Genomic DNA, 86016 nt, shown 5'->3' with positions numbered 1-86016 from the left:
ACGGGGGTGGGGGGGGGGGGGGGGGGGGGGGGGGGGGGGGGGGGGGGGGGGGGGGGGGGCCCCCCCCCCCGGGGGCGGGGCGGGGGGGCGGGGGGCCCCCCCCCCCCCCCCCCCCCCCCCCCCCCCCACGCGGGTGCCATGTCATCGGCCGCCCGGTCATAGCTGGAGCTTGAAACCCACGTGTGAAGGCGTGAAGCCGAGCCGCTCATAGAAGCGGTGGGCGTCCGTGCGGGTGTTGTCCGACGTCAGCTGGACCAGCCCGCAACCCTGGCGGCGGGATTCCTCGACCGCCCACTCGATGAGGCGCGTGCCGAGGCCGCTGCCGCGTTCGTCGGCGTGTATGCGCACGCCTTCGACGATCGATCTGGTGGAACCGCGCCGGGACAGTCCGGGGATGACCGTGAGCTGCAACGTGCCGACGACGCGGTCCTGGCGTACGGCGACGACCAGGTGTTGGTGGGGATCGGACGTGAGTCGTTCCAGTGCCGCCAGGTACGGGGCCAGGTCGTCCGGTGACTCCCGCTGGGCGCCCAGCGGGTCGTCGGCGAGCATGGCGACGATTTCCGGGACGTCTTCGGCGGTGGCGGGCCGTATTTCAAGATCTCCCATGGATGCACTTTAAATGCGTCCGCCAACACGCCGCCGCAGACCTCTCGAATCAGCAGACACCCTTGCCCAGGTACTCGTCGTTTGCGTGTATAGCGCGTCTGCAACTATTGTGTTCCTGCGTAACGCGCTCTTGCAATCTTTGGAAGGTGTACCCCCATGCCGCTCGCGCTTCTGGCTCTCGCGATCGGGGCCTTCGGAATCGGAACGACCGAGTTCGTGATCATGGGCCTGCTGCCCGAGGTCGCGGACGACTTCGGCGTTTCCATTCCCACCGCCGGCTTCCTGGTGACCGGCTACGCGCTCGGTGTCATGTTCGGTGCCCCGCTGATGACCGTGCTGGGCACGAAGGTCTCCCGCAAGCGGATGCTGATGTTGCTGATGGGACTGTTCATCGTCGGCAATCTGCTGTCCGCCCTCGCCCCGGCCTTCGCGGTGATGCTGATCGGCCGTGTGGTCGCCTCACTTGCCCACGGGGCCTTCTTCGGCATCGGCTCGGTTGTCGCGGCCGACCTGGTCGCACCCGACAAGAAGGCCGGGGCGATCGCGATGATGTTCACCGGCCTGACCGTCGCCAATGTGGTCGGCGTCCCGCTGGGCACGCTCGTCGGGCAGTCCGTCGGCTGGCGCGTCACCTTCGGGATCGTCGCGGCCCTGGGCGTCGTCGGCCTGCTCGGCGTCGCGAAGCTCGTTCCCGAGATCCCCCGGGTGGAAGGCGTTCACCTGCGGCACGAAATAGCCGCTTTCAAGAACGCACAGGTGCTCCTCGCGATGGCGATGACCGTCCTCGGTTTCGGCGGCGTCTTCGCGGCCGTCACCTACATCGCCCCGATGATGACCCACGTCGCCGGCTTCGCCGACGGCTCGGTCACCTGGCTGCTGGTCCTCTTCGGGGTCGGCATGGTCGGCGGCAACCTCGTAGGCGGCCGGTTCGCCGACCGTGCTCTCATGCCCATGCTGTACGTCTCTCTGGGCGCCCTCGTCGTCGTCCTCGCGCTCTTCACGCTCACCGCCCACCACAAAGCCCTGGCGGCCGTCACCATCGCGCTGATCGGTGCCCTGGGCTTCGCCACCGTCCCGCCTCTGCAGAAGCGTGTCCTCGACCAGGCGCACGGTGCCCCGACACTGGCCTCGGCCGTGAACATCGGCGCCTTCAACCTCGGCAACGCGCTCTCCGCCTGGCTCGGCGGGCTCGTCATATCGGCCGGCTTCGGCTACACCGCCCCCAACTGGGTCGGCGCCGCTCTCGCCGCAGGCGCTCTGCTCCTGGCCTTCCTCTCGACCGCGCTGGAGCGCCGTGCCGGCAAGCCCAGCACACTGGTCACGCAGGCCGTGCCGACGGATCAGCGTGCTGCCGCCCATCAGTGAGCCGCACGCAGGGAAACCCTCCGGAGCGTCTCAGCCCGCCGCCACGGTCAGCGGAGCGAACCTCCGGCTCCAGTCGCCGGGCAGTTCCGCGATCCCGTACGTCATGACCGCGTTGAAGCCCGCGGATGCCAGGCCGCGTTCCTTCGCCCAGGCCAGCAGTTCTTCGTGCCGTACGTCGATGTCGGTGCGCAGCGGGCGGTCGGTGTGGGCGGCGAGGGAACTGATCAGGGCCTTGGCCGTCCGGGTGTCGCGGGCGATCAGCGGGCCGACGACGTGGGTGTCCATGTTGGGCCACGCGGCCGCGTATCCGATGATCCGGCCGTCCTCCTCGGCGACACGCAACTGGTCGGCGAAGGCAGGCAGCCGGGTGATGATGTGCGTGCGATCGGCGCCGAACGCCTCCTCGTCGAGCCGGAGGAGGGTGGTGAGGTCCTCGGCGGTGGCCGCACGGGTGGCGATCCCGGGGCCCGTCTCCGTCGGCCTGAAGTGTCCGCGCAGCATCTCCGCCCGGCCGGTGACCTTGAAACCGAGTTCCTCGTAGAGCGGGCGGCCGTTCGGCGTCGCGTGCAGGGTCAGCGGCGTCGTGCCCATCATCGAGACGATGTGACGCATGAGCCGGCGCCCCACACCCCGGCGAGCATGTCGTTCGGCGACCAGAACCATTCCGATCGCCCCGAGATCGGGGCGATCCCGCGGTCCGTACTCGGTGACGACACAGGCGGCGACGAGTCCGCCGTCGGGATCGTCGATGCCGTAGCCATGCCCGGCGGTGAGGAGGAAGGCCCATTTGTGCTCCTCGCGTGGCCACCCCCGGTCCTGCGACAGGTCGGCGCAGGCGGAGTGGTCACGCAGCGTCAGACGGCGGATGGGCAGAGCGCTGGGGGAAGGAGTCGGCACGCAGGTCAGGCTGTCCGACGTGAGCCCTCGACGTCCACCTGTTTCCGTGGGGACGTACGAGCTTTTGGCCATGTCATGGCCAACTCCGCAACGCCTGAACAGGTGCTGGGTGTTTCACGTGAAACACCGGCGAACAGAGCCTGTCCGGAGGCGGTCGATCAAGGAGCGCACAACGCTCCGCACTAACCTCAAGAGCATGGCGAGACTGCATCTCTTCGACCTCGACGGCACGTTGTTGCATGGAACCACCGCGCCCGTGGAGATCTCCCGGCAACTTGGCCTGGAAGCCGAGACGGTGGCGCTGGACCGGGCGCTGGGGGCGGGCCTGATAGGGCCGCCCGAGTATGCGGCACAGGTGTACGCGCTCTGGGCGGATCTCACCGAGGCTCATGTGACGGCGGCCTTTGACGGCGCACCGTGGCTGGCTCGGATCCCTGAGGTCTGGGCGGAGATCAGAGACGCGGGCGACTACTGTGCCGTCGTCTCGCTCTCTCCGTCCTTCTTCGTGGAGCGGCTCATCGGCTGGGGCGCCCATGCGGCGCACGGCTCCCGTTTCCCCGCCGTGCCGTTCACCGAGCCCGTGGACCCCGCCGGAGTCCTCAGCGCCGCCGCCAAGGTGCGGATCGCCGACCGGCTGTGTGAGGAGTTCGGAGTCACGCGGGCCGACTGTGTCGCGTATGGCGATTCTTTGTCGGACAGGGACCTGTTCGGCGTGGTGCCCATCTCCGTCGCGGTCAATGCGGACCGCCATCTGTCCGGTCTGTCGACTCATAGCTACATGGGGAAAGATTTGCGGGAAGCATATGAAATGGTGGTAAACGCCCGGTAATTGATGGAATTCACGGTTCGTCCCTCTCTCTATTCATCGCGGAGGAGGGGGGACTTGTGTGCGGACCGGCTGCCGGTATGGTCGACTCCGGTTCGCGTCGGGGCGAGGTGCACAGCCTGTGCGCCCAGTGTGAACACAGAGCAAGGCAATGCAGCCTAACGGGACGGAGAGATCGAAGACCCGTATTTCCGGTCATGCGGCCGGGCGTAGCTACCGGGTGGGACGCTGCGGTGAGAGTACTGCGGCCAATGTCACACTCTCGCCTTACTTGTCCGTACGGAACCGGGACACGGGTTGAATGTGGCGGCGTTGGCTGTTGCAGCGAACGGGGAAAGCAAGCCGTCTGCGGGGGAAAGCAGGCACCTCCCGACCGAGGAAGTGCGCAGACCGACCGAAAGATGTTCGAGGCGAGGCACACCATGGACGCTCCGACCACCACGTCGGCCGACAACGGCACTTCCGGCGGCGGGGCCGGCTGGTTCACGCCGCGCAAGCAGCCGACGACGACTCCTGGCAGTACACCGGAGACGGCCGAGGGCAGCCGCCTGGCCGGGATGCGCCCCATGGGCAGGACCGCGACCGGCTCCGGCGCAACCCCGCCGGCGAAGGCATCCGCACCCCCTGCCGCAACCGACGGCACGCACCAGCCCCCTTCGACGACCGACGAGCAGCAGTCCCCTCTGGAGACGGACGTCACACAGCCGCCCGCTCCCGACGCGACGGACGACATACCGAGGCCTACAGCTGACGGCCAGGGCCAGACAGCGACCGCCCGCGCGGAGCCCTCCGACATACAGCCTCCCGGCACACCACACGGCAGGCAGCAGCCTCCCGGCACACCACACGGCACACAGCAGCCTCCCGGCACACCGACCGTCGGCATCCGGACCGCCGCGGCACCGGCCCCCGAGATATCGTCCACCGCCACCGCCACCGCCACCGCCCCGCCCCCAGAAGCCCCGCCCTCCGACATCGCACGCGCCGAAACCCCGAGTCCCGATCCCCGCGTCCCCGCCCAGCGTTCCGCCCCGTCCCAGGACGCCTCTCCGGACGCCGTCCTCATCCGTCGGACCATGGGCGAGATCGGCCCCGTCGCCGACAAGGTCACGTCGTACTTCTACGCGCTGCTCTTCGTACGCCACCCCGACCTCAGGTCGCTGTTCCCGGCGGCGATGGACACCCAGCGGGACCGGCTGCTGAAGGCCCTGCTCACCGCGGCCGAGCACATCGACAACACCGAGATCCTCGTCGACTACCTGCAGAACCTCGGTCGGGGTCACCGCAAGTACGGCACTCAGGCCGAGCACTATCCGGCGGTCGGTGAATGCCTGATCGGCGCCCTGAGCAAGTACTCCCCGGGCTGGGACACGGAGACGGAGGGTGCCTGGGTTCGGGCGTACACGACGATCTCGCAGGTGATGATCGACGCGGCGGCCGCGGACGAACTGCGCGCTCCGGCCTGGTGGTACGCGGAGGTCGTCTCACACGACCTCAGAACGCCGGACGTCGCGGTGGTCACCGTCCGCCCCGATCAGCCCTATCCCTTCCTCGCAGGGCAGTACGCGAGCCTGGAGACGCCCTGGTGGCCGCGGATCTGGCGGCACTACTCCTTCGCCTCCGCACCCCGCTCCGACGGACTGTTGTCGTTCCACGTGAAGGCCGTCCCCGCGGGCTGGGTCTCCAACGCCCTGGTACATCGCGCCCGCCCCGGAGACATCATCAGGCTCGGACCGCCGGCCGGTTCGATGACCGTGGACCACACCTCCGCCAGCGGTCTGCTCTGCCTCGGTGGCGGAACCGGCATCGCGCCGATCAAGGCGCTGGTCGAGGATGTCGCCGAGCACGGGGCACGGCGGCCCGTCGAGGTGTTCTACGGAGCCCGTACCGACCACGACCTCTATGACATCGACACGATGCTCCGGCTCCAGCAGTCCCACTCCTGGCTCTCGGTCCGTGCGGTCGTCGACCAGCAGGCGCATGTCCAGCTCCCCGACGCCATCCGCGAGTACGGCCCGTGGAACGAGTACGACGCCTACCTGTCCGGGCCGCCCGGCATGATCCGCAGCGGGGTGGACGCCCTCAGGGACATCGGTGTCCCGTTCGAGCGCATACGCCATGACTCGCTGGAGGAACTCGTCGCCACCTCTTCGTGAGGCGGGGATCAGCCCAGGTCGGGAGCGTGCATGGCGCGGACGCCCTCGATGTTGCCGTCCAGGTAGTGCCGGAGCGACAGCGGCACGAGATGTACGGAGGCGATGCCCACCCGGGTGAAGGGCACCCGCACGATCTCGTACTCGCCGATGGGCTCGTCCACCTCGGGACCGTGCCGTAGAGCAGGGTCCATCGACTCCAGGTGGCAGACGAAGAAGTGCTGTACTTTCACGCCGGTCGTGCTGCTGTCCTCGCCGATGTGTTCGACGGTGTCGACGAAGCAGGGCACCACGTCGGTGATCTTGGCACCGAGTTCCTCGTACACCTCGCGGTGCAGGGCGTCGACGACAGTTGTGTCCTCCGGCTCGACCCCGCCGCCGGGCGTGAGCCAGTAGGGATCCATGCCGGGCTTGGTGCGCTTGATCAGAATCAGGTCGTCACCGTCCAGCAGAACGGCGCGTGCGGTGCGCTTGACCACAGGTCGGACGGTCATGGGAGAAATGTGGCCCGGCTGGTTCCACGTGAAACATCGCGAAACGTGACCAGGTGAGTTCACGCCGTGATGAGCCGGGATCAGGCCTCAGCACCAGTCTCCCGCGGCCCGCAGAAGCCACTCGTGAGCCCGCGCGATATGCGGCATGGCGAGCGTTCCGGTGCGGACCGACAGGAAGTAGGTCCGCAGAGGCGGAACCGGGGGTTCATGCAGCGCGACGACGTCACCGCGGCGCAGAGCGCTCGCGCACAGATAGCGGGGCAGCACCGCCAGCCCGGCGCCCGCGGCCACGCAGGCGAGGACCGCACGCAGGTCCGGGACGATGACGGTGCCCGGGGCAGCCGGGCGGGAGTCGAAGACGGAGGCCCAGTAGCGCGAGACGAACGGCAGTGACTCGTGCACCTCGACAACCGGGATGCTCTCCAGCGCATGTGCTCCCTCGGCCGTGAGGAGTCCGTCCATCGACCGGGTCCCCTTGCGCCGCGCCGCCCTCCCGGCGCCGAGCAGCTCGACCCGGCGCGGAGCGGCCACCAGGACGTGCTCCTCGTCGCAGAGCGCAGTCGCCGTGAGCAGAGCGCCGCGCGGACGGGCCGTGCTGATGGCCAGATCGTGATGCCCGGCGGCCAGACCCTCCAGCGCCTCCTCGGCGTTCCCGAAGGAGGCGCGCAGCGCGAAGCCCTGGCCGTCCTCGCCGGTCAGCGTGGTGAGCGCGGGTAACGCCCGCTCGGCGGTGAACTCGGGAGGGCCGACGAGATGCAGGGTGCGCAGGGAGGACTCGTCGTCGAGGCCGGTCTCGGCGATCTCCACCAAGGCGTCGAGATGCGGCGCCGCCTTGTGGGCGAGCTCGTCGCCGATGGTCGTCGGGGTCACCCCGCGGGCCTGTCGCAGGAACAGCGGTCGTCCGAGCTGCCGCTCCAGGGTGCGGATCTGCGAGGTGACGGCCGGCTGGGACAGTCCTAGCAGTGCGGCGGCGCGGGTGAAGGAACCGGCCCGGTGCACCGTGACGAAGGTGCGCAGCAAGGCCAGATCCATGGCGACGCCCTCCCCTTCCCTGCCCTTCTCCCGGCTCCGAGGCAGGGCCCAACTATAAATATGTCGATAGGCCTGTGTCGCTACAGTGATTGGACACTGACAGAGAGTCAACTAGCCTTGGTCACGCGGTTCTTCGCGCGCAGAACCGAGGACGGTCCGAGCCACGAGGGGGGAGGCTCGGACCGTCCGCTGTCCGTAGCCGGAGGCCGTCCGGCGCGGGTGCGACGCGTCCTCGCCGCAGACGAAGCGTCGAAGTGCCGAAGCGCCGAAGCGCCGAAGTGTCGAAGCGTCGCGACCAGGGTCAGGAGGCCGACTCGTCCAGCGCGCGCAGCACGTCCGCCACCAGGTCCTCGGGATCCTCGGCGCCGACCGAGAAGCGGATGAAGCCCTCCGGCACAGGGTCTCCGCCCCACCGCCCGCGCCGCTCGGCCGTGGACCGCACCCCTCCGAAGCTGGTCGCGTCATCCACCAGCCGCAGCGCGTCGAGAAAACGGTCGGCACGCGCGCGCGTGGGGAGCGTGAACGAGACCACGCATCCATAGCGCCGCATCTGCTGCGAGGCCACCTTGTGCGAGGGATCGTCCGGCAGCCCCGGATAACGCAGCCCGGTCACCTCGGGCCGCTCCCGCAGCGCTTCGGCGAGCACCAGGGCGCTCGCGTTCTGCCGGTCGACCCGCAGCTGGAGGGTGGCGATCGAACGGTGCGCGAGCCAGGCCTCCATGGGCCCCGCGATCGCCCCGACGATCTTGCGCCAGCGGCGTACGGCGGTCATGGCCCGGGTGTCGCGGCCGGTGACGTATCCGAGCAGGACGTCGCCGTGCCCGGTCAGCTGCTTGGTGCCGCTGGCCACGGAGAAGTCGGCGCCGAGCTCCAGCGGACGCTGTCCGAGCGGTGTGGCGAGGGTGTTGTCGACCGCGACCAGGGCGCCGCGCGCGTGTGCCGCTTCGACGAGCCGCCGGATGTCGCACACGTCGAGCCCGGGGTTCGACGGGCTCTCGATCCACAGCAGCCGAGCGCCGTCGAGGACGTCGAGCTGGGCATCGCCCCGGGTCGGCGCGGTGCGCACCTCGATGCCGTACGCCTCCAGCTGGGCACGGACCAGGGGCAGCGCCTGGTAGCCGTCCTCAGGCAGGACGACCGTGTCCCCGGCGCTCAGCTGCGAGAAGAGCACCGAGGAGACGGCGGCCATCCCGGAGGCGAAGACGAGCGTCTCGGCGCCCTCCTGCCCGGGCGCCTCCAGTTCGCCGATCGCTCGCTCCAACAGCGTCCAGGTGGGATTGTCGTCGCGGCCGTAGGCGTACGGACCCGTCACCTCGCCCGGCAGATGGAAGTGCGCGGCGAACACCGGGCCGGGCAGGGTCGGTTCGTGTCTGACCGGCTCGGGCAGCCCCGCCCGCACCGCGCGGGTGCCGTCGCCGGCGCCCGGAGGACCCGCCGGACCGGTCACCTCCCCCTTGCCGGAGACACTCCCGCCCGAGTCGGCCCTGCCCGAGGCACCCCTGCCCGAGTCACTCATGCCACCCGTCCCTCCATGTCCTCGCGTACCGCGGCGAGCAGACCCTCGCTCGCGGATTCGACCATCTCAAGGCACTCCTCGAAGCCGTCCATGCCCCCGTAGTACGGGTCCGGAACGTCGAGGTCGCCGTCCGCGGACGGGTCGTAGGAACGCAGCAGCCGCACCTTCCGCGCGTCCTGTGCGGTGGGGGCGAGGCGGCGCAGGGCCCTGAGGTGGCTGCTGTCGAGGGCGATGACGAGGTCCAGGCGGGAGAACCAGGAGGGCTGGAACCGGCGGGCGGTGTGTGCGCTCTCGTAGCCGTTGTCCACGAGGACGGTGACGGTACGAGGGTCGGCACCGTCGCCCTCGTGCCAGCCGCCCGTGCCGGCGCTGTCGACCTCCACCAGGCCATCGAGCCCGGCCTCCTGGATGCGGGCGCGGAAGACGGACTCGGCCATCGGGGAGCGGCAGATGTTGCCGGTGCAGACGAAGCAGACGCGGTACGTCATGGCGTGCTCAGTCCTCGTCGGGCAGGACGACGTGCAGCGCCCAGGACACGATCGAGATGATCAGGCCGCCGAGGACGGCGGTCCAGAAGCCCTCCACATGGAAGCTCAGGTCGAGCTTGTCGGCCAGCCACGAGGTGAGCAGCAGCATCAGTGCGTTGACCACCAGGGTGATCAGGCCGAGGGTCAGGATGAACAGCGGGAAGGTGAGGATCTTCACGATGGGCTTGACCAGGAAGTTCACCAGGCCGAAGACCAGGGCGACGAGGATCAGGGTCCAGACCTTCTTCCCGGTGCTGTCACCGGTCAGAGTGATCTTGTCGAGCAGCCATACGGCGACCGCCAGGGCGCCCGCGTTGGCGATCGTCTTGACTACGAAATTCTTCATGTGTCTGATCGTGGCAGACGAGATCGGTTACGAGCACTGGCAGGGGCGGACGAAGTCGATGAAGGCATTCCGGTTGGATGAGCTGGAGGCGGAGCGCGCCGCCAACGAAGGCGCCTACCTGCAGTTCCTGCGAGAGCGGAACATGTCGGTCGGCCTGTACGCACTCGATGCGGGCGAGGGGGACCCGCAGCAGCCGCACAACCAGGACGAGGTCTACTTCGTGGTGAGCGGCCGCGCCGCGATCACCGTGGGCATGGAGACCACCCAGGTCGCGCGCGGCAGCGTGGTCTACGTGCCGGCTGGAGTCGCACACAAGTTCCACCACATCAGCGAGGATCTCAGGGTGCTGGTGGTGTTCTCTCCACCCGAGAGCTGACCTGGGACCTCGGGGTTCCCTAGGGGATCAGTCAGGGGCGGACAAGGGATGCGAGGCCCCCGCCGGCCCCCCTCCTCGCCCTAGCATCGAGTGCAGGACATCAGACCGACTCGGCACCAGAAGTGCCGGGCGTGCACAGGTATCAGAGAGGTTGGGGCGATGCGAGACATCTTCGGGGGACTGCCGTGGTGGGTGAAGTGGGTCGCGGTGCCGGTCATCGCCCTGGTCGTGTTCGGCGGGCTGATCGCCACCGTAGTCGGCTTCGTCATCGGACTGCTGTTCAAGCTGCTGGTCTTCGTGGCACTCGTCGGCGGACTGGTCTACGTCGTACGGAAGTTCATGTCGAGCTCCTCGTCGCGCAGCGACTGGTGAGGCGACCGGGGCAGTCCGGCGGTCGGGGCGACTGAAGAGCCTGGTGTGGGCAGGGCGACCGGAGCGGCGAGCGAGAGACGGCCGGTAGGGCGCTACGGGGCAACCGGCGACCGGTAACAGGAATCACCGGTTCCCTCGCGCGAGGGAAGTTTCCGAGCAGGCCGTCTGCGAGCGGCGGCGGACGAATAGAGTCCGGAACCCGTCGCGGGGGATGACCCCGTGAGCGGCGAACACCCACTCCCGTGTTCCCCCGGCACGGGCCGCCCCTCGCGCTATGGGAGTGCCCCTTGGCCACGGTCGACACCGCCCCCACGGAACCCCCCGCACCCTCCGTGCCCGCCCGGACAGGCGCTCCGGCTCCGGGATCCCGCATCCGGCCACCCGAGCAACCCGCACCCCCGACCGGGCGACCGCGCTCGGCCGCACCTTCCGAGCGAGCCGCACCGCCGGCACAGTCCCACTCGACCGCGACCCCTCCCGTACAGCGGCACGCGACTCCCGTACAGCGGCACGTGACCCCCGTACTTCCGCATGCGACGGAACCCTTCGCGCCGCCCCACTCCACGACCCTCATCGGGTCGGTGCAGCGCGCGATGCGTCTGCTGGAGGCCGTCGCCGATCACGAACACGGTGCGCCGGCCAAACAGTTGGCCCGCGAGACGGGTCTGGCCCTCCCGACGGCGTACCACCTGCTGCGCACCCTCGTGTACGAGGGCTATCTGCGCCGGGACAAAGGGCTGTTCTTCCTCGGAGAGGCGGCCGAGCGGCTGGGGAGCAGCGGAGCGCGGCAGAAACGTCGCAGCACCGTCGTGGACACCCTCGCCGACTGGCGTGACGCCATCGGTGTCCCCGTGTACTACGCCATGTACCGCGACGGTGAGATCGAGGTCGTCTGCGTCTCCGACACCCCCGGCAACCCGGCGGTCGAGGAATGGGCCGACTTCCGCGAGACCGGGCACGCGCACGCCATCGGTCAGTGTCTGCTGGCCCAGCTGGACGAGGAGGCCCGCCGTGACCACCTCGACCGCCACCCCGTGCAGTCCATCACCCCGTACACGGTGCGTGACAGCCACAGTCTGCTCCGGCGGCTCGAACGCATGCGGCGCATGGACCCCGTGACGGAGCGCCAGGAGTACGCGCTGGGCACGGTGTGCGCGGCCATTCCGATCACCGTGGGCACGACGGCCGCGACGATGGCCATTTCCCTCCCCGCGCACCAGGCAGATCGTCTCCCAGCGGCGACGCAGCAGTTGCAACACGCCATGGGACGGCTGCTGGGGTCACTCGCGATCTCTATCAGTATCTGAAAACTCACTCCTTGTGATCTGCCATATACGTTCAGCAAGATGCCACCAGTGTCAGAGGGATCATTCCCGGCCAGTCGACGTCACACGACGGGGTAGCGATGCGCGAGACCGTACAAGCAGAGGTCATGATGAGCTTTCTCGTGTCCGAGGAGCTCTCCTTCCGCATCCCGGTGGAGCTGCGCTATGAGACCTGTGATCCCTACGCCGTGCGGCTGACCTTCCATTTGCCCGGCGACGCGCCCGTGACCTGGGCGTTCGGTCGTGAGCTGCTGATCGACGGGGTGGGCCGCCCGTGCGGGGAGGGAGACGTACGGGTCTCGCCCGCCGACGCCGACACTCTGGGTGACGTACTGATCCGGCTTCAGGTCGGCGGCGACCAGGCACTGTTCCGCTCGTCCACGGCCCCGCTGGTCGCCTTCCTCGACCGCACCGACAAGCTGGTGCCTCTGGGCCAGGAGGGTGCCCTGGCCGACTTCGACGCGCACCTCGACGAGGCGCTGGACCGCATCCTGGCGGAGGAACAGAGCGCGGGCTGAAGCGTTCCGGCGGTGACGGTGCCGGAACGCTTCACCACGGCCGTAGGTCACTTCTGCTCGGGTGACGGGGCAGGAGGGTGACCCGCGGTCTGGGTCTGGGGGCGACGGGCGAGCTCGTGGCTCAGCTCACGTGATGGCGCGGGGCGACCGGCGCGCCTGGTGACCGCGAGTGCCTGCCGAGGTGGGCCGAGCGGTTCGCACCTCGGCCGTTGTTCGGGCCGGCCGCACCTCCCGCGTCAGCGCTTGCGACGACGTCCCTTTCCACCGCGTGCCGGAGCCGGGGGCTCGGCGGCAGTGACCGCTCCCGTTCCGGTCGTCGCTGCCGCCGGCTCCGTACCAGGCCGGTCGGCCGAGACCACCAGGGCCGCGAGGGCCGTGGTGACCGGTACCGACGCGACCAGGCCGATCGAGCCCACCAGGGTGCGCACGATCTCCTCCGCGACCAACTCGCTGTTGGCGACCGTTCCCACGCTGCTCTGGGCGATCGAGAAGAGCAGCAGCAACGGCAGCGCGGCGCCCGCGTAGGCGAGGACGAGTGTGTTGACGACGGAGGCGATGTGGTCGCGCCCGATCCGTATGCCCGCCCGGTACAGCCCGCGCCGGCCCATCGACGGGTTGGCCTCGTGCAGCTCCCAGACCGCCGAGGTCTGCGTGACCGTCACATCGTCCAGTACGCCGAGCGAACCGATGATGACGCCGGCGAGGAGCAGACCGCTCATGTCGATGGACGGGTACAGGCCATGGATCAGACCGGTGTTGTCGTCCGTGTTGCCGGTGAGCGCGGCCCAGCCGATGAACAGCGAGCCGAGGACGCCGATCAGCACCAGCGAGATCAGCGTGCCCAGTACCGCCACGGAGGTTCTGGCCGACAGGCCGTGGCACAGATAGAGGGCGATCAGCATGATGGCGCTCGCCCCGATCACGGCCACGAGCAGTGGGTTCGAGCCCTGCAGGATCGCCGGCAGGATGAAGAAGTTCAGGATCATGAAGCTGATGGCCAGCGCCACCAGCGCCATGACACCGCGCAGTCGGCCCACCACCACGACGGCGATCGCGAAGATCCCGGCGAGCAGGGACGTCGGCAGTCGGCGGTTCACGTCGGCGACCGAGTACTGCAGGTCCCTCGGTGCGGAGGGCTCGTAGGCGACCACGACCTTCTCGCCCTCATGCAACTGCCGTGACTGGTCCGGCTGCACGATCTCGGTGAACGTGCGGCCCTTGTCCTTGCCGGTGTCGACCCGGATCGTCGCCCTCTTGCAGGTGCCGTTCGCCTGTTGCCGGGCGGACGAGCCCTCGGCGGTGGAGGTGTCACCGGTCGGAGTACCTCCGGAGGCGTTGACCGACTTGCAGCTGACGCTCTCGACCTTGCTGACCGTCGCCTGCTGGGTCTGCCGGTCGAAGCCGACACCGGTGCGCTCGTGCCCCGGCGCACCGCCCGGCCACAGCACCGCGAGCCCGACCAGCACCGCGCGCCGAACGGGATCAGGATCGCCGCGATGACCTTGCGCAGGTGCCTGGAGACGGGCGTGGCGGGCCCGTGACTGTGCGAGTGGCCATGCCCGCCGCCGGAGCCCGGGCTGTGGCCGTCCCCAGGGCCGTGCCCCTCGCCCGGGCCCGGACCGCCACCAGGGCTGTGGCCGGCACCCGGCCTGTCACCGGGGCCGTGACCGTGGCCGGTGCTGTGTCCCGCGCCGGGGCCGCGACCGTTGCCTTGCCCGGGCACTTGCCCACTACCGGATCCGGAGCCGCGGTCGTATCCACCTCCGCCTCCCGAGCCGTGGTCCTCCCCGCGCTCGCCGGTGTGGTCGTTCCCGCCTCCGCCGCCGAACCAGTCGCCGCGTCCACCACCGGAACCGCCGTCTCCACGGCGCGGGCCGTTGCCGGCTCCGGGCCTCCGCGGCGGCTCGGGCGGTGGATACGGGGGCTGATGTGGCGTGGTCACCGCCCGATCATCGCAAGAACGGCAGAGGCCCACTGTTCACCGCGCCCCACATGACGCTAGCGTGGAGGCACCTTTGCACACGCGGGAGCTCGGAGCACCGGGCTGAGAGGGCGCTGACCTCCGTCCCAGCGATGTTTCACGTGGAACGTCATCTGGATCCAGTGACGTTTCACACGAGACGTCGACGGACGGAAGCCGCTGCGTCGACCGCCGAACCTGTTACCGGGTAATGCCGGCGTAGGGAGTAGGTCTCATGACCAACAAGGACGCACGCACGCCTGTCTCCAACCAGGACGAACCGCTCAATCAGGGCGAAGAGTCCCAGGAGGCCGGGAAGTCCATCGGCTGGCACAAGGCGTACGTCGAGGGCTCACGCCCCGATCTGCGGGTGCCGGTCCGTCAGGTGCACCTCACCAACGGGCAGTCGGTCACGCTCTACGACACGTCCGGTCCGTACACCGACCCGCACGTCGACACCGATGTCCGCAGGGGTCTGCCGCCGCTGCGGGAGAACTGGATCATCGCCCGCGGCGACACGGACGAGTATGCGGGCAGGCCCGTCCGCCCCGAGGACGACGGGCTCAAGCACACCTCGCCGCGCGGCGGGCTGCGCAACCTCGACGCGGTCTTCCCAGGCCGGCCGCGCCTGCCGCGCCGCAGTCGCGACGGCAACGCGGTCACCCAACTCGCGTACGCCCGCCGGGGCGAAATCACGCCCGAGATGGAGTACGTGGCCGTCCGGGAGAACGTCTCCCCCGAGGTGGTCCGGGAGGAGATCGCGGCGGGCCGGGCCGTGCTGCCTGCCAACATCAACCACCCGGAGATCGAGCCGATGATCATCGGCAAGCGGTTCCTGGTGAAGGTCAACGCCAATATCGGCAACTCCGCGGTGACGTCCTCCATCGAGGAGGAGGTCGAGAAGATGACCTGGGCGACCCGTTGGGGCGCCGACACGGTCATGGACCTGTCCACCGGCAGCAACATCCACACCACCCGCGAGTGGGTGCTGCGCAACTCCCCCGTCCCCATCGGAACAGTGCCGCTCTACCAGGCGCTGGAGAAGGTCGACGGTCGCGCCGAGGAGCTGAGCTGGGAGATCTACAAGGACACGGTCATCGAACAGGCCGAGCAGGGCGTGGACTACATGACCGTCCACGCGGGCGTGCGCCTGCCCTACGTGCCGCTGACGGCGCATCGCAAGACCGGGATCGTCTCCCGCGGGGGCTCGATCATGGCCGCGTGGTGCCTCGCGCACCACAAGGAGAGCTTCCTGTACGAGAACTTCGAGGAACTCTGCGAGATCCTCGCCGCCTATGACGTCACGTACTCGCTGGGCGACGGTCTCCGGCCGGGCTCCATCGCGGACGCCAACGACGAGGCGCAGTTCGCGGAGTTGCGCACGCTCGGGGAACTCAACCGGATCGCGAAGCGTTTCAACGTTCAGACCATGATCGAGGGCCCGGGCCATGTTCCGATGCACAAGATCAAGGAGAACATCGACCTTCAGCAGGAGATCTGTGATGAAGCTCCGTTCTATACGCTCGGCCCGCTGACCACGGACGTCGCGCCGGCGTACGACCACATCACCTCCGGCATCGGTGCCGCGATGATCGCCTGGTGGGGCACGGCCATGCTCTGCTATGTCACGCCCAAGGAACACCTGGGCCTGCCCAACCGTGACGACGTCAAGACCGGCGTCATCACCTACAAGATCGCCGCCCACGCAGCCGACCTCGCCAAAGGGCACCCAGGTGCGCAGGAGCGGGACGACGCGCTGTCCGACGCCCGGTTCGAGTTCCGGTGGGAGGATCAGTTCAACCTGGCCCTCGACCCGGACACGGCACGGGAGTTCCACGACGAGACCCTGCCGGCCGAGCCCGCCAAGACGGCTCACTTCTGCTCGATGTGCGGGCCCAAGTTCTGCTCGATGAAGATCTCACAAGACATCCGCCGCCGGCATGGCGGGAGTCAGGAGGAGATCGAGGAGGGCATGGCCCAGAAGTCGAAGGAGTTCGCGGCGGCGGGTAACCGGGTGTACCTGCCGATCGCGGACTGACCGGCAGTCCGCACGTAGGGCCCGCGTCCGCCCGGCGCGCGGGCCCGGCCGGCCCGGTGGTCTCAACGACCGGGGGCGGTCGGGTGCGGCGGCAAGAGCGAGTGGTTGCGGGCAGAAGGGCGCACTCCGGCACGGCTGGTGGCCGGGTCTTCGGCTTGCGCTTCCCGGACGGGGCTGGTGGGGGGCGCAAGCCGAGGGGCTGTTCCGGCTGTTACTCCGGTTTGTGCTCCGGCCCCCCGAAGTCCGGGCTGGAGTAGTCCGGGCTCGTGAAGCTCGGGCGTGAGCCGGTGGCGCCGTCGTCCGGGCTGCTGAAGCCGGGCCGGTCGTAGCCGAGGTGCGGCATGCGGCTGGTCGGCGCAGGCGGTGCCGTACGACGCAGTGCTGCGGTGCCGGGATCGGCGAGGGCCTCCCGCAGAAACGGCAGGATGCCGCGCTCCAGCAGTGCCTCGAGCCAGGCTTCCCTGGCCCGGGTCACTTCCGCGGTCATCTCGCTGTAGGGTCCGGCCTCGAGCGAGGGCCGGTTGCGCAGGGCGGTCAGGAGCAGTCCGACGGCGGCGACGAGGATCGCGGCCGCGGTCATGGCGCCGAACACCCATCCGGCGGTGAGCATGGTCTGGGCGAACGCCGGCTCGGGGTCGAGCATCTTGAGGATGTAGCCCACGAGCAGGAAGATCGCCGCGGCGGTTCCGGCCAGGACGGGTGCCAGGACCGCGACGACGGCGATGGCTCCCGCGCCGGTGGTCTCGGCGACCTCTCCCATGGTGGTGGCGAGCCCCATCGTGGCCGTGCCCGGCTCCGCGGAGCCGGTGTCACGGTGGGACGACGGGGTGGACGGCGCCGGATGGCGCAGTTGCTCGCGGACCTTCACGTAGTGCTGGTACTCGGTCGCCGCGGCCGCCGTGATGAGTGCGGTGGCGTTGAGCGCCATGGTGCGCAGCTGTTCCGGGTTGAGCCGCTGTCCGACAGCGGCCAGTTCCGGGCGGGTCGGTGCGGAGCGCAGCGCCTCATCGAGGATCCGCTCGTATTCCTGGCGGTCCTCGCTCAGCAGGTGCTGCGGAACGCTGTTCATGTGCATCCCCCGATGCTCCGTAGGGCTTGGGGCTCGCACGCTGACGAGCCGTCGGGCAGAAACGGAGGGGAGCCTGCTACGGATAAGCCGATGGTAGAGCGATGACGGTACGGCGTGACAGGGGGTTTACCGAAAATGCGCTGTGGCCTGTGCCGTCACCGGCCGGTCCGGCGTGGGGAACGTCTGCCCCGTGAACGTTCAGACATCCAGCGGCAGTTGCTGGACCAGCAGCTTTCCGGCCATGGTCACTCCGCCGTCCATGGCGATGGCGAGTCCGTCGGCGTAGAGGTGCGGGCCCTCGACAACGGGGCCGGCCGGGTCCTCGCCCTCCTCGGAGCCGACCTCGCCCAGGAGGTAGGGGATGGGGCTGTGGCCGTGGACGATGCGGGTGCCGCCGTAGGTGTCGAGCAGGGAGCGCACATGGTCGGCGCCGCCCTCGTCGCGGAAGGAGAAGCGCTTGGTGAACTTGCGGAACAGATCCCACACTTCGTCCGCGTCGTTGCGCGTGATGGTCTCGCGGACGGTGTCGTTGACCGCTTCGATCGAGTCGCCGTAGTCGAGGTAGGCGGTGGTGTCGGAGTGGACGAGCAGGTGCCCGTCGACCTCCTCCATGGCGTCGAGGCGGGCCATCCACTGCAGATGGTGGTCCTGGAGGCGGTCCATGTCGGTCTTCTGGCCGCCGTTGAGCAGCCAGGCCGCCTGGAAGGTGGCGGTGCCCGCGCCGGAGTTGACCGGGGTGTCGCCGAACCGCTTGGCGCCGAGCAGGAGGAGCTCGTGGTTGCCCATGAGTGCCTTGCAGTAGCCGCCGGCCGCGGCGGCCTCGGCGGACAGCCGCATCACGAGGTCGATGACGCCGATGCCGTCCGGGCCGCGGTCGGTGAAGTCGCCGAGGAACCACAGCCGGGCGGTGCCCGCGCACCAGTTGCCCGCGGCGTCGAGGAGGCCCTTCTCCTGGAGCGCCGCGACCAGTTCGTCGAGGTAGCCGTGCACGTCCCCGACGACGAAGAGAGGGCCGGGGCCGACCGTGGGCTGTGGGGCCGGGAGGGAGGCGGGATCGACGGCCGTCTGCAGCGTGTCGCCCCGGTTGATGACCGGCAGGTCGCGCTCCGTGGGGGTGTAGCCCTCCGGGTGGTCCACCGGTTCCTCGACCGGGCTGACCGTGTCACCGGTGTGCACGCCCTGCGGGTACGGACCGGTCTCGTGGACGTACGCGGGTACCCGGAAGTCGCGCAACGTCGCCGTCCGCTCCGCCTCGGGTCCCTGACCGGCCCCCTGAGTCATCAGACCCCTCCACCATCGCGCCGCATCTGCACCGCTTCGGACTGCCTGGTCGCAGCGGCCCGCGGTGTCGTGGGCCCATCATAGGAATGCGGATCGCGTCGTGTGATGACCCAGGGGTGGTGAATCGGAGCAGGACTCCCGTTCACCGTGGCTTTCGCCCCGATTGGGCAGGGGTTCGACCGTCCGGTGACCGACCGCTGAGCGTTCCGGCGACCCGCCGGTGAGAGCCTGGTCACCGCCTCCGCACTGCCCGGCCGAACGTGCTTGCCGCCTTCCCCGGTCGCCCGCGCTACTTTCCCGCGGGGGAGCGCGGCGCGCTGACCGTCGTCCGCGGCGGACGTCGCTGGGACGAGGTACGCACGATCAGTTCGGTCGGTATCACCTGCTCGACCGGCCGGTCCGACTCGAGCCCCTCGATGGCGTCGATGAGGAGCTGAACCACGGCTGTGCCGATGCGGCGCGGTTTCAGGGAGAGCGTGGTGATGGGCGGCTCGGTGTTGGCGTACACGGTGGACTCGCTGCAGCAGACCAGCAGCAGGTCGTCCGGTACACGCAGTCCGTAGCGACGGGCGGCGGCGAGCAGGTCGGTGCCGTTCGGGTCGAACAGGCCGTAGACGGCGTCCGGGCGGTCGGGGCGGGCGAGCAGCCGGTCGGCGGCGACGGCGCCCGCGCACGGATCGTGCGCTGGGTAGGCCTCGTACACCGGATCCTGGCCCACCCGCTCGCACCAGCGCAGGTACGCGGTGGTGGACAGATGGGTGTACGTGTCCGTGCTGGTCCCGGTGAGCAGGCCGATGCGGCGGGCGCCGGCGTCGGCCAGGTGGTCGAGGATGCCGAGGACGGCGGCCTCGTGGTCGTTGTCGACCCAGGCGGTGACCGGGAGCGCGCCGGCCGGGCGGCCGTCGGATACGACCGGTAATCCCTGCCGGACCAGTTCGCTGACGACGGGGTCCTGGTCGGACGGGTCGATGACGACCGTGCCGTCGAGTGCGACGTTCGACCAGACGTCGTGGCGGGAGGTCGCGGGGAGGATGACGAGGGCGTAGCCGCGGGCGAGCGCGGCCGAGGTGGCGGCCCGCGCCATCTCGGCGAAGTACGCGAACTCGGTGAAGGTGAAAGGTTCATCCCCGTACGTCGTCACGGTCAGACCGATCAGTCCGGACTTGCCGGTACGGAGGGTGCGGGCGGCGGCCGAGGGCCGGTAACCCAGCCGGTCGGCGACCTCGCGGACATGGCGTCGGGTGGCGTCCGGGAGCCTGCCCTTCCCGTTGAGGGCGTCGGAGACGGTCGTGATGGAGACTCCGGCGGCGGCGGCAACGTCTCTGATGCCCGCCCTGCCCGGCCGGCTGCCTCGCCGAGAGGTTTCCGCGCGGCTCACCTGGTGCTTCCCTGCTGCTGTCATGGCGAGCCGATAGTAGGGCTCATGCGGTGGGGTAGGGCGGACGCATATGCACGCGTTGACAGACACGTTTCTGCAAGGTCACGAGGGGCCAATTACCTTGGAAAGTAAGGGAGTTGAGGGATCTTCCGGTAGGACGTGACGTGTCGGCGTATCCCGGCCTGCCAACTCGCGGATGTTTCGAAGAGGTCTCAACTCACCTTGACGAGCGATGCGCGCCACGGCGTGAGCCACCGGCGCGTAGATATATGTGATCGCGCCCCTGGATTCCTGTGCCTTCGTACGGTGATGCGCGTGACGCCGAGGGGACAGCCGGTGCCGGGACGGCGGCGGACGAGGTTGTCGCGCACCTGTACGCAGCGGCGCCGAATCCTCATAGGGTGAGGAGCAATGGAAGCCGGCGGTGCTGATGGTCAGCCGGTGGTCACGAGGAGGACTGCGGTGAGCGAGACGAGGCCCAAGCTGCGCGCCGAGCTGGAGGGCATCCCCACCTATGTGCCGGGCAGGCCCGCCGCGGCCGGCGGCCCGGTGGCCTACAAGCTGTCCTCCAACGAGAACCCGTACCCGCCGCTCCCCGGTGTAATGGAGACGGTGATGGCCGCGGCCTCGTCGTTCAACCGCTACCCGGACCTGGCCTGCACGGCCCTGATCGGCGAGTTGTCGGAACGCTTCGGTGTCCCGCTCTCCCACCTGGCCACCGGCACCGGCTCGGTCGGCGTCGCCCAGCAGCTGATCCAGGCGACGGCCGGCCCCGGCGACGAGGTGATCTACGCCTGGCGGTCCTTCGAGGCGTACCCGATCATCACGCAGATCAGCGGAGCCGCTTCGGTGCGGGTGCCGCTGACCCCGGGCGATGTGCACGACCTGGACGCGATGGCGGACGCGATCACCGACCGGACGCGGCTGATCTTCGTCTGCAACCCCAACAACCCCACGGGCACGGTCGTGCGCCGGGCCGAGCTGGAACGGTTCCTCGACCGGGTGCCCGGTGACGTGCTCGTGGTGCTGGACGAGGCGTACCGCGAATTCATCCGCGACCCCGAAGTCCCGGACGGCGTGGAGCTGTACCGCGAGCGGCCGAACGTCTGTGTGCTGCGCACGTTCTCCAAGGCGTACGGCCTCGCCGGTCTGCGGGTCGGCTTCGCCATCGCCCATGAGCCGGTGGCGGCGGCGCTGCGCAAGACGGCCGTGCCCTTCGGTGTGAGTCATCTCGCACAGGAGGCGGCCATCGCCTCGCTGCGCGCCGAGGACGCACTGTTCGGCCGGGTCGGCTCTCTGGTGTGTGAGCGCACGCGCGTGGTCGACACGCTCCGCGCCCAGGGCTGGACGGTGCCCGAGACGCAGGCCAATTTCGTCTGGCTCCGGCTGGGGGAGCGCACGGTCGAGTTCGCGCGCGCCTGTGAGCAGGCAGGAGTGGTGATCCGGCCGTTCGCGGGTGAGGGCGTGCGGGTCACGGTCGGGGAGAACGAGGCGAACGACATCTTCCTGAAGGCGGCGGAGGGGTTCCGGCAGGAGCTGTAGGTCTCCGCAGGGTGTCTTGAGCCGACCGGTCCCACCTCGGTAGGACCGGTCGGCCGGTACCAGGGACCCCCCACCCCTCACACCTCGAACGGGTATGGGTCATAATTGCTTGTGAATGTGAACGCTTTCACAAGCGTGTCCGGTTGTTCCAGGATGTCTGCGACAAATGGGCGCGTATTGCCACAGCACCACGGCGAGGTAAGGAGACGACGACGTGGACATAGCCTTGGCGCCGGAGACCCTGGCGCGCTGGCAGTTCGGCATCACGACCGTCTACCACTTCCTGTTCGTCCCCCTGACGATCTCCCTGGCCGCCCTCACGGCCGGGCTGCAGACGGCGTGGGTGCGCACGGAGAAGGAGAAGTACCTCAGGGCCACCAAGTTCTGGGGCAAGCTCTTCCTGATCAACATCGCGATGGGCGTGGTCACCGGCATCGTGCAGGAGTTCCAGTTCGGCATGAACTGGTCCGACTACTCGCGTTTCGTCGGCGACATCTTCGGCGCCCCGCTCGCCTTCGAGGCCCTGATCGCCTTCTTCTTCGAGTCGACCTTCATCGGCCTGTGGATCTTCGGCTGGGACAAGCTGCCCAAGAAGATCCATCTGGCCTGCATATGGATGGTCTCGATCGGCACGATCCTGTCGGCCTACTTCATCCTCGCGGCCAACTCGTGGATGCAGCACCCCGTCGGCTACAAGATCAACGAGGCGAAGGGGCGGGCCGAGCTCACCGACTTCTGGCTCGTGCTGACCCAGAACACCGCGCTCGCCCAGGCCTTCCACACCCTCTCGGCGGCCTTCCTCACGGGCGGCGCCTTCATGGTCGGCATCTCCGCCTTCCATCTGCTGCGCAAGAAGCACATCCGCGAGATGAAGACCTCGCTGCGGCTCGGCCTGGTCACCGTGGTCATCGGCGGCATGCTCACCGCGATCAGCGGCGACACCCTCGGCAAGATCATGTACGAGCAGCAGCCGATGAAGATGGCCGCCGCCGAAGCCCTGTGGGACGGCGAGTCTCCGGCGCCGTTCTCCGTCTTCGCCTACGGCGACGTCGACGCCGGCCACAACAAGGTCGCGATAGAGATCCCCGGCCTGCTGTCCTTCCTGGCCAAGGACGACTTCACCTCGTACGTGCCCGGCATCAACGACGTCAACAAGTCCGAACAGGAGAAGTTCGGGCCCGGTGACTACCGGCCCAACATCCCGGTCGCCTACTGGGGCTTCCGCTGGATGATCGGCTTCGGCATGACGTCCTTCGCCATCGGACTGGCCGGACTCTGGCTGACCCGCAAGAAGTTCCTGCTGCCGAGGCACCTCCGGGTCGGCGACGAGGAAGTGCCGCATCTCGTTCTCTTCGGGAAGAAGGCCCTCGGCCCGACGCTCACCACCTGGTACTGGCGCATCGCGGTCCTGACCCTGGCCTTCCCGCTGATCGCCAACTCCTGGGGCTGGATCTTCACCGAGATGGGCCGCCAGCCCTGGGTCGTCTACGGCCTCTTCCAGACCCGCGACGCGGTCTCCCCCGGAGTCTCCCAGGGCGAGGTCCTCACCTCGATGATCGTCTTCACCAGCCTGTACGCCATCCTCGCCGTCATCGAGGTCAAGCTGCTGGCGAAGTATGTGAAGGCAGGCCCGCCCGAGCTCACCGAGGCCGACCTCAACCCGCCCACGAAGATCGGCGGCGACTCCCGTGACGCCGACAAGCCGATGGCCTTCTCGTACTAGGCCGAGGGAGCTGCACAGTCATGGAACTTCACGACGTCTGGTTCGTCCTCATCGCCGTCCTGTGGACCGGCTACTTCTTCCTGGAGGGCTTCGACTTCGGGGTCGGCATCCTCACCAAGCTGCTCGCCCGGAACCGGGCCGAGAAGCGGGTCCTGATCAACACCATCGGTCCGGTCTGGGACGGCAACGAGGTCTGGCTGCTCACGGCCGGCGGCGCGACCTTCGCCGCCTTCCCCGAGTGGTACGCCACGCTCTTCTCCGGCTTCTACCTGCCCCTGCTGCTCATCCTGGTCTGCCTGATCGTCCGGGGCGTCGCCTTCGAGTACCGGGTGAAGCGGCCCGAGGAGCAATGGCAGCGCAACTGGGAGACCGCGATCTTCTGGACCTCGCTGCTCCCGGCGTTCCTGTGGGGCGTGGCCTTCGGCAACATCGTGCGCGGCGTGAAGATCGACCAGAGTTTCAACTACGTCGGTGCCGTCTGGGACCTGCTCAATCCGTACGCCCTCCTCGGCGGTCTGGTGACGCTGACGCTGTTCACCTTCCACGGCGCGGTGTTCACGGCCCTCAAGACCGTGGGGGACATCCGGGAGCGGGCGCGGAAGCTGGCGTCGGGCGTGGGTCTGGTCACCGCGGTGGTAGCGCTGGTCTTCCTGTTGTGGACGCAGGTCGACGGCGGTGACGGCAAGAGCCTGATCGCGCTCGTCGTGGCGGTCGCGGCTCTGGTGGCGGCCCTTGTGGCCAACCAGGCAGGGCGTGAGGGCTGGTCGTTCGCCTTGTCCGGCATCACCATCGTCGCCTCGGTGGCGATGCTCTTCCTGACGCTTTTCCCGAACGTCATGCCGTCCTCGCTCAACGCGGAATGGAACCTGACGGTCACCAACGCCTCGTCGAGCCCGTACACCCTGAAGATCATGACGTGGTGCGCGGCGATCGCCACGCCGATCGTGATGCTCTACCAGGGCTGGACCTACTGGGTGTTCCGCAAGCGGATCGGCACACAGCACATTGCTGAGACCGTGCACTGACCTTGCGAAACCCGTGCACTGACCCTGCGAACCCGTGTGCTGACCTTGCTGAAACCGTGCGCTGAGGTGTGTTTCACGTGAAACCAATCGATCCACGTCTGCTCCGGTACGCCCGTGCCACCCGGTTCTTCCTGGTGGCGGTGGTCGGCCTGGGTGCCGTCGGGGCCCTTCTGATCATCGCGCAGGCGATGCTCATCGCCGAGATCGTGGTGGGCGCGTTCCAGCACGGGCTGTCGGTCCCCGAACTGCGTACTCCCCTGCTGCTGTTGGTGGCCGTCGCGGGCGGGCGCGCGCTGGTCTCCTGGCTCACCGAACTCGGCGCGCACCGGGCGAGCGCGGCGGTGAAGTCGGAGCTCCGCGGGCGGTTGCTGGAGCGTGCGGTCGCGCTGGGGCCGGGGTGGCTGAGCGGGCAGCGGACCGGTTCGCTGGTCGCCCTCGCCACCCGGGGAGTCGACGCCCTGGACGACTACTTCTCGCGCTATCTCCCGCAGCTGGGGCTGGCGGTGGTCGTTCCGGTGGCCGTACTGGCGCGGATCGTCACCGAGGACTGGGTCTCTGCGGCCATCATCGCCGGGACCCTGCCGCTCATTCCGGTCTTCATGATGCTGATCGGCTGGGCCACCCAGTCCCGGATGGACCGTCAGTGGCGGCTGCTGTCCCAGCTGTCCGGACACTTCCTCGACGTGGTGGCCGGCCTGCCGACCCTGAAGGTGTTCGGGCGGGCGAAGGCGCAGTCCGAGTCCATCCGGCGGATCACCGGCGAGTACCGGCAGGCGACCATGCGGACGCTGCGGATCGCCTTCATCTCCTCCTTCGCGCTGGAGTTGCTGGCGACCTTGTCGGTGGCGCTGGTCGCCGTGACCATCGGGATGCGGCTCGTGCACGGGGACATGGACCTGTACGTCGGCCTGGTCGTTCTCGTGCTCGCGCCCGAGGCCTATCTGCCGCTGCGGCAGGTGGGGGCGCAGTACCACGCGGCGGCCGAGGGGCTGGCCGCCGCCGAGGAGATCTTCTCGGTGCTTCAGACGCCGGTGCCGGCGTCAGGCTCCGGCGCCGTGCCGACGGGACGCCTGGCCTTCGAGGGGGTGACCGTCCGGTACCCCGGGCGGTCCGGGGACGCCGTGACGGACGTGTCCTTCGCCGTCGAGCCCGGGGAGACGGTCGCGCTCGTCGGGCCGAGCGGTGCGGGCAAGTCGACGCTGCTGAACGTGATACTGGGCTTCGTACGCCCCAGTGAGGGCCGGGTGTCGGTCGGGGGAGTCGATCTCGCCGAGACAGACCTGGAGCAGTGGCGGTCGCGGGTCGCGTGGGTGCCGCAGCGGCCGCACCTGTTCGCCGGGACGATCGCCGAGAACGTACGGCTGGCCCGGCCCGACGCCGGCGATTCCGCCGTACGACGGGCGCTGGCGGACGCGGGGGCGCTGGAGTTCGTGGACGCGTTGCCCGAAGGCGCGGGCACCGTGCTCGGGGAGGACGGTGCCGGATTGTCCGCCGGGCAGCGGCAACGGCTGGCGCTGGCCCGGGCGTTCCTCGCCGACCGGCCCGTGCTGCTGCTCGACGAACCGACGGCGGCGCTCGACGGGGCCACCGAGGGCGAGGTCGTGGAGGCGGTGCGACGGCTGGCGGTGGGGCGGACGGTCCTGCTGGTGGTGCACCGGCCCGCGTTGTTGTCGGTGGCGGACCGGGTGGTGCGGCTGGCCGAGCCGGTCTCCCCCGCCCCCAGGGAGGCGGCGCACAGCACGGCCGGAGTCCGCACGATCGAAGCCGGACCGGCCCTCGTCCCCGATGTCCCGCAGACGATGGTGTCAACGGGGGACGCCCGTGGTGTCCTGGCCCGCGTCCGGGCCATGTCCGGTGCCCGGCGGGGACGCCTGATGCTCGCCCTGTCGCTCGCAAGTCTCGCGCTCGGCAGTGCCGTCGGGCTCATGGCGACCTCCGGGTGGCTCATCTCGCGGGCCTCGCAGCAGCCGCCCGTGCTTTATCTGATGGTGGCCGTGACCGCGACGCGGGCCTTCGGGATCGGGCGGGCCGTCTTCCGGTATGCCGAGCGGCTCGTGTCGCACGACGCCGTGCTGCGGATGCTGGCCGACACCCGGGTCGCCGTATACCGGCGTCTGGAGCGGCTGGCACCCGCCGGACTGCGCCGCACCCGGCGGGGCGATCTGCTCTCCCGGCTGGTCGCCGACGTGGACGCCCTGCAGGACTACTGGTTGCGGTGGCTGCTGCCCGCCGGTGCCGCCGTGCTCGTGTCCGCCGCCTCCGTCGGCTTCACCGCCTGGCTGCTGCCGGAGGCAGCGGTGGCGCTCGCCGCCGGACTGCTGGCCGCCGGTGCCGGTGTCCCATTGGTCACCGGTGCCGTTGCCCGACGGTCCGAGCGCCGGCTGGCGCCCGCCCGCGGCGCGTTGGCGACCCGGGTGACCGACCTGCTCACCGGGACGGCCGAGTTGACCGTCGCCGGCGCCCTGCCCGGACGTACCGCCGAGGCGCGGCGGGCCGACGGGACGCTCACCCGGATCGCCTCACGTGCCGCCACCGCCACCGCGCTCGGCGACGGACTGACCGCGCTGATCTCCGGCCTGACGGTGGCCGCGACCGCGCTCGTGGGCGCCCAGGCGGTCGCCGACGGGCGTCTGGGCGGCGTGGCGATGGCGGTCGTCGTCCTCACCCCGCTCGCCGCGCTCGAGGCCGTCCTCGGGCTCCCGCTCGCCGCGCAGTACCGGCAGCGGGTGCGCCGGAGCGCGGAGCGTGTGTACGAGGTGCTGGACGCGCCCGAGCCGGTCAGGGAGCCGGAGCGGCCCCGGCAGGCGCCCGCGTCGCCCTTCCCCGTCGTGGTGCGGGGCCTTGCCGCCCGGCACGCCGGGCAGGACCGGGACGCGCTCGCCGGAGTGGACCTCACCCTGGAGGAGGGGCGCCGGATCGCCGTGGTCGGGCCGTCCGGGTCCGGCAAGACGACGCTCGCGCAGGTGTTGCTGCGCTTTCTGGACGCGGACGCGGGTGCGTACACGCTGGGCGGGGTGGACGCGTACGGACTGGACGGCGACGACGTACGGCGGCTCGTCGGGCTGTGTGCGCAGGACGCACACATCTTCGACAGCTCGGTGCGCGAGAACCTCCTCCTCGCCAGGAAGGACGCGACCGAGGACGAACTGCGGGACGCGCTGCGGCGGGCCAGGCTGCTGGACTGGGCCGACAGCCTGCCCGACGGGCTCGACACGCTGGTCGGCGAGCACGGAGCGCGGTTGTCCGGCGGGCAGCGGCAGCGGCTGGCACTGGCCCGGGCCCTGCTGGCCGACTTCCCTGTCCTGGTGCTCGACGAGCCCGCCGAGCACCTCGACCTGCCGACGGCCGACGCGCTCACCGCCGACCTGCTGGCCGCCACCGAGGGCCGTACGACCCTGCTCATCACCCACCGGTTGGCCGGCCTGGCGGCCGTGGACGAGGTGATCGTGCTGGACGAGGGACGGGTGGTGCAGCGCGGCACGTACGCGGAACTTGCGGCGGCCCAGGGGCCGCTGCGGGGGATGGCGGCGCGGGAGGAGGCGGCGGATCTGCTGGTGGGGGCGCGGTAGGAAGCGTGTCGGAGGCCGAGCGGTCAGCCCGCTTGCCGGCTGGAGCCGCACTCCACGCCCATCCGGATCCGCGAGACCATTGCCCCCGTGAGACGTGCCCGCCGCAAGCGAGACCGCTGCCCCGTGACACCCGTCTGCCGCAACCGTTCCCCCAGCCGTACGACGTGAACAGGACTGCGGCCCAGTGGCCGAGTCACGATCGCTGACATGCGCTCACTTCGCCGTCACCCGCTGCTTGTTCCGGCGCTGCTGTGCGCGTTCGCCGTGCTCGCGGCCCGTCCCCCCGACGGAGGTGACGGCGGCACGGGCGGGGGTGCGCACGGCTCGGCTCACTCCGGGATCAGCGGGCAGGTGGCCCGGCTGTACGAGGACGCGGCCGTGGCGACGCAGCGGTACGAGGCGGGACGGCTCAAGGCCGAGGTGCAGCGGGCGCGGGCGCTGCGGGTGGAGGCGCTCCTCGACCGGGAGCGACGGGAGAGCGCGGTGGCGCACGAGGACCTGGGCCGCATCGCACGGGCCCAGTACCGCAGCGGTGGCGGAGTGCCGCTCACCGCGCAGATCATCCTCGCCGGCAGCCCGGATGAACTGATGCGCGGTCAGCACGTCTTCTCCCAGACCCAGCTGGCGGTCAACAACGCGATCGACAAGAGCCGCCGGGCCGAGCGCCGGCTCGCCGCGGACCAGAAGAAGGCCGTGACGGCCTGGCAGGCCCTGGAGCAGCGGAACGCCGAACTCGCCGGACTGAAGAAGGACATCGAGCAGAAACTCGACGAGGCGCGCTGGCGGTTGCAGGGGCAGGCGGACGCGTCCGTCGCGGCCGGTGCCTGCCGCGGTGCCGTCCGACTGGATCAGCCGCGGAGCGCCGTCACGAACGCGTGGGTCGCTCCGGTGGAGGCGTACACGCTGTCCGCCGGCTTCGGCAGCGGCGGTGCCCGGTGGGCGAACCGGCACACCGGGCAGGACTTCGCGGTGCCGATCGGTACGCCGGTGCGGGCGGTCGGCGCGGGCCGGGTGGTGAAGGTGTCGTGCGGGGGCGCCTTCGGGATCGAGGTGGTCGTGGAGCACATGGGCGGCTACTACACGCAGTACGCCCATCTCGCCGCCGTCACCGTCGACCAGGGTGAGCAGGTGAGTCCGGGGCAGTGGATCGGGCAGTCGGGCACATCCGGCAACTCCACCGGTCCGCACCTGCACTTCGAGGTGCGGGTCACCCCGGAGATGGGCTCGGCGGTGGATCCGGTGCCCTGGTTGGCGGCAAGAGGAGTGCCGCTGGGATAGCAACCACACGCGGAGGTCGCTGGTACAGGAACCGCACGCGGAGGTCGCTGGGACAGCAACCGCACGCGGAGTGACGTGGGGACAGTGAGCCGGGCGAGAACCGCCTACGGCTGTCCGCGTTCCGCGAGCAGCTGCTCGATCACGACAGCGACCCCGTCCTCGTTGTTGGCGACCGTCCTGCCGCTGGCCGCCGCGATCACATCCGGGTGCGCGTTGCCCATCGCGTACGACCGGCCCGCCCAGGTGAGCATCTCGACGTCGTTGGGCATGTCCCCGAAGGCGACGACCTCCTCGTGCGAGATGCCGCGCTCGGCGCAGCACAGAGCGAGCGTGCTTGCCTTGGAGACGTCGGGACCGCTGATCTCCAGCAGGGCGCTGGGGCTGGAGCGGGTGACGTTGGCGCGCTCTCCGATGGCGAGGCGGGCGAGGGTGAGGAAGGCGTCCGGGTCGACCGTGGGGTGGTAGGCGAGGATCTTGAGGACCGGTTCGTCGGCGCCGGGGGCGTCCGGCGCCAGCAGATCCTCGGCAGGTGCCAGGGAGTCGGGGATCTCCAGGTGCAGCTTCGGATAGTCCGGCTCCTGGTAGAAGCCGTACGTCTGCTCCACGGCGTACACCGTGCCCGGCGCCGCCTCGCGCAGCCGCCGTACGGCGTCCAGCGCGTTGTCCCGGGCCAGTTCGCGTACCTTCACGAACTTGTGGGCGCCCGGACCGCCGTGCAGGTCGACCACCGCGGCGCCGTTGCCGCAGATGGCCAGGCCGTGGCCGTGGACATGGTCGCTGACGACGTCCATCCAGCGGGCCGGGCGGCCGGTGACGAAGAAGACCTCGATGCCCGCCTCCTCGGCCGCGGCGAGGGCGGCGACGGTGCGCGCGGAGACCGACTGGTCGTCGCGCAGCAGGGTGCCGTCCAGATCGGTGGCGATCAGTCGCGGCGGGGCGGTGGCGGCCGGGGTTTCGGGCTGTCGAGTCGCTGAGGTCACCCGGCCATTGTCCTGCAGTCGGTCCGCACGTCCGTGCGGGCCTGCGCGCATCTGCTGTGCCACCGCTCTCACCTGTGCCGTCAGCTCAGTTGAGCGGGTGCTTCTATGGCGATCTGCTCGAAGACCTTCTCGTCCGCGGCGAAGTCCGAGTCGGGGATCGGCCAGTGGATCACGATCTCGGTGAAACCCAGCTCCCGGTGCCGGCCCGCGAAGTCCACGAACGCGTCGAGGGACTGGAGCGGACGGGCGCGGTCCGGGGTGAATCCCGTCAGCAGGACCTTGTCCATGTCCCGCACGTCCCGTCCGAGCGCGGCGCAGGCGTCGGCCAGCTTCTCGCTCTGTCCGCGAAGGGCCTGAACCGACTGGTCGGGGGTGCCGTTCTCGTACAGCCTGGGGTCGCCGGTGGTCACCCAGGCCTGTCCGTACCGGGCGGCGAGTCTGAGTCCGCGCGGGCCGGTCGCGGCCACGGCGAAGGGCAGCCGGGGCCGCTGTACGCAGCCGGGGATGTTGCGCGCCTCGTGCGCCGAGTAGTGGTCGCCCTTGTACGACACGCCCTGGGCGCCGTCCTCGGTCAGCAGCCGGTCGAGGAGCGACACGAACTCGGCGAAGCGGTCGGCACGCTCGCGCGGGGTCCACGGCTCCTGTCCGAGCGCCGTGGCGTCGAATCCGGTGCCGCCCGCGCCGACACCGAGCGTGATACGCCCGCCGGAGATGTCGTCGAGGGAGATCAGCTCCTTGGCGAGGGTCACCGGCTGCCGGAAGTTCGGCGAGGTCACCAGCGTGCCCAGGCGCAGGGTGTCGGTGACGCCCGCGGCGGCGGTCAGCGTCGGTACGGCACCGAACCAGGGACCGTCCCGGAAGCTGCGCCAGGACAAGTGGTCGTAGGTGTAGGCGGCGTGGAAACCGAGCTGCTCCGCGCGTTGCCATGTCGAACGTCCGCCCTCGTGCCAGCGGCGGTACGGAAGGATCACAGTGCTCAGACGCAGACTCATGGGTCGAGCGTATGCGGCTGACCGTGTTTCACGTGAAACACTCACCGACGGTCATCGCACCCGTCCGCTCAGCCATGGGCTGAGCGTGATCATCGGGATGTACTCCTTGTGCGTACGGTCGCCGGGCAGCGGCACGATCAGGAAGTAGCCGGGCCGGAAGCGACGGCCCTTGACGTGGGCGAGGTCACCGAAGACGGAGCGCAGGAAGGCGGGCACGTCGTCGCGCGGGATGTCGGGGCACTCGACGCCCTCGACATCGATCAGGGCGTCGTCGTCGGGGTAGAGCCGAACGCTCACCCGTGGGATGCCGCCGAACTCGACATAGGCCTCATGGGGCAGGGAGCCGTCCGGATCGGTCGTGACCCCGACGCCCGCGGCGCTGCGGCGGGAGGTCTGGTCGGCGCCGATGTCGTGGGCGACCTCGATCTCGCGGGCGAAGTCGTCGGCGAGGGCCCGCAGAGCGGTGACGGCGGCTTCGGTGGTGGGGAAGTGGTCCATACCAGTGATTCTGGCGGACAGTAGGTCAGTGCGGCTCGGGAAACCGCAGGTACTGAGGCGGTACCGCCTTCGTCAACCACACCCCGTTCGCGCTCACATGGAAGATGTGGCCGTCGCCGTGCATGGCGCCGGCGTCCACCGACAGCACGAGCGGGCGACCGCGGCGGGCGCCGACGCGGGCAGCCGTCTCACGATCGGACGAGAGGTGCACGTCGTGCCGGTTCATGGGCCGCAGCCCCTGCGTGCGGATCGCGTCCAGGAAGCGGGCCACAGTTCCGTGGTAGAGGTACGGCGGCGGGGTCGCGGGCGCCAGGCCCAGGTCGACGTCGATGCTGTGCCCCTGGCTGGCGCGGATCCGGGTGCCGTCGATCGCGAAGCGCCGCTTGTCATTGGCGGCGACCACGTGGTCCAGCTCCGCCCGGGTGAACCGGAAGCTGTGCGCGGCGGCCGCGGCGATCAGCGTGTCGATCTCCACCCAGCCACCCTCGTCGAGGGTCAGTCCGATCCGCTCCGGTTGGTGCCGTAGGTGCTTCGACAGATATTTGGACACCTTGACGGTGCGTTGTTCATCCATGCGTCTTTCGTCCATCTCACCAGCGTGACGGGAGGGATGTGAATCACGCGAATGATTTTGTTGATGATGTTTGATCCACAGCCAAGTGCGGTTATCCACAGGGAAATTGGCGATTCTGTGGACAACGAGCCTTGGATTACAGCGGTGGCTCCAGCCGTGCGATCGCCCGCAGCGCCCCTGGCGTGATGCGGGACAACAGACGGGCACCGCGGGCCTCTGGTGTCACCGCGACCACGGCCTGATTGCGTACCACCGCCCGCAGCACGGCGTCGGCGACCTTCTCCGGCGGGTAGTTGCGCAGCCCGTACAGCCGGGCGGTTCGCTGCCGGCGCCGTTTCTCCTCGGCGGCGTCGACGCCCACGAAGTGCGCGGTCGAGGTGATGCCGGTGTTGACCAGGCCCGGGCAGATCGCGCTCACCCCGATCCCCCGGCCGGCCAGCTCCGCGCGCAGGCACTCGCTCAGCATCAGCACCGCCGCCTTGGAGGCGCTGTAGGCGGGCAGCACCTTGGAGGGCTGGTACGCCGCGGCCGACGCGGTGTTGACGATGTGGCCGCCCTGTCCGCGTTCGGCCATCTGCTTCCCGAAGAGCCGACAACCGTGGATCACACCCCACAGGTTGACGTCGAGGACCTTCTTCCAGTCCTCCGGCGTGGTGTCGAAGAAGGAGCCGGACAGGCCGATGCCCGCGTTGTTCACCAGGACATCCACGACGCCGTAACCGGCGGCGACCTTCGCGGCGAGCTTCTCCATGGCCTGTGCGTCGGATACGTCGGCCGTCTCCGCCCAGGCCTCGGGCGCGCCGGCCCGCCGGGACTCCTCGGCGGTGCGGGCCGCGGTCCCGGCGTCCCGGTCGACGGCCACCACGCGCGCTCCGGCTTCGGCGAACGCGAGCGCCGTGGCCCGCCCGATGCCGCTGCCCGCGCCGGTGACCAGGACGAGTTGCCCGCCGAAGCGGTCGGCGTACCGGCCCGTCGCCGAAACGGGCTCAGGCCTTCCGCTCTCCACACGCGACACGAACTCCGTGATCCACGCCGCCAGTTGGTCGGGACGGGTGCGCGGGATCCAGTGCTTGGCCGGAAGGGTGCGCCGCGTCAACCGCGGAACCCACTGCTCCAGTTCGTCGTGGAGCCTCTCCGACAGGAACGTGTCGCCGAGGGGCGTGATGAGCTGCACGGGCGCGTGGGCGTACGCGTCCGTACGAGGGCGGCGCAGCCGGGCCCGGACGTTGTCGCGGTACAGCCACGCACCGTGCGCCGCGTCCGTGGGCAGCGACGGGGTCGGGTAGTCGCCGCCGGGGACCTTCTCGACGCGCTCCAGGATGCGGGGCCAGCGCCTGCCGAGAGGGCCCCGCCAGGCCAGCTCGGGCAGGACGGGGGTGTGCAGCAGGTACACGTACCAGGATCTGGCGCCCTGGCCGAGCAGCTGGCCGACCCGGCGCGGAGTGGGACGCCTCACGCGCTTGCCGATCCAGTGGCCGAAGTGGTCCAGGGACGGCCCTGACATCGAGGTGAAGGAGGCGATGCGGCCCTTGGTGCGCCGGACCGTGGCGAACTCCCAGGCCTGCACCGACCCCCAGTCGTGTCCGACCAGGTGCACGGGCCGGCCCGGGCTGACGGCGTCCGCGACGGCCAGGAAGTCGTCCGTCAGCTTCTCCAGCGTGAACCCGCCGCGCAGCGGCTTCGGTGCCGTGGACCGGCCGTGGCCCCGGACGTCGTACAGGACGACGTGGAAGCGCTCGGCCAGCCGGGGCGCCACCTCGGACCACACCTCCTTGCTGTCCGGGTAGCCGTGCACCAGGACGACCGTCGGCGCCGACGGCTCCCCCAGCTCGGCCACGCACAGCTCGACCCCACCGGTGAGCACCCGGCGCTCCCGCGCGCCCTCAAGAGGCACCTGAGTCACTTCTCCTCCGCTCAGCGCCGCAGGTGCGGCAGATCGTCCTCCAGCCAGAAGGCACTGTGCTCGGCGTCCGCGTCAACAGGCCCCCGGGCCGCGTGCAACTCCGCGTAACTCTCAGGTAGGGGTTCCCCCTACGGGCCCGTACGTCTGGAGTCTGAGGCGAAGACGGCTCTGGGGTCTGACGACCGGCGTGGTACGCGTCACTATCTTCTAGGACGTGACTGTGATCGCGACCGAAAGCCTGAGCAAGCGGTACCCCAGGGTGACCGCGCTTGACCGGCTCTCCGTGGACGTCGGGCCCGGTGTGACCGGACTCGTCGGAGCCAACGGAGCCGGCAAGTCCACACTGATCAAGATCCTGCTGGGTCTGTCCCCCGCCACCGAGGGCCGCGCCGAAGTGCTCGGCCTCGATGTCGCCACCAAGGGCGCCACCATCCGTGAGCGGGTCGGCTACATGCCCGAGCACGACTGCCTGCCGCCCGACGTCTCGGCCACCGAGTTCGTCGTGCACATGGCGCGCATGTCCGGCCTGCCGCCCGCCGCCGCCCGCGAACGCACCGCGGACACGCTGCGCCATGTCGGGTTGTACGAGGAGCGCTACCGCCCCATCGGCGGCTACTCCACCGGCATGAAGCAGCGCGTGAAGCTCGCGCAGGCCCTCGTGCACGACCCGCAGCTGGTCCTCCTGGACGAGCCGACCAACGGCCTCGACCCGGTCGGCCGCGACGAGATGCTCGGCCTCATCCGCCGCATCCACACCGACTTCGGCATCTCGGTCCTGGTCACCTCCCACCTGCTGGGCGAACTGGAGCGCACCTGCGACCACGTGGTCGTGGTCGACGGCGGCAAGCTCCTGCGCTCCAGCTCCACCACCGACTTCACCCAGACCACCACGACCCTCGCGATCGAGGTCACCGACTCCGACGAGCACCCGGACGGCACCCGCGCGGTGCGCGAGGCGCTGCAGGCGCGCGGGCTGGACGTCCTCGACAGCGGCGGCGGCCTGCCGGGCGCCGGACACGTGCTGCTGCTCACCGCGCAGGGCGAGGAGACATACGACGTGGTGCGCGATGTGGTCGCCGACCTCGGCATCGGCCTGGTGCGCATGGAACAGCGCCGGCACCACATCTCGGAGGTCTTCACGGACAGCGACGAACAGCGCGACGCACAGCGGAAGGAGGCGGTCGGCCATGGCAACTGAGCACTCCGTAGCAGCACCTTCGGGTGACCAGACCCGTATCCACAACATCGGCTACCGCGCCTACGACGGCCCCCGTCTGGGCCGCGCCTACGCCCGCCGCTCCCTCTACTCGCAGTCCCTGCGCGGCGCCTACGGCCTCGGCCGCTCGGTCAAGTCCAAGGTGCTGCCGATGCTGCTGTTCGTGGTGATGTGCGTGCCCGCGGCCATCATGGTGGCCGTCGCGGTCGCCACGAAGGCCAAGGAACTGCCCCTCGACTACACGCGCTACGCGATCGTCATGCAGGCCGTCATCAGCCTGTACGTCGCCTCGCAGGCACCCCAGTCCGTCTCGCGCGACCTGCGCTTCAAGACCGTACCGCTGTACTTCTCGCGGCCCATCGAGACCGCGGACTACGTACGGGCCAAGTTCGCGGCGATGGCCTCGGCGCTGTTCATCCTCACCGCCGCCCCGCTGCTGGTGCTCTATGCGGGCGCCCTGCTGGCCAAACTCGACTTCGCCGACCAGACCAAGGGATTCGCGCAGGGAGTCGTCTCCGTGGCTCTGCTCTCACTGCTCTTCGCCGGCCTCGGCCTGGTGATCGCGGCGGTCACTCCGCGCCGCGGCTTCGGCATCGCGGCCGTGATCGCCGTCCTGACCATCTCCTACGGCGCCGTCTCCACCCTCCAGGCCATCGCCGAGGCGCAGACCGCCGGCACCGGAGCCATCGCCTGGATCGGCCTGTTCTCGCCCATCACGCTCATCGACGGAGTGCAGTCCGCGTTCCTGGGCGCCACCTCCGCGTTCCCGGGAGGGGTCGGCCCGACCGACGGGGAGGGCGTGGTCTACGTCCTGCTCACCCTCGGTCTGATCGCCGCCTGCTACGGCCTCCTGATGCGCCGCTACCGAAAGGTCGGACTGTGACCACGCTCACCATCGACCACGTCTCGCGCTGGTTCGGCAACGTGGTCGCCGTCAACGACATCACCATGACCATCGGCCCCGGCGTCACCGGCCTGCTGGGCCCCAACGGCGCCGGAAAGTCCACCCTCATCAACATGATGGGCGGCTTCCTCGCCCCTTCCACCGGCACCGTCACCCTCGACGGACAGCCGGTGTGGCGCAATGAGGCGATCTACCGGCACATCGGCGTCGTCCCCGAGCGCGAGGCGATGTACGACTTCCTCACCGGGCGCGAATTCGTCGTCGCCAACGCCGAGTTGCACGGCCTGGGCGCCAAGGCCGCCCAGAAGGCGCTGGCCACGGTCGAGATGGAGTACGCGCAGGACCGCAAGATCTCCACGTACTCCAAAGGCATGCGCCAGCGCGTGAAGATGGCGAGTGCCCTGGTCCACGACCCGTCGCTGCTCCTGCTCGACGAACCCTTCAACGGCATGGACCCGCGCCAGCGCATGCAGCTGATGGACCTGCTGCGGCGCATGGGCGACGAGGGCCGCACGGTGCTGTTCTCGTCGCACATCCTCGAAGAGGTCGAGCAACTCGCCTGGCACATCGAGGTCGTGGTCGCCGGACGGCACGCGGCCAGCGGCGACTTCCGCAAGATCCGCCGCCTGATGACCGACCGCCCGCACCGCTACCTGGTGCGCTCCAGCGACGACCGCGCCCTCGCGGCCGCGCTGATCGCCGACCCGTCGACGTCCGGCATCGAGGTCGACCTCGCCGAGGGCGCCCTGCGTATCCAGGCCGTCGACTTCGGCCGCTTCACAGCCCTGCTGCCGAGGGTCGCGAAGGACCACGGCATCCGGCTGCTCACGGTCTCGCCGTCCGACGAGTCCCTCGAGTCCGTCTTCTCGTATCTCGTCGCGGCGTAGGAGGCCCAAGATGTACGACCCCACAGTCGCCCGACTCACCTACCGGGCCCTGCTCGGCCGGCGCCGGGCCCTCATCCTGGGCGCGTTGCCCCTGCTGCTGATCGTGATCTCGGTCGTGGTGCGCGCCCTCGCCGGCGCCGACGACCAGACGGCGTCCGACCTGCTCGGCGGGCTCGCGCTCGCCACCATGGTGCCGATCATCGGTGTCATCGCGGGCACGGGCGCGATCGGTCCCGAGATCGACGACGGCTCGGTGGTCTATCTGCTGTCCAAGCCGGTCAAACGGCCGACGATCATCTTCACCAAGCTGATCGTGGCGATCGCCGTGACGATGGTCTTCTCCGCCGTGCCGACGCTGATCGCGGGCTTCATCCTGAACGGCAACGGCCAGCAGATCGCCGTGGCCTACACGGTGGCCGCCCTGGTCGCCTCCATCGCCTACGCGGCGCTCTTCCTGCTGCTCGGCACGGTCTCCCGTCACGCGGTGGTGTTCGGGCTGGTCTACGCGCTCGTCTGGGAGGCCCTGTTCGGCTCCCTCGTGTCCGGGGCCCGCACGCTCAGCGTCCAGCAGTGGTCGCTGGCCGTGGCCCACAAGGTGGCCGGCGGGGACATGGTGACCTCCGACGTCGGACTGACGACGGCGACGGTCCTGCTGGTCGTCGTCACCGTGCTCGCCACCTGGTACGCGGGACAGAAACTGCGGTCGCTGACGCTCGCGGGCGAGGAGTAGAGGCCCCGCACATCGAGCTCGCTCATGACCTCGCTCACCGGCCCCGCTTATTGACGGAGGCTTCACCTCTGTCCGGGCACACTGGGCAATCGGGACGTTCGGGTGGGAGGACGGGGATGGCAGGCGAAACGCCACAGCACGACGGCCGGGGGCAGTCCGGGGACGTATGGGACGACCTGGTCCTCGACGAGGACTTCATACGCTCCGCCGACACGTCCGAACCGTCCGCCCGGGCCCGGATGCTCGCCGCGCGCTGGCGCAGCGAGGAGCCGGAACCCCAGCCCTGGCGCTCCGACGAGCCGCCCGCGGGGTGGTTCTTCAGCAAGCGCCGGCGCAGGTGGCGCCGCCGGTAGGACCGGGCCCCCGGACCACGGGCTCGACAGGACCCGGCCCGGCGGCTCTGCGGCCGCCCGTTAATCAGTGGCGTCGGACTCGGCGTCCGGGCACAGTGGTGGTGTCCAGGACGCCGGGTTCGAACCGGCGCCACGCACTGGGGAGGAGCCGGGCGATGTCCATGCACGACAGTCCGTCCAGCTCCCCACAGGGCAGCCCGCGGCGGACTCCGGAGTAGTTACGCCTCCGTCGAGTCCGTACCGCACGGGGAGCTGCCCGGGGCGGCCGCTTCGAGCACGCGGCGCACCGCGTCCGCGTGAGGTCGCCCTCCCGGAGGATTGGCCGAGTGGTAAGGCACCGGTTTGCGCTGTGTCCGATGAGAAGCAAGCCGTGGTCGGGCCGGAAAAGCCCGCGCACGTTCGATTCGTGCATCCTCCGCAAGACCAAGTGATCCCCGCGGGCGATCACGCACTTCAGCCCAGCAACCGCTCAAGCACCACCGCGATGCCGTCCTCCTCGTTCGAGGACGTCACCTCGTCGGCCACCGCCTTGAGTTCCTCGTGGGCGTTGGCCATGGCCACGCCGTAAGACGCCCAGGCGAACATCGGGATGTCGTTGGGCATGTCGCCGAAGGCGATCGTGTCGGCGGCCTTCATGCCCAGCCGGCGGGCCGCCAGGGACAGTCCCGTGGCCTTCGACAACCCCAGCGGAAGCAGTTCGACGACGCCCTCGCCGGCCATCGCCACGGTGACGAAGCCGCCGGCGGCCTGGCGGGAGGCCTCGGCCAACTCGTCGTCGGTCAGCGTCGGGTGCTGAATGTAGATCTTGTTCAGCGGGGCGGTCCACAGGTCGGACGCGTCCGTGAAGGGGGTCGCGGGGAGCTTGCCGGTGACCGCGTAGCCCGGCCCCACCAGAACCTCGCCGTCGAGCCCGTCGCGGCTCGCCGCGAGGTACAGCGGGCCGACCTCCGCCTCGATCTTCGCCAGCGCCACCCCGGCCAGCTGCCGGTCGAGGGTCACCGATGTCAGCAGGCGGTGCTCGCCGGCGTCGTACACCTGTGCGCCCTGGGCGCAGACCGCGAGGCCGTCGTAGCCGAGATCGTCGAGGATGTGCCGGGTCCAGGGGGCCGCGCGACCCGTGACGACGATGTGGGCGGCGCCCGCCGCGGTGGCCGCGGCGAGCGCCTCACGGGTGCGCCGCGAGACCGACTCGTCGGAGCGCAGCAGCGTTCCGTCGAGGTCGGTCGCTATCAGGCGGTAGGGAAAGCCCGAGGCGGCTGACGTGCTCACTTGGCGACCGGTTCCAGGACCTCACGGCCGCCCAGGTACGGACGCAGCACCTCCGGCACCCGCACGGAACCGTCGGCCTGCTGGTGGTTCTCCAGGATCGCCACGATCGTGCGCGGTACGGCGCACAGCGTGCCGTTGAGCGTCGCCAGCGGCTTGACCTGCTTGCCGTCCCGCATCCGGATCGACAGCCGGCGGGACTGGAACTCGGTGCAGTCCGAGGTCGAGGTCAGCTCGCGGTACTTGCCCTGGGTCGGGATCCACGCCTCGCAGTCGAACTTGCGGGCGGCCGAGGAGCCGAGGTCGGCGGAGGCGACGTCGATGACCCGGAACGGCAGTTCCAGCGACGTCAGCCACTGCTTCTCCCACTCCAGCAGGCGCTGGTGCTCGGCCTGCGAGTCCGCCGGGTCGACGTACGAGAACATCTCGACCTTGTCGAACTGGTGGACGCGGAAGATTCCCCGGGTGTCCTTGCCGTGCGAGCCGGCCTCGCGGCGGAAGCAGGGCGAGAAGCCCGCGTAGCGCAGGGGGAGCCGGTCGGCGTCGATGATCTCGTCCATGTGGTACGCGGCGAGGGGGACCTCGGAGGTGCCGACGAGGTAGAGGTCGTCCTTGTCCAGGTGGTAGACGTCCTGGGCCGCCTGGCCGAGGAAGCCGGTGCCGGCCATCGACTGCGGGCGGACCAGCGCGGGCGTCAGCATCGGCGTGAAGCCGGCCGCCGTGGCCTGCGCGATCGCCGCGTTCACGAGCGCGAGTTCGAGGAGCGCGCCGACGCCCGTCAGGAAGTAGAAGCGCGAACCGGAGACCTTGGCGCCGCGCTCGACGTCGATCGCGCCGAGGATCGTGCCGAGTTCCAGGTGGTCCTTCGGCTCGAAGCCCTCGGCGCCGAAGTCACGGATCGTGCCGTGCGTCTGCAGCGTGACGAAGTCCTCCTCGCCGCCCACGGGCACCTCAGGGTGCACGAGGTTGCTGAGCTGGAGGACGAGCTCCTGGGTCTCGGTGTCGGCGGCGTCGCGCTCGGCGTCGGCGGCCTTGACGTCGGCGGCCAGCTGGCTCGCCTTCTTCAGCAGCTCGGCCTTCTCGTCGCCGGAGGCCTTGGGGATGAGCTTGCCGAGCGCCTTCTGCTCGGCACGCAGCTCGTCGAAGCGGACGCCGGACGACCTGCGCCGCTCGTCGGCGGACAGGAGGGAGTCGACGAGCGCGACATCCTCTCCACGGGCGCGCTGGGACGCGCGCACACGGTCGGGGTCCTCACGGAGCAGGCGAAGGTCAATCACGCCGTCAAGGCTACCGGTGCGGGGTGACGCCTCACGACTCACTATTGCGGGCTGCACCAAATCGCGCATTACGTTCCGCTTTGACTCAATTGCCCGCTGTGTTCTTCTGTGTCAATAAAAGGTGTCTCACTCCCTGGGACGGAGTAGACGTTCGGCGGCTGGTTGACCCGATTCCCTTGTGAGGAACGGTACTTGGGGGCGTCCCTGTCCACAGAAATCCACAGCCGCGGAAAGTTATCCACAGGGTGTGCGAAAGATCTGTGGATGCCGGAAGTGATCATTCCGATGCGGGTCTCCGGAGCGGAGGATTCCCGGGGCAAACCGCCTTCACGCCCACTTTCGAGTGGAAATGAGTCGCTTCGAAGGGTGGAGTGAAGGAAACGAGTGGACGAAGAGTGGCCTACGGGACTGTGGACGAATGTGAGGGCTGTAGGGCGATTTGTCGACCGTGTGGCACGTCGTTGTCGACTTGTCCCCAGGTCGAGAAGCCTGCCTGTGGATAACTCCTGTGGATAACTAAAATATGCAGGTAGGGACGGCCGGTAACGCCCTAGAAACGTCCGTCCTGGCACCGCGCCACCCAGTCCGCCGCCGCGGCGAACTCCTGGTCCGAGGTCCCCTTCATCAGCGGACGCACGCCCTCCTGTCCCACATCCGCACGCGGGTACGAACCGAGGAACCGCACCTGGAGGCAGATCCGCTTGAGCCCCGTCAGGGCCTCGGCGACCCGGCGGTCGGAGATATGGCCCTCCGCGTCGATGCAGAAGCAGTAGTTGCCGATGCCGGCGCCGGTGGGCCGGGACTGCAGCAGCATCAGGTTGATGCCGCGCGTCGCGAACTCGCCCAGCAGGTCGCGCAGACCGCCGGGGTGGTCGTCGCGCTGCCACAGCACGACGGACGTCTTGTCGGCGCCGGTCGGCGCGGCGGGCCGGGCGGGCCGGCCGACCAGCACGAACCGCGTCTGGGCGTTCTCGGCGTCGTGGATCCCGGTCTCCAGGGCCGTGAGGCCGTACCGGGCGGCGGCGAACTCGCCCGCGAAGGCGGCGTCGTACTGGCCCTCCTGGACCAGCCGGGCGGCGTCCGCGTTGGAGGCGGCCGACTCCCAGTGGGCGTCCGGCAGGTTCCTCTTGAGCCAGTTGCGCACCTGCGGCTGGGCGGCCGGATGGGCGGAGACCGTCTTGATGTCCGACAGCTCCGTGCCCGGCCGGACCAGCAGCGCGAAGGTGATCGACAACAGCACCTCGCGGTAGATCATCAGCGGCGCGCCCGCGACCAGTTCGTCGAGTGTGGTGGTGATCCCGCCCTCGACGGAGTTCTCGATCGGCACGAACGCGGCCTCGGCCTCCCCGCCGCGGACCGCGTCGAGCGCCGACTGTACGGACACGTACGGAATCAGCTCCCGCGTCGCCGCCTCCGGAAGCGTCCGCAGAGCGACTTCGGTGAAGGTGCCCTCGGGACCGAGATACGCATAGCTCGCTGGCATGACCTCACCCTAATGGCCCCTGAGAAACGCAGCGCACGCATCCCCCGACAGCCACCCCTGAGGGCGATGGACCGCTCCCCAGGGAGCTGGACTCACTGCTCGGGGTGATGGACCCCCCTGGGACCGCTGAAGGCGATGCACCCCCAGAGCCCTGTACTACCCCTCCAGCAGCCGCTGTCCCACGTACTCCCCCTCCGCCGCCCCGCCCGGCACCGCGAACAGGCCGCTGGCCTCGTGGCGGATGTACTGGGAGAGGGCGTCGCCGCGGTCGAGCTTGCGCTGGACCGGGACGAAGCCGCGCAGCGGGTCGGCCTGCCAGCAGACGAAGAGGAGGCCGGCGTCGGGGACCCCGTCCTCGTCGAAGCCGTCGTGGTACGAGAACGGGCGGCGGAGCATCGCCGCGCCCCCGTTCTGGTCGGGGCGGGTGATGCGGGCGTGCGCGTTGACCGGGACGACCAGGTTGCCCTTGGCGTCGGTCTTCTCCAGGTCCATCTCGGTCGTCTCGGTGCCCCCGGACAGCGCCGCCCCGTCGGACTTGCGGCGCCCGATGACGTTCTCCTGGGCCGTGACCGAGAGCTTCTCCCAGTCGTCGAGGAGCATGCGGATGCGGCGTACGACGGCGTAGGAGCCGTTCGCCATCCACCCGGGCGTGCCGGACCCGGGTACGAAGACACGCTGCTCGAAGTCGGATTCGCGGGGCTTCGGATTGCGGGTGCCGTCCAGCTGGCCCATCAGGTTGCGGGCCGTCATGGGATGGGATGTGGCACCGGGCGAGCGGTTGAAGCCGTTCATCTGCCAGCGGAGCCGCGCCGCGCCGCCCGCGTCCTTCTGGAGGGCGCGCAGGGCGTGGAAGGCGACCAGTGCGTCGTTGGCGCCGATCTGCACCCACAGGTCGCCGTCGCTGCGCTTCTTGTCGAGGTGGTCGGAGGAGAAGTCGGGCAGCGGGTCGAGCGCGACCGGGCGCTGTTTCTCCAGGCCCGTCCGCCCGAAGAAGCTGTGTCCGAAGCCGAAGGTGACTGTCAGCGAGGACGGGCCGGCGTCCCGGGCCACGTCCGTGTCGTCGTGGGGCGCCGCCTCGCCCGCCATCAGCCGCCGGGCCGTCTGCGACCAGCGGCGCAGCAGCGCGGCGGCCTCCTTGCGGCCCGCCCCCGCGGCCAGGTCGAAGGCGACGAGGTGGCCGCGGGCCTGGAGGCCCTCGGTGATCCCGGGCTGATGTTTCCCGTGAAACATCACCTGGTCCGCGCCCACGGAGGTGAGCGGCGTGGCCCGGGACGGATGCGCGGTGTAGCCGACGGCCCCGCCGGCCGCGCCGAGGACGAGCCCGGTGGCCCCGGCGGTCCCGAGGAGCTTCCGTCGGGTGACGCCCTCCACGGAGAGGGCTGTTTCAGGGGCGCCCTGCTCGAGGTCGGAGGCGCCCTCGTCGAGCGCGGGAGGGCGTGCCTCCGGGATGGACTGGTCAGGCATGGTGATGGTTCAGCCGATCTGCGCGTTCTTGGAGACGGTCGTCTGGTCGATGTCGGAGGTCCGCACGGTCACCGCGATCTTCCATTCGCCGGCCATGGGGATCTGTACTCCGTTCGCCGACCAGTGACCGGTGGTGATGTGGTCGGGCGCCACGGGCAGCGGTCCGATCTTCTTGGCCTCCAGGGTGAAGGCGACCTTCACCTCGGGGATGTCGAAGGCACGTCCGTTGGGCCGCTGGACGTAGACGTGCATCTCGTTGCCGCCCACGCGCGCGGGATCGAGGTCGACCGTCACGACGCCCTTGCCGTCCTGGCCGCCCGTGTCGAACGACATGTCCAGGGTCAGCGCACCGGCCGACGACGCCGACGAGGAGGACGACGAGGCCGAGGAGGAGGCCGCCTTGGCGTCCTCCTCCGTGCGTCCCGGCTCGGTCTGCGTCAGCACGGTGGTGACGGCGAGCAGGACGACGGCGACCCCGGCCTCGGCGAGCACCGAGCGGCGCAGCCCGAACCGGTTCGGGTCGGCGTCCCGTGTGCGCTTCTGCCGCGCCGCGTCCATCGCGGCCCGCTGCCGGGCGAGCTGAGCGGCCCGCGGGGAACCACCGGAACCCTTCGATGTGGCACCGGAGCTCTTGGCGGCCGTAGCGCCACCTTTCGCCGCCGTACCGGCACCGGCCTTGGCCGTTACCCGCTGTTTCTTCGACGTGGCCCGCTGGACCACCGTGTCCGTCAGCCGTGCCGTCCACCGCCGCGAGATGTACGCGGTGCCGACCAGCAGCGCGACGAGCCCGATCTTGACCAGCAGCAGTTGCCCGTACCGGGTGCCGGTGAACGCCGACCAGGATCCGAGCTGACGCCAGGACTGGTAGACGCCGGTGACGACCAGCGCGACCACGCTGCCGAAGGCGACGGTGGAGAACCGGCGGACGGCGCCGGTGTCGACGGGCCGGTCCGAGGGGGCCCAGTACAGCGCGCCGAGGAGCGCGGTGAGCCCGCCGAGCCAGGTCGCGACGGCCAGCAGATGGATCACGTCGACGGGCATCGCGATGCCCGGCTGCAGCCCGACGGAGGCGTGCTCGGACATCGCCCAGCTCGCGGCGAGCCCGGCGGCCACGACCGTCCCGCCGGTCGCCATCCCGAAGGTCAGGTCCCGCTTCTCCTCGTCCTCGCGCTTCTCGTACGCCCCGAACAGCACCGCGATGAACAGCGCTGCCGCGGCGAGCAGCAGCAGCCGGGACACCAGCGCCGCGCCCGTCTTGGTCTGCAGCACCTGGCCGAGCAGGTCCAGGTCGAAGATGTCGCCGGCCTTCCCGGAGGTGGCGTAGGAGCCACGCAGGAGCAGCAGGAAGAGGGTGGCGGCGGTGAGCGTGAGCCACCCGGCGACGACGAGCCGCTGCATGGCCCGCACCCCGGCGCCGCGCTGCCAGCAGGCGAGTACGAAGGCGGCGCCGCCGACCAGCACGACGAAACCGGCGTACGACATGTACCGGCCGAACCCGTACAGCCAGCCGACGACCCCGCCGCCCGCCGCCGGCCCGGACACCGCGGCGGAGGTCGCGGAGGGCTTGCCCACGGAGAAGGTGTAGGCGCCGGAGACGGGATGGCTGTCCGCGGAGACGACCTGGTAGGTGACGGTGTACGTGCCGTCGGGCAGGCCGCTGTGCAGTTGCACCGCGTAGGTCGTGCCGCTCACGTTGGACGGCTTGCCGCTCTGTACGGGCTTGCCCTTGGGGTCGAGTACGCGCAGCGAGTCGGCGGACGTCGAGACCTGCTCGGAGAAGGTCAGCGTGACCTGGGTGGGCGCCTTGTCGACCACCACCCCCTGCTGGGGATCGCTGCCGGTGAGCGCGGCGTGCGCGGAGGCCGGCGCGGCCGTGGTGAGGAGCAGTCCGGCCGCGGCCAGGAGCAGCAGCACCAGGGTCCGGACGCGGGGGGCGATGGTCTTCGTCAAGGGGATTCCCTCCCTCAGTGTCCGGTTTTCGGGACGTACGTCGCCGACTTCACCGGCATCTTGACGACGACGGGGTCGGACGAGGCGAAGTGCAGCTCGACCGAGATGATCTGGCCCTGCTTCGGCTTGCGTTTCAGCTTGTCGAACATCAGATGGTTGCCGCCGCTTTTGAACACGAGTTGACCATGCGCGGGGACGGGGAGTTCCGTGAGCTCCTGCATGGCGCCGCCGGCCGTCTCGTGCATGGTGATCTCGCCGGCGGAGCTGGTGACCGAGGTCAGCTCGTCCTTCGTGCCGCTGTCGTTGGCGATCGTCAGGTATCCGGCCGCCATGTCGTCGGAGACGGGCTGCGGCATGTAGGCGCCGGAGACGGTGATGCCGCCCTGGCCGGAGCTTCCCTCGGAGCTGGAGGACGAGCCGCTGTCGGAACCGCAGCCGGCGAGGAGCAGGGCGGCGGCCCCGGCCAGGACGCCGACCGCGGGGGTGGGACGCCTCACGGATTCTCACCCTTGATGATCTTGGGGAGGTCCTTGGTGTAGTCGTCGACCGTGGCGTCCTCGCCGTACAGCAGATACCCGGCGTCGGTCTTCGGGGAGAAGGCGACGACCTGGGTGCCGTGCACGGAGACGAGCTTGCCGTTCTTGTCCTTGTGCGTCGGCTCGATGGAGATGCCGACGGTGCGGGCGCTCGCCTGGATGGTGGCGAAGTCGCCGGTGAGGCCGACGAACCGGGAGTCGATGCCCTTGAGCCACTTGCCGAGTTCGGCCGGGGTGTCCCGGCCCGGATCGGTGGTGACGAACACCACGCTCAGCTTGTCCTGTTCTGCCTTGGGCAGCTGCTTCTTGGCGACGGCGATGTTGTTCATGGTCAGCGGGCAGACGTCGGGGCAGTGGGTGTAGCCGAAGTAGATCAGGGTCGGCCTGCCCTTGGTCTCCTCGCGCAGGTCGTACTTCTTGCCCTGGGTGTCGGTGAGGACCAGGTCCGGTTTCTCGAACGGCTGGTCGAGGACCGTGGCGGGCTTGTCCGAGCCGGCCTCCTCGGACACCACGGACACGGGTGAGCCGCTGTCGTCACTGCTGCCGCAGGCGGAGAGGGTAAGGGCGGCGGCGGCGAGCAGCGCGGCCGCGGCGAACGTCTTCTTGCGCATAGAAAAATGTCCCAGATGTAAGAGCGACGACGCCCACCGGGGTCGCACGCACAGTCCTACGAACCTTCGTATGAACCTTCGTGCGACCCTTGGTGCGGCCCCGGTGGGCGAGCGGGCAGTGATCGTCAGGCGTTGGTGCGGCGGCGTCCGGCCAGCACGCCGTAGGCCACGCCCAGCACGCCGACGACGATGCCGACCACGCCCAGGACCCGGGCGGTGGTGTCGCTGCTGTCGGAGGGGGCGGCGGTCTCGGCGGCGGCGTTCTCGGTGGACGTAGTCTTGTCGGAGGTCTCCTCGGCCGCGGACGAGCCGTGGTGGCCGTCCTCGGCGGCGGCGGACAGGGTGAGCACGGGAGCCGGGTTCTCTGGTTCCTCCGCGCCCTTCTGCTGCTCCTCGATCCAGCGCACGACCTCGTTGTCGGAGTACGTCTGGATCGCCTTGAAGACCATGTCGTCCGCGTCCTCGGGCAGCGCGCCCACGGAGACGGGGAACTTCTCGAAGTAGCCGGGCTGGATCCCCTTGCCGTCGGCGGTCCAGGTGACCTTGCTGACGGCCTCGGTGATCTGCTTGCCGTGTGCGTCGACGGGCTTGGCGAGTTCGGCCTTGGTGACCTTGACGGTCCAGCCGGCCATCGGCTCCGGCATGACCGAGGCCAGCGGGTGCTCGGTGGGGAAGCTGACCTCGAGCTTGGTGGTCGAGGCGTTGTCGCGCTCGTTGGGGACCTTGAAGTCGAGGACCGCGTAACCGCCCTTGGCCGCGGGCCCCTCGGGCTGCACGCTGACGTGCGCGAACGCGGGCGAGGAGAGGACGACGGAGGCGGTGGCGGCGACGGCGCCGGTGAGGGCGAGACGAGAGGCCTTCATGGACAGCACTCCACTTCGGTGGGCTTCCGGTGCGGAAGCCAGGAACGCGGGAAGGGGGAAGAGGGGTGCGCGTGCGTGATCACTCGGAAACCCGGAACACGGGAGCACGGGATCACCGGCACACGCGCGTGCCGCACGACGGCGGCCCCTCTCCACGGATGTGGAGCGTGCGGTCGGCGTCGCGTCAGGCGGCGAGAACGAGAGCGGCGGCGGCCGGCGGGCCCCGCCTCGTCACCGTGTGCTGGAGCGCGGTGGTGCGAAGTGCCGGCGGTGCGAGCAGGCCGGCGGACGGCAGTCGTGGACCGGCTTCGGGCGTGCCCGGCAGCCCGGCCCGCAGGGCGCGCACCAGCGCGAGCGCCCCGCGCAGGGACCGTACGAGCGCCCCTTCGGCGACCAAGAGCGCCGATACGGCGGACAGTTCGACGAGCCGCAGCAGCGCCATGTCCCCGCGGCGCAGCAGCCAGCCGGCGGCGACGGCCGCGAGAACGTGCCCCAGCAGCATCGGCAGCGACGGCAGCAGCGCCATGGAGGAGCCGGCGGCGGACAGGGCGCCCGCGGGATGATGCGCGGCGCCCGTACCGGCCTGGTCGACCAGTGAGGCGTCGGGCAGCGACGTCAGGGACGCCATCGAGGACATCGGTCCGGAGGCCGAAGAGCCCGTCGTGGCCGTACCGGCGGCCAGGCCGGCAACCGGGCCGTGGCCGTTCTGCCCCAGGCCGAACAGAGTGTGCAGCACGGTCTGGCCGACGGCGAGCAGTGTGGCGATCCCGGGCAGCGAGCGCTCACGTCCGGCGAGTGGTGCCGCCACCAGGACGACCCCCAGGAATCCCGCACCCAGTGTCCACAGCGGAACCGTGGCGCAGGAGGCGAGGGCGTGCCCCGCCGCGCCCAGCATGACGCAGACCGCGGCGAACACCGCGGCCCGAAGAACCCGGAGATCTCCTCCGAGGCGCGTCATGCGCGGGTGGGGGGCAGTCATGGCGGGCTCATCATCGCACTGCTCTTATGGGCGCCATACGGCAGGTCCACAAGATGACGTACGGGCGGTACGACCGGAAGGTCACATGTGCCACGAGCTGCCCCACATACACCGACAGCCACCCCAGATACATCCGCCGTATGGGCGGCATCACGTCAACTCTGTGCTTACGCCGGTGCACTCGCGGCAATACGTAACGGTATGTCGAGCCGCGGCCAGGAGGCTGGAGCATGAGCATCTGGTGGTCACTCCATCTGCGGCGCGAAGCTGCGAGCGTTCCGCTCGCCCGGCGCCTGCTGCTCGGCACCATGGAGACCGCGGGCGTCGATCCCGACGTCTCGTACGACCTCTCCGTGGCCCTCAGCGAGGCCTGTGCGAACGCCGTCGAACACGGCGGGGACACCGCGTACGGCGACTCCTCGGAGGCGTTCCGGGTCACCGCCTACCTCGACGGTGAGAAGTGCCGCATCGAGGTGGCCGACTCGGGGCCCGGCTTCGCCCGCCCCCAGACCGTCCGTCCCGCTCCCACCGGGGCCGAGAACGGGCGCGGCCTCTGTCTCATCCAGGAGCTCGCCGACCACGTCCACATCGGCAACAAGCCGGGCCGGCGCGGTGCGGTGGTCAGCTTCGACAAGATCCTGAAGTGGCGGAAGGACGCGCCGCTGATGGCGGTGTAGTTCCGCGGCACGCACTCTCAGGCCGCGCACAGTGTGCGCTCACGGTCCTCACGGACGGCCTTCCTACTGTCCCGGACATGACGGGAAACCACAGCAACTCGGGAAACCACAGGGACTCGGGAAATCACACGGATCCCGGAAATCACAGGGACCGGGGGATCACCCGGCGCCGCGCCCTCGCGGTGACCGGCGGCACGATCGCGGCCGGCGGCATCGCGATCGCCGGTTACCAGTCGGCGGCGTACGCCGACACGGCGACCACCACCGAGGCCACGGCCACCGCGCCGGCGGCCTCCGGCAGCGGCACCTGCATGACGCTGATGTCGAGCGTCACCGAGGGGCCGTACTACCTGGACGGCGCCCTCGTCCGCAAGGACATCACCGAGGGCAAGAGCGGCGTCCCGCTGACCCTGCGCCTGACCGTCGTGGACGCCACCGACGGCTGCACCCCGGTCCCCGGCGCGGCCGTGGAGATCTGGCACTGCGACGCCTGGGGCTACTACTCCGGCTACACCACCGCCAACCCCGGCGGCTCCGCCCCCGCGGAGAGCGAGGACGGGTCCACCGCCGACGACCACACCTACCTGCGCGGCTACCAGATCGCCAACGCCAACGGCGTCGTCAAGTTCGAGACGATCTTCCCTGGGTGGTACACGCCCCGGACCTGCCACATCCACGTCAAGGTGCACACCGGCGGCCAGAAGGAGGACGGCACCTACGAGGGCGGCAAGGTCAACTACACCGGCCAGCTGTTCTTCCCGGACGACATCGCCGAGGAGATCTTCACGCTGGAGCCGTACGTGAAGCACAGCGGCAGCTACACCACCCTCGACAACGACATGGTGTACGACGGCTCAGGCGCATCGGGCGGTCTGCTGACCCTCGACGCCGTCCACAAGAAGGACCCCTCCAGGGGCTACAAGGGGTCCCTCACGCTCGGCGTGGACCCGGACGCGGAGAACACCGGCGCGGGCGGCGGCGCCGGCGGTACGCCACCCAGCGAAGCCCCGAGTGGCGCCCCCACAGGGACCCCACCGAGCGGCACCGCCTCCCCGTCGGCCTCTGCCTAGTCGCCGTCGGCGCCGGCGTCCTCGTAGCGCGTGCACAGCCGCGAGGACGAAGCGCCGGCCCATGCGGCCGTGGAGGCGCTGACCGGACAGCCGGCGCTCGCCCCCAAGCCAGGCCTGCCCCGATCCGCGCGAACTCGGCGTCCGGGCCGGCCACCGGCACCACGACGTGCTGCGCTGGTCGGCCAGGGCGCTCGCGCCCGGCCTCGCGGCGATGGCCGCCGCCGCACCGGCGGACCCACACCCCGGCTCCGTACGGAACTGGGCGCGGTCGGACTGTGCACCGAGTACTTGGTGGGCCTGGCCGGCGGCGGCCACCGGGGCGCTCTGTGGGTGCTCGGTCTGCTGGTCGCCGCGGCCGCCCTGGGGCCCCGCGCCGGGTCCCGGGAGGTGACCACCCTCGAGGACACCGAACTCCTGCACAGCGCGGGCCCGCCCGGCCGGCGGCACGTCCAGGCGGGCGCCCGCGGGATTCTGGAGGCGGGCGGTACGGCGACGGAGGCGGGCCGCGCGGCCCTGCACGCCTTCGACGCCGACCTGCACGCGCGCGTGGAGCCCACGGGGGAGTGCGGGCTGCCGGCGGGGGGCCTGTTCCCGGACTCCCTTCCGGTGCGGGTCAGTTCACCGGAACGGGCAGCCCGACGTCCGCCCGGGCGCCCTGGGCCCTGTGCGCAGCCGGACCCATCGCGTACGACGCCGCCAGCGTCACCCCGCCCAGCAGCAGCCATCCGGGGGTGCCCCACGCCACGAGCAGCGTCGTCAGGACCAGTGGGCCGAGAGTGCGGGCGACGGTGACGCCGGTCCCGAAGAACCCCTGGTACTCGCCCACCCGGTCGGCCGGAGCCAGATCGAAGGAGAGCTGCCAGGAACCCGCCGACTGTCCCATCTCCGCGACCACTTGCAGCCCCGCACCGACGATGAGCGCGCCCACGGCCACCCAGGGCGAGGCGCCCGCCGACAGCGCGAACGCCGCGCACGCCGCCAGCATCACCCACCCCGACCGCCGCACCGCCCGCGTGGCCGACGCGAGCCCGTTCACCCCGCGCGCCATCCGCACCTGGAACAGCATCACCGCCCCGGTGTTGAGCACGAACAGCGCGGAGACCAGCCAGGTCGGCGCGTCCGTGCGCTCCGCGATCCACAACGGCAGCCCGAGACTGAGCAACGGCATGCGCAGCAGCAGCACGGTGTTCAGCAGCGTGACGACGGCGTACGGGCGGTCGCGCAGGACACCGAGGCCGTGACGGTTCTTCGCAGCCCTCGGCGGCACGGACGGCAACCGCAGCAACAGCGCGGCGCACACCACGAAACTCACCGCGTCCAGCGCGAACACCCCGAGATACGCCGCCCTCGTCCCGGCGTGCAGCGCGAGCCCGCCCAGCCCCGCGCCCACCGCCAGCCCGGCGTTCAGCGTCGACTGGAGATGCGCGAGCAGCCCGGTCCGCTCCCCGGCGGACGTCAGCCCCGCCAGCAGCGCCTGCCGGGCCGCGGCCAGCCCCGACTGGGCGGCGGCGTACGCGCACGCGGCCGCGACGAACGGCCAGAACCCGCGCACGACGAGGAAGGACCCCACCGCGAGCGCCGTGGCCAGCGCCAGCAGCACCGCTGTTCCGCGCGGCCCCCGCCGGTCCGCGAGCCGCCCCAGCGGCACCCCCACCAGCGAACCGAACGCCCAGGCGAGGGTCAGACCGAGGCCCACGCGCGCGGGGGCGAGCCCGACGACATGGGTGAAATACAGCGCCGACGTCACGTAATAGGCGCCGTCGCCGACGGAGTTGGTCAACTGGGCGAGGGCCAGGACGCGTTGCGGGCCCGCGGGCGGGACGAGTGCGTTCGTCATGCACTCGACCCTAGGAACACGGTGGGTCAGTCCGCAGACCCAATCAGTGCCTCTGTCCGTGGCCCAATTCCAGAACCTTCCCAAGTACCTCCAAGGCCTCCGGGTACACCCGCTCCCGGGGCGTCCCGTAGCCCACGACCAGCCCCTGCGGCCGCCCCTCGGCGCCCGGCGCGTGCCAGTGCTCCCCGAGGTGCCCCACCGCGAGCCCCTGAGCCGCCGCCCGCTCCAGCACCGCCGCCTCGTCGTCCACCTCCACGAGCGCGTGCAGCCCGGCCGCGATCCCGCGTACGCGCCGACGCGCCCCCAGGCGTTCCAGGAGCTGGTCCCTGCGCCGCCGGTACCGCAGCCGGCAGGCGCGCACATGACGGTCGTACGCATGGCTGTCGATCAGCTCGGCCAGCGCCAACTGGCCGATGGACTCGGTGTGGTGGTCGCTGTGCAGCTTGGCTTCCGCCACCGCGTCGACCAGGTGCGGCGGCAGCACCGTCCAGCCGAGCCGCAGCGCGGGCCCCAGTGTCTTGGAGGCGGTGCCCAGATACGCCACGTGCCCCGGCGCCATCCCCTGCAGCGCGCCGACGGGCTGCCGGTCGTAACGGAACTCCCCGTCGTAGTCGTCCTCGACGATCAACGCCCCACGCGCGCGTGCCCAGTCGGTGAGCGCCCGCCGCCGCTCCGGGTGCAAGGTCACGCCGGTCGGATACTGATGCGCGGGCGTGACGACCACGGCGGCCGTGCCCCCGATGTCCTCCAAGTCCTCGACGCACGCCCCCCGTTCGTCCACCCGCACCGGCACGACCCGCCCGCCCCCGCGCCGGACCACCTCCCGGTGGAAGGGCAGCCCGGGATCCTCCATGGCCACCGTGCCGCCCTCCAGCACCCGCGTGAGCAGCGACAGCCCCTGCACGTACCCGGAGGTGACCACGATCCGTTCCGGCGGCGCGACGACCCCGCGAGCCCGCCCGAGATACCCCGACAGCGCGGTCCGCAGCTCGATCCGCCCGCGCGGATCGCCGTAGTCGTACGCCCGCGTGGGCGCCGTGGCGAGGGCACGCCGCAGCGCGCGCAGCCAGGCGGCGGCGGGAAACGTCCCCACGTCCGGACTCCCCGGCCGCAGATCGAAACGCGGCACCCGCGCGCGGGCGGTGGCCTCCGGCGGCTCGGCCGCGACCGGAGGCAGCGGGGCGACCCGGGTCCCGGCGCCCTGCCGAGCCGTGAGATACCCCTCGGCGACAAGCTGGTCGTACGCCGCCTTGACGGTCCCGCGCGAGACCCCCAACTCCTCCGCGAGCCGCCGAGTGGCAGGCAACCGCGCCCCGGGCGCCAGCCGTCCGTCCCGGACCGCGTCGCGCAGGGCACGCTCGAGCCCGGCGCGACGCCCTTCGCCAGGGTCCGCTTCTATGTGCAGGTCCACACCAACGCCGTCAGGGGCGTGAGGCTGTGACATATCAGGCTCCGGGATGTCGGGGATCGCGAAGATCCTCGCGCAGCGCAGCTCAGCGCGGTGCGCCGCGTGGGCGCGACCGGCCACGACCTGCCCGCAGCCGGAACTCAGCCCTTGAGAGCCGCCATCCACGCCTCGACCTCGTCGGAACGCCGCGGCAACCCGGAAGACAGGTTCCGGTTGCCGTCCTCCGTCACCAGAATGTCGTCCTCGATCCGCACACCGATACCCCGGTACTCCTCCGGCACGGTCAGATCGTCGGCCTGGAAGTACAACCCGGGCTCGACGGTCAGCACCATCCCCGGCTCCAGCACCCCCTCGACGTACGACTCGGTCCGCGCGGCAGCGCAGTCATGCACGTCCATGCCGAGCATGTGCCCCGTCCCGTGCAGCGTCCACCGCCGCTGCAGCCCCAGCTCCAGCACCCGCTCCACCGGCCCCTCGACCAGCCCCCACGCCACCAGCCGCTCGGTCAGCACGCGCTGGGCCGCGTCATGGAAGTCCCGGTACTTCGCTCCCGGCCGCACCGCCGCGATGCCGGCCTCCTGGGCCTCGTGGACGGCGTCGTAGATCTTCTTCTGGATCTCGCTGAACCGCCCGCTGACCGGCAGCGTGCGCGTGACGTCGGCGGTGTAGTAGGTGTGCGTCTCCACGCCGGCGTCGAGCAGCAGCAGATCACCGGAGCGCACCGGCCCGTCGTTGCGCACCCAGTGCAGCGTGCAGGCGTGCGGTCCGGCCGCGCAGATGGAGCCGTAGCCGACGTCGTTGCCCTCCACGCGCGCGCGGAGGAAGAACGTGCCCTCGATGTACCGCTCGGAGGTGGCCTCGGCCTTGTCCAGCACGCGTACGACGTCCTCGAAGCCACGCACGGTCGAGTCGACCGCCTTCTGCAGCTCGCCGATCTCGAACTCGTCCTTGACCAGTCGCGCCTCGGAGAGGAAGACCCGCAGCTCCTCGTCGCGCTCGGCAGTGACCTTGTCGGTCAGCGCGGCCTCGATGCCGGCGTCGTAGCCGCGCACCACCCGCACCGGACCGGTGGCCCCGCGCAGCGCGTCCGCGAGCTCGCGCACGTCGGAGACGGGGATGCCGTACAGCTGCTCCGCCTCGGTGAGGGAGTGGCGGCGGCCGACCCACAGCTCGCCCTGGCCGGAGAGCCAGAACTCGCCGTTCTCGCGGTCGGAGCGGGGCAGGAGGTAGATCGTCGCCCGGTGGCCGTCGGCGACGGGCTCCAGGACGAGGACGCCGTCCTCGGTCTGGTTGCCGGTGAGGTACGCGTACTCGACCGACGCCCGGAAGGGGTAGTCGGTGTCGTTCGAGCGGGTCTTCAGGTTGCCCGCGGGGATGACCAGACGCTCACCGGGGAAACGCGCCGACAGCGCGGCGCGCCGCGCGGCGGTCTCGGCGGCCTGGGCGATCGGCTCCAGGCCGCGCAGCTCCGTGTCGGCCCAGCCGGACTTCATGTTCTCGGCCAGCTCGTCGGACACACCCGGGTACAGGCCGTTCTTGCGCTGCTTGATGGGCTCTTCCGGCTCTTCCGACTCTTCCGGGCCCGCTGCGTCAGCAGCACGATCAGATACTGCCGGGGTGAGCTCGTCGGCCACGGTCATCCTCCTAGATATGGCACTGGACCTCATCCATCGTACGGTCGTACGGAAGGGGGCCCGGGGCCGTAGGACCTGTTACCGGCGGCTGCTCGAAGACGGCTGCTCAAGGACGGCGACGTAAGGCGGCTGCCCGACGTCGGCAACCCGCAGACGGTTGCCCGACGTCGGCAACCCGCAGACGGTTGCCCGACGTCGGCTACTCGAAGTGAGCGGCGAGCAACACCACGTCCTCTTCGCTGTCCGCCTCGTCCCGCCCGCCCGGCAGCACGGTCCGCAGGACGTGGTCGGCGATCGCGGCCGGGTCGTGCCGCAGGTCCCTCGGTACCCCGGCCGCCGCCGCGTGCAGCCGCGCGAAGGCACGGTCGGTGGGGTCGCCGGTGCGGTGCAGCAGCCCGTCGGTGTACAGCAGAACCGTCTCTCCGGCCGCCGCCTGGAACTCCACGCTCGGCGCCTCCCAGCAGGCGAGCATTCCCAGGGGCGCCGACACGGACGTCTCCACGAACTCGGTGCGCCGCTGCCCGACCAGCAGCGGCGGGCAGTGCCCGGCACCGGCCAGGGTGATCTTGCGCAGCGCGGGCTCGCAGTAGGCGAACAGGGCGGTGGCCGAGCGGGCGGGCTCGGTGAGCCGGAGCAGCAGCTCCAGGTCGGACAGGACGGCGACGGGGTCCTCGCCCTCCATCACGGCGTACGCCCGCAGGGAGGCCCTCAGACGTCCCATCGCGGCGATCGCGCTGGCCCCGGAGCCCGTCACCGAGCCGACGGCCAGCCCGAGCGCGGCGTCCGGCAGCGGCAACGCGTCGTACCAGTCGCCGCCGCCGCGCGGGCCGGTGCGGTGGCGGGCGGCGAGCCGTACTCCGGCGACGCGCGGGAGCCGGGACGGCAGCAGTTCCTCGGAGATCGTCGCCAGGCACGCGCGCGTGCGCTCCACCTCGACCAGCCGGGCCAGGTGCTCGCCCGCGTACCGGGCGTACAGGCCGACGAGGTGGCGCCGGCGCTCGGACGGCTCGGCGGGCTCGTCGTAGAGCCATACGGCGGCCCCGAGACGGCCGGTGGCGGGGTCGGCGGTCAGGGGGAGCGCGTAGCTCGCGGCGTAGCCGAGGCGGGCGGCCACCTCGCGGTGGCGGGGGTCGAGTCCGTCGTCCGCGAACAGGTCGGGCTGGGCGATCTCGCCGTCGCCGCCCGGCAGTCCGTCGAGGATGCGGCCGTACGCCAGGGAGCTGCGCGGCACGGTCTCGATGTGGCCGAGGTCGGCGCGGCCGAGACCCAGGCCGATGGTGGTGTCGGGGCCGAGCCCGTCGGCCGGCTCCAGCACCACGAGTCCACGGCGGGCGCCCACCAGGGCGGCTCCGGCGCGCAGTACTTCCTGGAGAGCGTCGGCGATCGCGTCCGTGCGCACCAGCCGTTCGGTGAGCTCGTGCAGGGTCGTGAGGTCGGAGACCCAGCCGGCGAGACGGTCGGTGAGCAGGGCGCCCGGGGCGTTGGGGGAGAGCACCGAAGAGGTACCCGAGGCGGCAGGCGCGGGCGCGACAGTGTGTGCGGGCGAGGGAACCGTTGAATCGATTCCAGCCACTTTCGGGGGGTGGGGGGCGTTCATGGTGTCCGGCTTTCTGACCGGTGCGTATTGCTCAAAAGCATCGCAAACCCCCATGTCATTCTGCACCGCTAGCAGTGTCTCCACATGTACACGCACTCGTAAGGGGATGTCCAGCATTGTCCTGCCGGGATTCCTGGTGTCCGTGAGCCATCGGTGCACCACTTGCCAAAAGGCAAAGATGGCTTAAAACTGACCCAGGTAGAGGCTTATTGCGGTCGACTGGGCGTGTTCCACAGAGCGTCACACCGGTCGTGATGGGTACGTACTCGGAGAAGACCAGGGGTGGTTGGCAATCACCCGGAACCTGGTGACGGACCCGGGCGTCTTAGCCACCGACGACCGAGCCCCATCCTCCCGTGGCGGAGGCGAAGAGAAATACGCGGGACGGCAAACGCCAGACTTCGCCACCCCCACGCCACGCTCATGCTTTTGATAGACCGCAGGTATGGGCGAGGCTGCCGCGGACGCAGCCGACGTTCGGCCCATAGGGGTTCCCCTTGTCTCCGACAGGGGTGTGATGCGCCAACAGGTACGCACAGTGAAGTGATCGACACATGGTGTGATGTGGTCCACGGTGTTGCCAGCGGTGCAACGGAAAGGAACGAGCGCTCATGCGCGAGATCCTCGGAAAGCGACGCAGGCTCCTGTCCCAGCGCAGCGACGGGAGGCCTGAGTTGATCAGCGCGGCCCTGACCTTCGCCAAGGAATGGCAGTGGCCCGTACTCCCGGGTGTGGCGGCGGACCCGCAGGGTCGCGACCGCTGCGGGTGCCCGGACCCCGAGTGCACGGTGCCAGGTGCCCACCCCTTCGACCCCGGCCTGCTCGCGGCCACCACCGACGAACGCATGGTGCGCTGGTGGTGGGCCAACCGGCCCACCGCCCCCATCGTCCTGGCCACCGGCGGCAAGGCGCCCTGCGCGGTCAGCCTGCCGGCGCTCCCGGCCGCCCGTGCGCTCAGCGCGCTCGACCGCGACGGCATGCGCCTCGGCCCGGTCGTCGCCTCGCCCACCCGCTGGGCGATCCTCGTGAAGCCGTACTCCCTGGAACAACTGGGCGAACTGCTGTACGCCAAGGACCATGTCCCCGGCTCCCTCCGCTTCCACGGCGAGGGCGGCTACCTCGCCCTGCCCCCGTCCGAGACCGGTCAGGGCGAGATCCGCTGGGAACGTGCACCACTGCCCGGCTCCGCCGCCCCATGGGTGCCGGATGTCGAGGCCGTGGTGGACGCGGTGGTCGAGGCTCTCACTCGTACGGGTGTGAACGCACCCGAGTTGTAAGGGTGTCGGGCGCGGACGGAACCGGCCGCCCGCTCCCGCTCGTTATCTTCCGGCTATGAACCTTCGTCTGCTCGCCCTCGCGGGCGTCGCGGCATGCGCGGTCGCGCTGCCGCTGGCCGTGGCGTCCGCGGGCCAGGTGGGCGACGAGGGCCGCCCGCCCACGCGCACCTCCGTGCACGCGGATGGGCTTGATTCCGAGCGTACGTCTGCGGACGCCGATGGGCGGCGATCCGTACGCGCGTCCGCGGGCGCCGACGGGCGGGGATCCGTACGCACGTCCGCGGACACCGATGCGCGCGCCTCCGTACGCCCTTCCGCCCGCGTCGACGCGAAGGCCCCGTCCGCCGAGTCCGGCCTCCCCCGCGCGCGAACCACCTCGGAGCAGGGGAACGCGACGCCGTTCCTGCTCGGCCTGGGGCTGGCCACCGCCGCCCGCTGCGGTCCCGAACTCACCTCCCCCGACGGCATCGAGGCGCAGACATGTGTGCTGACCCAGGGTGAGGAGAGGTGGGCGCGTACCTACTACCGCAACACGACCGGCGACGCGCTGGACGCCGTCCTGAGCCTGCTGGGGCCCGGTGGCCGCGCCGTGCAGATCCGCTGCGCGGTGGCCGCCGAGGACGAGCCCGGAATCTGCGAGACACCGCGCGAGCGCACCCTGGGCGACCTGGACGGCTACTCGGCGGTCACGGAGTTCGCGGCGCGGGGCGGGGGCGGGCCGCTGCTACTGCGGTCAGCGAGCAACTCCGGGGCGCCTACGGGTAGTTGACGCGCGATTCCATACCGTGAAGAAGTCCGCGCAAGGAAAGACCCGGTTGCTGGCGACGGGGGATGCACCAGCAACCGGGCTACTCGAACGGTAACAAGAGATCGGTGGTTCGCAAATTCGATCGCGGCTCGTCGTCGGCTATTCGGACACGAATTGGCTTGTCCTGAACGGGAGTTGTGAGCCTCGGGCGCCCGAACCGTGCGGCTGACCGACCAGTCAGCCGCACGGACTTCGTCAACTCAGCGTGACCTGCCGGTTGGTGAGCCCGCCGCGCGCGCGGCGCTCGTCGGCGGTCAGCGGAGCGTCCGTGGCCAGAGCGTCCGCGAGGCGCTCGGCGAACTCGGCGGCCGGCTTCTCGATGTCTTCCGCCCCGGTGCCCCTCGGCAGGTCCCAGACCGGCACGGTGAGCCCGTGAGCGCGGAAGGAACCCACCAGACGGGTGCCCTCGCCGAGGCTGGAGCGGCCCGCCGCGTGCAACCGCGCGAGAGAGTCCAGAAGCTGCTCCTCCGGGTGCGGCATGACCCAGCGCAGGTGGTTCTTCTCCGGGGTCTCGCACCAGTACGCCGCGTCCACGCCGGTCAGCCGCACCGTCGGGATGGCTGCGGCGTTGGCCCGCTCCAGGGAGGCGGTCACCTCCGGAGTGGCGTTCTCCGCGTCCGGGACCCAGAACTCGAAGCCCGGGTGCACAACTGGCTCGAACGCACCTTCGGGATCGAGCAGATCCTGCAGCCGCGGACTGTCGGCCGGGGCACGGCGGCCCTGCACCGGGGTGCCGGGCTCCGCGGTCAGCGCGCGCTGGAGGGTGTCGGCGAGGTCGCGGCTGATGTCGCCGGACGCCGTGTCGTTCTGCAGGCCGATCAGCACCGAGCCGTCGTCGCGGCGTAGCGCGGGCCAGGCCATCGGCAGGACCGTGGCCAGCGTGACCGACGGGACGCCCTCGGGGAGGCCGCTCTTCAGCGTCAGCGTGGCCGTCGCGGCCGGCACCAGCTCGCGCAGCGCCACCCAGTCGCACTCGCCCGGCAGTCCCTCGAAGGGGCGGTGCACCAGCTCGGTCGCGGCCTGCGCGGCCGCCCGGCCGTGACAGGCCTTGTAGCGGCGGCCACTGCCGCACGGGCAGGGCTCGCGGGCACCGACGACCGGAACGTGCCCATCAGCGCCTGCGGCGCGGGCCCCGTCCGTGGTCTGCGGCCGCTTGGCCTTCGTCTGGGGGCGCTTCTTGGCCATGGTGGGTGTCTCCCGGTTACGGCTCGTCTCGTACGGGCGCGAGCCTAGCCGTTCACGACTTGACCGATGGGAGCCTGTGGACAACGGGGCCGGTGTGCCGCGCTGTGGGCACGGGAGTCCGAGTGCTCCGGTCGGGCAAGTCCTCCGGCGGGCAAGTCCTCCGGTTGGTCCGGTTCTCCGCTCGGCTCAGTCGCTGGCGTCGATCCAGTCGCTGGCGTCGATCCAGTCCAAGTCGTCGGCCGGCGTGGAATCAGTCCATGTCGTCGAACGCGTCCGCGAAGTCCAGGCCCGGCAGGGCCGGTACCGACGGTGCCGTGATGCGTGTGGCGAAGTCGTCGCGGCGGTGACCGGCGTCCGGGTCATGAACGTCGGCGTGGACGACCACCCAGACCGTGACCTCGCCCCGGGCGTCGTCCCGGACGCCCCAGTCCTCGGCCAGTGCCGTGATGATGTTGAGCCCGCGGCCGCCGTGTGCGGTGACCGAGGGCGTGGCTGGAGACGGGCGGGTGGGCCCGCCGCCGTCCGTCACCTCGACCGTGAGCCTGCCGCCCGCGTCCACCCGCCAGGTGGCGCGGACGTCGCCGTCCCCGGCCAGGGCGTCGCCCAGCGGCCGGCCGTGCTTGCACGCATTGCTCAAAAGTTCGGAAAGAATCAGTACGGCGTCGTCGATGACCGATTCCGATACACCGCCCCCGCGCAGTTGCGTACGCATACGGTGCCTTGCCTGGCCCACGCCCGCAGGGCCATGGGGTACGGCCATGCTCGACGACGTGGGCACCTCCTGTGCCACCACCAACGCCACCCCCGAGACCTCCTTTGCCCCACGCCACGGTGTGGATGCCCCTTTGGCCTGTACCGGAAACCGGCCAACCCAGGTCCGACGACGCATTCGCAACGATCGAATACCGACCGAACGCGCCGGAGCACTCCCTGTAGTGATATGGCTGGATTTCGACGGTGGCCGAAGCTGGAGAATGGCGTCCGGGGGGCGGACGGGTCAAGGGTTCTTCACAGGTCTTTACCAGTCATGTCCGCACCTCATGTCTGGCACTCACCTCATTCGCGACCCTCTCCCGCCGTCTTCGTCAGCCGTCTCCGGCAGGCATCTTCGCCAGTCGCCTTCGCCGGTCGCCTTCGCCGGTCGCCTTCGCCGGTCGCCTTCGCCGGTCGCCTTCGCCAGTCAGCGGCCGAGCCGCTGCAGCACCGCGGCCGGACGGTTGGTGATGATGGCGTCGACGCCCAGGCCGAGGCAGAGGTCGACGTCCTCCGGCTCGTTCACCGTCCACACGTGCACCTGGTTGCCGACCGCCTTCAGGCGCTCGATGTAAGCGGGGTGGTTACGCACGATGCGGATCGAGGGACCCGCGATCCGGACACCCGCGGGCAGCCGTCCGTCGCGCAGCCGGGGCGAGACGAACTGCATCAGGTAGACCGTCGGCAGTGTCGGTGAGGCGGCCCGCACCCGGTGCAGCGAGCGCGCCGAGAAGCTCATGACCCGGACCGGCGACTCCAGTGCCGAGTCCGGGGCGTCGAGCCCGAAGCGCTTCAGCAGGTGCATCAGCCGCTCCTCGACCTGCCCCGCCCACCGCGTGGGGTGCTTGGTCTCGATCGCCAGCTCCACCCGCCGCCCGGCGTCCGCGACGAGCTCCAGCAGCCGCTGCAGAGTCAGTACCGAGGTGTCCTCACGGTCCTCGGGGCGGAACTCCCAGTCGGGCTCCTCGTCGCGTGTGCGCCAGAAGTCCCGCGTTCTGCGCGAGCCGAAGTCCAGGGCGGCGAGGTCCGCGAGCTCCAGTGCGGAGACCGCTCCGCGGCCGTTGGACGTACGGTTGACGCGACGGTCATGGACGCAGACGAGATGACCGTCCGCGGTCAGGCGTACATCGCATTCGAGGGCGTCGGCACCGTCCTCGATCGCCTTCCTGTACGCGGCCAGCGTGTGCTCGGGTGCCTCTTCGGAGGCTCCGCGGTGGGCGACGACCTGGATGCGGTGCTGTCGTACGTGGGTCACCGCGTCATGGTGCCACCGCGCGCGGGTACTCGTACGAACGGAGTCCCCGGATTTGCATCCTGTTTGCCCGGGATGACCTATATAAAGAATGACCGCAGACCCACAGGCACCGCTTATGGTGCTCTGACGTCCTGTGGGAAAAGCTGACGTCATACAAAAGGCATGCACATACGACATGCACAGCTGCACCGCGCCGGACCGTCGAGCAACGTGCACGAGCGCACCGAGTTCGACCGACAACAACAGCCGTGGATCGAGGAGACAAGCTGTGAGCACCGAGAACGAGGGCACCGCGGTACCCCCGGCACCGTCCGCACCCCCCGTGCCGGTCGATGCTCCCGCTGCTTCGGCGCCCCAGGAGCACCCCGCTCCCACCGGAGACGCTCCGACGACTCCCGTCCCGCCGGTGCCCTCGACGGGCTCCGACGCCCAGGAGCAGGACTTGGTGCACGCCGGCCAGACACACGCCCCCGCCTACGCCTCGGCGAGTACCGGAGGCGCTCCCCAGGGGCGGCCCGAGGGGCAGTACCCCCAGGGACATCACCCCCAGGGTCCCGCTCCGGAGAGCGGCTGGCCGCCGCCCCCGCCGGCCACCCCGTCGTACGCGGACGGCGCCGGCGGCGCGGGATCCCACTGGGGCGCCGCCTACCAGCAGCCCGCCCCGAAGCCCCGCAGCGGCCGGGGCGGACTGGTCGCCGCGGTCCTGGTGGCCGCGCTCGCCGCAGGCGGCCTGGGCGGCGGTCTCGGTTACACCCTGGCCAAGGACAACGACAACAACTCCTCGACGACCGTCTCCGCCTCCGACAGCGGCGGCTCCATCAAGCGCGACCCGGGAACGGTCGCGGGCGTGGCCGCCAAGGCGCTGCCGTCCACCGTCACCATCGAGGCGGAGAGCAACAGCGGTGAGGGCGGCACCGGCACCGGCTTCGTCTTCGACACCGAGGGCCACATCGTCACCAACAACCACGTGGTCGCGGACGCCGTCGACGGCGGCAAGCTCACGGCGACCTTCCCCAGCGGCAAGAAGTACAACGCCGAGGTCGTCGGTCACGCCCAGGGCTACGACGTGGCGGTCATCAAGCTCAAGAACGCCCCGGGCGACCTCAAGCCGCTCACCCTGGGCGATTCCGACAAGGTCGCGGTGGGCGACTCCACCATCGCGATCGGCGCCCCCTTCGGCCTGTCCAACACGGTCACCACGGGCATCATCAGCGCCAAGGACCGCCCTGTGGCCTCCAGCGACGGCACCGGCTCCAATGCCTCGTACATGAGCGCCCTGCAGACCGACGCCTCGATCAACCCGGGCAACTCCGGCGGCCCGCTGCTGGACGCGAAGGGCAACGTCATCGGCATCAACTCCGCGATCCAGTCCACCAGCGGCGGCGGCACCAGCCAGTCCGGCTCGATCGGCCTCGGCTTCGCCATCCCGATCAACCAGGCCAAGTACGTCGCCCAGCAGCTGATCAAGACCGGCAAGCCGGTCTACGCGAAGATCGGCGCGTCCGTCTCCCTGGAGGACGGCACGGGCGGCGCCCAGATCACCCAGCAGGGCGCCAGCGGCTCCGACGCGGTCGAGACGGGCGGCCCCGCCGCCAAGGCCGGCCTCAAGCCCGGCGACGTCATCACCAAGCTCGACGACCACGTCATCGACTCCGGCCCCACCCTGATCGGCGAGATCTGGACCCACCAGCCCGGCGACAGGGTAACGATCACCTACGAGCGCGGCGGCAAGACCCACACCGTCGAACTCACCCTCGGCTCCCGCACCGGCGACAGCTGACCACCACCCGCCGACGCCACCCGTTACTCTTGTCCCCGCGCTCCCGGTGACGGCAGCGCGGGGAGGCGTGCCCGAGCGGCCGAAGGGAACGGTCTTGAAAACCGTCGTGGCAGCGATGTCACCGTGGGTTCAAATCCCACCGCCTCCGCGCAGGTGGTAAGCGTTGCAGGTCAGAAGGGGTGCCACTCTCCGGAGCGGCACCCCTTCCGCATGCAGCCTGTCTCACCCTGGCTCGCCCGTATCCCAGCTTTGACCAGTGCGTATGGGCCATCTGTGGGCCAGGGTCAGCCCATACCGCGTCTGTTTGCCGGTCCAAGTTGAGTGTCCACTGCGACCGCAGCGATCAGTTCTGCGATCAACAGAGTCAAGCCCTCCTGCCACTCCAAGATCTCCTCCTGCGGAAGTCCTGACAGGCGAAAACTTTCGAGCGTGCTGCAGACGTGATCACAGTGGCTTAGGACCCTTTGGTAGGTCGTCGAAACCGCCGGGTGCGCCACTGTGGCCAGCGGGGCACCGCGTCGGCCCAGCTGCCGGAGTGCAGCATCAAAGCCTGAGATAGCTTCCGCTACCGCAGAGCTCTCGACATTCCCTGTACGGCAGCTGACGAGTTCACCAAGCTTGCTCTGGACGTCGTTGGCGTCTTGAAGCATGTCGATATAGGTGGTCCGTCGCTCCTGGCGCAGCCAGTGTTCGAACTGATCCTGGGCCTGCTGTCTCGCCTGCTCCTGTATGGCCCGGGCTGATCGCTCGGCGCCTTCGCGGGCCCCTCGTATCGCTGCGTACCCGCCTGCCGCCGAACCGCCTAAGGCTCCTACGAGCCCCACGATTGCGGCTAATAGGGCTGCCCATCCTTGATCCAATACGATCCCTCCCCGAGTTCAGGACAGTAGACGAAGTGGGCTTCATCTGTCGGTGGTTGGCATGCGGCAGAAGCGGGCGGGTTGACCGCTATCCTTCATCGTCAGCCTCAAGGCCTTGCTGGATGAGACGGTTTGAGTGCTCCGAACCGCCCTTTAGAATCTTGGCGTAGAAGCGGTACAGCACGGCAATACTGTGGCCGGCTCGGGCTGCGACCTCCGCAGGATCCACGCCCGACTTGATCCACAGGGAAACGCCCGCGTGCCGTAGGGAGTACGGCACTTCCGCGAGCTTGGTTTTGACCTCACTGGGAGAGAGCACCGCCTTTCGCGCGCGCTCCCAGACACCGCAGTACTCCGTAGACGGCACCCGCCCGCCCCGTGCCGCTCGGAACAGCCGGCCGTCGTCGGCGGTGCCATATCGAGCAATGTGCTCTCGGAGCAGATGCACGAGAACGGGCGGAATGGGCACGGTTCGAGTCGCTCCGCGCTTGCGCCGCTTCAACCCGCGCTTCTCGTACGACGTGCCCTCGTCCGTCCACCCGCCACCTACCTCGGGACGGCTCTCGCCCAGCAGGAGTTCGCCCCATTCCTTCACGGAGTCCGGCGTGTTGGGCGGCAAGGTGCAGTCCGTCTCCGTGAGTGCGACGATTTCACCGGGCCGCATGGCTGCGTAGTAGAGGCACCCGAAGAACGCATGCAGGTGCTCACCGCGCGGCCCGGAGTCGCGGACGGCCCCGAGCAGGGACCGCGCCAGGGCTGGGTCCGGCACATAGCGGAAGTCGATTTCGTCGTCACTCTCGGGGGGCGTCCAGTCCACGCGAGGTAGCGGGTTGGACGCGAGTAGCCCCTTCTCCTCGACTGTGTAGCGCAGCACGTTACTCAGCACCATGCGCTTGCGCCTGGCCGTGTTCTCGGCGGCTTTTCCTCCGTCCAGGCGGAGTGAGAGAGCCTCCAAGGCCGGGCGAAGAAGGGCCGGGTCCTCCAAGTCTTTGACCTTGATGGAGCGAGCGGAGATCCAGTCCAGAGCGGCGCGGATCTCCGCGGGCGGTTCCTCGGCGACGTGTCGCGGCACCCATTCCCCTTCGGGGCCGCGAACGGCGCGGAACGCCCACTGATAGAGGGCGGTGCGCAGTACCGCAGGGCGGGGTGCTCCGCGCCTGCTGGTGACGAGCACGGGCGTCACGACGGCGAGCGACTCCGCGATGCTCGCCCGGTGCTTGGCAGCCGCGCGCGGCCACTTCATGAGCACGTACGTAGTCACGTGCTCGAACCAGGAAGGGGACGTGAGAGCCATCAACTCACGTGCAGGCAGTCCCGTTTCCTCATCGAACTGCTGTTGGTCCCGCAAGGCAGCCATCAACTCCGCCCGCCGGCCGTCCGCTTGCGGCTTGAGCTTGAAGCTTCGGGAGTGCGGACGCTCGCCGACCCGCCACCGCAGTTCCCACGGCTTCGGCCGTCCCGCGCGCTTGCGGATGGACCAGATATCGACGTCGTACGTGAGCATGTCTCTCCAGACAGAACGAGGGGCCCGCGCTCAGCGCGGGCCCCGGTGAAGCGGTCTGATCTACGCGGTGTGCTGCTCGCAGCGCTCCCACCACGCGTCAAGGTCGCTGCGGCGGCAACGGAGTTGTCCGTTCGGGAGCTTGATGAGCTTCGGGGCCTTGCCCCGGGCGCGCATGCGGTAGAACGCGGCGCGGCTCATCTCGATCTCTTCGAGGACTTCACGGAGCTTGAGCTTTTCGGTGCCAGCCAAGGCAAGTACTCCTTCTCAGGGTTCGCGTGTGTCCGAGGTGCGGATTTCTGCGTCACCGCGTCATCTGCGTCATTCAGGGCGCTGACCCGCGGGTTTGAGTGACGCAGGGAGTTTCGGGGTGCGTCACCGGTGACGCAGGCTCCGTCATTGGGTGACGCGGGTGACGCCGGTGACGCCGGTGACGCGGGTGACGCGGGTGACGCGCGGTGACGCAGGCATGGGCCGCCTGCGTCACCGCTCTATCGGCAGGTCACGGGTCGTTTTCCGTCCGTGGGTGACGCAGGTGACGCAGCGTCTCTTTTCTTCGGACAAGGGAGAGGTGGGCGTCTGTTGTAGTGCGCGGCTCAGGGCGTGAAGAAGGAGCCGCTTCGCGGCGCGACCATCGCAGGGCGGCACCGCCGCCGAACAGCAAGAGGAGCACGCCCGCCCGGGGTGCTCCTCTTGCTTGTGCCGACGGTCAGAACGCCGGTTCCTGCTCGTGCGGGGGCGCAGGGGCCGGGGGTCGGGTCATTTCGATGAAGCGGGCCGTCTTGGTGCGACCCCAGTCGATGAGGACGCCCCGGGCCGCAAGGGTGGGCTGAAGGCGTTTGAGGCGGTCTGAGAGCACCTTGCCGGTGGTCGGCCAGCCTTTGGGCAGGGGACGGCAGTCCTCGCCGCTGTAGAGGCCCGTGAGGCAGTGCAGCCACTCGGCAGAGGTCATCCGTTCCTCTGCCCCGGCATCGAGGTCGGCGGCGTACTTCAGCACCGTCTGCGCCAGCAGGTCCCCTTCGATCACGTCGTCGTTGAGGTCGTCCAGAGTTGCCCGGTAGGCGCCCAACGCTCCGAGACCGGTCGCCGTGTCGAGCTGCGCGCACAGGTGCGCGAAGTCGGCCATACGGAGGTCGGTCGGGATGTCCGCCTCTGCCGCGCGGACCTGCACGGTGAGGTCGAGCAGGGACCCGAGGACGATGGGCAGGACCTCTGCGTACTCTGCCCACAGTTCCGCTTCGGTGCGCCGGGTGCGGGGGCGTTCCAGGCGCAGCGGCAGAAGCCGTTCGGCAAGGTCGGGGCGGATGACACCCACGTCGATGCCGGTCAGGAGCAGGGGGCGGCGGTAGCGGGCGCGCACCACGTCGCCGTCGGTGTACAGGGCGCGTTTGACGGTCTCGGCCCCGGTGACGATGCAGCACATGGCGTCGGACAGGTCCGGGGCGAGGTGGGAGAGGTTGTCCAGGGCGGTGACCCATCCGGCGGCCACGGCCGCGATCAGGTTCTCTTCGTCCTTGGGGGCCCGGCGCAGGTCACCGCTCATGCCCTCGATGACCCGCACGAGCATCCGCCCGCCGGTGGACTTGCCGGCGCCCTGTGGGCCGGTGAGGAAAGGGGCGGGGACGGGCACGGACGGTCCGAGGCAGCCGATGAGCCAGGCGATGGCCAGGCATTCGGTTTCCGCGTTGGCGAAGTTGCACAGCCGGAGAAGGAGGTCGATGCCCTTGCCGTCGGTGTCCTTGACCGGCATGGGCAACTCGCCCGTGAGCTGAGTACGCCGCCAGCAGACTTCCTGCGGGTCGGGGGTGCGGATGTCCCAGCCGCTGGGGTGGATGCGGACCGATTGTCCGTCGTCGCGGCCCAGGTCCAGCCAGGTCGCACCGTCGAACCCCGGCGCGACGCGGATGTGCACGGGTTGCACGTCCTGACTCAGCGCGAGTGCTTCGATCAAGTCGAGCGCCTCCTTGAGGGCGGTGCCGTTGAAAACGCCGTGTCCGTCGCGGAAGAGGCCGACCATGAGTTCCTGCCGGTGGCTGCCCGAGGTGCCCTGTGAGCGGATCGGGCGGGCCACGGGGTGGCCGTTCTTCTGCGCGTACACGGTCCCGTCGGCGGTGCGGAAGTACCGGAAGTGGCTTTGTGCGTAGTCGGCGATGACGTCGCGGGCGGGGGTCTTGTCGTCGTCGGACATGGTCACAGTCCCAACGTGGCGCGGGCGTTGGTCCACGCGTCGGTGCAGTGCCGGGGGGATTCGCCCTTGGTCTGCGCGGCGACGAACAGTCGCGTGACGTGGGCGTCGGTGAGGCAGCCGCACCGGCCGTGCGTGGACAGCACGGCGAGGAACGTCCGGTAGACGGTGGCGTGGACCGCGCTGCGCGCCTCGGTGATGCGCTGCACGGCCATGGCGATGCCACGGTCCAGGTAGGCGGGCGTCCGGTGTCGGCACTCCGCATCCCCTGCCTGTGCGGGCACGATGATGGCGGGCGGTGCCTGCCGGGCCGAAGGGAGCTTCTTCACGGCCATCGCGCGCACAGTGTCCGGCAAGTCGACCAAACGGCCGGTGCCAGGCCCGAGGTAGCGGGCGTACGCCATGCTCGACTTGATGTCGACGCCGGGGCGGACCGCGTTGCGGGATGCCATGGCGCCCCGGTAGATCCAGTGCTCACCGCGCGTCGTCGGCACGGTCCGGGTGGCAGGCAGGGCGATACGAGCCCAAGCGATGGCTTCCGCGTCGTCCAGGTCCACCACGGTCAGACCGGCGCCGCCGGGGTGGTAAGCGATGGCGACGGCCCGTCGCCATGCGGTCATCCATGCCGGGGAGGAGAGCACGGCCGGATCGGTGGTGGCAGCGGCCCATCCGTGGCAGGGGGCCGGGCACCGGCAGGGACCCGCCGCCTTCATGTTGGGCCGGTCCCCACAGCTGCTGTCCTTGCAGGAGGGGCAGTTGCCGAACGGCACCTTCCCCGCCCGTAGCGGCAGCGGGGGCACGCCCGCTTCGGCGAGCGCCAGCGCGGTGCGCAGGGCGGGTACTCGCCGGATGTCGGTGGGTTGCGTCATGCTTGGTGACCTCCAACAGGTCTGTTGAGGACTGGTTGGCAAGGGCGGCCCCGTGATCTTTGGCGAGATGAGGGGGGCCGCCCTTGGCGCAGCTAGAAGGGCGGTTCGCTGCTGTAGCCGCCGGGCCCCCACGGGTCGCGGCAGGTGTCGCGGCGGCGCAGCCAGCGGGGTCGGCGGGGCAGGGGAAGCAGGACCCAGCGGCGGGTCTCGTTCCAGCAGCCGCAGGGGTCGACGTCGGTGTCGAGGTACTCGCCGTTCTCGTCGCCATAGTGGGTCGCGATGACGCCGTCACCCCAGCAGTCGGGGCAGCCGGGGCGGGGGGTGTCGGTGAGGACCACCGCCCGCCCTGGACAGTGGGCGACCTGAATTCGCAGTCGCATCATGGGGGTTGTTCTCCCTCTGTCAGCCGTAGAACTTGTTCCGCTTGATGACGGCCTTCCGGATGTTGACCGTGGTCCCTGCGCCGTGGCCGCGCGTGCTGAACACCTGCACGGCGATCCAGCCGCCGAAGATGACGGCGGCGAGGGTGATGAGCTGGGTGACGAACGCGGTCAGTGCGGCGATGAAGGAGGTGAGCAGCAGCAGTCCGCCGCACACGGCGAGGAATCCGACGCCCCCGAGGGCGACGTTGACCGCCGCGCGGGAGACGGGCGCCTTGGCCGCGACGGGTTCGGGCTGGACGGGGTTGATGGCGTAGCCGGTGACGACGCGGCCGTCCGGTAGGACGACGCTCGCCACGGCCGGGATGCTGCCCGGCTGTACGGGCATGAGCGGGGTGGTGTGCGTGGGAGTGATCGGGGCGGGGTGGTGGACTTCCATGGCGGCCACCTCGGGCCCGGGCGGACGGCGGTACACGGTGGGTTCGTTCACGGTGCGTCTCCTCAGTTGCCGAGGGCGGAGAGGGCGCCGGCGGAAGCCTGCACGAGGTTGTGGATGGGCTCGTACGCGCCGGTGCCGGCGGCGAAGAACCCGAACAGGAACAGCACGATGGCCGCGCCGCCTCCGGCGGACTTCGTCTTGACGGCGAGGGCGGAGGCGGCGCCGAAGAGCAGCACAGCGGAGATGTTGAGGATCATCGGGTGCCTTCCGGGCGGGGGGTGTTGGTTCCGGCGCGGTAGATGCGGGCCCAGCGGTTGTAGAGCCAGCGGCCGGTGCGGATGCGCTTGCCGGTGGCGTGGCAGCGGCGGCAGTCCTTGCCGCGCTTCATGCGTCCTTTGCGGTCCGTCTTGAGCGCGTGGCCCATGCCGCGGCAGCGGCGGCAGTTGCCGAACGGCGAGGCCGCACACAGTCCGCCGTAACCGAGCGTGACGGCTATCAGGCAGGCGATAGCAAGGAGAACGGGGGTCATCGGGGGCCCTCCGGGCGGGTTTCCAGGGGTTTTCGCTGGTGGGGTGCTATCCGCTAGATCACAGGTGAACGGGCGAACGAGGTGCTAGCGGGGGTGCTACCGGTAGCACCTTGTCGGGCCTATGCCGCGCCCGGCTTCTCGTTACGCTCCGCAATCGCCTTGAGGAGGTCGGCGCGGGTGATGCCGCGGCGGGTGGTGCGGGTTCCGTCGTCGGTCGTGCCGGCGACGTCGCGGGTGCGGATGCCGTGGGGCTTGAGCGCGCTGGTGACGTTCTCGCCCTTCCAGCCGCCGTAGACGTCCGGGCGGAGTTCGGCGAGGCGGGCGGCGATCCGCTCGTTCCACACCCGCTCTTCCTTCTCCGGGACGACCGCCGCCACGTCGGCGAGCAGGTCGTAGGACGGCCCGGTCACCGTGGCGGCAGCCTCGCCGAGGGCGTAGCCGGACAGGAGTCCGGCTTTCTCGCGGACGGTGCGGGCGCGGGCGGCGATGGCTTCGGCGCCGGGAGCGTCCACGAACGTGCTGGACACGATCCGGGCGTCGGAGCCTTCACCGACGAAGTAGTGCAGGCCCTTGTCACCCCACGCGAACATCGTTGCCCGCACCCCGCGCTTGTAGCTGCTGGTGCCGAGGACCATGTCGTTCTCGGTCTGGCCCATGACCTTCAGGCACCACCGGGCGCCCGCGTTCGCGCTGATCCCGGTGGGCAGGGATTTCGCGTCGGGTCGCTGGGTGGCCAGCAGCAGCACGATTCCGGTGGCCGGGCCGCGCTTGACCAGGTCGGTGGCGATCTCCTCGAACTCCTTGCCGTAGTCGGCGTGCTCGAACAGCACCTGGCACTCATCCACCCCGATCACGATGGGGTGCAGGCCAAGGGACCGCTTGGAAGCCAGTTCGCTGGTCACCTTCGACTCGGGGCAGATGTCCCGGGGCAGGGAGCGGATCACCTTGGTGCGGCGGCGCAGTTCCTCGCGCAGGGCACGGAAGTCGGCCAGCGCGTACTGAAGGGTCTCGTCTTCCTCACCGACGCCGTGCCGGTGGGAGACCTTCTCCCCGACCGGGTCGAGGTCGCCGGTGCCCTTCATGTCGTAGGAGTGGATCTCCGCCCGCGGGTCGAGCGCGGCGATCAGCAGCAGCAGACGCAGAAGGAACGTCTTGCCCATACGCGGGATCGCCCCGATCACCCCGGCGATGAACATCAGGGTGACCTCAACCCAGCGTCCGCGCTGGTCGGTGCCGTAGGGGACGGGCTTGAACAGGTCCACGGTCCCCGACTTCAGCAGCGGCCAGAGCGGCTTGCGCGCGCTCTTGAGGTCCTGGTCACCGACCCACAGCACGAGACGGCCGGTGTGCTCATCCGGGACCGCTTCGGGCCACACACAGCCCAGCGGCCGGCGCAGACCGGAAGCGAGACGGTCACGACGCTCGATCACGTCCGTGACGGTCACCCCGTACGGCAGATCACCTTCCGCGCGCCAGCCGGGCCCGTCCCGGGTGATCGGCGCGGTGAACGCGAACCCGTCCCGCCCCCTGCTCTGCGCCTGGTTGATCGCCGGAATGCCCAGCGCCCCCAGCGCACGCAGCACGATGTCACTGGTGAGCTTCGGCGCGTCGGGCAGTTCCACCGCCTTGTGGACGACCGGCGCGTCCGCCTTCCGACCGGCCGACCCGAGCGCCAGCACGACCATGCCGGCCGACAGGGCTTGCAGCCAGTCGGGGGCGAGCACATAGATGGCCAGCGCCGACCCGAGACCCACGAACATGGCCAGCACGGCCACCAGCGTCCGCAGCCGCACGCGGCCGTCGCGCTGGCGAGAGAGCTTCAGGTACTCGGCCGCGTCCTCGCGGCGCACGGCGGCGAGGCGGACGGGTTCGCCCTCGCGGTCGGCGACCCACCGCATCGTGCCGCTCACGAACCGCGCGGCGCCGGTCGGCGCCTGGAAGGCGAGCCGCGCGGCATACACCGGGGCCCGCAGGGCGTGATACCCGGCGGTGTGGGCGTAGTGGCGGGCCACCCACCCGGACGCGGTCTTCAGCTCGGAGACCGACCGCAGCCACAGCGGGACGACCGCCCGGCGCTTGGCTCCGGCGAGCCGACCGAGGTAGCCGGGACCGGCCGCCTTCAGCGTCGGCGAGTCGACCAACACCGGCGTACTCGGGTCGGCCGACCGGTCGGCGTCCGGTCGGGCGCCGGGGTCGGCCGACTCGGCACGGGCCGACCGGGCGGCGTTCAGGTCGACCACGTCTCCGCCGGAGTCGGCGGCCAGTTCGGCTTCCAGTCGGTTGAAGAGTTCGTTGTCGTCGTCGGGGTGCTTCACTGAATTCGTCCTTCTCTCATGAGGGATGAGGGGCCCGGTCGCTGCTTTGGTCGGTCGTGACCGGGCCCCTGCACGGAAGCGTTCAGGCGGCGCACTGTTCCTCGGGGTAGGCGCAGAGCACGCACATCCCGAGCGACGTCGGGATGCAGTAGCTGTAGGTGATCCGGCAGTTCGGGCAGGTGCGGCGGGCCAGCATCGCCAGCGCGAGCGCACCCCACTTCCGGGACGTCATCGGGCGGACCGGCTTGGCGCGGTCGACGCGGTACAGGTAGGCCACCTGCACCCCCGCCTTCCGGCCGCGGTGCGTGCGCATGATCTGCGCGGCCACCTCTTGCCCGCCGGGGCGCAGCCCACAGGCGCGCAGTTGGCGGCGAGTGGCGTAGCCGTCCGGGGCGAAGTGCCACGGGTAGGTGGGTATCCCGAACCGGGCCCCGGAAGGGTCGTAACACTTGGTGTAGGCCGACATCAGACCGCCACCCCCACGACCGGCGCGTCGGTGCGGGCGCCGGTACGGCCGGAGCGGCGTCCGGCGACGGTGGCGAACAGCCGTCCCAGCCCTGCCCGGCGGGTGCCGGAGCGGGCTTGCTTGGCCGCGTACATCGCCTCATCCGCCCGCCGCAGCAGCCCGGACAGGTCATCGGCGGGGAAGTCCGCGGCGCGTACCCAGCCCAGCGAGACCGTGGTGTGCACGGCGGGGTCGTGGCCGTCGACCGGGCGGGCCAGCACGCCATGCAGCAGGGTCAGCATGTCGGCGGCGGTGCCGTGGGCGTCGATGAGAACGGCGGCGAACTCATCGCCCCCCAGACGCCCGGCGATGCCCAACCGGCCCACGTGGTGGGCGAGCCGGTCCGCAGTCGCCTTCAGCAGCACATCTCCCGCGGCATGCCCGAAGTGGTCGTTGATCTGCTTGAACTTGTCGACGTCGGCGAGGACAACGACCGCCCGCGGGTGCTTCAACAGGGCGTTCGCGCGGCGGGTGAACCCGTCCCGGGTGACCAGCCCCGTCAACGGGTCCCGACGCGCGGTGCTCAGGCAGCGGTGCAGCCACCGCACGTGAACCACCCACCCCGCCAGCAGGGGCAGCACGGCTAACAGGACCGTGGCAAGCGTGCTCACGCCGCCACCCCCTCAGCCTCAGCCGCAACGGCGTCCGCCCGACGCAGGGAGCGAGCCTCCAAGCGTTCGGCGAGCAGGGCGTCACGCACCTGCCGCGCCGACGCCGACCCGCACCGCAGCGCCTTCCGCAGCGCTTCCGCGTTGACCGCGTCGTCCGTCCAGTCGGCCGTCACCGTGCGGGCTTCATTCAGCAGTTCGGCGGCGGTGCGCTGCACCGGAGCGGGCTTGTCCTTGACCGGCCGCTTGCGCGCCGGACGAGGCGCCGCAGGCTTCGGCGGCTCCGGCGCCTGCACAGGCTCAGGCTCCGGGGCGATGTCGGCCGGCGCCGGGGCGGCGGGGGCGAGTTCGCCCATGCGCAGCATCACGCGCTCACGCCGCGGCGTCTTCCTGCGCCAGCCACGGCCGTAACGCTCGTGCAGGTCCGCACGGGCCAGCAGCCGCTCACGCTCACACGCCAGCGCCGCACTGTAGGAGGTGACCTCCCACAGCGTCATGCGCCGCCACAGAGCGAACGTCGACAGCGGCGCCAGCAGCCACCGCGAGAACCGGATCTTCTCCATCCTGCGGCCGGTCGCAGCCCCGATCCGCACGGCGTAGATGTGCGCGCCGATCTCGGAGAACACCACCCACAGCAGCGGCATCGTCCCGTGCGCGACCTTCGCCCACATCCCCTGCCCAGCGGCGACGTTCAGACCGCACGTGACCAGGGTCAGCACCCAGGGCACGAAACGCACCCACGCCAACGCCATATCCATCCGGATCAACAGCAGGTTGGCCACGGTGAACACCGGGATCGCGGTATCGATGCCGACCGGCAGCATCCACGGCTCACCGAACCCCCACCGCGCCGCGGCCAACGACACCGCGTCGAAAGAGGAGATCAGACCGAGCGCGCCGACACCGGCCGCGGCCAGCGCACCGACTCCGGCGAGACCCATTTCCGGGCGGGTCAGTGGCGGCACCGCCGCGCTTTCCACGGACTGTGACGTCACTGTGCACCCCCCGCCCCGGCGAACGCCGATTCGTCGGCGGGCAAGGTGGCGTACGCGGTCAGCTCGATGTCCGCACCCCCGTACACGCCGCATCCCTTCAGGACCGCAGTGCGGCCATCGCTCTGGGTGTGGAAGTCGACCGTGGCGGGCTCGATGCGCAGCGCACAGCGCCAGGACTCGAACGCGGCGAAGCTGTCGCACGACGACTCGTGCAGCGACAGACGCAGCACCTGCGGGTACAGGGGCGAGACGTCCACGTTCGGCGCGGTCAAGTGCGGAAAGTCGACCGCAAGCAGGCGCAGCACCCGCAGTGGGACGGACAGGCCGTCAAGGGCCAGACCCTCGGTCATGCCGCACCACCGGGAAGGCTCGCACCGGCCGTCTGGTTGATCACGGCGACGCGGGCGGCCAGCGCCCGGCGGCGGGCCCGGCGGATGCGCCGCTCGTCAAACTCGTTCGGGACCCGGTCAAGGGTCATGATCTGTGCGTCCAACAGGTCGATGTCCGCAAGGATCACGGGCATCTCCCGCTCGATCGCGTCCAGCTCAGCGTCCGTCGGCTCCATGAAGTCGGCGAACGCGGTAACAGTGTCCTGAACAGTGACGATGTGGCTCATTGGGTCGTGGTTCCTTTCGCAGGGGAGCGGCCCGAACGCGGCCCCCGGGGTGCCTCCCGGGGGCCGCTCGCCGTTGAAGTCGGTAGATCCGGCTCCCCTCAGCGCTGCTCGTGCGAGACGAGCAGCGGAGGCAACCGGCCGCAGCGAAACGCCGCGAGGGTCAAAGCGCGATCACCGCGCGGTCCGTCTTTTCGACTCGGGGAGACGGGGCCCACCTATGCAGTTCTCAAGCAACCCCCAGCGCGGGCCCCTAGTTGTGGCGAGCCATCCCGAACCGGAACCACTCCTCACGGAGAGGAGCGGCGTTGCATCTACAGACTGGACCGGTGGACCGGTCCAGTCAACCGGTGAAAATGCAGTTGGAGGGCGACGGGGAGTGTTTGCCCAGGTCAAGCGACATGACGAAGCATCAAAAAAATTGGACCGGCGGACCGGTCCAGCTAGGTTCGGGCGGCTTCGCTACATGGCGTAGGTGTCCACCTGCTCGAAAAGCGAGGACGGTGTAACTCCTTCCTCGCAGACCAATGGACGACCCTCCTCGTCGTAGGCCGTGTGGAGGAGCACGGCGACGGCAGTGCCCGGCGCTACCTGCAAGCGGTCAGCCTCCGTGTCCGTCGCGAGGCGGACTGTGGTGATGTCCACTCCCTCGACCGGAAATCGACCGGTCTGCCGGCGCACGTAGCGTGTCGTGCCCTCGGCGATGGGGGCAGTGTCGGCGAGGCGAGGTGATGCCTCCGCGATCTCTGGGGGGAACCACGCCTCCACGCAGCTATTCGGGGTTCCGTCAGGGAGTTGGAGGACGCGGACGCGTCTCAGTGCCAGCACTCCGGAGGAGATTCCAAGCGCATTGGCGACGCGGGTAGGAGGTTCCGCCCAGTCGGGCGTACCGATCCGCAGGAACGGCATTCCGCCCAAGATGCGGGCCGACCCGGCTCGGCGGGCGCCAGCGGGTCGGGCTACGGGTGTCTCCGTGACGACGAAACCGGTGCCCTGCTTGGCCACCACCACGCCGTCGTTGCGAAGCACGTCCACGGCCTTGATGGCGGTGGCCCGTGACACGCCCCACTGCTCGGCCAGGTCGCGGCCGGACGGGATGGTGGCACCAGGGGCGTACTCGCCAGCGGCGATACGAGCGCGCAGTGACTCAGCGATCTCTTCGTACTTCAGAACGGCCATGGCTTCCCCTACTCCGCGCGCTGGACTGGTCCACCGGTACACAGGATACTTTGACTATGTCGAATCTCGAATTGGCTCCCTCCGTGATGCGGTTCTACGGCGAGACAGTGAACGAGGACAGCCGTCTGCGCAACTCGGCGGACGGACGTATGGAGTTGCTCAGGACACAGGAGCTTCTCCGACGCTTCTTGCCCTCCGCGCCGGCGCGCGTGCTCGACGTGGGAGGGGGCACCGGGATTCACGCTGAATGGCTTGTGAAGGACGGTTACGACGTCACGCTCGTGGACCCCGTTCCCCGTCATGTCGAGAGCGCTGCGGCCGTGTGCTCGGCGATCGTGGGAGACGCTCGCGATCTGCGTGAGCCGGACGACAGCTTCGACGTTGTGCAGCTCCTTGGCCCGCTGTACCACCTTCCCGACCCTGACGATCGGCGCAGGGCGCTGGCGGAAGCCCGCCGCGTGGTGAAGCCAGGCGGATTGGTTGCCGCGGCTGCAATCAACCGTTACGCGTCGCTCTTTGAGCACGTCACATACGCTCACCTGCACAAAGAACGGATTCGCGACTCCGTGTCCAAAATCCTTGAGACGGCCGTCTATGACGGCGTACGAGGGTTCACCTTGTCCTACTTCCACCGTGCTGAAGAGCTTGTGGCGGAGTTGGCGGCCTCCGGGTTGACGGGCGTGCAGGTCTTCGGGATCGAGGGGCCCGCATGGTCGCTCGTGAAGGCGGCCGAGCAACAGCCGGGCGAGGGTCCCACGGACGAGCTGATTGCCTCCGCCATGGAGGCGGCGCGCATGGCAGAGCCGTACCCGGAGTTGCTCGCTGCCAGCTCGCACCTACTGGCCGTGGGCAGGGCGCCAGCTCGCATCAACGGCTGACATCAATGGTGGTGAGCACCGCGCGGCCGGGTGCAATGCTTTGGCCCTTCGCGAACTTGAAGACCTTCAGCCAGCGTCCTCAACTCTCCTTCTCCACCATCCGGCCCAGACGAGGTGGTTGGGTAGCACGGTATATTCATCGATGTGTGCAAATCTGAGTTGGGAGGCTGTAAGCCCCTTCGTCCCGGACAGGTCAGCGCCACTGAGTTCTGTCCAAAAGAATTGGGCTCCGGTCAGTGTCGCACCTGGCAGTCGAGCACCCGTCAAATCAGCAAACTGGAGCAACGCGTTGGATAGATCAGCCCTTTGTAGCCTCGCCTCATGTAGGACGGCATGCCGCAAGTCAGCACCTACTAGTTCTGCTCTCCTGAGTCGGGCTTCAGTTAGGTCTGCCCAAGTAAGTCGCGCTTTGCGGATCACTGAATAATGCAACTGCGTCTGACGTAGTGTGGCATTCCGCAGTCGCGCTCCACTTAGATGTGCTCGTTGCAGCAATGCCCCAGACATATCTACTCGTTGTAGGTGTGCGCCCTCGAACGCGGCGTCGCTGAGATCGAGTAATTGCAGGTTCAGGGTTTTGCGGCGAGGTTTGCGGTGCTTTGCCAAGACATTAAGAGCTGCCTGCACGTCTGAGGGCATCTTCAATCTTGACTGGCCAGCCTTTATGGGCTCAGGATGTGGCACAGAGCGTTTGGTGTTTTTGGTCCGGCTGGAGACAAAGTCGCAGAGGACTTCGGTGACGTTGCCCCGATGGGCTCGTGAGTCGGACCACACTTGTTCCAGTGCATGAATTGCGCCGATCCGAAGGTAGAGCTCATCTACTTCTAGCCGCTCTAGGGCCTTTGTAAACCGCTCCGTGAACTGCCCTTGACGCGACAAGAGATAGGTGAGAGCAGTTAGTGCGAGAGCAAATACGGCTCCTGTGGCCGTTGCCGCTTGTACCAGCATCAACCGCCATTGCCCTGTGGCTGTGGCTTTCTCGCCCGCATCCATTTTGTTCCAGAGATCTTTGTCGACTGGTGTCCGGTCAAAGGCGGATGACGTAAATATCACCGCGATTACCACTATTGCGATGATCGCACCTATGGCGCTCAGAATGATTGCCCACCGTCGTGCTACTGGCGCGGATATAAGTCCTCGGGAGCTTGGCATGGGAACATTGGACCATGTGGCGGAGGTGTGGGCAATTTGGCGTTCTCAGCGGCAGCTGATGGTCGAGCAGTTGAGTAATCGTCGGGACGGTTCAAGTTGCGGGTATTCCTTTGTTCCTCCATCATTGCTGTAGGTATCCGCTCCGGGAGGTGTCGGTGTGACAGGACCCTGGCCTGCAGCGCCGCCTGTGCCACCCGCGCTCAGGGGACTTCACCAGCGCGCGGCAGAAAATGGTTGGAGTTGGAATGGGACTAGATCCACTAGTCGCTTCCGAATGTTGTGCTCTTGCAGGGGCCACTGGAGTTACGCCTATGCCACTTGGTCCGTGGAGACGGCCCGGAAGCATGATCGGTATCTGAGGCGGCAATATCCGGGGTGCTGGAAATAGGATTAGGAGGACCACTGTGGCTCAGTTCGAGAACGTGCTACGCCTAGTTCTCCCTTCTGCGTCTGTTACTGAACTCGATTTTGAAGTGCTCGTGGAACGAATGATGGATGCATTGGAGGCCATGGGGCTCAGGGATGTACATGTAAGCGCATTTGGTGGCGAAAGGATGATGGAATTGGCCACGGAGATCTCTGCGCCGAGCATCGAAATCGCCCGGGCCGGATTTATGGGAATCGTAGATCAAGCGATCGTTCAGGTTGTGCACAATGAGCTTGGGCCGATTGAGTTGAGGCACGAAGAAGTGACGGACGGCTGGTTCCCGTACTTGCTGCCGAGCGGCTTTGTGCAACGAGACCCAGTTGGCCTGCCGTCTCCATTCGAAGAGTTGAAACAAGGCCAGCTTGAGGTCTGACATCCGCGCTGCTACCAACAGAATTGTGGTACCTACCGGCAAGTCCCCTGCGCGTAAGCAAGGCGGCCGGGCTCCTGAACTGCGCGAAGCCTGACCTGGGGTAGGAGCTGGGTTGGGCCCTTCGCCGTGACCGTGCCATTGGACGACGCGGCAAGCCTCCGTTCCTTCGAGGTGTCAGCGCGGATCTAGGGAGCCGCGATGCTGGTCGCGCTGGGCCATGTGTGGGCCAGAGGGACCCTCGCGGGAGCCCAAACAGCTCCTGAACAGGGCGTATATGTTGCACGCTTGACGCTCTTGAAAACCGTCGTGGCAGCGATGTCACCGTGGGTTCAAATCCCACCGCCTCCGCGTGATCAGCACTGAGAACGGCCCCTGACCAGTACATACGGTCAGGGGCCGTTGTGCTGCCCGCTGCCCGCTCGTCGCCGTGTCTCCCCGTGGTTTCCCGCTCGATCGGGCACGGCCGGGGCACGCGCGGACGACTGTCTGAGTACATCGGCAACGGACACCGGGGCGGCTGGCTACCGAGTGATCGGAATCTCGTAGACGATCTCGCAGAGAGCGGCGGGCACCACGATGTCCGCGGTCTCCACGGGCTGCCCCTGGTCGCTGTAGTAGGTCCGCCGGATGTGGGTGACCAGTGAGCCCTTCTGGATGCCCAGGAGTGATGCCTCCTCGGCGGTCGCCTGCCTCGGCTCGGGCTGCTCCACGGCGTGGCTGACGGTGATGCCGATCTCCGCCATGCGGTTCACGACGCCCGCACCCGCGTGCGGCCCTCCCTCGGGGAGCACGACGAGCGTGCCGGCGGTGAGGTCGTACGGCTCCCAACTCGTCGACAGCTGCACCGGCCTGCCGTCGGCGAGGAACTCGTACGCGGTGCGGACACACGGATCACCCTCGGCGATGCCGAGACGTGCCGCGATCTCCGCCGGTGCCGGGACCTTCGCCTCGCTCCGGCTCTCCCAGTCGCCTTGCCTGCCCACGGCCCTCATGTCCGCACGGAACGGTGAGCCCTCGGGCTGCTCGCGCGCCGAAGAACGCACCACCCGGACCCGCTGCCGGGGCTCGGCGACGTAGGTACCGGAGCCGGCGCGACCTTCCAACACGCCCTGGGAGATCAGCAGTTCCTGGGCTCGGCGGACCACGTTCTCGCCCACTGCGCACTCCTGGGCGATCTGGGCCCGGGAAGGAAGCCGATCCCCCGGCGTCCACTCGTGCTCCGCGATCCGCCGCCGGAGTTCGTCGGCGATGCGGAGATAGGGCGGCTGCTCAGGCATATGGAAAATCTAGTCCACTAGCTCTAATCTAGTTAACTAGCTTCACTCAAAGTGATCGCCGGTAACCGGAGGAATGCCCTGTGCCTGCTGACGAGGTGAGCGCGGAGGCCATCGCAGCCCGGTTATCGGCCGTCGGGCTCACCACACGTGTGGAGGAGCGCGACGACTGCACAGCCATCGAAGCGGAGGTGCCGGAACCACTCTCCGCCGAGTCATGGCGGGAGGTCCTGGAAGCGGTGGCCGAGGCCGACCGATTCGGACTCCTCGCCACCAGCTCGACCGGCCGCACCCTCTGGGCGGTCGTAGGCAAAGCGGTCCCCACGACGGGCGATGTCGGGGGACCAGGCCATCAGCGATAGGAGCTGACCAGCGTGTTCAATCGTATCCGCCGTACCCTCTCGTGCGTCAGTACGCGGTACCGCCCGAAGGGCCGACACCGCCGCGCCACCACACCCGCACGGCCGTTGGCCGCTTCCCCCGCGTTCGCCTACGGGCCACCGCTGTTCCTGCGCCGGCATCGAGAACACACGAGCCTTCTCATGGGCGAGGAGAGCGCGCTCGTCCGCCCGTACGTGCTGGCCACTGAGGAGCGTGCGCGGCATCGCTCAACGGCTGCCCTGTGCCCTCCCTTTGCTGGGTCCCTGGCTACCTCGGTTTCGGTGGGTGACCGCTGATGCCTCCTCGCCAACCGCCCCACACCACGCCAGTGGAAGCCGACTCCTACCGCTCGATCTCGTGCCGGATCGGCACGCACTACACCTGCGCGGAGTCCTCCCCGGTTACAGCACCGGTCGACGTACCGGTGATCTACGAAGCCTGTGAGTGCCCCTGCCACACGTTTGCCCCTCAGGACGTGCCGGTGGAGGTGACGAGGTGAGAGGACACGTACCCGGTGGAGTCGTGCTCTCCCCCATCGAGATCACCTCGGCCAGCGTGCAGCGCGGCGACGTCATCCAGGTCGGAGGCCAGCACTGCCGAGTGATCGACCTCTTTCAACTGCCCGGCGGAGCCAAGCGACTTGTCTTCGACTCGGGCGAGTTGCTGACCATGCACATCGGCACTCGGCTCGACGCCCTGCGGCTCCGGAGAGTGCGAGGCGGTGATCCAGCCCGTGCCCTCACGCCGCGACACCATCGCCGATGACCTCCGGGACCGGATCTCCACCGGCCGGATCAAACCCGGCGAGCGTCTACCTGCTGAGGCCCACCTCGCCTCGGAGTACAGGGTCAGCACAGCGACGCTGCGGAGTGCTCTCGCCGCGCTCCAGGCGGAAGGCCTCGTCGAAAAGGTCCACGGCAAGGGGAACTTCGTTCGCCGCCCCCTCCACAGGATCACGTACGTCGGAGGAGGCCGCACTGCCGACGGACAGACCGCTGCCCACGCAGCTCTGATCGTCACTGTCCAAACCACCAGTATCCGGGCCTGCGGGCATCTGGCGACCTTGCTGAAGGTGTCGACGAGCAGCCCTTTGACCGAGTTCGTGTGTCTCAACCATGAGGGCGAGAGACCGCACAGCTTGGCTCGCATCTACGTCCCCTGTGACCTGGTGCCGGCCGCCGCGCTCCGCGAGTCGCTCTCGTACGAGGGGGTGATGACGCGGTTGCTGCGGCTCCGCCCGCCGCTGGCTGAAGTCCGGGAGCAGGTCAGCGTTCGACTCCCGACACCCGAGGAGGCATCCACCCTTCGGATCAGCCCTGCCTTGGCGGTCCTCGCCATCACACGCCAGATGGCCGACACCGATGGACGCGTGGTCGAGGCTGCGCTCCTGGTGCTGCCGGGGGACCGCGCCGACGCGGTGTTCACCACTCACTACGTGACCGATGAGAGGACGGCGGAAGAATGACGGCGCCAGACGAACTGCGGCTCCTCCCATGGGCAGGGCCTGACGGCAAGCCCTGCTTTCTCAGCACTGATGACAGTGGCGGTCACATGTCCCGCCTGGCCGACAACATGGAATCGGTCCAACTCGGCAGGGCGACCGAACTTCTGGACCAGGCGTTAGCCATGCTCGCTGACGCCGATACGGAGCCGGACGACCTACGACTTCTGGCGAAGGACCTGACGGGAGCTCTGAGGGACACGCTCCGCTTAGCGGCCAGCCGTGGTCACCGCCTGGCAGCGCCTGACTAGTACCGCTCCTGAATAAGGGGCAGCTCAAGAGGAAAGGACCTCCTGAGCTGCCCCTTATTGGCATCTATGTTTACAAACACCCCATATGGCCTCGGGCGGCCCAGGGGTGGTCCAGCGCAAGTGTCCGATACTGCCGTTTGTGGAACCTCGCCGATCACCAGCTGTCATGCTTGCGGCGTGCTCGAATCGACACTTGCCGCGCATACGGCTCAGTCGTCTGGGTTGCCGGCGGCCGCCGTTGTAGCCGGATGCGCTCTGGTCTTCACCGTGGCTTCGTTCTGGTGGCTCAACGCCCGCCAGGGAAGGCTCAAGTCGTACGAGCCCCACTCGTTCGCCGGAGTAGCCACAGAACAGCTGACGGTCGTACGCCTGCCCCTGGTCTTCTACAACACTGGGCCCAAGCCGATCGTTGTGCAAAATCTTCAGCTTCGGTTCCCCGATGAACTGGATTCGCTCCTCCCCCTACCCTGGCGCAACTCGTGGCCACAGCTGAGGCCAGTGAGTGAAGAACGCGCAGCGATGCCTGCAGTCTTCGCCGTCGACGGTAGGAAGGCCGAGCAACAGTTCATTGAGTTCGGGGCGCCCTTCCCTGGCTTCGTACCTCAGGCCAGGGACTACACGGTCGCGCTGGAAGCCAGGTTGGGCCACCGCAAGGGTTGGCGGCCACTTCTGACCTTCACTCTGCGCATAGGCAACATGATCAGTCCAAGCCAGTACATCGCCTACAGCAACTCACCTCGCTACCTGACCGAGGCGGACCGGGAGAAGGCCAACGCCGCCCTCGAAGCTCTGGCCGCCAAACTCGCTGAACAGCAGTCGCCATGAGGTAGCCGCCCCGGCGTGCAGTCCGGGAGGCCGCCACCTCGACGCTTGTCAACGGTTGGCGAAGGGCACGGTTGCGGTTGATAGAAACACCCACGCACAGAGTAAGCAGGCATCGAATGCACAGACGTTCATGAATTCCTCTCCAGCGAAGAACTTCCAAGTTCTGCTAGAACGCATCAGCCTAACCGCATCCGAGAGAACTGCAGCCCTAAGACGAGCCGAATCGGTTTGCAGAAACCTCAACAATTACCCATTGGTACAGGATTGCTTTGTCACAGGCTCCTTGGCGCGATCCACAGCGATTCAGACGTTTTCAGATGTTGACATCGTCGCCGTTATCAGGAATGAGCCCAATATTTCAGAGGACTCAACTCTCGCGATTAGCACCATCTCAGGCCTCTTGTCGCGCACATATGTCGAAGTCCAAGACTTCGACAGTGCGGTTCGCATCACATTCCCCAGCGAGCTGGGCGTTGATGTAGTACCTGCTCTATCTGCAGGAAACAATTCCTCCGGATTTGCGCTTTATAAGATTCCAATCGAACAGCGAGCCTGGATTGACTATGCACCCGAGGAGCAAAACCAACAGATTGCGCAGCTCACCCGAAAACTCGGCGAGGGATTCAAGCACGCAATCCGCCTAACTAAATGGTGGAGCCGAACACACGGCAGCCCGATCCCATCCTACGAAATCGAATACATTGCAAGCCGCACCGCCAAAAACTGGAAGCATATCCCACCACCTGAGGAGGCGCTCACCGCGTTCTTGGGTGAGGCGACGAAGATCTCCAAGAAATTGGCAGATCGTCGTCAAAGTGTCGTAAGAGAAGCCTCACTGATCGCTCAAGAAGCACTTGAGCTATCTGCGCAGGGCGACACAGTTGGATCCATTACGCGTTGGAGGTGCTTGCTCGGTGAACAATTCCCAGCTGTCGTCTTCTGAGATCATCGGCCTGGCTAATAATCAGCTAGAGAAGGCCGGAGATCTATACAGGAGAAGCAGATTGCTTCAAGTAACGACCTTCCTATTCAGCGTTACCTCCATCTTCATCGCGAATCCATATACTTACATTCCAGCGCTACTCGCCCTCGGTATCCAGATTTATTCGTGGTCAGTGCGGCACAGTGCAGTGAGTCGACACAATGAGGGGGAGGAAGGTCGAACCAGAGGCCTGCTGCTAGACGCATTAGGGTCAGCCGAGGAACGAGTCGACCTAAACAATTGGTTGATTCGGGTCTCACCTCGCCAAGGGGACATTCTCCCGGACCCAGTCCCGCCAGACTATTTCGCAAGCGCGGCGCCTGCCGGAATGCGTCGCCTTTGCGATCACCTCCAGGAGAACGCCTTCTGGAACAAGTTCATGTACAAAGAGGCCGCCGACTATTACGGAAAGATCCTATGGGGATTCGTGGTCGCGGCTATTGCCGCAGTACTTGTAGCGATTCCCCTCGCATCCGACGGACAAAATTTAATCTTGGCTCGCCTAATCGTAGTCGCGCTTGCTTCCGGCGCCGCCTTCACGCAGTGGTCAGAAGTAGCAGCGTGGCGCTCGGCTGAAACCAAGAGTGAGCTACTCGATCGACGCCTGGAGGCGCTTTCGGATTGCACAGACGACGCGCTTAGGTTGGGCCGAATCGGCGCCCTGCTATCGGCCTATGGGGACTACTGCGTAGCTACTTCGGGAGCACCACCCACCCCAACTTGGTTGTACAAGCGGCATGGAGCCCACGTAAACCAGCTGTGGGCTCGAAGGTCAGCCGCATGACAAGCTGCCGGCCCAGGGGCACGAATCCAGAGTCCCTGCAGGTCTGCACCGCTACCGCAGGTCATGACCCTGCAGGGCTGGGACCGGTGGATCAAGTCCACAATTTGTCCAGGTGCCGCGACTTGGACCTCGGTGGATCGCTGTGGGCACTTACTGGCTCTAACAAAAGCGTGTTGATCATGTGACTGTCGGCTTGATCGCTCGTTGATGAGGCATGGGGAAGCGTCAGTCGCGGCCGTGGATC

The 86016-nt window shown here is 69.3% G+C and carries 79 protein-coding genes, 2 tRNA genes, 2 pseudogenes and 1 riboswitch; of the genes and pseudogenes, 33 read left to right on the top strand and 50 right to left on the bottom strand.

What is annotated here, in order from left to right; translation table 11 throughout:
- Positions 1 to 156: 156 nt before the first annotated feature.
- On the bottom strand, positions 157 to 609 hold the full coding sequence (locus ACIBK3_RS25565) for a GNAT family N-acetyltransferase (protein ID WP_399369106.1): 453 nt from the start codon (positions 607 to 609) through the stop codon (positions 157 to 159).
- A 156-nt stretch (positions 610 to 765) separates the two neighbouring features.
- Here ACIBK3_RS25565 and ACIBK3_RS25560 point away from each other — a divergent pair, with 156 nt between their 5' ends.
- Complete coding sequence (locus ACIBK3_RS25560) at positions 766 to 1974, top strand: MFS transporter (protein ID WP_399369104.1); 1209 nt, start codon at positions 766 to 768, stop codon at positions 1972 to 1974.
- Positions 1975 to 2004: 30 nt separating this feature from the next.
- On the opposite strand, the gene ACIBK3_RS25555 is transcribed toward ACIBK3_RS25560, so the two are convergent.
- A complete protein-coding gene (locus tag ACIBK3_RS25555) occupies positions 2005 to 2871 on the bottom strand; it encodes a GNAT family N-acetyltransferase (RefSeq protein ID WP_399369102.1) in 867 nt (288 codons plus the stop codon).
- Positions 2872 to 3067: 196 nt separating this feature from the next.
- Here ACIBK3_RS25555 and ACIBK3_RS25550 point away from each other — a divergent pair, with 196 nt between their 5' ends.
- Entirely contained in the window at positions 3068 to 3700 is a 633-nt protein-coding gene (locus ACIBK3_RS25550) for an HAD family hydrolase (RefSeq protein WP_399369100.1), read from the top strand.
- A 419-nt stretch (positions 3701 to 4119) separates the two neighbouring features.
- Complete coding sequence (locus ACIBK3_RS25545; RefSeq protein ID WP_399369098.1) at positions 4120 to 5853, top strand: globin domain-containing protein; 1734 nt, start codon at positions 4120 to 4122, stop codon at positions 5851 to 5853.
- 8 nt (positions 5854 to 5861) lie between these two features.
- Here the strand turns inward: ACIBK3_RS25545 and ACIBK3_RS25540 are convergent, their stop codons facing one another.
- The 5 genes from ACIBK3_RS25540 to ACIBK3_RS25520 all read right to left on the bottom strand — a co-directional run bounded on the left by ACIBK3_RS25540 (position 5862) and on the right by ACIBK3_RS25520 (position 9765).
- Positions 5862 to 6344 (bottom strand): NUDIX domain-containing protein, encoded by a 483-nt coding sequence (locus ACIBK3_RS25540; RefSeq protein ID WP_399369096.1) that lies wholly within the window; start codon positions 6342 to 6344, stop codon positions 5862 to 5864.
- Between the two features lie 87 nt (positions 6345 to 6431).
- A complete protein-coding gene (locus tag ACIBK3_RS25535) occupies positions 6432 to 7376 on the bottom strand; it encodes a LysR family transcriptional regulator (RefSeq protein WP_399369094.1) in 945 nt (314 codons plus the stop codon).
- Between the two features lie 301 nt (positions 7377 to 7677).
- A complete protein-coding gene (locus ACIBK3_RS25530; RefSeq protein ID WP_399369092.1) occupies positions 7678 to 8892 on the bottom strand; it encodes a cystathionine gamma-lyase in 1215 nt (404 codons plus the stop codon).
- Entirely contained in the window at positions 8889 to 9380 is a 492-nt protein-coding gene (locus ACIBK3_RS25525; protein ID WP_399369090.1) for a low molecular weight protein-tyrosine-phosphatase, read from the bottom strand. Before ACIBK3_RS25525 ends, ACIBK3_RS25530 begins: the two co-directional genes overlap by 4 nt.
- Positions 9381 to 9387: 7 nt before the next feature.
- Entirely contained in the window at positions 9388 to 9765 is a 378-nt protein-coding gene (locus ACIBK3_RS25520; protein ID WP_399369088.1) for a phage holin family protein, read from the bottom strand.
- Positions 9766 to 9823: 58 nt separating this feature from the next.
- Between ACIBK3_RS25520 and ACIBK3_RS25515 the strand changes: the two genes are divergently transcribed.
- From ACIBK3_RS25515 to ACIBK3_RS25500, 4 genes are all read left to right on the top strand, one after another.
- Positions 9824 to 10141: a cupin domain-containing protein gene (locus ACIBK3_RS25515; RefSeq protein WP_399369976.1), complete on the top strand. Its 318-nt coding sequence runs from the start codon at positions 9824 to 9826 to the stop codon at positions 10139 to 10141.
- Positions 10142 to 10300: 159 nt separating this feature from the next.
- Positions 10301 to 10513 (top strand): DUF5326 family protein, encoded by a 213-nt coding sequence (locus ACIBK3_RS25510; RefSeq protein ID WP_399369086.1) that lies wholly within the window; start codon positions 10301 to 10303, stop codon positions 10511 to 10513.
- Between the two features lie 512 nt (positions 10514 to 11025).
- Positions 11026 to 11820, top strand: a complete 795-nt coding sequence (locus ACIBK3_RS25505) for an IclR family transcriptional regulator (protein ID WP_399369084.1) — start codon at positions 11026 to 11028, stop codon at positions 11818 to 11820.
- Between the two features lie 98 nt (positions 11821 to 11918).
- Entirely contained in the window at positions 11919 to 12356 is a 438-nt protein-coding gene (locus tag ACIBK3_RS25500; RefSeq protein WP_030665994.1) for an SsgA family sporulation/cell division regulator, read from the top strand.
- A gap of 236 nt (positions 12357 to 12592) precedes the next feature.
- Here the strand turns inward: ACIBK3_RS25500 and ACIBK3_RS25495 are convergent.
- Positions 12593 to 14298 (bottom strand): annotated as a pseudogene (locus ACIBK3_RS25495) (YibE/F family protein).
- A gap of 71 nt (positions 14299 to 14369) precedes the next feature.
- Positions 14370 to 14559: riboswitch (TPP riboswitch) on the top strand.
- On the opposite strand from ACIBK3_RS25495, the gene thiC reads away from it, so the two are divergent.
- Entirely contained in the window at positions 14552 to 16354 is a 1803-nt protein-coding gene (gene thiC, locus ACIBK3_RS25490) for a phosphomethylpyrimidine synthase ThiC (RefSeq protein WP_399369081.1), read from the top strand. Its footprint overlaps the riboswitch before it by 8 nt.
- Before the next feature lie 211 nt (positions 16355 to 16565).
- On the opposite strand, the gene ACIBK3_RS25485 is transcribed toward thiC, so the two are convergent.
- From ACIBK3_RS25485 to ACIBK3_RS25475, 3 genes are all read right to left on the bottom strand, one after another.
- Positions 16566 to 17429 carry a hypothetical protein gene (locus tag ACIBK3_RS25485; RefSeq protein WP_399369080.1) on the bottom strand — a complete coding sequence of 288 codons (864 nt, stop codon included), beginning with the start codon at positions 17427 to 17429 and terminating at the stop codon, positions 16566 to 16568.
- Positions 17430 to 17621: 192 nt separating this feature from the next.
- Complete coding sequence (locus ACIBK3_RS25480; RefSeq protein ID WP_399369078.1) at positions 17622 to 18704, bottom strand: metallophosphoesterase; 1083 nt, start codon at positions 18702 to 18704, stop codon at positions 17622 to 17624.
- Between the two features lie 289 nt (positions 18705 to 18993).
- A complete protein-coding gene (locus ACIBK3_RS25475; protein WP_399369076.1) occupies positions 18994 to 20106 on the bottom strand; it encodes a LacI family DNA-binding transcriptional regulator in 1113 nt (370 codons plus the stop codon).
- Between the two features lie 438 nt (positions 20107 to 20544).
- Between ACIBK3_RS25475 and hisC the strand changes: the two genes are divergently transcribed.
- From hisC to ACIBK3_RS25450, 5 genes are all read left to right on the top strand, one after another.
- Positions 20545 to 21624, top strand: coding sequence for a histidinol-phosphate transaminase (hisC, locus tag ACIBK3_RS25470; RefSeq protein WP_399369074.1), 1080 nt, complete (start codon positions 20545 to 20547; stop codon positions 21622 to 21624).
- 214 nt (positions 21625 to 21838) lie between these two features.
- Positions 21839 to 23347, top strand: coding sequence for a cytochrome ubiquinol oxidase subunit I (locus ACIBK3_RS25465; protein WP_399369072.1), 1509 nt, complete (start codon positions 21839 to 21841; stop codon positions 23345 to 23347).
- Between the two features lie 20 nt (positions 23348 to 23367).
- Entirely contained in the window at positions 23368 to 24372 is a 1005-nt protein-coding gene (cydB, locus tag ACIBK3_RS25460; RefSeq protein WP_399369070.1) for a cytochrome d ubiquinol oxidase subunit II, read from the top strand.
- 77 nt (positions 24373 to 24449) lie between these two features.
- The gene (cydD, locus tag ACIBK3_RS25455) at positions 24450 to 27941 is read left to right on the top strand and encodes a thiol reductant ABC exporter subunit CydD (RefSeq protein WP_399369068.1); all 3492 of its coding nucleotides are present in this window, start codon (positions 24450 to 24452) and stop codon (positions 27939 to 27941) included.
- Between the two features lie 207 nt (positions 27942 to 28148).
- The gene (locus ACIBK3_RS25450; RefSeq protein WP_399369066.1) at positions 28149 to 29219 is read left to right on the top strand and encodes a M23 family metallopeptidase; all 1071 of its coding nucleotides are present in this window, start codon (positions 28149 to 28151) and stop codon (positions 29217 to 29219) included.
- 104 nt (positions 29220 to 29323) lie between these two features.
- Here the strand turns inward: ACIBK3_RS25450 and ACIBK3_RS25445 are convergent, their stop codons facing one another.
- The 5 genes from ACIBK3_RS25445 to ACIBK3_RS25425 form a co-directional block, all read right to left on the bottom strand.
- Positions 29324 to 30199 (bottom strand): HAD hydrolase family protein, encoded by an 876-nt coding sequence (locus tag ACIBK3_RS25445; RefSeq protein ID WP_399369064.1) that lies wholly within the window; start codon positions 30197 to 30199, stop codon positions 29324 to 29326.
- Positions 30200 to 30279: 80 nt separating this feature from the next.
- Positions 30280 to 31191 (bottom strand): LLM class flavin-dependent oxidoreductase, encoded by a 912-nt coding sequence (locus ACIBK3_RS25440; RefSeq protein ID WP_399369062.1) that lies wholly within the window; start codon positions 31189 to 31191, stop codon positions 30280 to 30282.
- Positions 31192 to 31242: 51 nt separating this feature from the next.
- The gene (locus ACIBK3_RS25435) at positions 31243 to 31689 is read right to left on the bottom strand and encodes a hypothetical protein (protein ID WP_399369060.1); all 447 of its coding nucleotides are present in this window, start codon (positions 31687 to 31689) and stop codon (positions 31243 to 31245) included.
- Positions 31690 to 31714: 25 nt separating this feature from the next.
- Entirely contained in the window at positions 31715 to 32278 is a 564-nt protein-coding gene (locus ACIBK3_RS25430; RefSeq protein ID WP_399369058.1) for an RNA 2'-phosphotransferase, read from the bottom strand.
- A gap of 121 nt (positions 32279 to 32399) precedes the next feature.
- Positions 32400 to 34157 (bottom strand): SDR family oxidoreductase, encoded by a 1758-nt coding sequence (locus ACIBK3_RS25425; RefSeq protein WP_399369974.1) that lies wholly within the window; start codon positions 34155 to 34157, stop codon positions 32400 to 32402.
- Positions 34158 to 34386: 229 nt separating this feature from the next.
- Between ACIBK3_RS25425 and ACIBK3_RS25420 the strand changes: the two genes are divergently transcribed.
- The 6 genes from ACIBK3_RS25420 (at position 34387) to ACIBK3_RS25395 (ending at position 38674) form a co-directional block, all read left to right on the top strand.
- Complete coding sequence (locus ACIBK3_RS25420) at positions 34387 to 35364, top strand: ABC transporter ATP-binding protein (protein WP_399369972.1); 978 nt, start codon at positions 34387 to 34389, stop codon at positions 35362 to 35364.
- Positions 35354 to 36265, top strand: a complete 912-nt coding sequence (locus ACIBK3_RS25415) for an ABC transporter permease (protein WP_399369056.1) — start codon at positions 35354 to 35356, stop codon at positions 36263 to 36265. The genes ACIBK3_RS25420 and ACIBK3_RS25415 overlap by 11 nt, the downstream gene beginning before the upstream one ends.
- Positions 36262 to 37173 carry an ABC transporter ATP-binding protein gene (locus ACIBK3_RS25410; RefSeq protein WP_399369054.1) on the top strand — a complete coding sequence of 304 codons (912 nt, stop codon included), beginning with the start codon at positions 36262 to 36264 and terminating at the stop codon, positions 37171 to 37173. Before ACIBK3_RS25415 ends, ACIBK3_RS25410 begins: the two co-directional genes overlap by 4 nt.
- Before the next feature lie 10 nt (positions 37174 to 37183).
- A complete protein-coding gene (locus tag ACIBK3_RS25405; RefSeq protein ID WP_399369052.1) occupies positions 37184 to 37903 on the top strand; it encodes an ABC transporter permease subunit in 720 nt (239 codons plus the stop codon).
- A gap of 116 nt (positions 37904 to 38019) precedes the next feature.
- Positions 38020 to 38256, top strand: a complete 237-nt coding sequence (locus ACIBK3_RS25400; RefSeq protein WP_399369050.1) for a hypothetical protein — start codon at positions 38020 to 38022, stop codon at positions 38254 to 38256.
- A gap of 312 nt (positions 38257 to 38568) precedes the next feature.
- Positions 38569 to 38674: transfer RNA gene (locus tag ACIBK3_RS25395), tRNA-OTHER, on the top strand.
- A 35-nt stretch (positions 38675 to 38709) separates the two neighbouring features.
- Here ACIBK3_RS25395 and ACIBK3_RS25390 read toward each other — a convergent pair.
- The 9 genes from ACIBK3_RS25390 to ACIBK3_RS25350 form a co-directional block, all read right to left on the bottom strand.
- On the bottom strand, positions 38710 to 39525 hold the full coding sequence (locus tag ACIBK3_RS25390; RefSeq protein WP_399369048.1) for an HAD family hydrolase: 816 nt from the start codon (positions 39523 to 39525) through the stop codon (positions 38710 to 38712).
- Positions 39522 to 40799, bottom strand: a complete 1278-nt coding sequence (gene serS / locus ACIBK3_RS25385) for a serine--tRNA ligase (RefSeq protein ID WP_399369046.1) — start codon at positions 40797 to 40799, stop codon at positions 39522 to 39524. Before serS ends, ACIBK3_RS25390 begins: the two co-directional genes overlap by 4 nt.
- Positions 40800 to 41349: 550 nt before the next feature.
- Positions 41350 to 42282 carry a prephenate dehydratase gene (gene pheA, locus ACIBK3_RS25380; RefSeq protein WP_399369044.1) on the bottom strand — a complete coding sequence of 311 codons (933 nt, stop codon included), beginning with the start codon at positions 42280 to 42282 and terminating at the stop codon, positions 41350 to 41352.
- A 156-nt stretch (positions 42283 to 42438) separates the two neighbouring features.
- The gene (efeB, locus tag ACIBK3_RS25375) at positions 42439 to 43746 is read right to left on the bottom strand and encodes an iron uptake transporter deferrochelatase/peroxidase subunit (RefSeq protein ID WP_399369042.1); all 1308 of its coding nucleotides are present in this window, start codon (positions 43744 to 43746) and stop codon (positions 42439 to 42441) included.
- Between the two features lie 9 nt (positions 43747 to 43755).
- Positions 43756 to 45696 (bottom strand): copper resistance CopC/CopD family protein, encoded by a 1941-nt coding sequence (locus ACIBK3_RS25370; protein WP_399369040.1) that lies wholly within the window; start codon positions 45694 to 45696, stop codon positions 43756 to 43758.
- A gap of 14 nt (positions 45697 to 45710) precedes the next feature.
- On the bottom strand, positions 45711 to 46193 hold the full coding sequence (locus ACIBK3_RS25365) for a copper chaperone PCu(A)C (protein ID WP_399369038.1): 483 nt from the start codon (positions 46191 to 46193) through the stop codon (positions 45711 to 45713).
- A complete protein-coding gene (locus ACIBK3_RS25360) occupies positions 46190 to 46843 on the bottom strand; it encodes an SCO family protein (RefSeq protein WP_399369036.1) in 654 nt (217 codons plus the stop codon). Before ACIBK3_RS25360 ends, ACIBK3_RS25365 begins: the two co-directional genes overlap by 4 nt.
- 125 nt (positions 46844 to 46968) lie before the next feature.
- Positions 46969 to 47706: a YcnI family protein gene (locus ACIBK3_RS25355; RefSeq protein ID WP_399369034.1), complete on the bottom strand. Its 738-nt coding sequence runs from the start codon at positions 47704 to 47706 to the stop codon at positions 46969 to 46971.
- Positions 47707 to 47890: 184 nt separating this feature from the next.
- On the bottom strand, positions 47891 to 48685 hold the full coding sequence (locus ACIBK3_RS25350; protein WP_399369032.1) for a hypothetical protein: 795 nt from the start codon (positions 48683 to 48685) through the stop codon (positions 47891 to 47893).
- Positions 48686 to 48915: 230 nt separating this feature from the next.
- Here ACIBK3_RS25350 and ACIBK3_RS25345 point away from each other — a divergent pair, with 230 nt between their 5' ends.
- The 3 genes and pseudogenes from ACIBK3_RS25345 to ACIBK3_RS25335 form a co-directional block, all read left to right on the top strand.
- On the top strand, positions 48916 to 49362 hold the full coding sequence (locus tag ACIBK3_RS25345; RefSeq protein ID WP_399369030.1) for an ATP-binding protein: 447 nt from the start codon (positions 48916 to 48918) through the stop codon (positions 49360 to 49362).
- Positions 49363 to 49544: 182 nt separating this feature from the next.
- A complete protein-coding gene (locus tag ACIBK3_RS25340) occupies positions 49545 to 50432 on the top strand; it encodes an intradiol ring-cleavage dioxygenase (protein WP_399369970.1) in 888 nt (295 codons plus the stop codon).
- 30 nt (positions 50433 to 50462) lie between these two features.
- Positions 50463 to 51053: pseudogene (locus tag ACIBK3_RS25335) on the top strand (triphosphoribosyl-dephospho-CoA synthase); the annotation flags it as partial.
- On the opposite strand, the gene ACIBK3_RS25330 reads toward ACIBK3_RS25335, so the two are convergent.
- The 4 genes from ACIBK3_RS25330 to ACIBK3_RS25315 all read right to left on the bottom strand — a co-directional run bounded on the left by ACIBK3_RS25330 (position 51046) and on the right by ACIBK3_RS25315 (position 57025).
- Positions 51046 to 52269, bottom strand: coding sequence for an MFS transporter (locus ACIBK3_RS25330; RefSeq protein ID WP_399369028.1), 1224 nt, complete (start codon positions 52267 to 52269; stop codon positions 51046 to 51048). The pseudogene ACIBK3_RS25335 and the gene ACIBK3_RS25330 overlap by 8 nt on opposite strands.
- Positions 52270 to 52312: 43 nt before the next feature.
- Entirely contained in the window at positions 52313 to 53713 is a 1401-nt protein-coding gene (locus ACIBK3_RS25325; protein ID WP_399369026.1) for a PLP-dependent aminotransferase family protein, read from the bottom strand.
- Between the two features lie 104 nt (positions 53714 to 53817).
- On the bottom strand, positions 53818 to 55317 hold the full coding sequence (locus ACIBK3_RS25320; protein WP_399369024.1) for an aminopeptidase P family protein: 1500 nt from the start codon (positions 55315 to 55317) through the stop codon (positions 53818 to 53820).
- Between the two features lie 193 nt (positions 55318 to 55510).
- On the bottom strand, positions 55511 to 57025 hold the full coding sequence (locus tag ACIBK3_RS25315) for a PP2C family protein-serine/threonine phosphatase (protein ID WP_399369022.1): 1515 nt from the start codon (positions 57023 to 57025) through the stop codon (positions 55511 to 55513).
- A gap of 494 nt (positions 57026 to 57519) precedes the next feature.
- Here ACIBK3_RS25315 and ACIBK3_RS25310 point away from each other — a divergent pair, with 494 nt between their 5' ends.
- Positions 57520 to 58185: a bifunctional DNA primase/polymerase gene (locus ACIBK3_RS25310; RefSeq protein WP_399369020.1), complete on the top strand. Its 666-nt coding sequence runs from the start codon at positions 57520 to 57522 to the stop codon at positions 58183 to 58185.
- Positions 58186 to 58240: 55 nt separating this feature from the next.
- Entirely contained in the window at positions 58241 to 58954 is a 714-nt protein-coding gene (locus tag ACIBK3_RS25305) for a hypothetical protein (RefSeq protein WP_399369018.1), read from the top strand.
- 234 nt (positions 58955 to 59188) lie between these two features.
- Here the strand turns inward: ACIBK3_RS25305 and ACIBK3_RS25300 are convergent, their stop codons facing one another.
- From ACIBK3_RS25300 to ACIBK3_RS25290, 3 genes are all read right to left on the bottom strand, one after another.
- Positions 59189 to 60178: a DUF5926 family protein gene (locus tag ACIBK3_RS25300; RefSeq protein WP_399369016.1), complete on the bottom strand. Its 990-nt coding sequence runs from the start codon at positions 60176 to 60178 to the stop codon at positions 59189 to 59191.
- Positions 60179 to 60428: 250 nt separating this feature from the next.
- On the bottom strand, positions 60429 to 61067 hold the full coding sequence (locus ACIBK3_RS25295) for an ATP-binding protein (protein ID WP_399369014.1): 639 nt from the start codon (positions 61065 to 61067) through the stop codon (positions 60429 to 60431).
- Positions 61068 to 61358: 291 nt separating this feature from the next.
- Positions 61359 to 62186 (bottom strand): glycerophosphodiester phosphodiesterase, encoded by an 828-nt coding sequence (locus ACIBK3_RS25290; RefSeq protein ID WP_399369012.1) that lies wholly within the window; start codon positions 62184 to 62186, stop codon positions 61359 to 61361.
- 268 nt (positions 62187 to 62454) lie between these two features.
- Here ACIBK3_RS25290 and ACIBK3_RS25285 point away from each other — a divergent pair, with 268 nt between their 5' ends.
- Both ACIBK3_RS25285 and ACIBK3_RS25280 read left to right on the top strand, forming a co-directional pair.
- Positions 62455 to 63966 (top strand): S1C family serine protease, encoded by a 1512-nt coding sequence (locus tag ACIBK3_RS25285; protein WP_399369010.1) that lies wholly within the window; start codon positions 62455 to 62457, stop codon positions 63964 to 63966.
- A 61-nt stretch (positions 63967 to 64027) separates the two neighbouring features.
- A tRNA-Ser gene (locus ACIBK3_RS25280) sits at positions 64028 to 64114 on the top strand.
- An 800-nt stretch (positions 64115 to 64914) separates the two neighbouring features.
- Here the strand turns inward: ACIBK3_RS25280 and ACIBK3_RS25275 are convergent.
- The 15 genes from ACIBK3_RS25275 to ACIBK3_RS25205 form a co-directional block, all read right to left on the bottom strand.
- Positions 64915 to 66330, bottom strand: a complete 1416-nt coding sequence (locus ACIBK3_RS25275; RefSeq protein ID WP_399369009.1) for a tyrosine-type recombinase/integrase — start codon at positions 66328 to 66330, stop codon at positions 64915 to 64917.
- A gap of 60 nt (positions 66331 to 66390) precedes the next feature.
- Positions 66391 to 66579 carry a helix-turn-helix transcriptional regulator gene (locus ACIBK3_RS25270; protein WP_399369006.1) on the bottom strand — a complete coding sequence of 63 codons (189 nt, stop codon included), beginning with the start codon at positions 66577 to 66579 and terminating at the stop codon, positions 66391 to 66393.
- 457 nt (positions 66580 to 67036) lie between these two features.
- Complete coding sequence (locus ACIBK3_RS25265; protein WP_399369004.1) at positions 67037 to 68515, bottom strand: ATP-binding protein; 1479 nt, start codon at positions 68513 to 68515, stop codon at positions 67037 to 67039.
- Positions 68516 to 68517: 2 nt separating this feature from the next.
- A complete protein-coding gene (locus tag ACIBK3_RS25260; protein ID WP_399369002.1) occupies positions 68518 to 69381 on the bottom strand; it encodes a bifunctional DNA primase/polymerase in 864 nt (287 codons plus the stop codon).
- Between the two features lie 92 nt (positions 69382 to 69473).
- On the bottom strand, positions 69474 to 69764 hold the full coding sequence (locus tag ACIBK3_RS25255) for a hypothetical protein (protein WP_399369000.1): 291 nt from the start codon (positions 69762 to 69764) through the stop codon (positions 69474 to 69476).
- A gap of 19 nt (positions 69765 to 69783) precedes the next feature.
- Positions 69784 to 70251, bottom strand: coding sequence for a hypothetical protein (locus ACIBK3_RS25250; protein WP_399368999.1), 468 nt, complete (start codon positions 70249 to 70251; stop codon positions 69784 to 69786).
- A gap of 11 nt (positions 70252 to 70262) precedes the next feature.
- Entirely contained in the window at positions 70263 to 70457 is a 195-nt protein-coding gene (locus ACIBK3_RS25245) for a hypothetical protein (protein WP_399368997.1), read from the bottom strand.
- Positions 70454 to 70729, bottom strand: a complete 276-nt coding sequence (locus tag ACIBK3_RS25240) for a hypothetical protein (RefSeq protein WP_399368995.1) — start codon at positions 70727 to 70729, stop codon at positions 70454 to 70456. Before ACIBK3_RS25240 ends, ACIBK3_RS25245 begins: the two co-directional genes overlap by 4 nt.
- A 119-nt stretch (positions 70730 to 70848) precedes the next feature.
- The gene (locus tag ACIBK3_RS25235; RefSeq protein ID WP_399368993.1) at positions 70849 to 73044 is read right to left on the bottom strand and encodes a cell division protein FtsK; all 2196 of its coding nucleotides are present in this window, start codon (positions 73042 to 73044) and stop codon (positions 70849 to 70851) included.
- A gap of 82 nt (positions 73045 to 73126) precedes the next feature.
- Positions 73127 to 73510 (bottom strand): RRQRL motif-containing zinc-binding protein, encoded by a 384-nt coding sequence (locus tag ACIBK3_RS25230; RefSeq protein WP_399368992.1) that lies wholly within the window; start codon positions 73508 to 73510, stop codon positions 73127 to 73129.
- Positions 73510 to 74160: a GGDEF domain-containing protein gene (locus ACIBK3_RS25225; RefSeq protein ID WP_399368990.1), complete on the bottom strand. Its 651-nt coding sequence runs from the start codon at positions 74158 to 74160 to the stop codon at positions 73510 to 73512. Before ACIBK3_RS25225 ends, ACIBK3_RS25230 begins: the two co-directional genes overlap by 1 nt.
- The gene (locus tag ACIBK3_RS25220; RefSeq protein WP_399369968.1) at positions 74157 to 75098 is read right to left on the bottom strand and encodes a DUF2637 domain-containing protein; all 942 of its coding nucleotides are present in this window, start codon (positions 75096 to 75098) and stop codon (positions 74157 to 74159) included. Before ACIBK3_RS25220 ends, ACIBK3_RS25225 begins: the two co-directional genes overlap by 4 nt.
- A 50-nt stretch (positions 75099 to 75148) precedes the next feature.
- Positions 75149 to 75502 (bottom strand): hypothetical protein, encoded by a 354-nt coding sequence (locus ACIBK3_RS25215; protein WP_399368988.1) that lies wholly within the window; start codon positions 75500 to 75502, stop codon positions 75149 to 75151.
- Positions 75499 to 75768 carry a DUF6284 family protein gene (locus ACIBK3_RS25210; protein WP_399368986.1) on the bottom strand — a complete coding sequence of 90 codons (270 nt, stop codon included), beginning with the start codon at positions 75766 to 75768 and terminating at the stop codon, positions 75499 to 75501. Before ACIBK3_RS25210 ends, ACIBK3_RS25215 begins: the two co-directional genes overlap by 4 nt.
- A gap of 459 nt (positions 75769 to 76227) precedes the next feature.
- Positions 76228 to 76944: a GntR family transcriptional regulator gene (locus ACIBK3_RS25205; protein ID WP_399368984.1), complete on the bottom strand. Its 717-nt coding sequence runs from the start codon at positions 76942 to 76944 to the stop codon at positions 76228 to 76230.
- 56 nt (positions 76945 to 77000) lie between these two features.
- On the opposite strand from ACIBK3_RS25205, the gene ACIBK3_RS25200 reads away from it, so the two are divergent.
- Positions 77001 to 77822, top strand: a complete 822-nt coding sequence (locus tag ACIBK3_RS25200; RefSeq protein ID WP_399368982.1) for a class I SAM-dependent methyltransferase — start codon at positions 77001 to 77003, stop codon at positions 77820 to 77822.
- 66 nt (positions 77823 to 77888) lie between these two features.
- Here the strand turns inward: ACIBK3_RS25200 and ACIBK3_RS25195 are convergent, their stop codons facing one another.
- Complete coding sequence (locus tag ACIBK3_RS25195) at positions 77889 to 78461, bottom strand: pentapeptide repeat-containing protein (RefSeq protein WP_399369966.1); 573 nt, start codon at positions 78459 to 78461, stop codon at positions 77889 to 77891.
- Between the two features lie 917 nt (positions 78462 to 79378).
- On the opposite strand from ACIBK3_RS25195, the gene ACIBK3_RS25190 reads away from it, so the two are divergent.
- On the top strand, positions 79379 to 79774 hold the full coding sequence (locus ACIBK3_RS25190; protein WP_399368980.1) for a hypothetical protein: 396 nt from the start codon (positions 79379 to 79381) through the stop codon (positions 79772 to 79774).
- Positions 79775 to 80295: 521 nt separating this feature from the next.
- Here the strand turns inward: ACIBK3_RS25190 and ACIBK3_RS25185 are convergent.
- Positions 80296 to 81051 carry a GntR family transcriptional regulator gene (locus ACIBK3_RS25185; protein WP_399368978.1) on the bottom strand — a complete coding sequence of 252 codons (756 nt, stop codon included), beginning with the start codon at positions 81049 to 81051 and terminating at the stop codon, positions 80296 to 80298.
- A gap of 80 nt (positions 81052 to 81131) precedes the next feature.
- On the opposite strand from ACIBK3_RS25185, the gene ACIBK3_RS25180 reads away from it, so the two are divergent.
- Complete coding sequence (locus ACIBK3_RS25180) at positions 81132 to 81410, top strand: hypothetical protein (RefSeq protein WP_399368976.1); 279 nt, start codon at positions 81132 to 81134, stop codon at positions 81408 to 81410.
- A gap of 487 nt (positions 81411 to 81897) precedes the next feature.
- Here ACIBK3_RS25180 and ACIBK3_RS25175 read toward each other — a convergent pair whose 3' ends face one another.
- Complete coding sequence (locus ACIBK3_RS25175; protein ID WP_399368974.1) at positions 81898 to 82185, bottom strand: hypothetical protein; 288 nt, start codon at positions 82183 to 82185, stop codon at positions 81898 to 81900.
- Here ACIBK3_RS25175 and ACIBK3_RS25170 point away from each other — a divergent pair.
- The 4 genes from ACIBK3_RS25170 (at position 82151) to ACIBK3_RS25155 (ending at position 84949) form a co-directional block, all read left to right on the top strand.
- Entirely contained in the window at positions 82151 to 82894 is a 744-nt protein-coding gene (locus ACIBK3_RS25170; RefSeq protein ID WP_399368972.1) for a GntR family transcriptional regulator, read from the top strand. The two genes, ACIBK3_RS25175 and ACIBK3_RS25170, sit on opposite strands and share 35 nt — an antisense overlap.
- Complete coding sequence (locus tag ACIBK3_RS25165) at positions 82891 to 83181, top strand: hypothetical protein (protein ID WP_399368970.1); 291 nt, start codon at positions 82891 to 82893, stop codon at positions 83179 to 83181. Before ACIBK3_RS25170 ends, ACIBK3_RS25165 begins: the two co-directional genes overlap by 4 nt.
- 177 nt (positions 83182 to 83358) lie before the next feature.
- Entirely contained in the window at positions 83359 to 84006 is a 648-nt protein-coding gene (locus tag ACIBK3_RS25160; protein WP_399368969.1) for a hypothetical protein, read from the top strand.
- 55 nt (positions 84007 to 84061) lie between these two features.
- Positions 84062 to 84949, top strand: a complete 888-nt coding sequence (locus tag ACIBK3_RS25155; protein ID WP_399368967.1) for a nucleotidyltransferase domain-containing protein — start codon at positions 84062 to 84064, stop codon at positions 84947 to 84949.
- Positions 84950 to 86016: the final 1067 nt, after the last annotated feature.

The sequence above is a fragment of the Streptomyces sp. NPDC050287 genome, assembly GCF_044459385.1.
GTDB lineage: Bacteria > Actinomycetota > Actinomycetes > Streptomycetales > Streptomycetaceae > Streptomyces.
This window is presented reverse-complemented; position numbering and strand designations above follow the sequence as displayed.

Coding starts and splice junctions, on each gene's coding strand:
- ACIBK3_RS25565 (WP_399369106.1), bottom strand. CDS start 609: ATGGGAGATCTTGAAATACGGCCCGCCACCGCCGAAGACGTCCCGGAA.
- ACIBK3_RS25560 (WP_399369104.1), top strand. CDS start 766: ATGCCGCTCGCGCTTCTGGCTCTCGCGATCGGGGCCTTCGGAATCGGA.
- ACIBK3_RS25550 (WP_399369100.1), top strand. CDS start 3,068: ATGGCGAGACTGCATCTCTTCGACCTCGACGGCACGTTGTTGCATGGA.
- ACIBK3_RS25545 (WP_399369098.1), top strand. CDS start 4,120: ATGGACGCTCCGACCACCACGTCGGCCGACAACGGCACTTCCGGCGGC.
- ACIBK3_RS25540 (WP_399369096.1), bottom strand. CDS start 6,344: ATGACCGTCCGACCTGTGGTCAAGCGCACCGCACGCGCCGTTCTGCTG.
- ACIBK3_RS25535 (WP_399369094.1), bottom strand. CDS start 7,376: ATGGATCTGGCCTTGCTGCGCACCTTCGTCACGGTGCACCGGGCCGGT.
- ACIBK3_RS25530 (WP_399369092.1), bottom strand. CDS start 8,892: ATGAGTGACTCGGGCAGGGGTGCCTCGGGCAGGGCCGACTCGGGCGGG.
- ACIBK3_RS25525 (WP_399369090.1), bottom strand. CDS start 9,380: ATGACGTACCGCGTCTGCTTCGTCTGCACCGGCAACATCTGCCGCTCC.
- ACIBK3_RS25520 (WP_399369088.1), bottom strand. CDS start 9,765: ATGAAGAATTTCGTAGTCAAGACGATCGCCAACGCGGGCGCCCTGGCG.
- ACIBK3_RS25515 (WP_399369976.1), top strand. CDS start 9,824: ATGAAGGCATTCCGGTTGGATGAGCTGGAGGCGGAGCGCGCCGCCAAC.
- ACIBK3_RS25510 (WP_399369086.1), top strand. CDS start 10,301: ATGCGAGACATCTTCGGGGGACTGCCGTGGTGGGTGAAGTGGGTCGCG.
- ACIBK3_RS25500 (WP_030665994.1), top strand. CDS start 11,919: ATGCGCGAGACCGTACAAGCAGAGGTCATGATGAGCTTTCTCGTGTCC.
- thiC (WP_399369081.1), top strand. CDS start 14,552: ATGACCAACAAGGACGCACGCACGCCTGTCTCCAACCAGGACGAACCG.
- ACIBK3_RS25485 (WP_399369080.1), bottom strand. CDS start 17,429: ATGCACATGAACAGCGTTCCGCAGCACCTGCTGAGCGAGGACCGCCAG.
- ACIBK3_RS25480 (WP_399369078.1), bottom strand. CDS start 18,704: ATGACTCAGGGGGCCGGTCAGGGACCCGAGGCGGAGCGGACGGCGACG.
- ACIBK3_RS25475 (WP_399369076.1), bottom strand. CDS start 20,106: ATGACAGCAGCAGGGAAGCACCAGGTGAGCCGCGCGGAAACCTCTCGG.
- cydB (WP_399369070.1), top strand. CDS start 23,368: ATGGAACTTCACGACGTCTGGTTCGTCCTCATCGCCGTCCTGTGGACC.
- ACIBK3_RS25450 (WP_399369066.1), top strand. CDS start 28,149: ATGCGCTCACTTCGCCGTCACCCGCTGCTTGTTCCGGCGCTGCTGTGC.
- ACIBK3_RS25440 (WP_399369062.1), bottom strand. CDS start 31,191: ATGAGTCTGCGTCTGAGCACTGTGATCCTTCCGTACCGCCGCTGGCAC.
- ACIBK3_RS25435 (WP_399369060.1), bottom strand. CDS start 31,689: ATGGACCACTTCCCCACCACCGAAGCCGCCGTCACCGCTCTGCGGGCC.
- ACIBK3_RS25430 (WP_399369058.1), bottom strand. CDS start 32,278: ATGGACGAAAGACGCATGGATGAACAACGCACCGTCAAGGTGTCCAAA.
- ACIBK3_RS25415 (WP_399369056.1), top strand. CDS start 35,354: ATGGCAACTGAGCACTCCGTAGCAGCACCTTCGGGTGACCAGACCCGT.
- ACIBK3_RS25405 (WP_399369052.1), top strand. CDS start 37,184: ATGTACGACCCCACAGTCGCCCGACTCACCTACCGGGCCCTGCTCGGC.
- ACIBK3_RS25400 (WP_399369050.1), top strand. CDS start 38,020: ATGGCAGGCGAAACGCCACAGCACGACGGCCGGGGGCAGTCCGGGGAC.
- pheA (WP_399369044.1), bottom strand. CDS start 42,282: ATGCCAGCGAGCTATGCGTATCTCGGTCCCGAGGGCACCTTCACCGAA.
- efeB (WP_399369042.1), bottom strand. CDS start 43,746: ATGCCTGACCAGTCCATCCCGGAGGCACGCCCTCCCGCGCTCGACGAG.
- ACIBK3_RS25360 (WP_399369036.1), bottom strand. CDS start 46,843: ATGCGCAAGAAGACGTTCGCCGCGGCCGCGCTGCTCGCCGCCGCCGCC.
- ACIBK3_RS25355 (WP_399369034.1), bottom strand. CDS start 47,706: ATGAAGGCCTCTCGTCTCGCCCTCACCGGCGCCGTCGCCGCCACCGCC.
- ACIBK3_RS25350 (WP_399369032.1), bottom strand. CDS start 48,685: ATGACTGCCCCCCACCCGCGCATGACGCGCCTCGGAGGAGATCTCCGG.
- ACIBK3_RS25345 (WP_399369030.1), top strand. CDS start 48,916: ATGAGCATCTGGTGGTCACTCCATCTGCGGCGCGAAGCTGCGAGCGTT.
- ACIBK3_RS25330 (WP_399369028.1), bottom strand. CDS start 52,269: ATGACGAACGCACTCGTCCCGCCCGCGGGCCCGCAACGCGTCCTGGCC.
- ACIBK3_RS25325 (WP_399369026.1), bottom strand. CDS start 53,713: ATGTCACAGCCTCACGCCCCTGACGGCGTTGGTGTGGACCTGCACATA.
- ACIBK3_RS25320 (WP_399369024.1), bottom strand. CDS start 55,317: ATGACCGTGGCCGACGAGCTCACCCCGGCAGTATCTGATCGTGCTGCT.
- ACIBK3_RS25315 (WP_399369022.1), bottom strand. CDS start 57,025: ATGCTGGACATCCCCTTACGAGTGCGTGTACATGTGGAGACACTGCTA.
- ACIBK3_RS25310 (WP_399369020.1), top strand. CDS start 57,520: ATGCGCGAGATCCTCGGAAAGCGACGCAGGCTCCTGTCCCAGCGCAGC.
- ACIBK3_RS25305 (WP_399369018.1), top strand. CDS start 58,241: ATGAACCTTCGTCTGCTCGCCCTCGCGGGCGTCGCGGCATGCGCGGTC.
- ACIBK3_RS25300 (WP_399369016.1), bottom strand. CDS start 60,178: ATGGCCAAGAAGCGCCCCCAGACGAAGGCCAAGCGGCCGCAGACCACG.
- ACIBK3_RS25295 (WP_399369014.1), bottom strand. CDS start 61,067: ATGCGTCGTCGGACCTGGGTTGGCCGGTTTCCGGTACAGGCCAAAGGG.
- ACIBK3_RS25275 (WP_399369009.1), bottom strand. CDS start 66,330: ATGCTCACGTACGACGTCGATATCTGGTCCATCCGCAAGCGCGCGGGA.
- ACIBK3_RS25265 (WP_399369004.1), bottom strand. CDS start 68,515: ATGTCCGACGACGACAAGACCCCCGCCCGCGACGTCATCGCCGACTAC.
- ACIBK3_RS25260 (WP_399369002.1), bottom strand. CDS start 69,381: ATGACGCAACCCACCGACATCCGGCGAGTACCCGCCCTGCGCACCGCG.
- ACIBK3_RS25255 (WP_399369000.1), bottom strand. CDS start 69,764: ATGATGCGACTGCGAATTCAGGTCGCCCACTGTCCAGGGCGGGCGGTG.
- ACIBK3_RS25245 (WP_399368997.1), bottom strand. CDS start 70,457: ATGATCCTCAACATCTCCGCTGTGCTGCTCTTCGGCGCCGCCTCCGCC.
- ACIBK3_RS25240 (WP_399368995.1), bottom strand. CDS start 70,729: ATGACCCCCGTTCTCCTTGCTATCGCCTGCCTGATAGCCGTCACGCTC.
- ACIBK3_RS25230 (WP_399368992.1), bottom strand. CDS start 73,510: ATGTCGGCCTACACCAAGTGTTACGACCCTTCCGGGGCCCGGTTCGGG.
- ACIBK3_RS25220 (WP_399369968.1), bottom strand. CDS start 75,098: ATGGGTCTCGCCGGAGTCGGTGCGCTGGCCGCGGCCGGTGTCGGCGCG.
- ACIBK3_RS25215 (WP_399368988.1), bottom strand. CDS start 75,502: ATGACCGAGGGTCTGGCCCTTGACGGCCTGTCCGTCCCACTGCGGGTG.
- ACIBK3_RS25210 (WP_399368986.1), bottom strand. CDS start 75,768: ATGAGCCACATCGTCACTGTTCAGGACACTGTTACCGCGTTCGCCGAC.
- ACIBK3_RS25205 (WP_399368984.1), bottom strand. CDS start 76,944: ATGGCCGTTCTGAAGTACGAAGAGATCGCTGAGTCACTGCGCGCTCGT.
- ACIBK3_RS25200 (WP_399368982.1), top strand. CDS start 77,001: ATGTCGAATCTCGAATTGGCTCCCTCCGTGATGCGGTTCTACGGCGAG.
- ACIBK3_RS25195 (WP_399369966.1), bottom strand. CDS start 78,461: ATGCCCTCAGACGTGCAGGCAGCTCTTAATGTCTTGGCAAAGCACCGC.
- ACIBK3_RS25185 (WP_399368978.1), bottom strand. CDS start 81,051: ATGCCTGAGCAGCCGCCCTATCTCCGCATCGCCGACGAACTCCGGCGG.
- ACIBK3_RS25175 (WP_399368974.1), bottom strand. CDS start 82,185: ATGGTGTCGCGGCGTGAGGGCACGGGCTGGATCACCGCCTCGCACTCT.
- ACIBK3_RS25165 (WP_399368970.1), top strand. CDS start 82,891: ATGACGGCGCCAGACGAACTGCGGCTCCTCCCATGGGCAGGGCCTGAC.